Source organism: Actinoallomurus sp. NPDC052274 (assembly GCF_040679475.1).
In the GTDB taxonomy this organism is placed as follows: Bacteria; Actinomycetota; Actinomycetes; order Streptosporangiales; family Streptosporangiaceae; genus Actinoallomurus; species Actinoallomurus liliacearum.
Genome location: NZ_JBFAUT010000004.1, coordinates 136244 through 248996, shown reverse-complemented (window position 1 = coordinate 248996; position 112753 = coordinate 136244). Strand labels below are relative to the sequence as shown.

112 protein-coding genes (1 of these 112 only partly in view) are annotated in these 112753 nt (G+C 71.4%); 57 read left to right on the top strand and 55 right to left on the bottom strand.

The features are described 5' to 3' along the window. A protein-coding gene (locus tag AB0K82_RS05865) for a 3-keto-5-aminohexanoate cleavage protein (protein WP_364393216.1) crosses the window boundary here: on the bottom strand, positions 1–488 show its 5' portion. The gene continues 343 nt to the left of window position 1, outside the view; 488 of the gene's 831 nt are visible here — the first part of the coding sequence; the start codon lies at positions 486–488; the stop codon falls past the left edge of the window. Between the two features lie 101 nt (positions 489–589). Here AB0K82_RS05865 and dtd point away from each other — a divergent pair, with 101 nt between their 5' ends. Beyond that, positions 590–1033 carry a D-aminoacyl-tRNA deacylase gene (dtd, locus tag AB0K82_RS05860; RefSeq protein ID WP_364393215.1) on the top strand — a complete coding sequence of 148 codons (444 nt, stop codon included), beginning with the start codon at positions 590–592 and terminating at the stop codon, positions 1031–1033. Positions 1034–1081: 48 nt separating this feature from the next. Here the strand turns inward: dtd and AB0K82_RS05855 are convergent, their stop codons facing one another. Together AB0K82_RS05855 and AB0K82_RS05850 are read right to left on the bottom strand one after the other, a co-directional pair. Then, entirely contained in the window at positions 1082–1516 is a 435-nt protein-coding gene (locus AB0K82_RS05855) for an ATP-binding protein (protein WP_364393214.1), read from the bottom strand. A 118-nt stretch (positions 1517–1634) separates the two neighbouring features. After that, positions 1635–1958: a hypothetical protein gene (locus AB0K82_RS05850; protein WP_364393213.1), complete on the bottom strand. Its 324-nt coding sequence runs from the start codon at positions 1956–1958 to the stop codon at positions 1635–1637. Between the two features lie 190 nt (positions 1959–2148). Here AB0K82_RS05850 and AB0K82_RS05845 point away from each other — a divergent pair, with 190 nt between their 5' ends. The 3 genes from AB0K82_RS05845 to AB0K82_RS05835 all read left to right on the top strand — a co-directional run bounded on the left by AB0K82_RS05845 (position 2149) and on the right by AB0K82_RS05835 (position 3974). Beyond that, positions 2149–3006: a helix-turn-helix transcriptional regulator gene (locus AB0K82_RS05845; RefSeq protein ID WP_364393211.1), complete on the top strand. Its 858-nt coding sequence runs from the start codon at positions 2149–2151 to the stop codon at positions 3004–3006. A 14-nt stretch (positions 3007–3020) separates the two neighbouring features. Further along, positions 3021–3131: a DUF397 domain-containing protein gene (locus tag AB0K82_RS05840; RefSeq protein WP_364393209.1), complete on the top strand. Its 111-nt coding sequence runs from the start codon at positions 3021–3023 to the stop codon at positions 3129–3131. A 294-nt stretch (positions 3132–3425) separates the two neighbouring features. Continuing rightward, positions 3426–3974: a GNAT family protein gene (locus AB0K82_RS05835; protein WP_364393206.1), complete on the top strand. Its 549-nt coding sequence runs from the start codon at positions 3426–3428 to the stop codon at positions 3972–3974. Positions 3975–4041: 67 nt separating this feature from the next. On the opposite strand, the gene AB0K82_RS05830 is transcribed toward AB0K82_RS05835, so the two are convergent. From AB0K82_RS05830 to AB0K82_RS05815, 4 genes are all read right to left on the bottom strand, one after another. Further along, positions 4042–4494, bottom strand: coding sequence for a hypothetical protein (locus tag AB0K82_RS05830; protein ID WP_364393204.1), 453 nt, complete (start codon positions 4492–4494; stop codon positions 4042–4044). A gap of 90 nt (positions 4495–4584) precedes the next feature. Beyond that, a complete protein-coding gene (locus tag AB0K82_RS05825) occupies positions 4585–5547 on the bottom strand; it encodes a glycine cleavage T C-terminal barrel domain-containing protein (RefSeq protein ID WP_364393202.1) in 963 nt (320 codons plus the stop codon). 10 nt (positions 5548–5557) lie between these two features. Beyond that, positions 5558–5974: a Fur family transcriptional regulator gene (locus AB0K82_RS05820; RefSeq protein WP_345355580.1), complete on the bottom strand. Its 417-nt coding sequence runs from the start codon at positions 5972–5974 to the stop codon at positions 5558–5560. A gap of 475 nt (positions 5975–6449) precedes the next feature. Next, complete coding sequence (locus tag AB0K82_RS05815; protein WP_364393200.1) at positions 6450–6935, bottom strand: FABP family protein; 486 nt, start codon at positions 6933–6935, stop codon at positions 6450–6452. Positions 6936–7024: 89 nt separating this feature from the next. Here AB0K82_RS05815 and AB0K82_RS05810 point away from each other — a divergent pair, with 89 nt between their 5' ends. From AB0K82_RS05810 to AB0K82_RS05800, 3 genes are all read left to right on the top strand, one after another. Next, on the top strand, positions 7025–7750 hold the full coding sequence (locus AB0K82_RS05810) for a GIDE domain-containing protein (protein WP_364393198.1): 726 nt from the start codon (positions 7025–7027) through the stop codon (positions 7748–7750). A 62-nt stretch (positions 7751–7812) separates the two neighbouring features. Continuing rightward, positions 7813–8451, top strand: a complete 639-nt coding sequence (locus tag AB0K82_RS05805; protein ID WP_364393196.1) for a GIDE domain-containing protein — start codon at positions 7813–7815, stop codon at positions 8449–8451. A gap of 10 nt (positions 8452–8461) precedes the next feature. Then, the gene (locus AB0K82_RS05800; protein ID WP_345355592.1) at positions 8462–8824 is read left to right on the top strand and encodes a DsrE family protein; all 363 of its coding nucleotides are present in this window, start codon (positions 8462–8464) and stop codon (positions 8822–8824) included. 128 nt (positions 8825–8952) lie between these two features. On the opposite strand, the gene AB0K82_RS05795 is transcribed toward AB0K82_RS05800, so the two are convergent. From AB0K82_RS05795 to AB0K82_RS05760, 8 genes are all read right to left on the bottom strand, one after another. Continuing rightward, positions 8953–10377, bottom strand: a complete 1425-nt coding sequence (locus tag AB0K82_RS05795) for a metallophosphoesterase family protein (protein ID WP_364393194.1) — start codon at positions 10375–10377, stop codon at positions 8953–8955. 174 nt (positions 10378–10551) lie between these two features. Next, positions 10552–10953: a VOC family protein gene (locus tag AB0K82_RS05790; protein ID WP_364393192.1), complete on the bottom strand. Its 402-nt coding sequence runs from the start codon at positions 10951–10953 to the stop codon at positions 10552–10554. Positions 10954–11138: 185 nt separating this feature from the next. After that, the gene (locus AB0K82_RS05785) at positions 11139–11522 is read right to left on the bottom strand and encodes a thermonuclease family protein (RefSeq protein ID WP_364393190.1); all 384 of its coding nucleotides are present in this window, start codon (positions 11520–11522) and stop codon (positions 11139–11141) included. Positions 11523–13778: 2256 nt separating this feature from the next. After that, positions 13779–16661, bottom strand: a complete 2883-nt coding sequence (locus AB0K82_RS05780) for an ATP-binding protein (protein ID WP_364393188.1) — start codon at positions 16659–16661, stop codon at positions 13779–13781. A gap of 10 nt (positions 16662–16671) precedes the next feature. After that, entirely contained in the window at positions 16672–17676 is a 1005-nt protein-coding gene (locus tag AB0K82_RS05775) for a phosphotriesterase-related protein (RefSeq protein ID WP_364393186.1), read from the bottom strand. A 79-nt stretch (positions 17677–17755) separates the two neighbouring features. Next, a complete protein-coding gene (locus AB0K82_RS05770; protein WP_364393183.1) occupies positions 17756–25441 on the bottom strand; it encodes a hypothetical protein in 7686 nt (2561 codons plus the stop codon). A gap of 3 nt (positions 25442–25444) precedes the next feature. Beyond that, positions 25445–25825, bottom strand: a complete 381-nt coding sequence (locus AB0K82_RS05765; protein ID WP_364393181.1) for a YbaB/EbfC family nucleoid-associated protein — start codon at positions 25823–25825, stop codon at positions 25445–25447. A gap of 326 nt (positions 25826–26151) precedes the next feature. Then, on the bottom strand, positions 26152–28083 hold the full coding sequence (locus AB0K82_RS05760; protein ID WP_364393178.1) for a hypothetical protein: 1932 nt from the start codon (positions 28081–28083) through the stop codon (positions 26152–26154). 266 nt (positions 28084–28349) lie between these two features. Here AB0K82_RS05760 and AB0K82_RS05755 point away from each other — a divergent pair, with 266 nt between their 5' ends. Genes AB0K82_RS05755 through AB0K82_RS05745 form a run of 3 tightly spaced genes read left to right on the top strand, consistent with a single transcriptional unit; the run spans position 28350 to position 30036 of the window. After that, positions 28350–28919: a hypothetical protein gene (locus AB0K82_RS05755; RefSeq protein ID WP_364393176.1), complete on the top strand. Its 570-nt coding sequence runs from the start codon at positions 28350–28352 to the stop codon at positions 28917–28919. Next, complete coding sequence (locus AB0K82_RS05750) at positions 28916–29536, top strand: hypothetical protein (protein ID WP_364393174.1); 621 nt, start codon at positions 28916–28918, stop codon at positions 29534–29536. Before AB0K82_RS05755 ends, AB0K82_RS05750 begins: the two co-directional genes overlap by 4 nt. Before the next feature lie 41 nt (positions 29537–29577). Next, positions 29578–30036, top strand: coding sequence for a hypothetical protein (locus AB0K82_RS05745; protein WP_364393172.1), 459 nt, complete (start codon positions 29578–29580; stop codon positions 30034–30036). Here the strand turns inward: AB0K82_RS05745 and AB0K82_RS05740 are convergent. Beyond that, on the bottom strand, positions 29972–31126 hold the full coding sequence (locus AB0K82_RS05740; RefSeq protein WP_364393170.1) for a hypothetical protein: 1155 nt from the start codon (positions 31124–31126) through the stop codon (positions 29972–29974). The two genes, AB0K82_RS05745 and AB0K82_RS05740, sit on opposite strands and share 65 nt — an antisense overlap. A gap of 39 nt (positions 31127–31165) precedes the next feature. Here AB0K82_RS05740 and pip (AB0K82_RS05735) point away from each other — a divergent pair, with 39 nt between their 5' ends. Then, positions 31166–32137, top strand: coding sequence for a prolyl aminopeptidase (pip, locus tag AB0K82_RS05735; RefSeq protein ID WP_364393168.1), 972 nt, complete (start codon positions 31166–31168; stop codon positions 32135–32137). Positions 32138–32195: 58 nt separating this feature from the next. Here pip (AB0K82_RS05735) and AB0K82_RS05730 read toward each other — a convergent pair whose 3' ends face one another. From AB0K82_RS05730 to eccD, 7 genes are all read right to left on the bottom strand, one after another. Continuing rightward, positions 32196–33587 (bottom strand): S8 family serine peptidase, encoded by a 1392-nt coding sequence (locus AB0K82_RS05730; protein ID WP_364393166.1) that lies wholly within the window; start codon positions 33585–33587, stop codon positions 32196–32198. 83 nt (positions 33588–33670) lie between these two features. After that, positions 33671–34969: a hypothetical protein gene (locus AB0K82_RS05725; RefSeq protein ID WP_364393164.1), complete on the bottom strand. Its 1299-nt coding sequence runs from the start codon at positions 34967–34969 to the stop codon at positions 33671–33673. 11 nt (positions 34970–34980) lie between these two features. Continuing rightward, positions 34981–35448: a hypothetical protein gene (locus AB0K82_RS05720; RefSeq protein ID WP_364393162.1), complete on the bottom strand. Its 468-nt coding sequence runs from the start codon at positions 35446–35448 to the stop codon at positions 34981–34983. Between the two features lie 129 nt (positions 35449–35577). Beyond that, positions 35578–35871, bottom strand: coding sequence for a WXG100 family type VII secretion target (locus AB0K82_RS05715; RefSeq protein ID WP_364393160.1), 294 nt, complete (start codon positions 35869–35871; stop codon positions 35578–35580). A 47-nt stretch (positions 35872–35918) separates the two neighbouring features. After that, positions 35919–36242 (bottom strand): WXG100 family type VII secretion target, encoded by a 324-nt coding sequence (locus AB0K82_RS05710; protein WP_364393157.1) that lies wholly within the window; start codon positions 36240–36242, stop codon positions 35919–35921. A gap of 282 nt (positions 36243–36524) precedes the next feature. Further along, entirely contained in the window at positions 36525–37967 is a 1443-nt protein-coding gene (eccB, locus tag AB0K82_RS05705; RefSeq protein ID WP_364393155.1) for a type VII secretion protein EccB, read from the bottom strand. Positions 37968–37982: 15 nt separating this feature from the next. Then, on the bottom strand, positions 37983–39419 hold the full coding sequence (eccD, locus tag AB0K82_RS05700; protein WP_364393152.1) for a type VII secretion integral membrane protein EccD: 1437 nt from the start codon (positions 39417–39419) through the stop codon (positions 37983–37985). A gap of 124 nt (positions 39420–39543) precedes the next feature. On the opposite strand from eccD, the gene eccCa reads away from it, so the two are divergent. The 4 genes from eccCa (at position 39544) to AB0K82_RS05680 (ending at position 44963) form a co-directional block, all read left to right on the top strand. Further along, complete coding sequence (gene eccCa / locus AB0K82_RS05695) at positions 39544–43506, top strand: type VII secretion protein EccCa (protein WP_364393149.1); 3963 nt, start codon at positions 39544–39546, stop codon at positions 43504–43506. Between the two features lie 77 nt (positions 43507–43583). Beyond that, positions 43584–44102, top strand: coding sequence for a hypothetical protein (locus AB0K82_RS05690; protein ID WP_364393147.1), 519 nt, complete (start codon positions 43584–43586; stop codon positions 44100–44102). A gap of 73 nt (positions 44103–44175) precedes the next feature. Continuing rightward, positions 44176–44481: a hypothetical protein gene (locus tag AB0K82_RS05685; RefSeq protein ID WP_364393144.1), complete on the top strand. Its 306-nt coding sequence runs from the start codon at positions 44176–44178 to the stop codon at positions 44479–44481. 41 nt (positions 44482–44522) lie between these two features. Next, the gene (locus AB0K82_RS05680) at positions 44523–44963 is read left to right on the top strand and encodes a YbaB/EbfC family nucleoid-associated protein (RefSeq protein ID WP_364393142.1); all 441 of its coding nucleotides are present in this window, start codon (positions 44523–44525) and stop codon (positions 44961–44963) included. 12 nt (positions 44964–44975) lie between these two features. Here AB0K82_RS05680 and AB0K82_RS05675 read toward each other — a convergent pair whose 3' ends face one another. Next, positions 44976–45926 (bottom strand): hypothetical protein, encoded by a 951-nt coding sequence (locus AB0K82_RS05675; protein WP_364393140.1) that lies wholly within the window; start codon positions 45924–45926, stop codon positions 44976–44978. A gap of 87 nt (positions 45927–46013) precedes the next feature. Here AB0K82_RS05675 and AB0K82_RS05670 point away from each other — a divergent pair, with 87 nt between their 5' ends. The 3 genes from AB0K82_RS05670 to AB0K82_RS05660 all read left to right on the top strand — a co-directional run bounded on the left by AB0K82_RS05670 (position 46014) and on the right by AB0K82_RS05660 (position 47979). Continuing rightward, entirely contained in the window at positions 46014–46520 is a 507-nt protein-coding gene (locus tag AB0K82_RS05670) for a hypothetical protein (protein WP_364393138.1), read from the top strand. Between the two features lie 201 nt (positions 46521–46721). Then, on the top strand, positions 46722–47141 hold the full coding sequence (locus AB0K82_RS05665; RefSeq protein ID WP_364393136.1) for a hypothetical protein: 420 nt from the start codon (positions 46722–46724) through the stop codon (positions 47139–47141). Between the two features lie 94 nt (positions 47142–47235). Then, positions 47236–47979, top strand: coding sequence for a hypothetical protein (locus AB0K82_RS05660; protein ID WP_364393133.1), 744 nt, complete (start codon positions 47236–47238; stop codon positions 47977–47979). A gap of 9 nt (positions 47980–47988) precedes the next feature. Here the strand turns inward: AB0K82_RS05660 and AB0K82_RS05655 are convergent, their stop codons facing one another. Both AB0K82_RS05655 and AB0K82_RS05650 read right to left on the bottom strand, forming a co-directional pair. Further along, a complete protein-coding gene (locus AB0K82_RS05655; RefSeq protein WP_364393132.1) occupies positions 47989–48444 on the bottom strand; it encodes a YbaB/EbfC family nucleoid-associated protein in 456 nt (151 codons plus the stop codon). An 85-nt stretch (positions 48445–48529) separates the two neighbouring features. Further along, positions 48530–49894, bottom strand: a complete 1365-nt coding sequence (locus tag AB0K82_RS05650; protein ID WP_364393129.1) for a S8 family serine peptidase — start codon at positions 49892–49894, stop codon at positions 48530–48532. Positions 49895–50110: 216 nt separating this feature from the next. Here AB0K82_RS05650 and AB0K82_RS05645 point away from each other — a divergent pair, with 216 nt between their 5' ends. From AB0K82_RS05645 to AB0K82_RS05625, 5 genes are all read left to right on the top strand, one after another. Next, positions 50111–50941: a hypothetical protein gene (locus AB0K82_RS05645; RefSeq protein WP_364393126.1), complete on the top strand. Its 831-nt coding sequence runs from the start codon at positions 50111–50113 to the stop codon at positions 50939–50941. A 4-nt stretch (positions 50942–50945) separates the two neighbouring features. Beyond that, complete coding sequence (locus AB0K82_RS05640; protein ID WP_364393124.1) at positions 50946–51281, top strand: hypothetical protein; 336 nt, start codon at positions 50946–50948, stop codon at positions 51279–51281. A gap of 4 nt (positions 51282–51285) precedes the next feature. Continuing rightward, positions 51286–51780: a hypothetical protein gene (locus AB0K82_RS05635; RefSeq protein ID WP_364393121.1), complete on the top strand. Its 495-nt coding sequence runs from the start codon at positions 51286–51288 to the stop codon at positions 51778–51780. Positions 51781–51886: 106 nt separating this feature from the next. Beyond that, complete coding sequence (locus tag AB0K82_RS05630) at positions 51887–52357, top strand: hypothetical protein (protein ID WP_364393119.1); 471 nt, start codon at positions 51887–51889, stop codon at positions 52355–52357. 26 nt (positions 52358–52383) lie between these two features. Further along, the gene (locus tag AB0K82_RS05625) at positions 52384–52974 is read left to right on the top strand and encodes a hypothetical protein (RefSeq protein WP_364393116.1); all 591 of its coding nucleotides are present in this window, start codon (positions 52384–52386) and stop codon (positions 52972–52974) included. A gap of 58 nt (positions 52975–53032) precedes the next feature. On the opposite strand, the gene AB0K82_RS05620 is transcribed toward AB0K82_RS05625, so the two are convergent. After that, positions 53033–53632 (bottom strand): YdeI/OmpD-associated family protein, encoded by a 600-nt coding sequence (locus tag AB0K82_RS05620; RefSeq protein WP_364393114.1) that lies wholly within the window; start codon positions 53630–53632, stop codon positions 53033–53035. A 260-nt stretch (positions 53633–53892) separates the two neighbouring features. Between AB0K82_RS05620 and AB0K82_RS05615 the strand changes: the two genes are divergently transcribed. From AB0K82_RS05615 to AB0K82_RS05605, 3 genes are read left to right on the top strand one after another with little or no spacing between them, the layout of a single operon-like run. Then, positions 53893–54492: a hypothetical protein gene (locus tag AB0K82_RS05615; protein WP_364393112.1), complete on the top strand. Its 600-nt coding sequence runs from the start codon at positions 53893–53895 to the stop codon at positions 54490–54492. Further along, entirely contained in the window at positions 54489–55073 is a 585-nt protein-coding gene (locus AB0K82_RS05610) for a hypothetical protein (protein WP_364393109.1), read from the top strand. The genes AB0K82_RS05615 and AB0K82_RS05610 overlap by 4 nt, the downstream gene beginning before the upstream one ends. A gap of 11 nt (positions 55074–55084) precedes the next feature. Further along, positions 55085–55669 (top strand): hypothetical protein, encoded by a 585-nt coding sequence (locus AB0K82_RS05605; RefSeq protein ID WP_364393107.1) that lies wholly within the window; start codon positions 55085–55087, stop codon positions 55667–55669. Here the strand turns inward: AB0K82_RS05605 and AB0K82_RS05600 are convergent. From AB0K82_RS05600 to AB0K82_RS05555, 10 genes are all read right to left on the bottom strand, one after another. Next, complete coding sequence (locus AB0K82_RS05600) at positions 55554–56846, bottom strand: hypothetical protein (RefSeq protein WP_364393105.1); 1293 nt, start codon at positions 56844–56846, stop codon at positions 55554–55556. The genes AB0K82_RS05605 and AB0K82_RS05600 overlap by 116 nt on opposite strands. Before the next feature lie 103 nt (positions 56847–56949). Continuing rightward, on the bottom strand, positions 56950–57258 hold the full coding sequence (locus AB0K82_RS05595; protein WP_345355703.1) for a DUF1416 domain-containing protein: 309 nt from the start codon (positions 57256–57258) through the stop codon (positions 56950–56952). Positions 57259–57300: 42 nt separating this feature from the next. Next, positions 57301–58140 (bottom strand): sulfurtransferase, encoded by an 840-nt coding sequence (locus AB0K82_RS05590; RefSeq protein ID WP_364393102.1) that lies wholly within the window; start codon positions 58138–58140, stop codon positions 57301–57303. Positions 58141–58218: 78 nt separating this feature from the next. Next, the gene (locus AB0K82_RS05585; RefSeq protein WP_364393100.1) at positions 58219–58641 is read right to left on the bottom strand and encodes a DUF4395 domain-containing protein; all 423 of its coding nucleotides are present in this window, start codon (positions 58639–58641) and stop codon (positions 58219–58221) included. A 56-nt stretch (positions 58642–58697) separates the two neighbouring features. Further along, positions 58698–58781, bottom strand: a complete 84-nt coding sequence (locus AB0K82_RS05580) for a putative leader peptide (protein WP_364393238.1) — start codon at positions 58779–58781, stop codon at positions 58698–58700. Positions 58782–58950: 169 nt separating this feature from the next. Beyond that, the gene (locus AB0K82_RS05575) at positions 58951–59262 is read right to left on the bottom strand and encodes a thioredoxin family protein (protein WP_364393236.1); all 312 of its coding nucleotides are present in this window, start codon (positions 59260–59262) and stop codon (positions 58951–58953) included. Positions 59263–59455: 193 nt separating this feature from the next. Continuing rightward, entirely contained in the window at positions 59456–60172 is a 717-nt protein-coding gene (locus AB0K82_RS05570; RefSeq protein WP_364393097.1) for a zf-HC2 domain-containing protein, read from the bottom strand. Continuing rightward, complete coding sequence (locus AB0K82_RS05565) at positions 60169–60678, bottom strand: sigma-70 family RNA polymerase sigma factor (protein ID WP_364393095.1); 510 nt, start codon at positions 60676–60678, stop codon at positions 60169–60171. Before AB0K82_RS05565 ends, AB0K82_RS05570 begins: the two co-directional genes overlap by 4 nt. 79 nt (positions 60679–60757) lie before the next feature. Beyond that, positions 60758–61462: a DUF2993 domain-containing protein gene (locus AB0K82_RS05560; RefSeq protein ID WP_364393092.1), complete on the bottom strand. Its 705-nt coding sequence runs from the start codon at positions 61460–61462 to the stop codon at positions 60758–60760. A 198-nt stretch (positions 61463–61660) separates the two neighbouring features. Beyond that, entirely contained in the window at positions 61661–61915 is a 255-nt protein-coding gene (locus tag AB0K82_RS05555) for a MoaD/ThiS family protein (protein ID WP_364393089.1), read from the bottom strand. A 135-nt stretch (positions 61916–62050) separates the two neighbouring features. Between AB0K82_RS05555 and AB0K82_RS05550 the strand changes: the two genes are divergently transcribed. After that, positions 62051–62758, top strand: a complete 708-nt coding sequence (locus AB0K82_RS05550; RefSeq protein ID WP_364393086.1) for a response regulator transcription factor — start codon at positions 62051–62053, stop codon at positions 62756–62758. Between the two features lie 226 nt (positions 62759–62984). After that, positions 62985–63146: a hypothetical protein gene (locus AB0K82_RS05545; protein ID WP_364393084.1), complete on the top strand. Its 162-nt coding sequence runs from the start codon at positions 62985–62987 to the stop codon at positions 63144–63146. 475 nt (positions 63147–63621) lie between these two features. Here the strand turns inward: AB0K82_RS05545 and AB0K82_RS05540 are convergent, their stop codons facing one another. After that, on the bottom strand, positions 63622–64431 hold the full coding sequence (locus AB0K82_RS05540; protein ID WP_364393083.1) for a hypothetical protein: 810 nt from the start codon (positions 64429–64431) through the stop codon (positions 63622–63624). 129 nt (positions 64432–64560) lie between these two features. Here AB0K82_RS05540 and mshD point away from each other — a divergent pair, with 129 nt between their 5' ends. The 5 genes from mshD to pstB all read left to right on the top strand — a co-directional run bounded on the left by mshD (position 64561) and on the right by pstB (position 69524). Continuing rightward, positions 64561–65403, top strand: coding sequence for a mycothiol synthase (mshD, locus tag AB0K82_RS05535; RefSeq protein WP_364393235.1), 843 nt, complete (start codon positions 64561–64563; stop codon positions 65401–65403). A gap of 252 nt (positions 65404–65655) precedes the next feature. Continuing rightward, positions 65656–66756 carry a phosphate ABC transporter substrate-binding protein PstS gene (gene pstS / locus AB0K82_RS05530; protein ID WP_364393080.1) on the top strand — a complete coding sequence of 367 codons (1101 nt, stop codon included), beginning with the start codon at positions 65656–65658 and terminating at the stop codon, positions 66754–66756. A gap of 107 nt (positions 66757–66863) precedes the next feature. Further along, positions 66864–67841, top strand: a complete 978-nt coding sequence (gene pstC / locus AB0K82_RS05525; protein WP_364393078.1) for a phosphate ABC transporter permease subunit PstC — start codon at positions 66864–66866, stop codon at positions 67839–67841. Continuing rightward, positions 67838–68734, top strand: a complete 897-nt coding sequence (gene pstA, locus AB0K82_RS05520; RefSeq protein WP_364393075.1) for a phosphate ABC transporter permease PstA — start codon at positions 67838–67840, stop codon at positions 68732–68734. Before pstC ends, pstA begins: the two co-directional genes overlap by 4 nt. A gap of 13 nt (positions 68735–68747) precedes the next feature. Then, positions 68748–69524 carry a phosphate ABC transporter ATP-binding protein PstB gene (pstB, locus tag AB0K82_RS05515; protein ID WP_364393072.1) on the top strand — a complete coding sequence of 259 codons (777 nt, stop codon included), beginning with the start codon at positions 68748–68750 and terminating at the stop codon, positions 69522–69524. An 86-nt stretch (positions 69525–69610) separates the two neighbouring features. Here the strand turns inward: pstB and AB0K82_RS05510 are convergent, their stop codons facing one another. Then, positions 69611–70645 carry an inorganic phosphate transporter gene (locus tag AB0K82_RS05510; RefSeq protein WP_364393069.1) on the bottom strand — a complete coding sequence of 345 codons (1035 nt, stop codon included), beginning with the start codon at positions 70643–70645 and terminating at the stop codon, positions 69611–69613. 43 nt (positions 70646–70688) lie between these two features. Next, entirely contained in the window at positions 70689–71306 is a 618-nt protein-coding gene (locus AB0K82_RS05505; protein WP_364393067.1) for a DUF47 family protein, read from the bottom strand. A gap of 223 nt (positions 71307–71529) precedes the next feature. Here AB0K82_RS05505 and AB0K82_RS05500 point away from each other — a divergent pair, with 223 nt between their 5' ends. Further along, positions 71530–71811, top strand: a complete 282-nt coding sequence (locus tag AB0K82_RS05500) for a metal-sensitive transcriptional regulator (RefSeq protein ID WP_364393065.1) — start codon at positions 71530–71532, stop codon at positions 71809–71811. An 88-nt stretch (positions 71812–71899) separates the two neighbouring features. On the opposite strand, the gene AB0K82_RS05495 is transcribed toward AB0K82_RS05500, so the two are convergent. Further along, positions 71900–72088, bottom strand: a complete 189-nt coding sequence (locus tag AB0K82_RS05495) for a hypothetical protein (protein WP_364393062.1) — start codon at positions 72086–72088, stop codon at positions 71900–71902. Between the two features lie 96 nt (positions 72089–72184). Continuing rightward, complete coding sequence (locus tag AB0K82_RS05490) at positions 72185–76648, bottom strand: hypothetical protein (RefSeq protein ID WP_364393060.1); 4464 nt, start codon at positions 76646–76648, stop codon at positions 72185–72187. A 205-nt stretch (positions 76649–76853) separates the two neighbouring features. Between AB0K82_RS05490 and AB0K82_RS05485 the strand changes: the two genes are divergently transcribed. Beyond that, entirely contained in the window at positions 76854–77441 is a 588-nt protein-coding gene (locus AB0K82_RS05485) for an RNA polymerase sigma factor (protein ID WP_364393058.1), read from the top strand. Then, on the top strand, positions 77434–78573 hold the full coding sequence (locus tag AB0K82_RS05480) for a CU044_5270 family protein (protein ID WP_364393055.1): 1140 nt from the start codon (positions 77434–77436) through the stop codon (positions 78571–78573). Before AB0K82_RS05485 ends, AB0K82_RS05480 begins: the two co-directional genes overlap by 8 nt. 103 nt (positions 78574–78676) lie before the next feature. Here the strand turns inward: AB0K82_RS05480 and AB0K82_RS05475 are convergent, their stop codons facing one another. Continuing rightward, positions 78677–79204 carry a gamma carbonic anhydrase family protein gene (locus AB0K82_RS05475; RefSeq protein WP_345355747.1) on the bottom strand — a complete coding sequence of 176 codons (528 nt, stop codon included), beginning with the start codon at positions 79202–79204 and terminating at the stop codon, positions 78677–78679. A gap of 214 nt (positions 79205–79418) precedes the next feature. Between AB0K82_RS05475 and AB0K82_RS05470 the strand changes: the two genes are divergently transcribed. The 3 genes from AB0K82_RS05470 to AB0K82_RS05460 all read left to right on the top strand — a co-directional run bounded on the left by AB0K82_RS05470 (position 79419) and on the right by AB0K82_RS05460 (position 81869). Next, positions 79419–80348 carry a DivIVA domain-containing protein gene (locus AB0K82_RS05470; RefSeq protein WP_364393052.1) on the top strand — a complete coding sequence of 310 codons (930 nt, stop codon included), beginning with the start codon at positions 79419–79421 and terminating at the stop codon, positions 80346–80348. Positions 80349–80405: 57 nt separating this feature from the next. Continuing rightward, the gene (gene def, locus AB0K82_RS05465) at positions 80406–80936 is read left to right on the top strand and encodes a peptide deformylase (RefSeq protein WP_364393050.1); all 531 of its coding nucleotides are present in this window, start codon (positions 80406–80408) and stop codon (positions 80934–80936) included. Between the two features lie 189 nt (positions 80937–81125). After that, a complete protein-coding gene (locus tag AB0K82_RS05460) occupies positions 81126–81869 on the top strand; it encodes a GNAT family N-acetyltransferase (RefSeq protein WP_364393047.1) in 744 nt (247 codons plus the stop codon). A 427-nt stretch (positions 81870–82296) separates the two neighbouring features. Here the strand turns inward: AB0K82_RS05460 and AB0K82_RS05455 are convergent, their stop codons facing one another. Next, positions 82297–83238, bottom strand: a complete 942-nt coding sequence (locus AB0K82_RS05455) for a type IV toxin-antitoxin system AbiEi family antitoxin domain-containing protein (protein WP_364393044.1) — start codon at positions 83236–83238, stop codon at positions 82297–82299. 122 nt (positions 83239–83360) lie between these two features. Next, a complete protein-coding gene (locus tag AB0K82_RS05450; RefSeq protein ID WP_364393042.1) occupies positions 83361–83804 on the bottom strand; it encodes a hypothetical protein in 444 nt (147 codons plus the stop codon). Positions 83805–83999: 195 nt separating this feature from the next. Between AB0K82_RS05450 and AB0K82_RS05445 the strand changes: the two genes are divergently transcribed. After that, on the top strand, positions 84000–84227 hold the full coding sequence (locus tag AB0K82_RS05445; protein ID WP_364393040.1) for a hypothetical protein: 228 nt from the start codon (positions 84000–84002) through the stop codon (positions 84225–84227). A 278-nt stretch (positions 84228–84505) separates the two neighbouring features. Here the strand turns inward: AB0K82_RS05445 and AB0K82_RS05440 are convergent, their stop codons facing one another. Then, positions 84506–86044 carry a DHA2 family efflux MFS transporter permease subunit gene (locus AB0K82_RS05440; RefSeq protein ID WP_364393037.1) on the bottom strand — a complete coding sequence of 513 codons (1539 nt, stop codon included), beginning with the start codon at positions 86042–86044 and terminating at the stop codon, positions 84506–84508. Between the two features lie 211 nt (positions 86045–86255). Continuing rightward, complete coding sequence (gene arfB, locus AB0K82_RS05435) at positions 86256–86684, bottom strand: alternative ribosome rescue aminoacyl-tRNA hydrolase ArfB (RefSeq protein WP_364393034.1); 429 nt, start codon at positions 86682–86684, stop codon at positions 86256–86258. Between the two features lie 263 nt (positions 86685–86947). Between arfB and AB0K82_RS05430 the strand changes: the two genes are divergently transcribed. Beyond that, on the top strand, positions 86948–88504 hold the full coding sequence (locus tag AB0K82_RS05430) for a carboxylesterase/lipase family protein (RefSeq protein ID WP_364393031.1): 1557 nt from the start codon (positions 86948–86950) through the stop codon (positions 88502–88504). A gap of 185 nt (positions 88505–88689) precedes the next feature. On the opposite strand, the gene AB0K82_RS05425 is transcribed toward AB0K82_RS05430, so the two are convergent. The 5 genes from AB0K82_RS05425 to AB0K82_RS05405 form a co-directional block, all read right to left on the bottom strand. Beyond that, a complete protein-coding gene (locus tag AB0K82_RS05425) occupies positions 88690–89454 on the bottom strand; it encodes a crotonase/enoyl-CoA hydratase family protein (protein ID WP_364393029.1) in 765 nt (254 codons plus the stop codon). Positions 89455–89461: 7 nt separating this feature from the next. After that, positions 89462–90235: an SDR family NAD(P)-dependent oxidoreductase gene (locus AB0K82_RS05420; RefSeq protein WP_364393026.1), complete on the bottom strand. Its 774-nt coding sequence runs from the start codon at positions 90233–90235 to the stop codon at positions 89462–89464. A gap of 85 nt (positions 90236–90320) precedes the next feature. Beyond that, a complete protein-coding gene (locus AB0K82_RS05415; protein ID WP_364393024.1) occupies positions 90321–90809 on the bottom strand; it encodes a hypothetical protein in 489 nt (162 codons plus the stop codon). A gap of 33 nt (positions 90810–90842) precedes the next feature. Continuing rightward, a complete protein-coding gene (locus tag AB0K82_RS05410; protein ID WP_364393022.1) occupies positions 90843–91709 on the bottom strand; it encodes an RNA polymerase sigma-70 factor in 867 nt (288 codons plus the stop codon). A 44-nt stretch (positions 91710–91753) separates the two neighbouring features. Beyond that, positions 91754–92935, bottom strand: a complete 1182-nt coding sequence (locus tag AB0K82_RS05405) for an FAD-dependent oxidoreductase (RefSeq protein ID WP_364393021.1) — start codon at positions 92933–92935, stop codon at positions 91754–91756. Between the two features lie 189 nt (positions 92936–93124). On the opposite strand from AB0K82_RS05405, the gene AB0K82_RS05400 reads away from it, so the two are divergent. From AB0K82_RS05400 to AB0K82_RS05385, 4 genes are all read left to right on the top strand, one after another. Next, the gene (locus tag AB0K82_RS05400) at positions 93125–93799 is read left to right on the top strand and encodes a response regulator transcription factor (RefSeq protein ID WP_364393019.1); all 675 of its coding nucleotides are present in this window, start codon (positions 93125–93127) and stop codon (positions 93797–93799) included. Further along, complete coding sequence (locus AB0K82_RS05395) at positions 93796–95103, top strand: HAMP domain-containing sensor histidine kinase (protein WP_364393017.1); 1308 nt, start codon at positions 93796–93798, stop codon at positions 95101–95103. The genes AB0K82_RS05400 and AB0K82_RS05395 overlap by 4 nt, the downstream gene beginning before the upstream one ends. A gap of 64 nt (positions 95104–95167) precedes the next feature. Next, the gene (gene pip, locus AB0K82_RS05390; protein WP_364393233.1) at positions 95168–96118 is read left to right on the top strand and encodes a prolyl aminopeptidase; all 951 of its coding nucleotides are present in this window, start codon (positions 95168–95170) and stop codon (positions 96116–96118) included. A 174-nt stretch (positions 96119–96292) separates the two neighbouring features. Then, entirely contained in the window at positions 96293–97729 is a 1437-nt protein-coding gene (locus tag AB0K82_RS05385; RefSeq protein ID WP_364393015.1) for a cellulose binding domain-containing protein, read from the top strand. 70 nt (positions 97730–97799) lie between these two features. On the opposite strand, the gene AB0K82_RS05380 is transcribed toward AB0K82_RS05385, so the two are convergent. Continuing rightward, the gene (locus AB0K82_RS05380) at positions 97800–98234 is read right to left on the bottom strand and encodes a spore-associated protein A (RefSeq protein ID WP_364393013.1); all 435 of its coding nucleotides are present in this window, start codon (positions 98232–98234) and stop codon (positions 97800–97802) included. A 219-nt stretch (positions 98235–98453) separates the two neighbouring features. Here AB0K82_RS05380 and AB0K82_RS05375 point away from each other — a divergent pair, with 219 nt between their 5' ends. Then, positions 98454–99650 (top strand): UDP-N-acetylglucosamine--N-acetylmuramyl-(pentapeptide) pyrophosphoryl-undecaprenol N-acetylglucosamine transferase, encoded by a 1197-nt coding sequence (locus AB0K82_RS05375; protein WP_364393011.1) that lies wholly within the window; start codon positions 98454–98456, stop codon positions 99648–99650. 74 nt (positions 99651–99724) lie between these two features. Here the strand turns inward: AB0K82_RS05375 and AB0K82_RS05370 are convergent, their stop codons facing one another. Then, positions 99725–99820 (bottom strand): DUF397 domain-containing protein, encoded by a 96-nt coding sequence (locus AB0K82_RS05370; protein WP_364393008.1) that lies wholly within the window; start codon positions 99818–99820, stop codon positions 99725–99727. Positions 99821–99922: 102 nt separating this feature from the next. On the opposite strand from AB0K82_RS05370, the gene AB0K82_RS05365 reads away from it, so the two are divergent. Next, positions 99923–100357, top strand: coding sequence for a hypothetical protein (locus tag AB0K82_RS05365; RefSeq protein ID WP_364393006.1), 435 nt, complete (start codon positions 99923–99925; stop codon positions 100355–100357). Positions 100358–100917: 560 nt separating this feature from the next. Here AB0K82_RS05365 and AB0K82_RS05360 read toward each other — a convergent pair. Next, positions 100918–101844: a putative protein N(5)-glutamine methyltransferase gene (locus tag AB0K82_RS05360; protein ID WP_364393004.1), complete on the bottom strand. Its 927-nt coding sequence runs from the start codon at positions 101842–101844 to the stop codon at positions 100918–100920. Positions 101845–102161: 317 nt separating this feature from the next. Between AB0K82_RS05360 and AB0K82_RS05355 the strand changes: the two genes are divergently transcribed. The 10 genes from AB0K82_RS05355 (at position 102162) to AB0K82_RS05310 (ending at position 112558) form a co-directional block, all read left to right on the top strand. Continuing rightward, positions 102162–103043, top strand: a complete 882-nt coding sequence (locus AB0K82_RS05355; RefSeq protein ID WP_364393003.1) for a glycosyltransferase family 2 protein — start codon at positions 102162–102164, stop codon at positions 103041–103043. Next, complete coding sequence (locus tag AB0K82_RS05350; RefSeq protein WP_364393000.1) at positions 103040–104179, top strand: GNAT family N-acetyltransferase; 1140 nt, start codon at positions 103040–103042, stop codon at positions 104177–104179. Before AB0K82_RS05355 ends, AB0K82_RS05350 begins: the two co-directional genes overlap by 4 nt. Then, positions 104176–105141 (top strand): glycosyltransferase family 2 protein, encoded by a 966-nt coding sequence (locus tag AB0K82_RS05345; protein ID WP_364392997.1) that lies wholly within the window; start codon positions 104176–104178, stop codon positions 105139–105141. Before AB0K82_RS05350 ends, AB0K82_RS05345 begins: the two co-directional genes overlap by 4 nt. Continuing rightward, on the top strand, positions 105134–105907 hold the full coding sequence (locus AB0K82_RS05340; RefSeq protein ID WP_364392996.1) for a polysaccharide deacetylase family protein: 774 nt from the start codon (positions 105134–105136) through the stop codon (positions 105905–105907). Before AB0K82_RS05345 ends, AB0K82_RS05340 begins: the two co-directional genes overlap by 8 nt. A gap of 50 nt (positions 105908–105957) precedes the next feature. Beyond that, positions 105958–109527: a hypothetical protein gene (locus AB0K82_RS05335; RefSeq protein WP_364392994.1), complete on the top strand. Its 3570-nt coding sequence runs from the start codon at positions 105958–105960 to the stop codon at positions 109525–109527. Then, positions 109527–109949, top strand: coding sequence for a hypothetical protein (locus tag AB0K82_RS05330; protein WP_364392991.1), 423 nt, complete (start codon positions 109527–109529; stop codon positions 109947–109949). The genes AB0K82_RS05335 and AB0K82_RS05330 overlap by 1 nt, the downstream gene beginning before the upstream one ends. 337 nt (positions 109950–110286) lie before the next feature. Continuing rightward, complete coding sequence (locus tag AB0K82_RS05325; protein ID WP_364392988.1) at positions 110287–110676, top strand: hypothetical protein; 390 nt, start codon at positions 110287–110289, stop codon at positions 110674–110676. A 287-nt stretch (positions 110677–110963) separates the two neighbouring features. Next, positions 110964–111386, top strand: a complete 423-nt coding sequence (locus AB0K82_RS05320; protein ID WP_364392986.1) for a hypothetical protein — start codon at positions 110964–110966, stop codon at positions 111384–111386. Positions 111387–111430: 44 nt separating this feature from the next. After that, the gene (locus tag AB0K82_RS05315) at positions 111431–111781 is read left to right on the top strand and encodes a hypothetical protein (RefSeq protein ID WP_364392984.1); all 351 of its coding nucleotides are present in this window, start codon (positions 111431–111433) and stop codon (positions 111779–111781) included. A 246-nt stretch (positions 111782–112027) separates the two neighbouring features. After that, a complete protein-coding gene (locus AB0K82_RS05310) occupies positions 112028–112558 on the top strand; it encodes a hypothetical protein (protein WP_364392982.1) in 531 nt (176 codons plus the stop codon). The last annotated feature ends 195 nt before the right edge of the window (positions 112559–112753 follow it).

The following is a 112753-nucleotide window of genomic DNA, read 5'->3' as shown; positions in this document are numbered from 1 at the left end:
TACGGCGCGCCGTACTTGTCCAGCAGCCGGTGCAGGGACGCGATGTGGCCGAGGTCGAACAGCTCGAACTCCGGCACGACCTGGCGCTCCTGCGTCCGCTGGTACAGCTCGACCATGAACGGCCACGGGTTCATGAACACGTCGTCGCCGAAGTTCACGGTGCCGCAGGTCAGCGAGCAGCCGTCCGGCTCGGCGTCGAGGACCCGCAGCCGGTGCTCGTACGGGTCGGTGACCGCGCCGCCGGTGGACAGTTGCACGATGAGGTTCGTGCTCGCGCGCAGGGCGGCGACCGTGTCGCGCAGCCGCGCGAGGTCGAGGGTGGGCCGGGCCTCGGCGTCCCGGATGTGCACGTGGATGACGGCGGCGCCCGCGGCCTCGCACTCCTTCGCGGTCTGGACGAGCTCGTCGAGCGTGACGGGCAGCGCCGGCGCGTCGGCCTTGTCGGTCTCCGCTCCGGTGGGCGCAACTGTTATCAGCGTTCTGGCCATGGACAGCATGATTTCAAGACCAGAGCCCATTTGGCGAGAAAATCTTTAGCAAAGACGCCTCCTGGGCGCCGACGGGACCGCGTACGGCAGAATGCGGTGGCGTGCGAGCCGTCGTTCAGCGTGTGAGTCGGGCCGACGTGACCGTCGAGGGTCAGGTCGTCGGCGCCATCGACGGGCCGGGCCTGCTGGCCCTCGTCGGCGTGACCCACGACGACACCCTCGAGCAGGCCAGGAGGCTGGCGGCCAAGCTCTGGGGGCTGCGGGTCTTCGACGGCGCGACGGAGGGCGCGCCGGAGGCGTCCTGCTCCGACCTGGGCGCGCCACTGCTCGTGATCAGCCAGTTCACCCTCTACGGCGACACCCGCAAGGGGCGGCGGCCGTCCTGGATCGCCGCGGCACCCGGTCCCGTGGCCGAGCCCCTCGTCGACGAGGTCGTCGCCGAGCTGCGCCGCCTCGGCGCCCACGTCGAGACCGGCGTCTTCGGCGCCGACATGAAGGTCTCCCTGCTCAACGACGGCCCCATCACCCTCATCCTCGAGATGTGATCAGGTTTTAATGCAGCTAAGCGGCGGCCACGTCATTCCGTTGTCCCATCACTTCAGCACGCACCACACGACCTTGCCACCGGTCTTCGGCCAGCGGTAGCCCCAGCGCTCGGCAAGGGCTTCGACCAGGAGCAGGCCACGGCCGCCCTCGTCGGTCTCGGTTGGCCGCTTCAGGCGCGGCGGCTGCGGGTCGCCGTCCCAGACCTCTATGACCGCGTAGCCGCTGTCGCCGTAGCAGCAGACAGCGATAGTCCGCAGCTTGCCCCAGGCCTTTGCCCAGTCGACGCGCTCCTCGACGATGCCCACGGCTTTGACCGCGTTGGTCACCAGCTCCGATGTGATGATGTTCGCCGTCGGCGCCAGGTGGGCCTGGTCGTAGAGCTTGAGCCGCTGGGCGACGTACTCGCGGGCGAGACGTGCTGCGCTGGGCATCGCGGCCAGCGGCAGACAGTTAGGGTTCTCGCCGATCCGGGGAACGGTCATGGCACGTACGCCTTTCCGAGGGATGGGAGCGCAGGGCCGGTGCCGGAGCCGGAAGGCTCTCCTGAGCGGAGTGCGTCCCCTCACAGCCGCCTCCGCTTGGCGGCACCGGCCCTGCGGTCTAGGGGTGCCGGTGGTCGCCGTGTCGCAGCAGCCAGGCCAGGCGGGCGGTGATGCGCTGCGGGTTGTGGGCCATGCCGAGGTAGATGCCTGAGAAGCCATAGACCGCAGGCGCGCAGAGCAGCGGCAAGCGGTCGATGTAGAGGTGCGTGCCGTAATGACTGGCCGGCAGGTTGACCAGCAGCATCGGCCGGGCGACGGCGTGCGGGCCAAGCATGATCCAACCGATGCCGACGCGGTCCAGATGCGGTTTGAGCTGGTCGAAGACTTCCCGGTCTTGCCGGGAGTACGTGGCGGCGCTGGCGGCCCTGCTGATGACCTTCATGACATCCCTCACGCTCCGTGTTCGCCTGCAGCCATAGCGTGGCATTCGGCGTGCTCGCCTATGATGACCTCTCAACGGTGAAGAACGCAATCGTTGCGAACACATTGATGGTGATCGAGCGGATTCACTTGAGTCCAGGTACGTTGAACCGACAGACTCAGCGGCGGTACGCGCCACGAGAAGGAGCCTGATGCCCGGTCGTCCGCAGCCGCCCACCGCCCGCTTGCGCCGGTTGGCGGCCGAGTTGCTGCGCCTGCGTAAGACCGCCGACCTCAGCCGGGAGGCGGTGGCCGAACAGACCGGCATTAACAAGGCGACGCTGTACCGCATCGAGACGGCGAAGGCTCGTCCGCAGGCCCGCACGCTGAAGGCACTGCTCGAGCTGTACGCGGTGGACGAGGATAAGCGCGACGAGCTGACGGTGCTGCTACGCGAAGCCAACCAGCAGGGCTGGCTCCAGACGTTCAGTGGCGAGCTACCCGACCGCTACAGCACCTACATCGGCTTTGAGTCGGAAGCCGCCAAGCTGCTGACCTACGAAGCTCTGATCATCCCTGGTCTGCTCCAGACCGAGGACTACACCCGCGCACTCATCCGCGGCATGATGCCGGACGGCACCGACGAAGAGATAGAGAACCGCGTCGCAGCCCGCATGCAGCGGCAGCAGGTGCTCGAAGGTGGTCAGCTACGCCTGTGGCTCGTCGTCGACGAGGCGGCACTGCGGCGCAGCGTCGGTGATCCGGTGGTGTTGCAGGCGCAGCTCGAGCACATGCAGCAGGTAGCCAAGAAGCCCAACGTGACGTTGCAGGTCTTGCCATTCGAAGCGGGACCGCATCCCGCCTTGCTCGGAGCGTTCGTCATCCTGAAGTTCGGCGAGCTCGGCGCACCTGACATGGTCTACATCGAGAGCGAGGCCGGCGACCTGTTCTTGGACGATGAACCGAGCGTTGAGCGATACGACAACACCTTCGAGCACCTACGGGCCACCGCGCTGAGCGCCACGGCTTCCGTGGAGTTCTTGCGGCGACTGGCCCGGGAAATACCGTGAGAGGAGTGTGCGGGATGAACGAGCCCGACCTGTCCCGCGCATCGTGGCGTACCAGCAGCCATAGCGGCGCGAATGGGAACTGTGTCGAGGTGGCAGTGGTGGAGACGAGCGAAGACGACGGCTGAGATAGCCCAGAGAAATGAGCAGCCCGCGCCGATCAGGCACTGGCGCGAGTCAACCGAGGTGACCTGGACGGCGCGGCCGAACCCGCTGCGTCCGGTCCTGGACGTGCCACCCGACCAGCGAATCGGCATCCTGGCCAGCGTCATGCGCGCACATGAGGCACTGCGGGGCACCGCATACCGGACAGCACTCATCACCCGTGATCTGCAACTGCAGATCGAGTCTTACTGCCCGGCGCCCGCATCGGCAGCCCTGCCCCGCGGACGTTAGGCTCCCAACTCGTGTACCCGGTCACGGTGAGAGGGGACCGCGTCGGCCTGCGGGAGTTCACCGCCGACGACGTCGACGCGGTCCTGGCGATCTATGGCGACCCGGTCGCCACCCGACACCTTAGTTTCGAGCCACGGACCCGCGATCAGGTCGAGGCCACCATCACCGCCGTGACCAACGCCGCCCGCGCAGAGCCACGGACCGAGTACTCCCTCGCCGCGACTCTGCCCTCGACCGGTGAAGTGATCGGATTCGCTCGCCTAGCCATCGATACCCAGCACGCCGGTCAGAACAGCGCCCAGATCGGCTTCGCGCTCCGCCCAGATACCTGGGGCCGAGGATTGGGCGCCCAGACCGTCGAGCTGCTGCTCACACTCGGGTTCGGGCACCTCGGTCTACACCGAATCTGGGGCGCGCGCTCCCCCGACAACACCACCTCCGACCACCTCATGCGCAAACTCGGCATGATCATCGAAGGCCGTATCCGCCACCACCTCCTCATCCGCGGAGCATGGCGGGACTCCATCGTCCACTCGATCCTCGAAGACGAATGGCGGGCCACCATCCAAACCTGAGCGGCCCCGACCTCTCAAGTGGAACTGATCACGGCCGATGCGCCGGCGGAAACGCCGTGCCTTGAAGTCAGGAGCTCAGGCCGGTCACGGCGAGGACGAGCGCGACGATCGTGCCGATGGCGGCGAGGGCGAGGAGGTTGCGGTCGTTCTCCGCCAGCTTGGCGCGGACGCTCGGGGAGTAGACGACGACGCCCGTGTCGCGGTTCGGGTCGGGCGCGGACTCCCGCTTGAAAGGGTTCGGCAGCCGGACCGCGCCCCACAGGGCGTCGTTCTTCACCTGCTGGTGCGCGGCGGAGCACGCGAACAGGCGCCCCCGGATCGGCTCGTGGCAGGCGAACCCCTGCCGGGTCATCACCCGGCACACCGTCGGCACGAGCGAGAACTCATACAGGCACCAGCACAGCAGCGCGATGAGCGCCAGCCGCCACGACGTCAGCAGCACGGCGGCCACCAGCAGCACGCCGATCCCGATCCACCAGACGTAGCCGGGTTCGCGAACCCGCCGCCGCCGTCGCCCCATGTGCTCTTTCCTCGTCGAGGTCTCTTCCGACGGAGAAAACCCTGCCATGCGCGCCGCCCATCATGATCCGGTTCTCGGCGATTTACGGACTTATCGGCGTCGAAGATCGATTTTGGCGTTGGCTCCGGTGTCCGGGGAAACGACGACCTCCTGCGCGGCCGCGACCCCTCCGGCCAGCAGCGGCTCGTCGACCGGGATGTTGCGTTTGATCAGACCGAGGGCGATCGGGCCCAGCTCGTAGTGCCGGGCCGCGGAGCCGACGAAGCCGACCGTACGGCCGCCGGCCTCGATCGGCTCGCCGTGCGCCGGCAGCCGGTCGACGCTCCCGTCGAGGTGCAGGAACACCAGCCGCCGGGGCGGGCGGCCGAGGTTGTGCACCCGGGCGACCGTCTCCTGGCCGCGGTAGCAGCCCTTGTCGAGGTGGACCGCCACGTCGATCCATCCGACCTCGTGCGGGATCGTCCGGTGGTCGGTGTCCAGCCCGAACCGGGGCCGGTGCGCGGCGATCCGCAGCGCTTCGTACGCCCACAGGCCCGCCGGCCGCGCGTGCCAGTCGCGCTCCAGCTCCTTGCGGGGCACGATCAGGCCGTCCGTCGTCACCAGGGCGTCCGCGGGCGGCTCGGCCCCGCTGAGCGTGACGACGGCGTACGCGTCGGACTCGTCGGTGACCTCGGCGTCCAGCGTGAACTGCATCATGTCGAGGAAGCGCGCCAGCTCCGGCGCCGTGCCCGGCTCGACGTGCGCCCAGACCGCCTCGCCGTCGTCGACCAGGGCGAGGTGGTGCTCCACGTGACCGTGCGGGCTGAGCAGCAGGGCCTCGGTCGGCGTGCGCGGCGGCAGCGCCTCGAGGTGCTGGCTGGTCAGGCTGTGCAGGAGGCGAAGGCGGTCCGCCCCGCCGATCCGTACGACGCCGCGGTTGCTCCGGTCGACGATCGCCGCCCCCGACGCGAGGGCGCGCTGCTCGGCGAACGGCTCGCCATAGTGCGCGGCGACGCCCTCGTCCGGCGGGTCGGCCGGTACGGCCCCGGGCGTGCTCAACAGCGGGCTGTCCATGACCGTAAGACTACGTCTTCCGGCAGTCGCGGCAGCGGCCGTAGACCGTGAGGTGCTGCACGTCGGTCTCGAAGCCGTACTCCCGCTCCAGGACGTCGACCAGTCCGTTCGCGACGGTCGGGGTGACGTCGTAGACCTCGCCGCACCCCCGGCAGACCAGGTGGACGTGGTCCGCCTCGGTGGCCAGGTGGTAGGTCGGCGGCTTGTGCCCCAGGTGGGTGTGCTTGACCAGCCCGAGCTGCTCGAGCAGCTCCAGGGTCCGGTAGATCGTGGAGATGTTGACGCCGCGCGCGGTCCGCTGCACCTCGGTGCAGATCTCCTCGGGGGTGCCGTGACGCAACGCGGTGACCGCCTCCAGCACGAGCTGGCGCTGCGGGGTCACGCGATAGCCCCGCGCTCTCAGCTCCTCGTGCCATGGTTCCGCCACGACGCCGAGTTTATGTCCCCCGGCCGCCTTCCCGCCGGGCCTCACGACCGACCGGCGAGGCGAAACCTCCGGAAAATCCACTTGCCATCGGCTCGGCGGGAACCTAATCTGCGGGCTAAGCGGGAAAGGAGGTGGTCCGAAACTTATGCATAGTACGAGGACTCGTGAGGTGGCTGTCCGTTAGCCGCTGTCCCCCCTCAGCCTCGCCCCGACGCGGGTGAGGCGACCGGCCGAGGACGCGGCCGGCGAATATCAGGCAGACACCCGACCCCCGGGCCGGTCGACCCAGTCCTGTCGACCCCTGCGCGAGCAGGAGCAGCCCGGGGGTCGTCCTTTTCTCCGGACGACCCGACCGCAGAGCCTCCAGTGCCCTAGGTCGCTCCCGGGAGCCGGGTCCGGTTCTCCCGGCGGCCCCCGGCGGACTCTCCGGAACGATCCCGCGGCAGGACGGCTCCGGCCCGGCTCCTCGTGAGGCTCAGGACACGCGCTTGAGCTGGGCCGACAGGTGCGACTGCAGGCCCTGCCCCTCCGCCGCCATGTCGTACGCGTAGCCGAGATCCTCGCCGATCAGCCCGTACAGCCGCTTGCCGGCGGTGTACTCCTTCGCGGTCTCGGTGCGCGCCACGACGTCCGTGGCCAGCTCGACCCGGTTGAACGCCGCCTGGCCGACGTAGATCTCGGCGATGCCCGTCGGGTGCGCCAGGACCAGCTCGACCTTCCCGCCCGGGTGCGCGCGCCAGTAACCGCTCTCGCGGGCAAGGGGAGCCGCGAGGTTGCCTTCCTCGTCCAACCGCCAGGTACGGCTCGTGTAGATGAGGTACGGCTTGCCGATGTGGCTGAAGGAGATCTCCTGTCCGAAACGGAAGCTCTCGATCGTCGGATAGCCGCCGACCCCGGCCCCCTCCCAGTCTCCGAGGAGGAACGCCAGCGGTTCGAGGTCGGGATGCAGCTCAGGTTCCATGTTCGGCCAGCGTAGTGGCCTCCGCCCGGAGCGACGACACCGCGCGGAATGCAGGATGATGCCCGGAATGATCCCTCGGAGGTAACGGCGTGCTCTACCCCTCGATCCTTGTTCTCCTCGGCGTCGTGGCCCTCATCTGGGCGTACTTCCAGCAGCGCAAGCGTGACGCGATGCTCGCGACGCCGACCCGTACCTGCGCCGAGATCGCCGAGTACGACCAGCCCGTCACCTGCGAGGTCAAGGGCACGGCCGGGCCGGGGCCGCAGGGGCCGGTCAAGGCGCCGTTCTCGGGGCAGCCGTGCGTCTGGCATCGCACCAAGGTGACGGTCCGCTACGAACACCATGAGCGGCGCGACGGCAGGACCGTGACGACGACGCGCGAACGGACCGTGCACGATCAGACGTACGGAGCGCCGTTCAGCGTCCGCGACACGACCGGGGAGATCATCGTGATCCACGGAGGCCGGTCGGTCGACCATGTCACGAAGTCCCTGTCGCACTTCGAACGTGCGGGCACCGACGTCGACCTGTTCGGGCTGCGCCTGCGGGTCAACCTCAGCAACGTCAAGGGCCACCAGTACGAGGAGTGGCTCATCCCCGCCGGCCAGCCGATGTACGTTCTGGGCGGAGCGGCGGCGGAGAACGGGCGGCTCGTCATGCGCGAGCCCGCCGAGGGGCCGTTCCTCATCTCGACGCGGTCGGAGGAGGCGTTGTCGGCGGCACTGCGAATCCGCTTCCTCACCGGTTACATTCTCGGCGGGGCGGTCATCGTCGGCGGCCTGATCTGGCTTGTGGTGGACTTGATCAACGGGTGAACCGTTCGTTCCCGCACCACGTCTGATGGTTCCGCGTTCGAGGAGGACGGTTGTACGCGCTCATGACACTGATCACAGCCGGAGTCGAGGCGGGCGCCGACGCGATGGCCAAGACGATCGGGAAGGCGCGCCGCCGGCGGGCCATGGACGCCGCCGAACCTCTCACCGACAACCTCCCCGGCGCGCCCCGCGAGGTCAGCGGGCGCGCGGTCGCCGGCCCGGCCGGACCGGTGACGGCGCCGCTGTCGGGGCGGCCCTGCGTCTGGTACTCCATCACCGTCTCCGAGCGCTACTGGGCCTGGCGGCCCGGCCCCCTCGGCCCGACCAAGGTCATCCGCCACTCGACGACGGCCGAGCTGATCAGCGGGCCGCTGCACGTCACCGGAGAGACCGCCGCCGTACGCGTCGACGCGCGCGGCGCGGACCTGGAGCTCGGCGAGCCGGCGTTCGCGGAGTTCGAGGACTCGCCGCGCGGTCCGCTGGCCGCGCGCCTCGCGGCGCTGCTGGGCGCGCCTCCCCGCCCGCGGCACCGCGACCGGACGATCGGCTTCCTCGTGGAGGAACGCGTCGTCGTGGCCGGTGAGACGCTTCGGGTCGTGGGGGCCGCTCGTACCGAATTGGGAGACCTTGTTCTTGGTAAGAGCGGGCTGCGGCCACTGATCATCTCGCGGAGCGTGCCGGTTTCCGGCCCGGGCGACTAGTCTGCCGGATATGGCACGATCACTCGTCATCAAGGTGACGGCGGGCGCCGACGCGCCCGAGCGCTGCAACCAGGCGTTCACAGTCGCCGCGGCCGCCGTCGCCAGCGGCGTCACCGTATCCCTCTGGCTGACCGGCGAATCATCCTGGTTCGCGCTGCCGGGCCGGGCCAAGGAGTTCGAACTGCCGCACGCGACCCCGTTGGAGGACCTGCTCGGGATCGTGCTGTCGGCCGGCAGGGTCACGGTCTGCACGCAGTGCGCGGCGCGTCGGGACATCACCGACGACGAGGTGCTGCCCGGCATCCGCATCGCGGGCGCGCCGACCTTCGTCGAAGAGATCATGACCGAAGGCGCCCAGGCCCTCGTCTACTGACCCCGGACGGCCCCGGCCCACGTGCGTAGCGGCACGCGTCAGTGCGCCGGAGGCAGGCGTCAGTGCGCCGCAGAGGCGGGTGTCAGTGCGCCGCAGAGGCGGGTGTCAGTGCGCCGCAGAGGCGGGTGTCAGTGCGCCGCGCGCAGGCCCGACAGGTCGCGGGCGGTCACGCTGTTGCGGTCCGCGACGGACGGACCGAACGAGAACTGCGGCCACAGCCCGTCGATCTCCTGCCGGCTGCGTTCGCTCCACTCCCTGGCGAGGTCGTCACGGGTCTTGTAGAAGTTCAGGGCGAACCCGCCGCTGTGCACGCGCAGCAGGTTGAAGCCACCGGGGTACTCCTTGGTCGCGCCCACCTCCTGCTGGGTCACGTGCCGGCTTCCCGGCAGCACCGTCCGCTTGTTCCGGTGCGTGTGGCCCGCGTGGTGCAGGAACACCCCGGGCGTCCGGTCGTACGCCGCCATGATCGCGACCGTCTGCCCGACGTTCAGCGAGGTGCCGCCACTGACCGCGAGCGGGTCGTCGAGGGACAGCAGCGGGTGGTGGCCGAACACGAGCGTGGGCTGGTCCTTGTGCGCCTTCAGCTCCGCCTCGAACCAGGCGAACTGCTCCTGGGACAGGCCGCCCGCGTCTCCGCCGTTGCCCGGCTTGTCGTAGGTGTCGAGCCCGATGACGCGCAGGCCGGCCAGCTCGTCGCTGAAGTACGTCGGCCCGTCGGAGAACACGTCGCGGAAACAGTCGTGCCCCTGCCACCGACCGACCTGGCAGGCGGCGTACGCGGAGCCGTCGTGCGCGCGGTCGTGGTTGCCGCGGGCGACGAGGTAGTCGCGGCGGTAGGTGCCGAAGCCGTCGAGGATCCGCTTGGCCTCGTCGAGGTCGCCGGGCACCGCCTCGGAGGAGACGTCACCGGCCGCGAGGAGGTACGTCGCGCCGCGCCGCCGCGCGTCCCGCACCATCGCCTCCGCCATGATCTTCGGGTACGGCGGTCGCCCCGGCACCTGCGAGATGCCCTTGAACGGCAGGCCGCCGACCAGCCCCGCGACGGTCTCGCCCAGGTGCAGGTCGTTGCAGAGCGCGATGGCGAACAGGAACCGTCCGGGCGGCGGCTGCGGCGTCGTGAAGGAGAAGGTGTCGCCCCCCAGCGGCGTGCCGGCGGCTCCGGCCACCGAGGTCTGCGACGCCGTCCGCCCGCGCGAGCGCGCCTGGTAGTAGTACGTCCGGCCGGGCTCCAGGCCGGTCACCTCGACGTAGTGGTACGGCGTCTGGCCGGTCTCGCCGACCACGCGGGTCAGCCGTCCGGGCCGCGTGCCGATCCTGACCTCGCCGTCGGCCGCGGCGGGCCGCATCCGCCCGAGCCCGTCGTCGGTTCCGGCGACGCCGGTGTACCACGTGAAGATGGCGCTGGTCTCGGTGAGGGTGACGAGTTCGAGGTTGACCGGCCGTACGTCGGACGCGCGCGCCCGTGTCTCACCGATCATGGAGGTGAGCGCGAACCCGGAGATGATCGCGCTCAGGCGGAACAGGTCCCGACGGCCGGGCCGACAGCAGAACATGGGCCGGACGCTAGGCCGCCGCGAAGCGCGGGTCCATAGCGGCACAGCGACAACACCAGAGTCAGGCCACACCCGGCCATCACGGTCGACGTCGGTGGGGGCCCTGGTCTCGCGAGCGATCCGCTCGCGAGACCAGGGTTTTCCCCATGCTGTGGACAAGGTGACGCCCAGCCTTTATCGAGGCTGGCTCTCCCCGCCCGGGGTGACCCACTCGACGAGTTGCACGATCACCCCGTTCGGGTCGGTGACCTGGAACAGCCGCTCTCCCCACGGCTCTTCGCGCAGCGGCATCGTGATCGTGACCCCCTCCGCGCGCAAGCGGGCCTCTTCGGCGGCCAGGTCGGTGACCACGAGCGCGATGATGAGCCCGGCCGCGTGCTGGTCCCGGAAGCCCTCCGGAAGCACCTCGATCCCCCGCCGCAGGAAGACCACGTCCATCGCATCGTCGTCGCGGTGCAACGAGACGAACCCTTCGGCGGACATCACCTCCTCGTACCCGAAGTGCGTGGTCAGAAAGGCGGCGGACGCCGCGACGTCATCGACGGTCAGCGAGACCGCTGACGCGGTGACCTGCAATGGACTCCCCTTTCACAGTTACTCCGTACATCGTACGACGTACAGCGTACTGAATAAGTTCCCATCGTCACCGCGATCGGCGGCAGACACCCCGATGCCGGAGCGCGGGCCGCCGTCCCGCCTGCTCGGCGACGGGATGGGGCCGGTCGCAGCGGATCACCGGCACAGCCCGCGCCCGCGGCGGATCACCGACAGGCGCCCCACAGCCCCGCGCCAGCGCGGCGCGCCGCGGCCTCCGCCGCGCCCAGCACCGCGGCGTAGCGGGTGTTGGGCGAAATGACCAGCGCGCGAGCAAATCCACTCCGCACCAGCTCCGCGGCGACGAGACGACCCCTGCTCGTCCACAGGTGAAGGAGCCGCCGGCCGAAGCGGTCGTACGGCTCGCGGTCGGACACGACGCGCATCTCGGCGCCGACCGGGGCCAGCCGACGGAGCGCACGGGACGCCTCGACGCCGAAACAGTCATGGCGCGCCCAGGTCTCCGGCGCATCCACCCCGATGAGCCGGACCCGCCGACTCCGGCCCCCGATCCGCAGCACGAGCGTGTCCCCATCGACGACGCGCAGCACACGCGCGGCCCCCGCCCCGGACGGCGGCCCGGGCCCGACTGCGCCCGACTCCGCCGGCCCCCCGACGCCACTCCCCGCACGCGGCGGCGCGGGCCGGGCTCCACCCGCCCTCGGATCACCCTCCGGCCACCACCCGGCGGTCCGCCGGTGAGGTGGCGACCCGCGCCCGGCTCCACCCACCTCCACGACCCCCTTCGACAACCGCCCGGCGGTCCGTCCCGCAGGCGGTGGCCCGGCATGGGTTCCACTCACCCCCATCGCGTCCTCCAGAAGCCACGCCATGGTCCGCCCCGGGCCTGTCGCGAGGACCGCGCAAAGCGCCGCGAGCGTCCCCGCTCCAACGAGAGCCCATCTCCCCATGACGAGAAGTGTCCGACAGGACACCGACAGTCGCCGTCCGCCGATTGCGGCGACCGCTGGTCACGGCGGTGTCGAACGGCCAGCGTGGCTACCGAAGCACTCGGCAAACGGCGATGAAACAGCCCGTTCGCCCCGCTTCCCCGCCCCAAGCCGGAGCCCTTCACCGAGCATCCGGCACGCCTCCCCCGCCGCCGAGGACCGATCGCGAGGACCGCCGCGTGGAGGCGACAGAACAGACGGCCAGCAAAGCCGCCGAAGTGCCCGGCAAACACCGCCGGAATGGCCCATTCGCCCCCTTCGCCCTTTCGCCACCCCGAGCTGGAGCCCGTCACCGAGCACTCGGCACGCCTCCCTCCGCAGCCGCCGGATCGCTCGGCAAACGCCGGTGGATTGGCTCGTTCGCACCACTTCATCCACCCCGAGTCGGGGTCCTTACCGAGCGTCCGGCACACCTCACCTACAGCCGCCGGGATCGGCAGGCGAAGCCCCCAATGCGGCCAGCGAGGCCGGCCGACGAGCCCGGGGACCAACGGAGGGAGCCGCCATGCGGTGCGACGCCGGACGGCCAACGAAGGCGGCCGAACCGCTCGGCAAACACCAGTCGAACGACCCTTTCGTCCCGCTTCGAGACCTCTAGCGAGGGCCCTTCACCGCACCTTCCGTACGGCCGCCCCCGCCGCCAGAGACCAACCGCGCGGACCACCCTGCGGAGCAGCCGAACCGCTCGGCAAAGGCCCGTGAAATGGCCCGTTCGCCCTGCTACGCCGCTCCGAGCCAGGGGCCTTCACCGCGTTCGGCACGCCTCACCCGCAGCCGCCGGGTCGGCGGGCTAGACCGCCGCCCGTAACCGCCGGATGCGGCCGGAAACCGACGGAGAGAACCGCCGTGCGGCGACGACAGTGGCGACAGCGGGACGGCCATCGAAGGCTCGTGAACCGCCCGGCAAAGACCAGTCGGATGGCCCTTTCGTCCCGCTTCGGGACCTATAGCCGGGGTCCTTCACCGAACCTCCCGTACGACCGCCCCCGCCGCCAGAGACCGATCGCGCGGACCACCGCGCGGAGCGGCCGAACCGCTCGGCAAAGGCTCACGGAATGGGCTGTTCGCCCTGCTACGCCGCCTAGAGCCGGGGTCCTTCACCGAGCATTCGGCACGCCTCGCCCGCCGTCGGGGACCAGTCGCGAGGACCACCATGTAGAGGCGACAGCGCGGACGGCCAGCAGGCCGCCCGCCCGGTAAAGCCCCATGGGATGGCCTGTTCGCCCCACTTCGCAACCTAGAGCCGGGGCCCTCCCCCCGAGCGTTCGGCGCGCCTCGCCCGCAGCAACCAAGGATCGGTCGCGAAGACCACCGGAGGTGACAGTGCGGACGACCTGCGGAACCGCCCGACCGCTCGGCAAAGGTCCGTGAAATGGCCCGGTCGCACCGCTTCGCCACCCCGAGCCGGAGCCCTTCACCGAGCGTTCGGCACGCCTCGCCCGCAGTCACCTTGTCGGTAGGCGAGGCCCCCGCCCGGAGCCGTCAGAGGCGGCCGGCCAGGCCAGTCGACGCGACTGGAAACCGGCGGAGAGAACCGCCGTGCGGCGACGACGGCGGCGGCGGCCAACGAAGGCGGGCGAACCGCTCGGCAAACGCCGGTGGAATGGCTCGTTCGCACCACTTCACCGTCCCAAGCCGGGGTCCTTTTCCGAGCGGTCGGTACGCCTCGCGCGCAGTCGGGGAGGGATGGGTGGGCGGGGCCGCCGGGACTGGTGAGCGAGGCCGCCGGGACTGGTGAGCAAGGGCGCCGGGACTGGTGAGCGGGGCCGTCGGGGCGGGTGGGTGGGGCCGTCGCGCGGGGCGGCGGGGCCGGTGGGGGCCGGGGCCGGGCTGGCGGGCGGGAGTTCGCGAGGCGGGTCAGGGGGTGGGGAAGGGTGGGGTGCCGTCGGAGTCGGCGGAGCCGGCGATGAGGGTGTCCGGCCAGGACAGGACGTGGGGCAGCCAGGCGGCCCGCATCACCTCCGCGACGTGCCGCAGCCGGTCGTCGGCGTCGACGCCGATCGCGACCACCGCGAGGTCGCGGTCGAACTCGGCGTGGTCGTCGCCGCCGAGGATCGCCGTCCGGGCGATCGGCCGGTTCGCGTCCAGGGCCATCGAGAGGGGGTGCCGGCGCAGCGCGCGGACCCGGTGGCCGAACAGCGGCTCCGCGGGCTGCCGCAATCCCGGCAACTCGTAGTCCAGCGGTGGGGCGGGCGCGTATTTGTCCGGCACGCCCTGGCCGGGCGGGAACAGCCGGTCCATCTCGTGCAGCCAGCGTAGTTGCGGGATCACCCATTCGGCGCCGGGCCGGACGCCCGCCAGGCCCGCGTCACCGCCGAGCAGCCGGTCCGCGGCCCCCGCGACGGTGGCGGTGAGCTTCTCCGGCGCGTACGCGGTGCGCAGCGCCGCCGAGCGGCGGCCGACGGCGCGGTCCAGGACGGTCGCGAGCGTGCACTCGCGCAGGCGCGCGGGCCGTGCCGCCCACTCGATGCGGAGGTCGGCCGGTACGGCGGGCGTCGGGCGGTCGGCCACGTGCGCCAGGACCAGCGCGTCCGCCCAGACCCGGAGCCACGCCCACGCGGTGGCCGACGCGAGCAGGTCCGCCTCCCGCAGCTCGTACAGCGAACAGGCCCGGCCGTCGCGGCACGCGCCGCCGCAGGCGGCGGACCGGCGGCCGGCGACCGGTGGGACGGGGCCGGGCAGCACGCGCTCCCGGTCCTGCCCGAGCGGGACGCGGAGCCGTACGGGCCGGTCCATGCCGTCCGCGAAGGCGGCGGCGACGCCGGGCGGCAGCGACACGACCTCGCGGGACTGGTGGTCGTCGAGGTTCATGGCGGCGCCGACGAGGCGGCGGTCGTCGTGGGCGGGCAGCCGGTGGACGACCTTGAGCGCGGTGTTCTTGACGACGTCGGGGACCAGTTTCGTGGGGATCTGCTCGGCCACGACGATGCCCTCGCCGTACGCGCGGATCTCGGCGAGCATCCCGGCGAACAGCTCGACGGCGTGCGCGCCGGCGCTGTTCTCGCCGCGGTTGCGCAGCAGGCGGTGCGCCTCCTCGATGACGATCACGTGTCCGAGGCCGCTCGGCGTCCGCCCGCTGCGGGCACGCAGCCGCAGGTGCTCGACGATCCGGATGATCAGCGTGCCCATGAGGAAGGCTTTGTCCTCGTCGTTGGCGACGTCCTCGATGGCGAGGACGGTGTTGCGGCTCAGCAGCCCTTCGATGTCGGCGGGGTGGCCGCCCTGGAAGAACCGGCCCGCCGAGCCGATGCGCAGCGACCGGAGCCGTACGTCGACGAAGCCCCGCACGTCGGCCATCAGCTCCTTGCCGTAGCCGACGTCGCCGATCACGTCGAGGGCGGCGTCCTGCAGTTGCTCCAGGGTCGGGATGCCCGGCTCGATCGGTGAGCCGGGGCGGCCCCGGCCGGTGACGACGTCCCAGCCGTTCGCCTCGTACACGCGCTGCAGCGCCTGCGACATGATCTGCGGGAACGGCTCCTCGGCGTCGAACGCCGCCTGGAACAGCGCGCGGACCATGTCGATGTGCGCCTGCACCGGGTATCCGGGCTCGGGCGCGAGCGGGTTCACCGACAGGGGCACCGCGGCCGGGTCCGACGGGTTGATCACGGTGACCGGCGCGCCGACGCGGCCGGACATCGCGGCGTACTCGGACTTGGCCGGTTCGATGGCCAGCCACGGGATGCCGCTTCGGGTGAGCTGTTCGAGCAGGTGCCGGACGGTCTGCGACTTGCCCGATCCGGTGGACCCGGTGACGAAGACGTGGCGGTTGATCGTCTGCAGCGGCACCGTGAAGGTCCCGACCCCGCGGTCCTGGCCGTCGAGGATCGTGCCGAGCGCGACCCCGGCCCCGTCGGTCGCCGGCTCGCCGCCGACCTCGGAGGTCACGTCGAAGTAGCCGGCGTCGAGCACCCGCAGACCCGGCACCTCGCGGCGCGGCAGCCCGGCCAGCGCGGAGAGGGCGCCCGCGGTCGCGACGAACGGCGACCGCAGGTCCCGGTCCTGCGTGTCGACGTGCACCGCCTCGTGGAAGCGCACGGGGCGCTCGCCGGAGCGGAGGCGGTACGGGTGGTGGCTCATCTCCACCGAACCGACGAGCACCGGGGCGATCTGTTCCAGCGCCTCCGCCGACTCCGCGCCCGCGAGGACCCGGACGTTCCACAGGCCGCCCTCCTGGAAGGCGTCGAGCTCGGCCATCCGCCGCTCGAGGCGCTCGATGGCGAGCCCGTCGTCGCCCCGGCGCCGCATCTGCAGCTCGTACTGCAGGTCGGTGACCTGGTCGCGGAGCACCTGCTCACCGCACTGCTCGGCGATGACGAGCCAGCCGAACGGCCGGTCCATGAGCGTCACGAGCGTCGACTCGAACAGGCTCGGCCCGGCGTCCGCCCGCGACGATGCCAACGGCGGCGCCAGCCGCGCCGGGCAACGACTCCAGGTCATCGCCGCGGCGTCGTCCAGCCAGTCGTCACCGATCGGGACGCCGCGGGCGCCGTGCGGGAACAGCAGCCCCTGCTGCCGGTCGTGCGTGAGGTGCAGCGGCCCGGCGTTGGTGATGAGCTGCAACGGCGCCCCGCCGCCCCGCGACATCCAGCCGACCACGAACGGCCGCCGGCTCTGCGCCGCGGACAGGACGGCCGGCAGCACGGTCACGAAGTCCCACTCCGCCGACGCGGTGTGCGCGGGCGACAGGATCGCCTGAATGCGGTACCACGGCCCCTGGAGTCCCCCTGTCACACCTGCCACACCGGAAGGATTACAGGGCCGGGCCCGCCATGCCAGCGGTGGTGAAGTACCGCCGCGGGTTGTCGATCAGCATCTGGTCGAGCTGCATGTCGGAGACGCCCAGCTCGACCAGCGCGGGCAGGACGTCATCGCTGATGTGCTCGTAGTTCCAGTTGGGCATGGCGGCGGACCGTACCTGGTCCTGGTTGCCGCCCAGCCAGTCGATGAAGCAGCTCGCGTCGTGGCTGAGCACCATGCGGTCGGCGTAGCCACGCCCGCACAGGGCCGCGATCGTACGGACGCGGTCCGGCGTGGGGTTGTAGATGTCCAGCCCGAACCGGTCCATCCCGAGGATCGCCCCGCTGTCGGCCAGTTCCATGAGGTAGTCGAGGTCGTTGCTGTCCCCCGCGTGCCCGATGACCACCTTGGACAGGTCGACCCCCTCCTTGCGGAACAGGGCCAGGGCCAGTCGACCCGTCTGGGCCGGGCCCGAGGTGTGCACGGTGATCGGCGCGCCCGTCTCGCAGTGGGTGCGCGCGACGGCGCGGGCGATCCGCTCGACGCCCGGCGTGAGGCCCTTGGCCTCGATCGCGCATTTGAGGAACGCCGCCTTGACGCCGGTGTCCCCGATGCCCTCGACGATGTCGCGGGTGAAGTCCTCGACCATCGGCTCCGGCATGTCGACCAGCAGCCCCGGTCCCCGGTTCTCGTACTGGAAGGGCAGCGCGTCGTAGGAGTACAGCCCGGTCGCGGCGATGATGTTCAGTTCCGGCACCTGCTCGGCGATCCGCTGGATGCGCGGGATGTAACGGCCGAGGCCCCATACCGTCGGATCGACGATCGTGGTGATTCCCTTGGCCACCATGGCGCGGAGCTTGGCGACCGCGTCGTGGACGCGTTCCTCCTCGTCCCACCACGCACCGGCACCGTAGTTCTGCACGTACTCGGGGGACAGGACGAAGACGTGCTCGTGCATCAGCGTTCGCCCGAGCTCGGCGACGTCGACGGCACCACGAACGGTCTCGACAGTGGACAATGAACGGCCCTTCCTCAGTACATACCAACCGGTCGGTAGGGAACCTAGGCCCGATACCGGATCGGCGTCAATGATCACTTTACGGAGCGTCGGGTCGCCCCTCTTCAGGGCGGGTCACCGGTTCCGCCTCCCGGCCGCCACGGGACGCCAGGAGGTCGTCGGAGCCGAGTGCCGGCGGGTTCTCGATGCCGGCGGGCCGGCGGATCAGTCCGGGGTGTCGGTGGTCGAGTTCGGCGGCGGCGTCCTCGGTGAGCCTGATGTGCAGCGCGTCGCCGACGTCGACGAGCAGGTCCCGGGCGCCCTCCCGATGGAACACCAGCACGACGTCGGCGGAGTACATGACGTTCTGGTCGGTGACCTCGATGTTGCGTTCCCGGATGTTGGAGCTGTCCGCCTCGCCCGCGACGGCCGACCCGCTGCCGCGACCGTGCGAGGCCATGCCGCCGTGGCCTCCAGAGGAACCGACCGACCCACCGCCCCGCAGGCCGGCGTCCGTCGCCGTCGTCACGCCGTCCCGCCGCGTCGTCGCGGTCTGGCTGTACTCCCGCCGCTTGAGCAGTGCCTGGGCGTCCTCTCTCAGGCCGACGACGTTCATGCCCACGGTGACGGTCTCTCCCGGCCGCAGCCCGGCGACCTCGTACGTGTGGTCGAGCAGCGACGTGACCTCCGACATCAGCGTCGCCGGATCGGTCTGCCGCCAGAGGGCCATGCCCTGCGGCCGGCTCAGTTCGAACCCGGTGGGGCGTTCGGTCCGCGCGGGGACCGGACCGCGGCGCTCCGGCGGCAGCGCGGCGAGCGGCGCGTACTCGTGGACCACCTCGGCGCCCGGGAAGGAGATACGGCCGACCATGCCGCCGAGAGTGCGGTTGACCTCGGTGGGCGGCGTGTGGTCCGACCACCGGGGGAACCGGCCGGTGACCGGCTCCCAGCCCGGCACGTGGGCGCCCACGCCGGCGACCGTAGTGAGGTGGTGCGGGACGACCAGCCGGACGCCACCCCCGACCGTGGCGGTCTCGGTCTCCACCGAGAGGTGGCGGTCGAAGTACCGTGCGGCGACGTCGTTGCCGGTCAGGCGCGTCAGCGCGTCCGCGCCGCGTCGGATGGCGTTGACGCCGTGTTCGAGGCCGTGCGGCGGCTCCTTGGACTCGACGACCTCGATCTCGTACCGGAGTCCGTGCGTGAACTCCTGCGAACCCTCCCGGGTCTGACGCCGGTCGATGTCCTTCACGCCGACCCCGTCGCTGTGCCCGGTCTCGGACCGATGGATCCGCCCGCCGCCGAACTGGCCGCCGCCGGTGGCGCCCGTGCCGTGGCCGTGCCGGCCGCCGGCGGAACCGCGTTCGCCACGGCCCTGGCCGTGCTCGCCGCCGGACTGACCGCGTTCGCCACCGCCCTGGCCGTGCTCGCCACCGCCCTGGCCGTGCTCGCCGCCGGGCTGACCGTGCTCGCCGCCGCCCTGGCCGTGCTCGCCGCCACCGCTCGCGCCCTCGGCGGTGCCCCGCACGAGAGCCTTCCAGCCCCGGCCGAAGCCGCGCTCCCGGACCGCCTCGGAACCGCCGAGACCCTGGACGCGGGCCATGTGGCTGACGTCCGGACGCTCGGCCGTGTGCGCCCCGCCCTCCAGCACCGCGCGGACGCGCACGCCCACGTGCCGGGTGAAGCCGTACGCCGACTCGACCGGGTACCACTGGACGACGCCCCTGCGCAGGGACGCCATGTTCGCGGCCAGGGCCGGCTCGCCGAACGCCGCCCGGAGCAGCTCCCGCGCCACGGCGTCGCCCTCGGGCAGGAGCCCCCGGCCCTCGAGCATGCCCTCGACCTTCGGCAGCACGTCCCGGCCGTCGAAGCGCTCGACGTGCGCGGAGGTGATGGCGAGGTCGGGCCGGTACGTCCGCGGCTCGCTCACCGGCCGGGCGACGACGGGCTCGCCGTCGTGTCCGTGGACGTCCGGCGCGGCGAGGTGGTGATCTCGCGCGATCCGGTCCGGCATCATGAACTCCGCGCCGCCGTGCACGCGCAGGTGCGTGGTCGGCGCGTGCCGCCCGGCCGGTACGTCCGGGGTGACCGACAGGTACAGGTCCGAGCCGCTGAAGGAGTGGGTCAGCCCGCCGCTGCTGTACGTGCCCCGGATGACGTCGCTCGCACCGGTGTACTCGCTGGTGCCCCTGCGGCGGTCCACCTCGGCCACCCCGCCGACCTCACCGACGCCCTTGAACTCGGTGTGGGCCGTGGTGACCTTGCCGCGGAACCCTGCCTTCAACTCGCCTTCGACCCGGAGGTCCGTGCTCGTCCCGATCCTCATCCGGGAGTTGGCGGCCCGGTAGTGCTCGATCTCGATGCCCGTACGCGCCACGGCGTGCTCCGGCCGGCCGAACCCCGCCCGCAGGGTCACGCCCCGCGTGGTGCCGTCCGGCTGGGTGACCTGGATCCGCCACCCGTCCCGGGACGTCAGGTCGGCGAGGTGCGCCTCCAGCGACGACGGCCGGGTGGCGTCCAGGATCTCCGGGGGAACCCCCAGGAGGTCGGCCGGCGCCGGTCGGCCGTTCGCCTCCGCCTCGGCCCGCGCGACCTCGAACGGCAGGTCGCGCGCCGCGGCGATGCTCGGGAAGACGGCGGTGGTCTGGCCCGCGAAGTCGATCCGGTCGTCGGGCAGCGCGTCCACCCGTTCGACCCGGCCGACCCTCGCAACCTCCTCCGGCGTGACCTCGGCCGCCGGGCGGTGCTCCTGCGGGACCACGACGCGGGCGGACACGTCGTCTCCGCGCACCGTCCACGACTGGTCGGTGAGCGGCTTCCGGCCGTCGTACACCCGCAGCGCGACCTCGTGCCGCAGCTCCTTGGTGATCTGCGTGACAGGCCCGTCGGTCTCGGTCCGGCGGTACTCGGTGGTGCCGCCCATGAAGCTCACGGTCTTCGACCGGCTGCCGCCGCCGTGCAGCGCGACCTTCGGCGCGTCGAGCCCGAACTCGCCCAGCGCGAACCGTACGTTCCCGGCGACCTCCACGCCGACGCCCGACGACCTGCTCTGCCCGGCGGACGTCCCCGCCCCCGCGACCTTGCGGTCGTTCACCGTCATGTCGAACTCTTCGGCGGACCGGCGTTCGCCCAGCTCGGCCCGGTGCGAGATCTCGATCCGGTGCCTGCCGACCGTGATCCGGTGGGTGCCGCCGTGCAGCAGGTCGGAGAGCGACACGCCCTCCAGGGCCGACCGGCCGAACCGCGCGTCGAGGTCCCGCGCGAGCTGCCGCCGGGCCGGCTCCGACAGGTTCGGCAGTGCCTTGTCGATCGCGTCGCGCAGTCCCCGGACGACCTGCTCGGAGCCGGGAAGAGCGGTCAGCTTGCCCAGCCCGGCCCCGTGCCCCGCCGCGAGATGCGCCGGCTCCGCGGGATGCGGCGCGTGCGGCACCACCGGCGGCGCATGCTCCGGACCGGCGGGCACGACCGATCCGTGGTCCGGCGACCCGGCCGGGGCTCCGGGACCATCGCCGCCCGGGTGAGCCACGCCGGCAGGACCCTCGCCGGTCGGGCGGACCGCTCCGGCAGGACCCTGACCGTCCGGATGGGCGGCAGGGGCGGGACTCTCGCCCGCGCCGAGCTCCGCCGTCTTCACGCCTCCGAGGAGATCCGTCTCGAACCGTGGCGCGTCGGACGCGCGCACGGCCAGCTCCATCGGGACGTCGACGGGGAAGCCGCCGAAGCGGGTCTGGACCTCCATCCGTACGATCGCGTGGTACCGGGCGAGCTCGTCCTTCCGCACCAGGGTGATCTTCGGCAGAGTCGTGTGCGAGTACGACAGGACGTGGTTCTTGCCACCCTGGTAGTTGCCGCCGATCCGCGCGAAGAACTTGGCCGCCGGATTGTCGACGCCGAGCTTCATCCCGGCGGTGACGTTCCACTTGTGGCCGAACTGCCGGGAGTCGTTCGTCGTGGTCAGCAGGCCCTGGTCGTCGCGCAGCACCGCCTGGCGGATCGGCGTGTCGCCGGCGGGCAGGTGTTCGAGACGCAGGACACGTGAGCTGATGGTGGCGTCCGGGGTCGTCAGCTCGCCGTTCAGCAGGTCCCGGCTGCGGTTCAGCAGGATCTGCTGACCGATGTGGCTCGCGAGTTCCCGGTTGACGACCTCCGCGACCTGCTTCGGCGACATGCCCGCCTGCAACGCGCGGCGCTGGAACTCCGTCACCAGCCGGTCGGGCTGGACGGCGGTGACGATCACATCGTGCTTGCGCACCTCGGGCGCCCGGTCCGACGCGACCAGGTGGCGGGGCATCGGCGGCCGGTCGCCCCCGCCGCCGGGCGTACCCTCTCGGTGGAACTGCTCCGGGAAGGGGACGCTCAGGGAGACGCCGTCGACGACTCCGCCGATCCCCGCCTCGCTCCCGTTGACGTGGGCCTCCACCCGCACGGTCCAGTCGAAGAAGTCGTGTTTGAACGCCACCGTCTTGTGACCGGCCATGACCTCGGTCGTGGCGGTGTGCGCCCGTCCCGAGACCTTGCTCACGCCCGGCCCGGGCAGGCTCACGCGTTCCAGGCCGTCGGAGTTGTCCAGCATCTCGACGACGCCGGCGGAGTTGTCGCGGTGCGTGCGTACGGTCTCCTTCGCCCCCGCGCCGGAGCCGCCGAAGGAGACCGTGTACCGCCGGGCGCCTTCGGGCGGCTGCACGTGCGTGTACGCGTCGAGCCTCGGCCTGAGCCACACCACGTGTCCACGGGACTCGAACGCGATGCCGTTCTGCAGAAGGTCGGTCCACCGGTCGAGGTTCGGGTCGCCGAGCAGGTCGCGGACCCGCGCCTCGATCTCGGCGCGGAGCCGCGGCGGGAGGTGGTCGGGAAGGTCCTCGGCCCATCGCCGCGCGGCCTCGTGCGGGTCGGCGGGCAGCCGAGCGCCCTCCACCGCCGTCCCGTCGCCCAGCGCGCCGTAGTCGGTGTACCGAGGCGGGTGGATCTCGGGACGGGGCTCCGGCGCGGGCTCCTCGCCGCTCGTCTCGGTCCGGGGCGCGGTCGGCGTCTCGGTCGAGGGGGCGTTCGTCTCGGCCGGTCCCTGGTGCGTCGGGGGCTCCCCGGCCGGCTCGGGTCCCTTACGGCCTGCGGGACCGGTCCCGTCCGGGTGCTCGGTGCGGCTCGGCGGCGTCTCTGCCGCGCCCGAGCGCGCTTCGGCACGGGAGGGATTCGGCTCATGGGAGGGGTTGAGCAGCCGCTCGATCCGCGACGCCCCGCCCCCGCCGGAGCGGGACGACGGTTCCTCCGCCGTGCCGCGCGGTCGCTCGGGCCTCAGGGCGGTCGCACCGTCCTCGCCCTCGCGGCGGGGTTCGCCGGCCGGGCGGGACCCGGCCGTCCTGCCCGGCGGCTCCGTCGGGGATTTCGCCGTTCCGGTCGACGCCTCGGCCGCCCGGCCCCGCTCGGGCACGGGTCGTCCGGGCTCCGGCGGACGACCGGGCTCCGGCGGACGACCGGGCTCCGGCGGACGACCGGGCTCCGGCGGACGGCCGGGCTCTGGCGGACGGCCGGGCGCGGCGCCGGATCCGCCGTGGGTTCCCGGCGCCGGGCCCTCTTGCCGGGGCGACGTCGGGGCGCCGCCGAGGACGTCGACGATGCTCCGGCGATCGCCGCCCGGTGTGATCGAGCCGCTCGGGCGCGGTGCGCCGGTCGACACGTCGCCCGTCCCGGACGGGAGCACAGGACGGGTGGCCGACGCCCCGGACGGAAGGCCAGACCGGAGGGCCGAAGGCCCGGGAGGAAGGACGGGACGGGTGGTCGAGGCGCCGGGCGGGAGGCCGGCGACCGCCGCGCCGCCGGGCCCGTGCGCCTGTCCGGCGTTCACGGCCCCGTCCCCCGGTGTCATGAAGAGCGTGGGTCGCGTGGCCGGTTCGGGCGCAGGGGAGACGGCCGGCTCGCCGGAATGCCCGGTCCCGGCGGCCGGGGCCGGAAGGTCGGCCCCGCCCTTGTGCCCGCCCATGGCGGCGAGATCGGCGTGGCTCGTGCCCCCGGAGGCCGCGGCGCCGTCGCTCTGGCCGCTCCCGTGCGTCTGGAGGCCGCCATGGGACTGACCGCCGCTGGAGGAGGGGCCACCGTGGGGCCGACCGCCGTCGTAGGGCTGTCCGCCGCCGGAAGACTGGCCGCCGTCGGAAGACTGGCCGCCGTCGGAAGACTGGCCGCCGTCGTATGACCGGCCAGGGGGGTGCGTCCCGCCGCCGTACGACTGGCCGCCCCCGGTCTGAGCGTCGCCCGCGCCGCCGGTGGGCCGGCCGTGGTCGCCGGTGGTGCCGGACACCGGCACGCCGTCGCGCGCGATGACCTCGCCCTTGAGGTGGTAGCCGAGGCCGCTGTCGGAGGTGTGGACGTAGTCGTTCCGGGGGTTGGGAGTGCCGTCGTCGGCGAACGGCGGTGTCGTCCGAGAGCCCGGCCCCTCGCCGCCGGTCCCGCCGGCCGTCGGGTCACCGGGAACGGCTCCGGGGCGGCCGGGGAGACCGAGCCTGCCCGCGAAGTGCCGCCCCGCCTCACTGGCGGCGCCCATCCCGGCCATGCCGAAGCCGAACCCGGCGGCCTGGGCGAGGTCCACGTGGCCGCCCTCGAGAGCCGCCTGCGCCGCGATGTTGCCCGCCGTGCCCGTCGTACCGGCGAACAGGAAGCGGGCCCCGGCGCCCTTGAGTCCCGCGGCGCCCATCCAGTCGGCCAGGGCGGCGGTGAGCCGGGTGTTCCGGGCCGCGACCGCCCCGCCGGCCGCGCCCATCACGCCACCGGCCAGGCCGCCCTCGCCGACCGCCTTGAAGAACTCCCCCTTGTCGAACCCCTTCTGGACGCCCTGCTGGATCCGGGCGTACTGCCCGACGGCGTCCATGCCGCCGGCGTACCACATGCCCTGGGCCACGGCCTTGGCGACGGTCCGCAGGAACGTCTTCAGCACGAAGCCCTCGGCCTCGGTGGTCGCCGTCGCGGCCGCGATGGAGGAGCCGGCGGTGAGCCACGAGATGGCCCAGGCGATCGCCCACGTCGCCGCCAGGAAGACCAGCGACAGCTCGAACTGCTCGCGCGCGGCCCTCTTCTGCCGGATCAGGAAGTCGACGCTGTCGCCCAGCCCCTCGCACACGTCCGCGAGCCACAGCAGACCGCCCTGTTCGCCGCCGCCCCGCACGGCCGCCGCGAACGTGGCGAACTTCTCGACCGTCTTCCCGACGTTGTTGACGCAGACGTTCCGGGCGTGACCGCCGACCTCATCGGCCGCGGTCCGTACCGCTCCGCCGGCGGTGTGGAGCGCGTCCCGCATCGCGGCCAGCGAGTCCAGGTTGCCGTCCGGCCACTGGCACCCGCCGACGAGGATCTCCAGGAAGTACAGGATCTGCTCGAACCCCGACGGCGGTGGATCGGACTCCACGAGCGTGTCGGCCACCGCCGGCAGCCGGTACGGCCGCTCCGCGGCGAGCGCGCCCTTGTCCGCGCCCTGCGGCAGCTTGGCACCGAGCGTGCCGGCCTCTTCGGCGAGCCGGAAGGTCTGGCCCGCCAGGATCAACGAGCCCCCGGTCGCCCGGAGCAGGTTCACCATGTCCGCGAGATCCGCCAGCAGCGCGTCGCGCGACGCGCCGAAGCCGGCCGTCCTGTCGTCCCCGTTGAAGAACGCGCGCCCGATGTCGTCGTTGCCCCAGCAGTCCCCGAGCGCGCCCAGCGCACCGCACAGGACGTCGACGGCCTGTGCGAGGGCGTCGGCCGCCGCGCCGACTCCGTGACCGGAGGCGACCCAGGTGTGCGGAGCGGTGACGTAATCCGCGGTCACCGGTCACTCCCGGGGGGACATCGGGGTTCGAGGAGCGTCCGGCAGGAACGCCGTGACGTCCTCCTCGCCGTCGCGCAGCCGGGCGGCCAGTTCCTCCGGCAGGAACGCCGCGGTCAGGTCCCTCGCCCGGCCGGTCGCCTCCCGCGTCGCCTCGGCGACCAGGCCCAGGACCGTACGGGCCAGTTGCCCCGCGTTCGTCCGCTGCAGCGCCCGTGGCTCGAACCGGAGGTCGCGCAGTTCGCCGTGCGCTCCGACCGTCACGGTCACACCGCCGTCGCGGGTCCGCGCGGTCGCGGTCAGGTCGCGGATGTCATGCTGCAACCGCCGCAGCTTCTCCAGGCGTTCCCGGTAGTTCTCAACGACGTCATGGTCGAACGCCGGCATTTCCCCCGACCTCCAAAACGACCGCTGTCGCGCCACCCCGAAACGGGACGTCCAGGGACTAAATGATCTTTCTGGACGATGTTCTCTCGGTTTCGGGATTCGTCAACCGCGCGGCCTCGCCGGGCCGCGCCGCCACGCCGACGCCTGTGACCTGCGCGGACGTCATCGGCGGCAAGGCGCAGGCAGGCCGTGGTTCCGGCGCGGGGAACGAAGCGTTCACGACGAATTCAGCCGGCTCCCGGCCCTGTCCGGCCGCGTACGCGGGCGCTGGGCGCGTCTCCTGGCCGGCGGGTGACCGACACGGAAAGGGGCGGGCGCCCCGCCGGTCAGCGCTTCTTCTTCCGGAAGTCGAGGCGCTCCGGCGGCGGCCCGAGGTTGGGCGTGGGGCGGGGGACGTCCTGCGGCAGGTCGGGCTTCGCGTGACGGGCCCGGGACGGGTCCGTGGCCTCCTCGAACTCCTGGATGTTCGCGGTCGGCAGCGTCATGATGCCGGGATTCGCGTCGACCAGGAGGATCCGCCGACCGGTCGACTCCGCGTGCGTGAAGATCATCGCGGTGGGCGGCAACTGCTGCAGCTCCTGAGGCTCGACCGCGAGCTCGCGGGAGCCCTTGCCCGCCTCCGCCGCGAGAGAGGTGCTCTCCCCCCAGGCGGTGGCGCGGCCGATGCCGTCCGGCAGCGCCGCGTCGGTGGGCTCGTTGTCGTTGAAGACCGGCATGCGCGCGGCGGGGCCGACCGTGCTGACGTACGCCTCGTCCTTCGAATGGGACACTGCGTCCCCGACCTTCTCGGTGAGCTCGGCGACCTCGACGGTCTGCTCCGTGCCGATGTGCTCGGCCGCGATCCGGGCGTCCTCCGCGTTGCCGAGCCGCATGAAGGCGACTGCGGCGTGCCCGCGGCCGAGCCGCTCCTTCACGTGCGGCGGGATCGTGCGGTACAGCAGAACCAGGCCGGTCGACGTGGCCTCACACGAGTCGATCAGGCGGTCCAGGACGTCACCGCGCAGCTTCTCGGCGCCGCACAGCATCAGGGTGTGCTCCCACGGCTTGCCCCGCGCGGAGCCGCGGAGCACGTGGGTGAGCGCCGCGGTGACGTACGTGCCGAGCACCCGGTTGGTCAGCACCCCGGCCCGGCGGTCGGTGGCGATGACGCGCAGCCTGCTGGGCGGGAGCAGCGTCGGGCTCGAGCCGAGCTTCTCCAGCTTCCGCAGCTGCGACTCCAGGGCCCAGGCGCGTTCGATGACGACGCGGTCGGCGGCGCCCCGGCCGAACATCGTGGTGATCTTGGCGAGCTCGTCGTCGGTGATGAGGCCGTCGCGCAGGTCGTCGCGCGGATCGCCCACCTCGGCCAGCGCCCGGAGCGCGGCGGTGATCCGGGGAATCGGCGCGCGGCCGCCGAAGACGCCGAGGACGCGTTCGAGGATGGCGTTGTCGAACGACAGGTCGCGGGTGCTGCCCTGCTCCTCGCTGACGCTGACGACGAGCGACAGGACGTCGGCGAGCTCCTCGGACCCGAGGCCGTGGGTGAGGTCGAGCTGCGGCAGGTCCCCGGGCAGCACCCACACCTGGGGCCGCTCGCCCTGGTCGTTGCCGAGTTCGATGAGCTCGCGCGCGACCGCGCCCTCCGACAGGTCGAGCACGGTGACGTGGGAGCCCGCGGCCAGGCGCGCCGCGCCCATCATCGTCACCGTCGCCGACCAGCCCGCCAGCGTGCCGCCGACGACGTCCACCCGGTCGACGCCCCGCGGAAGGGTGACGGCGTACCACTCGTGCTGGGATTCGTACGCCTCCCGCCGGTGCTGCCACTCCCGGTACGCGCGGGCGTGCTCGGCGTGGGCGGTCTCCAGCAGCCGCCGGCGCTCCGCCTCCTTGCGTTCGAGGCGGTCCCGCTCAGCGACCTCGCGGGCGCGCAGCGTCTGCCGGCCCTGCCACATGGAGTATCCCGTGATCAGCGCGACCAGGACGCACGCCACCAGCCCGGCGGCGGCGAACGCCCAGGGCAGTGTGCCGGTGACCGCCGCGACGACGAAGAGCACGGCGACGACGCCCGTGGCGATCCCGACGATCTTCAGCGGGCGGTTCAGGAACTTGTCGTCACGCCGCTGGACCGTCACCCACTCCTTGTCGGGCGGCTCGGCCTCGGGCGGAGTCGGCCGTTTGGGCGGCGGTCCGGGATCGTCGTGCACCTGCGCGTAACGCCAGCCGACGTAGACGCGACCCGGTTGCAGTAACCGGGTTTCGCGGGGTGTCACATCGACCACGTCCCGAACTCCTTGAGTGCTCCGTGCGGCACAGCGTAGAAAGCTTCGCCCGAACAGGGGTGCGGTTTCAACCGGGGGCCGCCGTCACCCACCGGTTCGACGCTTTTCGACCGAAGCGCGCCGCCGCCCACCGGCCCGACGCGTTTCGACCGGAACCCGCCGCCACCCACCGGCCCGACGCCCGGCGGGGGAAGGCCGACATCGGCCCATCGGGTGACATCCCGCACTCGCATCCCGCTACCCTCTCACCTTGACCCGGGGAGATCATGCGACGCCGACTGCTCCTGACCGCCTCCGCGATGTGCGCCGCCGCGCTGCTCGCCGGCCTCTGGGCGACGGGCGGGCTGCGGGCCGCGCCTCGTCCCGCGCAACGCTCGGCGAAGACCGCCGTCGACCTCGGCCGGTACCGTCTCCGCGTGGCCGACGTGGTCGTCCGCCAGGTCAAGCGGGGTGGCGCCACGCTGGTCGTCACGCTCCGGGTCACGGTGCGGGACCGCCGGTCCCTACCCGTCATGGACTTCGCGGTGAACGCCCTGTCGCTCGACGTCCCGCGGGGCACGAAGATCACCCCGATCAGCGCCGTCGGCCGCAGCCAGGACCTCGAGGTGAGCATGCTGAACCCCGGAGTGCCGACGACGGTCGTCCTGACGTACGGGCTCGGGGACGGGCCGGTCCCGGCCGGATTCCACGCCCGCCTCTCGCTGTGGCGCTACGAGAACCGTGAGGACTTCTTCTACGGCTACCGGCACTGGATCCCGCGCAAGCCGGACAACGCCAAGGAGGACGACGTCGCCGACTACGTCGTGCCACTGCCGATCCGGTGGGCGAGCGCATGAGGCGCGCCGTCGCCGTCGTCCTCGGCGTGGCGCTCGCCGGCGCCGCGATCTGGGTCCGGTCCCACGCCCCCGACGACTACGACCGCCGGTACGCGCCGCTGGCCGTCACCGGGCACGTCGGGACGGCCCTGACGGCCGGGGGCTTCACCGTGCGGGTGGAGAGCGTGACGGTGGCCCGGTCGATCTCCTCCCCGCAGAAGGAGCTCCTCCGGCCCGAGGGCGTGTTCGTCGTGGTGACGGCGGCGGCGACGACCCGCCGCGCCCCCGTACAGATCTCGACCGCGCTGCTGCGCACCAGGGACGGGCGGGAGTTCCGGGGCAGCAGCAAGGACGTCACCACTCCGGCCGCGACGACGCTCGACGACGTCACCCTCTCCCCCGGCCTGTGGCGGCGTGGCCCGTTCGTCTTCGAGATCCCGCCGTCCCTGCTGGCCGGCGCGACCCTGCTCGTGTCCGACCGGCTCCCGAATGACAAGAGGGTCCCGGAGGGCTTCCCGCCGTTCGGGTTCGAGCTGACCGCGCAGGCGAACGTCCCGCTCGGGATCGGCGAGGCCGCCGCCCGGCGGATGGTCGCGGTCGCGGCCGAACGGGTCACGGTCCCCGGAGCCCGCTCATGAGCCGCCGCGGCCGAACGGGGGACGATCCCCGGAGCCCGCTCGTGAGCCGCCGCGCCGCCCTCGCGCTCATCGTCGTCCTGCCGCTGGCGGTGGGCCTGCCGCTGCGCGAGAAGCTGCACTACTACGCCACGCACCGGGCGCGCGAGGCGCTGACCACCGTGCCGGCCGGCGGCGCGGGCACGCTGAACCACGCCTCCTGGCGTCTCCGCTCCATCCGGCCGGCCGGGGATCAGGTCGAGGTCGTCCTGGAGCAGACCGCCCTCGACCAGGAGGGCACCGTCCAGATCCAGAACGACTACCAGCTCCGTGACCGGTCCGGCCGCCGGTGGGAGCTGGATCCGGTCTCCGGCGGCGACCCGTACGAGCCCGGCGAACGCTCCACCCGCAGGCTGCGCGGGCGGGTTCCGGCGGACGTCACCGGTCAGGTGGAGTTCGTCATGCTGTTCCGGCCGGCTCCGTCGCGACCGGGTCCCCTTCCGGGGCTGCGGTTTCGGCGCTGATCCCGCCCGCCACCCCGACGGCGGCCGCCAGCAGCGCCAGGTGCAGCACGGTGCGTACCAGCTCGCGCGCGAACTCCAGCGGCACGAGGATGGCCGGCCACGCCGCCGGGTCGTGGTCCGGCCCGACGAGGTGCAGCGCGCCGCGGAAGCCGTACGCCACCGCGAGGTCGACCGCGTAGTAGCACAGGCAGAACAGCCCGAGCGCGGGCGCGCCGGCCCGCAGGATCAGGCGCGTGGCGTGCAGGAGCGGCACCCAGCGCTCCCGCTGACCGGACAGCAGCCGCACCAGGTTCCGGTGTTCGGCGCCCGCCTGCGCCACTCCCTGCAGGCGGGTGCCCTCCAGCACGGCCTCGTGGTCGTCGGGCTCGACCCCGAGGCCGTACACGACGCTCGCCATGGCCAGCCACACCAGCGGCAGGGCCAGCGTGCTGAACGCGAAGCCGACCGCCTGCTGGTACGGGAGGTCGCCGCCGCCCGGCCAAACACGTCGGCTCGTCACCCAGTCGGTGCCCTTGCCCGCGAGCAGCAGGACGGAGGACACCGCGAAGAGGTTGAAGGCCGTCTCGCAGTAGGCCAGCAGCACGGCCAGCGGCCGCCGGCGCCGGTACCGTTCGAGGCCCGTCCTGAGCGCCCAGGCGACGGCGGTGGCCACCAGCGCGAGCCAGAGGTTCCTGACGTCCAGCGCGAATCCGGCGACGGAGCCGTGCGCCGCGCTGTTCAGGTTGCGCTCGACGTCGGCCCGGCTGAACGCGCGGACGTCGTCGAGGTACATCCCCCAGGCCACGTAGATGACGACGAAGGGCAACAGCGCCCGGCCGATCGCGTCGAGGAACGGCTCGCCGTCCGTGCCGCGCAGCGCGTTGAGCATGCCGACGGTCACGGCGAGCGTGATCGTGATCAGGCCGGTAAGGATCAGCACCGCGAGCACCCGTCGCAGCTGCTCGTGGTGTCCGTGGCTCACCGCGACGCCCGCCGAGGTGAGCGCGTACCGCGCGAGATATCCGAGGCCGAACAGGAGCGTGAGCGTCGCCAGATGGCGTCCGGCGAGCCGCAGGGTCGTCACCGGCAACAGCACCACGCCTCGCGACATGCCGCCAGAGCATACGCCGATCGCGCTATATCAAGCGTTATGCGTACGCTCTATCCGCCCGTACAGCCGTACGACTCCGGCCTCCTCGACGTCGGAGACGGTCACCGGATTTATTGGGAGACGTCGGGAAGCCCTGCCGGCAAGCCCGTCGTGTTCCTGCACGGTGGCCCCGGCTCCGGATGCAGCAACGATCATCGCCGCCAATTCGATCCGGCCGCTTACCGGATCGTCCTGTTCGATCAGCGGAACTGCGGCCGCAGCATGCCGAGCGCCGCGAATCCGAACGTCTCCCTGGAAACGAACACGACGTGGCACCTGATCTCCGATATCGAACGGCTACGACGGCATCTGGCCGTCGATCGGTGGATGGTCTTCGGCGGGTCATGGGGCAGCGCGCTCGCACTGGCGTACGCCCAGGAGCACCCGGACCGGGTGAGCGAGATGGTCCTCCGAGGCGTCATCACCCTGCGCCGCCGGGAGATCTCCTGGTACTACCGGGAAGGCGGCGCCTCGCGCATCTTCCCCGACCGCTGGGAGGAGTTCGTCGCGCCGATCCCGCGGGAAGAGCGCGGCGATCTCATCGCCGCGTACCACCGGCGCCTCGCCCACCCCGACCTGTTCACCCGGGTTCGATCGGCGCGCGCCTGGTGCCGCTGGGAGGGCGCCACCGTGACGCTCCGGCCCGATCCCGGCTGGGCTGGCGCGTTCGGCGCCCCCGACCGCGCCCTCATCGCGTCGGCCCGTATCGAGAACCACTATTTCCTGAACGGCGGATTCCTCGAGGAGGGGCAGCTGATCGCGAACGTGGCGAAGATCCGGCACATCCCGTGCGTGACCGTCCAAGGACGTTACGACGTCTGCACCCCGGTGACCACCGCGTGGGACCTGTCACGGGCGTGGCCCGAGGTCGACCTGCGGATCGTGCCGGACGCCGGCCACGTCTACACCGAGTCGGGCATCCTTCACGAACTCGTCACGGCCACCGACCGGTTCGCCCGAGACTGTGGGTGAGACGGGCCCGGCCGCTTGAAGGCGGCCGGGCCCACTACGTCACCTCACGGATCCGCGGTCAGTCACGCCGGGGCGGCGGATCCTGGTCCAGGGGCGGCGCGAACGACGGCGGCGGCCCCGGAGGGCGACCGGGCGGCGGGTATCCGCCCTGCGGACCGACGGGAGGATGACCGCCTCCGTGCGGGCCCGAGGCCGGTGGACCGTACGTCCCAGGAGCTCCAGGGTGCGGCGGGTGGCCGGACCGCGCGGACCCACCGCCGCCCCCGCCTGGTCCCCCTCCACCGCGACGCTTGACGAGGATGATCACGACGCCGGCGACGATGGCCAGCAGAACGACGATCGTGAGGATCGGCAGGAGACCGATGGAGCCGCCCGAGTCCTTGTGGGATGTCGAGCCACTGGTCGGCGCGTTGCCGGAAGGGGTCCGGCCCTTCGAGGCGAGCCACGTGTCGAGCCGCTCGAACGGCGGGTTCGGGGCGTTCTTGTCCACGGTCTTCGAAAGCGCGGCCGGCGGAAGAATGGCACCGGCCCCGGTCTGGTCGTCATGCCCGCGAGGCCCGGCGTCGACCGCCGTGTTGATGAGGAGCTGGACGACCTCCCGCGCGGACATGTTCGGGAACTTCGCCCGCACGAGGGCGACCGCCGCGGACGTCAGCGCCGAGGCCTGGCTGGTCCCGCTGTTGTTGGGGGAGAATCGGCCGTTCTTGTCGATGAGGCCGACACCCCAGCCCGGCGAGGCGGCCGAGACGTAGGATTGACGCTCCGTGTCGGGCCAGGCTTTGAGCTTGTTGTCGATCGCGCCGACCGCCAGGACGCCCGCGCAGGACGCGGGGAATTGCGGCTTGTTCGCCGCCGCTCCCTCATTGCCGGCGCCGGCGACGATGACGACGTTCTTCTGCACCGCGTCGGCGATGGCCTGCTGCAGATCCGGCGGGCACGTCTGCCCAGGAAGGTCCGGAGACGCCTGGGAGATGTTGATGACCTGCGCCCCATGGTCGACGGCGTATCGGATGGCCTTGACGTCCGTCGCCGAGTACCCGTCGGAGATGATGGGCATGATCTTGGCGTCGGGTGCCACACCGACCACGCGCGCGGGCCCGCCCTGGCCGGCGATGAGCGCCGCCATCCCCGTACCGTGGCCGCCCAGATCCGTGTCGGTGTCCTTGCGGCCGTCACCGCCGTACCGCCCGGTGGCGTCCGTGCCCGGCACGACGGCCCCGCTCAATTCGGGTAGGTCGGCGTTGACGCCCGAGTCGATGAGGGCGACGGTCATGCCGCGACCGGTCGACTGCGGCCAGGCCATGTTCTCGATGCCCCAAGCGGTGAACCACCACTCGTCGTCACGCGGGCTCGGCCTGGCGTCCGCATTGGCCGAGCCGATCGGCATCGCGGCGAATGCCGCCAGGGCGATCGACGCGATTGCGGCAACGCCGCGCGTCACAATCCGCACTGTTTCACCTCTCGTGACAGAAGCGGGCGGGCCGAGCCTTGCCCAGCCCGCCCGCTTCGTCAAGCCGAATGGCGGTCGTCCGCTCAGCCGATGACGGGCGGAGCGACATCGCCGTCTCCGCCCCAGATGTCCTCGTCCTCGGTGAGCCAGGTCGTACGCTCCCGCTCCTGCTCTTGGCCGCCTGCGCCGCCACCGCCCATGCCCATGGGCATGCCGTTGACGCCGCCCCGGCCGGCCGCTGCGGCTCGCGCGGCCGCCGCCTCTTCCTGCGCGGCGGCCCCGCTGGCGAGCCCGCCCGTACGGCCGGCGCCCAGGGCGCCCTCGGGATCGGCGCCGACGCCATTGCGGCCGAGACCGCCGAGGCCGCCACCGCCGAGGCCGCCACCGCCGAGGCCGCCGCCACCGAGGCCGCCGCCACCGAGGCCGTGGGACCCGAGACCGCCCAGGCCGCCACCACCGCCGCCGAGACCGTGCGAATCCAGACCCTTCAGCCCGCCGCCGGGGCCGAGCCCCTTGCCGAGCCCGCTTCCATCGTGCGGACTTAGGCCGGACAGGTCGGCACCACCCGTTCCGGTGTGGCTGCCGGGCGGATTGAGGTCGGGATTCGTGTTCGGGGTGCTCTGATGCGGGGTCGGGGAATTGAGGTGCGGGTTCGGGGAGTTCAGATGCGGATTCGGGGAATTGAGGTGCGGGCTCGGGGATTTCAGGTTCGGAGTCCCCCCATGCGCATTCGGGCCGCCCATGTTCGGAACGTGACCGCCGGGCGGAATCGCCTTGTCATCGGGCTTACTGATGCCGGGGGTCGGGTTGGGGATCTCCAGCTGCACCTGTTTGGGCAACTCGCCGAACGTAAAGGTCGTGGTATTGGTGGTCAGCTTTCCGTTGATCCAATCCCTGACCTTGCTATCGGCCGCGTTCTGATGGGCTTCTTTGTCGGTCGTTCGGTGGAAAATGCCGAGCCCGTCCCAGCTGTCGCCGAAAAAGACATCGTTGAACGTCGTGCCCGTGTCGGGCTTATCTTGTTCGACGTTCTCTTTGAGTGTCTCCAGGTCACTGGCGTGATACCCGATCGCGACGTTCACCTGGCCTGTCGCGTCCGCGAGACTGCAGGCGCTGACGTACAGAGCGCGCAAGTTGTTCTGGAATTCGGCCGCCGCCTTGCCCTGCCATTTGTCGGCGAGCCGGTATGCCTGAGTGGTCAGCTCCTCGTACGTCTGCAGAAGAAGGCCCTGCGCAGCCTCGTACGGCGCGGCGGATTTTTGGAAGGTCGGGATGTCAAGGGCTTCACCGAGCGCCTTGAAATCGTCGTACTTACCGTTCCAGTGCCCCTCGGGAGAAGACTCGTCATTGACAGAGAAGTGCTGTTTTGATGGCGACCCCATGGCCCCTCCCCTCAGGTGTTGGGCTGCTGGCCACCGTAGTAGGTGGTGTTACCTTGACTTTGGGCCGGGTGGTAATCATTCGCGGACAGACTGTTCTCGGAGTTCTTGTCCTCGGTCTTCTGGTAAACGCCGGTCATCTCCCCGAATGCCTGGATCACCCGGTCGTACGCCTGGAGGAACTGTTCGTAGTGGGTGGGGATGTTGGTGTTGGCGTTCTGAAGGTAGGTCGCGAGGGTACGGCCCGCCGGGTAGCCGGACCTGTCGTCCATGCCGCCGGCGTAGATTCGCGCGTCCTTGATGCTGCCTCGACCGCGAATGTCGTCCGGCGTACCGTACGTCGTGTCATAGCGGTTCAGGTCGTCCTGAAGAGCCTTGAGGATCTTTTTGGCGTCATCGACGCTGATCTTCAGCTCATCCGCGTTGGCGTCCATCCCCGGCCACTGCTTGGGGTCCAGGCGCCCGCCGGCGGGATCTGCCATGGTCTTGCCTCCCGCGGGCTGTCGCCCGCTGTCCCATCGTCGTCATCGGGTGGGTCGGCGCGCCATGGCCGACCGCTGAGGGTGGCCGCCGGGCCGCCGGTCATCGGATCGGCGGCCCGGAGCGAAACGTCAGTCGAAGAGGTTGACGCCGTACTTCTCGGCCTGCACGTAGTTGTCGTGCGCCGTGCCGATGGCGAGCCCGAGCCGCTGAACGACGGCCTGCATGTCGGCCGCCGCCGCGTCCCACTGGGCCTTGTACTTCCAGTAGGCCTGCTGGGCGTCGCCCTCCCACTCCGTGAGCTTGCTCTGCAGCTGCGTCTGCAGTTCGTCGAGCTCCTTGCGGATGGTGCCCGCGACGATCGCGAAGTTCTCGGCCGAGCTGGAGAGAACGCCGAGTTGGGCCGAGGTGGTGATGTCGCTCACTGTTCCTCCGTCAAGAGTCCGTCATGTCCTCGGTGCCGCCGCCGGGATCAGCCGCCGGCCAGGAGCCGCTGCACCTCGCTGGCCGCCTCGCGGTTCTCCTGCTCCTTGGCCTCGAAGGTGATCGCGGTGTGGGTGAGCGCCTCGTGCATGCCCTCGAGAGCCTGGATGACCTTGGTGAAGTCCTCGTTGAACTCCCGGTGGACCGCGCTGAACGTCATCGCGGCCTCGCCACCCCAGCCGCGCATGAGGTCGTCCTTGTGGCCTTCCAGCGTGTTCTGCAGGCCCTTGATGATGTTGGCCTTGTCGTTGATCTCTCCCGCGGCCTGACGCATGGCCGCGTGATTGGCCTTGTGTGTACCGGACTCGGCCATCGGTCACCTCCCGTGACGTCGCGTGGTGCGCGCTCTCGCTCGTCGGTCTGACTATCGGACGTGGGGAACGGTCGCACGGTTCCACCCATGCCACACCCCGTTGGCGACGATGACACCCCACCGGCCGATCCCCCACGACCGGCGCCGTCGAACAGACCGACAGGTGACGCATCATGACGCGAATCGCAAATAACTGTAAAGGTATCGGCCGCCGCCTGTCCATGGTATTAGAGGGAGATTCGATACCTCGCATCCGGACGTTCACTAAGTGCGACCGAATATTCATCCGGTCGGTTGTGCGCTCTGCTGACCAGCCGGGACGATCGGATTCCGGGCTGCGGTCGGGTCGAGTATCGGTCCGTTCGGTATGAGGCTCACCACGCCGGCCGGCACCGGCACCGCGTCGGTCGACAGCGTGTAACCGAGTTTCTGCGCCACGTCCTTCGACTGCAGCGCGAATCGTCTTCCGTCGGTGACGAGAAAGACGGTGTTGATCTCATCTCGCTTTCCCGGCCCGGGAAGGACGCCGACCAGCGCGGCACCACCCGGCGGGAAGATCAATTGGTCCGCGTTGCTCGCTCCGCCATACGCGTTGTCGGGCGGCGTCGACAACGCCGCGCCCAGCGTCACCTGGGCGCCGGCGTTGCCGCTCGCGTCGCTGTACGTCGCGCAGAGCGGGGTCGTGTCGGCGTAGGTGATGAAGCCCGGCATCCCGCCCTGCAGGTCGGGGCTCGTGATGCTCCCGGCGTGCTTCGGCGCGCCGCTGAAGGCGTCGGGGCTGATCCGGTATGGCCCGGCCTGGTCGCCGAGGGCGGCCTTCACCGCGGGATCGATCGTGAGGAGACGCGCCTCGATGTCGCTGACGGGGGCCAGTCCGTCGGCCATCAGCACGTACGACGCGGCGTTGGTCCCCGTCACGTTGGGCACGGTGAAGACCTGGCCGACCCGTCCCTGACCGTTCGGTCCGGTGGCGTTCTGCCCCAGACCGGGGATGGCGGGCGCCCGGAAGTCGGCGCCCGGGGTGAGCGCGTTGAGCCACTTCGCCGCCACCTTGGGCACGGTCGCCGTGGACGTGAGGGCGGGCAGCACCTGCGCCGACACGCGCATCCGCTTGTTGTGCCAGATCACCCAGGGCTGCTGGTCGGCCTGGACGACGAGCGCCTGGTAGGCGGGGAGCGGGGTGCCGCCGACGGCCTTGCCGGCGACGAGCGTGACCAGCGAGGTGTGCCCACCGTTCGGCAGGTCGGCCGCGCGCACGCAGGCGGACCAGGGCATCTTGACCAGCTTCTTCGCGTCCGGGAGGGTGTCGGGCGCGCCGGGGATGCCGACGGTCTGGCCGCGGTCGTACTTCGCCAGGGAGTCCCGTGAGACGAGGTGCTGCTTCGACTCGTCGGCGCCGGACAGCAGCTTGGCCGAGGTGTAGTTCGCCACCGGGCAGAGCTTGCGGCTGCCGTCGAGGCACCAGATGTACCGCGCCCCGGTCTCCTTCTCGATGATGATCGTCCCCGGCTCTTCCAGGCCCTGGGTGCTCCCGCCGTTTCTGATCAATCCGATGATGCCGAACCCCGCCATCACGAGGATCGCGACCATCACACCGATGAAGGACGCGACGTTCAGCCGGCGCATCGGCTGTTCGGGGGTGTCGGGCTCGCCGAGCATCAGCGCCTGGGACGCGCGTTGCGTCATCAGCCGATGCGCCTGGAGGAGGTCCTTCCTGGTCTGCATCTCTTCTCCGCCGGGTCAGCCCGCGAGATCGCGGATGTAGTCGTACAGGCCGAGCACACCGGGAGCGAGCGCGATCAACGCGACGATGAGCAGGATCTCCACGATGTCCCCCGCCCGCGCCCAGAACGGCGACGGGCGGTTCTCCGGCAGCCAGCCGCCCACCGTGACGACGACGAGCGCGCCGACGACCAGGGCGATGAGCACGACGACCCGCGACACCTGCTCGGTGGCGTGCAGCGACTGACCGACGGCGAGCATGATCAGCCCCGCGAACCCGGAGAGCAGGAACCACAGCCGCTGCGCGCGGCCGCGGAAGATCCTCGACCGCAGCAGCAGGGTCAGCGACGTGACGGCACAGGCGACCGGCGCGGCCCAGCCGTCGGTGAACGCGAGCGCGAACTCGCCCACCAGCCCGACCAGCGCGATGCCCACGGCCATCCCGGTGACGAACCGGTCGGCCCGCCGGGTGCGCCCGAGCACCGCCTGGCCGTCCACCATCAGCGTGTCGCGGCGCAGGTCGTCGGCGCTGGTCGGGACCGGCGGAAGCGTCACCCGGGCCATCCGGAACGCCAGGGTCGGGATGAGCGGTGTCAACGCGAGGGTCACCGCGACCGTGACGGCCGCGACGCCGCCCGCCGACACGCCGTCGTAGAAGAGGGCGACGGTCGTGCCGATCGTGCCCATCAGCGCGGCGAAGGCGGCCCCGAGGAACGTCGGCACTCCGTCGGCGATCGCGAACGCCGCGATCACCGCGACCAGGACGACCGCGGCGAACCCGGCGACGAGGTGCGGCGCCCCGAAGTCCCAGGGCGGAGTGGTCTTCTTCATGGGACCGAGCAGACCGGCCACGAAGGCGTACGGCAGCGCGACCAGGCCGATGACCGAACCGGCGACGCCGTCGCCCAAGGCCCGGGACAGGGTGACCCCGGCGACGAGCAGCAGCAGGCCGATGACGCCGGCGGTGATGGCGGGCACGATCCAGGGCGGCCCGGAGAACAGCGGGAGCACCGATCCGGCGGCCAGCGCCGCCGCGCCCACGCCGATACCGACGCGGCGGGCGTGCTCCGGACGCCAGCGGTCCGGCTTCTCGTTGACGCCCGTCGCCACCACGTCGGCGACGTCGTCGAAGGCCATCTCCGGCAGTTGCGACATTCCTGGACGGAGGTAGACCACCTGTCCGTCGCGAAGGCCGGCCTGGTTCGGCGTCGCGCTGGGGTCGAGGGGCGGCTCGTCCAGTCGTTGCAACACCCAGCCGCCGTGCCCGAGGCCGACATTGGCCAAATCGTCACCGGCGTGTCGAAGAATGGTCGGGAAGAGTTCGGCGAAAGGCACATCCGCGGGGAGCGAGATGTCAAGCCTCCGGTTCGGCCCCACGACCGTGACCCTGCACAGATCCGCTCCAGCGGTCGGGCTCACGCGACTCCTCGCTTCCTCTCGGGCCGGCGATGACATCGCTCACCACCGGAGGAATCACTTACCCCGTCGGTGATGACTCTTAAGATGACAGCTCAGACCAGACGACGCCAAAATTATCAACAAACGAGCGCTCGACCGCTGGACGCAGGAGAGAAGCCCGATGAGCACCGTCCTCGTGCGACGCAAGGAGCGCCGGCAACCCCCGGAGATGCCCCGCGGCGAGATCCTGCTCGAGTCGCCGCCCGAGCTTCCCGAGGTGGTCGGCAACTCGTTCCAGAACGTCCTCATGTACCTGCCGATGGCGGCGGGCGCGGGCGCGATGGTGTTCATGGTGGTGAACCCCAACTCCAGCCCGCTGCAGTGGGTGTCCAGCGGCATGTTCGCCCTGTCGATGTTCGGCATGATGCTGGGCCAGGTCGGCCGGCAGAGCGGCGAGCGCAAGATGAAGCTGAACGGCGCGCGCCGCGACTATCTGCGCTACCTCGGCCAGGTCCGGCGCCAGGTCCGCCGCGCCGCGAAGATGCAGCGCGAGGCGCTGGAGTGGATGAGCCCGTCCCCCTCGGGCCTGTGGTCCATCGTGATGAGCGCCCGGCTGTGGGAGCGCCGTCCCGCCGACCCCGACTTCGGGCAGGTGCGCATCGGGACGGGCGCGCAGAAACTGGCCGTGCAGCTCATTCCCCCGGAGACCAAGCCGGTCGAAGACCTGGAGCCGATGAGCGCGGGTGCCCTGCGCCGCTTCATGCGCACGCACTCCAACGTGCCCGACCTGCCGGTGGCCATCAACCTGGCGTCGTTCGCGCGCATCTATCCGACGGGTGATCCGGCCGCCGTCTACGGCATGGTCCGCGCGATGGTCGGGCAGATCGCCGCCCTGCACTCTCCCGACGACGTGCGCATCTCGGTGTGCGCCTCCCCGGAACGGATGCCGTGGTGGCAGTGGGTGAAGTGGTTGCCGCACGCGCTGCACCCGACGGAGTACGACGCCGCGGGGCAGGTCCGCCTGCTCGCCCGCACGATGACGGAACTGGAGTCGCTGCTCGGTGCGGAGATGAAGGACCGGCCGCGGTTCAGCCCCGGCCTCACCTCCTCCGACCTGCCGTACCACATCGTGATCGTCGACGGCGGCGAGGCGTCGTACGACTCCCAGATCGCCGCGGACGGCATCGACGGCGTCTGCGTCATCGACCTCACCGGTACGACCAACCCGGTCGGCGACGCGCACATGCTGCGGCTCGACGTCACGCCGGACCGCGTCTCCATGCTGCAGCGCGACCGTACGGGCAAGGACCTGGCGCGGCCGATCTGCCGGCCGGACGAGATGTCGATCCAGCAGGTCGAGGCACTGGCCCGGCAGCTCAGCCCGCTGCGGACCAGCTCCGCCAGCGCACCGGACGACGACGCGCTGTCGGCCGACCTCACGTTGACGTCCCTGCTCGGCGTGCAGAACCCGTACAACGTCGACCCCGCCGTCGTCTGGCGGCCCCGCGCCCAGCGCAACCGGCTCCGGGTGCCGATCGGCATCGACGGCGACGGCCGCGCGGTCGACCTGGACATCAAGGAGGCCGCGCAGGGCGGGTACGGCCCGCACGGGCTGGTCATCGGCGCGACCGGTTCGGGCAAGTCCGAGCTGCTGCGCACGCTCGTGCTCGGCCTGGCGATGACGCACTCCTCGGAGATCCTCAACTTCGTCCTCGTCGATTTCAAGGGCGGCGCGACGTTCCTGGGCATGGACGGCCTGCAGCACGTCTCGGCGGTCATCACGAACCTCGAGGACGAGCTTCCGCTGGTCGACCGGATGTACGACGCGCTGCACGGTGAGATGGTGCGCCGCCAGGAGCTCCTGCGTGCGGCCGGCAACTACGCCTCGCTGCGCGACTACGAGCGCGCCCGCGCCGAGGGGGCGCCGCTCGACCCGCTTCCCAGCCTGTTCGTGGTGCTGGACGAGTTCTCCGAGCTGCTGTCGGCCAAGCCCGACTTCGCCGAGCTGTTCGTCATGATCGGCCGGCTCGGCCGATCGCTGGGCGTGCACCTGCTGCTCGCCTCGCAGCGCCTCGAGGAGGGCAAACTGCGCGGCCTGGACACCCACCTGTCCTACCGCGTCGGCCTGCGGACCTTCTCGGCCATGGAGTCGCGCGTCGTCCTCGGCGTGCCCGACGCGTACGAGCTGCCGCAGGCGCCCGGTAACGGCTACCTGAAGATCGGCACCGAGTCGATGGTCCGGTTCAAGGCGGCGTACGTCTCCGGGCCGGTGGAGGCCGAGGTGTCCTCCGCAGGCGGTCGCAGCACGGTCGTACGGCAGATCGTGCCGTATCTCCCGGACTACATCCGGCCCCAGGTCATCGAGGAACCCCGGTCCGAGGACGCGGAGCAGCAGAACAGCCAGGACTCCCTGTTCGACGTCGTCGTCCGCCAGCTCGAGGGGTACGGCCCGCCGCCGCACCAGATCTGGCTGCCGCCGCTGGACGAGCCGCCGACGCTCGACCAACTGCTGCCGGCGCTGGCGCCGACGCCTCAGCACGGCCTGACCACCCCGGCGGGCTGGGACGGTCGCGGCAGGATGCTCGCCGTCGCCGGCATCGTGGACAAGCCCTTCCAGCAGCGCCGCGACCCGTACTGGGTGGACCTGTCGGGCGCGGCGGGCCACGTCGGGATCGCGGGCGGCCCGCAGTCCGGAAAGTCCACCGCCATCCGGACCCTGATCGCCTCGCTGGCGCTGCTGCACACGCCGCAGGAGGTGCAGTTCTACTGCCTCGACTTCGGTGGTGGCACGCTGGGGGCGCTGGCCGGCCTGCCGCACATCGGCGGCGTCGCGAGCCGCCTCGACGCCGACCGGGTGCGCCGCACCGTGGCGGAGGTCACCCAGCTGCTCGACCGCCGCGAGCAGGAGTTCGCCGAGCGCGGGATCGACTCGATGGCCACCTTCCGGCGCCTGCGGGCCTCTGGCGAGTACGCCGGGGACGGCTACGGCGACGTGTTCCTCGTCGTCGACAACTGGCTCACGCTGCGCCAGGACTACGAGAACCTCGAGGGCACCATCACCCAGCTCGCCGCGCGCGGCCTCGGGTACGGCGTCCACGTCGTCGCGGCGACCAACAAGTGGACCGAGTTCCGGTCGAGCGTCCGCGACCTGTTCGGCACCAAGCTCGAACTGCGCCTCGGCGACGCCTTCGAGTCCGAGATCAACCGCAAGCTCGCCGAGAACGTCCCGACCGGGCGCCCCGGCCGTGGCCTCACCCCCGATGGGCTGCACTTCCTCACCGCGCTGCCCCGCATCGACGGCGACGTCGCCGCGGACTCCCTCTCCGACGGGGTCGGCAAGCTCGTCCGCTCCATCGCGGACGCCTGGCACGGGCCGGCCGCGCCGCAGGTCCGCATGCTGCCGAGCCTCCTGCCCATCGAGCAGTTGCCGCCGGCGGCGCAGACCGGCACCCGGATCCCGATCGGTATCGACGAGGACGCGCTGTCGCCGGTGTACCTGGACTTCGCGCACGACCCGCACTTCCTGATCTTCGGCGACGCCGAGTGCGGCAAGTCCAACCTGCTCCGCCTCATCACCAAGAGCATCGCCGAGCGCTACGAGCCCGAGCGGGCCCGGATGATCTTCATCGACTACAGCCGGGCGCTGCTGGACGCGGCCGAGCTCGAGCACCGCATCGGGTACGCCGCGTCCTCCACCGCCGCAGCCACCCTGGTCAAGGACATCCAGGCGGCGATGACCAAACGGCTGCCCCCGTCGGACCTCACCCCGGACCAGCTGCGCAGCAGGTCCTGGTGGACCGGGCCGGAGCTCTTCCTGATCATCGACGACTACGACATGGTCGCGACCTCGGACAACCCGCTGCGGGGCATCGCCGAGCTCCTCCCGCAGGCGCGGGACATCGGCCTGCACGTCATCGTGTCCCGCGCCTACGGCGGCGCCGGTCGTGCCCTGTACGACCCCGTCATCCAGCGCATCAAGGAGATGGGCTCGCCCGGCATGGTGATGTCCGGCAACAAGGACGAAGGCGTCCTGCTCGGCAACGTCAAGGGCCACAAGCTCCCGCCCGGCCGCGGCTACTTCGTCGACCGGCGCACCGGCACCCGTCTCGTCCAGACCGCGCAGGTGGACGGTGAGCAGCCCTGACCGAAGGCCGCCGGCCTCGGCCGGGCCAGCGACGCGGGCCCTCGTGAGACACCGAGGCGGAGTAGGGAGTCGGCGCCGTGATCTCTGAGCATCGGACGGTCGTGTTACGTCAGCAGACGGCCGGGCTGATCCGCCAAGTCGGGCTGGAGTTGTGCGATCGCGCTGGCAACGTGCTGGCCACGGCCGCCGGGGACGAACGCGTGGTCGTCTCGGCCCTGGACGGTCGGCCGATCATGGCTCTGGAGGGGCGCCGCTGCCCGATCAGCGTCGTCGATCCCGGGGGCGGCGCGCTGGGGATGATCGAGCAGCGCTCCCGGAGATTCGCCACCCCCCGGCTCGCCATCACGGGCTCACGGAGAGAACCGGTCGCCACACTCAGCGGGCCGTTCCGGGAGATGCGCCTCTGCGATGCCTCGGGAGCCCTGGTCGCCGACGTGCTGATGGAGGGCGGCGCACAGGTGCTGATCCTGCGCGACGAACCCGCCGAACCACGTGATTCTCTGGCTCTGGCTTCAGTCATTGCGGCAAATCGAATTTTCGGTTGGTCCAGAATCAACAAACGAAACCGAACGGCCGCCGTTAGATGGCGAACGTGACCTTTGGCACGATTTTCACACGATCACCTGAGGTACGTTGTGCGAACTCGATCCACCGGGTTCAGGGGTTCACATGGGCAACGGCGACGAGATCGTACACAACACGGGGAACATCCGGGCGCTGGGAAGGCAGTTCGAGACCACGGTGACCCCCGAACTGAACAAGGCCATCGCCCAGGCGGGCGCGTTACATCTCGCGGAGAGCGCCTTCACCGCCGTCACGTACGCGCTCGCCATCGCCTACACCGAGGCCAGCGCCTACCTGATCAAGGACATGCAGTCCAAGGTCGAAAAAGCGCACGTGATCGGCGAGAACCTTTACAAGACAGCCAGGATCTGGGACGACTCCGAGCAGAAGAGCACCGTCACGGAGGCATGACCGCCCCGGCCCACCGACCACGAGCGAACGGAAAGACGGCGATGGAGCAGAACGACGGTCTCTGGCAGGCCCTGGATTCGATGGCGGGCGAGGCGACGGAGTACTTCCAGAAGGCTCGGCTGTTACAGGAGAGAATGGCCGGGATCACCGGCACGGCGGTCACCGACGACGGCTACATCAGGGTGACGTGGCGCGACGGCGGGATCGACGGGCTGGAGATCAATCCCCGGGCGATGCGCATGGGGTCGGCCGACCTGGCCGAGACGATCCTGCGGCTGAGCCAGGAGGCCAGGGCCGACAGCCGCAGACAGTCCGACGCCGTGATGAGCGATCTGTTCGGCGAGCAGAACCCGGCCGGGATCGTCGCCGACAAAGAGGGCCTTCAGGAGAGCATCGACATGATGCGCGACGTCTTCACCGGCGCGATCGGCGATTCCAAGGACCTCATCGACCGGTTACAGCGACGCTTCCACCAGGGCTGAGCCGAACCCCGTTCAGCCGACCTGGTCGTTGTCCCTGCCGATGAGCTTCCCGGTGAGCGGATAATTCTGCGTCGCCGTGTCGCCGCCGCTTCCCTTGGCCATGGCGCCGAGGCCGACGATCCGTGCGACGGGACCATCAGGAACGATCTTCGTGATGTCGGGAAAGGCGCCGACGGCCTTGTCGACGAAGGGGATCTTCTGGATCAGCGGAATCTTGGACAGGGCCGTGGTCCTGGTGTCGACTCCGCCGGCCATCAGGTCGGCGGTCGCCTTGCGCTCGAGCCGATTCAGCGTCCCCCGGAAGATGACGTCGATCGCGGGGGCCTGGGCGAACACCACGTCCTTCAAGGCTCCCGGGTTACCGGTCACGACCTGACCGGCCAACTCCGCGATCAGGGAGCCGCCCAGCAGCAGGGCGAAGGAGTTGAGCGTCGTCTCCAGCATTCCCGACATGGGCTCCCAGAAGCCCACGTTGATCGAGCTCACGATCGAGCTCACCTCGGCCACGATCGGGCCGTACCCGACGCCAAGGGTGACCGCCGTCTCCGCGGCGATGAGGATCAGGAATGCGGCCAGGACCGCCGCGATGAACACCATCGCCAGGATGAGCAAGAACAGCAGCACCGCGGTCACCCAGAGCACGATGGCGATGAGATTGCACAGCAGAGCGGAGAGCTCAAGCTGGGTCTTGTATTCGCCGAGCTGTTTCTTGAACGCCTCGGGATCTCCGCCGGACCAGTCATCGCTTTGCGCTTTGTCGTGGACTTTCTGCGCCTGGTCGGCGGCCTTCCACATCGTATCCGCCACCTGCCACCAGGTCTCGGCGCCGGACCAGAAGGCCGATGGATCGCATTGCGACTTGTACATGTCGACCGCGAGTGGGCCTGCGGTGGGAATGACTAACGAGGCCGCCGCGGTGGTGTAAACGGCGATCTGGGCCGCCTCGAGGCTTCCTTCGAACACGTGCCCCTCCCTCGTTCAATGCTGCATCGCCCGTCGAGCCTAACCGAGAGCCCGAGGCCGAGGCGATCGGCTCGATAACATGACGGCATGCCTCACGGTGAGTTCTGCCTGCACAACAACCGAGCCGGGTTGACTCGGCTCATGGCGGTTTTCGGTGGTGTGGGGGTCGCCGCGTCGGCGGCCGGATTCATTTACAACCCGTACTGGTGCATTCTCGGGGCGTTAGGGATCGCAGTCGGCGCGATGTTCGCCGTGATCGGAATACGTAATCCGTTGATGATCACATTGTCGGGCGCGGGACTCACCGCACGGGGGCGCGACGGAGTCGGCGTCATCCCCGCATCGGCCATCGAGGCGGTGGGCCTGTCCAAGATCGGCCGCGTGCACTACGTCACTCTCTGGTATGACACGGCCGCCGTTCCATCAATACCCCTGGCCTTCGACCGGTATCTTCGCGCCATGGCACCGGGGGTCCCCGGGCGGATTCACATCGGCGCGTTCAGCGAGACCGCCGACGCCGAGAGAATCAGCGAGCTCCATCGACTGGTCGCCGAGACCGGCCTCGGCGAGTGGCGGGAGCATCCGGCCGGCTGATGCGGAGCGAACACCGGGCACCTCGTCTCGGCCGGCCCATCGGCCGGGCCGCGAGCCCTTACTCGACGTCGTAACGCCACCGCTTCCCGGCTCGCGCCTTGCACGTGCACGGGTGACTTCTGGATGTTCTGCCTAGCGATATAGGGACACCGGCGGTTAGCCTCTTGGTAACCGATCTTGGATGGTAGCGAAGGAGGCCACGTGGTCGAAGTCAACACCGCCGCGCTGAAGACCGCCGCGAGCGATTTCTCCAACACGCTCCTGCCGCTGGTCGAGTCCGTGAAGACGCTCGTCGACCAGAACACCGAGCTGCCGGCCATGTCCTGGGGTGTGATCGGCGCCATGACCGTCAGCGGTAACTACCATCCGGCCCGCGACTACCAGCTCCGTCAGCTGAAAGACGCCGTCAAGTGCCTGCACGGCGTGAACGCCGGCCTGTACAGCGTCGCGCTCCACTACGACGAGAAGGAACTGGAGAACGCCCGGGCCGCCTACCATGCCGCCCACGGTGTCACCGACCAGTCCACGGCGGCGGCCAAGGTGCATGAACTCGAGCAGCGGGTGTCCAAGGACACCGAGGAGTTCAACACGGCCAAGAAGAACGACGACTCGTACCACTAGACCGGCGCCCGCGCACCGGACCGACGTCCGCCCACTGGACCGGCTCCGAGCGCTGGACCGGCGTCCGCGTACGCCCGAACGAGGAGGACCGTCAATGGCAGGTGAGGGCGAGGCTTACACCGCCGGTGTCGAAGTCGGCGCGATGGGCCTGATGAAGCTCCTGGCGAAGTGGATCCCGGCCTTCTCCAAGATCCAGTTCGCCGGCCGGCTCGCGATTCCCGCGGCCGGGGCGGGGGCGATCTGGCTCCTGGCCAAGCCGTGGGGCGACGACGACATCGAGAAGAGCTGGAACGCCTGGCGCTCGGCGAGCCAGAACCTCCAGGACATGCGGTTCAACGACTGGGACAACAAGATCAAGGCGATCCAGGCCGCCTGGCCGGAAGGCGCGGACCGGCAGCAGTTCGACAAGTTCATCGCCACGGTCAAGAACGAGTTCTACCAGACCGACCAGGCGCTGGGGACGATGGCCACCGCCGTGCAGAACGCCCAGACGCAGATCCACCAGATCATGCACACGGTCGGCATCGTCGCGGACCTGTTGCTCGCGACCATCGTCGCCTGCGAGCTCGCGGAGGCGGCCTTCCCACCGGACGCCCCGATCGTCGAGGCGTTGAAGAACGCGACCGGCGCGGTCCTCATGGGCGTGACCGCGGTCGGCGTCGGGTCGGTCGTCGTGGCGCTGCTCTACAACCTCGGCAACATCGCCGCGCTGGCCTCCTCCGAGACCGCCTTCCCGCAGCCGCAGCCGAACCGCGGGAGCGGCAGCCTCACCAACAACACGGACTTCGACGACATCAAGGTCACGAACACCCAGCACGGAGGCTGGACGTACTACTGACTGCGGCGCTCAGAGCCCGTACCGGCGGCGCATCTCCTGGAACTGCTCCATCGCGTCCGCGAGCTGCGGGTCGTGGAGGTCGGACTCCGCGTCCGGGTTCATGCTGAGCAGCTTCCCCTGCAGCAGCTGGCTGAAGTCGGCGCTGCGCCCGGTCACAGAGCCCATGATCTCGTTCATGCGCTCGGCGGCCTCTTTGGCGGCCTTCCCGGCCGCCTCGAGGATGGCCTCGGCGAGCGCCTCCGACCCGAGGCGCATCGCCCGCGGGTTGATCTGCAGCGACGACAGCGCGCCGCTGGGCAGGACTTCGACCTCGACCTGGCCGTCGGCGGCGGTGGCCCGCCCCTTCAGCGACGAGAGCTCTTTGCGCGCCTCCTCGAACCGCTGCATCTGCTCGCCGACCTGCGCCAGGATTCGATCGAACTCTTCGTTCCCGGTGTGACCGAAGAAACCGTTGTCCGACGCCATGTGTCCTCCGGGGAAATCGCCGATCAAGGGGCGGTTTCCTCCACCTTAACGGCGTTGATCTTGCTGAGGGAGAGTCCGCGGCCCGTCAGCCCGTCTCTTCCCGCTCGGACGACGGCGTACGACGGCCGGGCCGCCAGTTGCGGCGGCGTCCCGCCGGGATGATGATGCCGCCCGCGACGACCGCGCCGGCGATGCCGAGCGCTCCACCGACGAAGGACAGCGCCACCGTACGGCTGAAGGTGTCCTTGTGCTCCGGGGTGACGATCGCCACCGGCTTCGGCGTGACGGTGGCCGTGCCCGCCTGGCCGTTCTCCTCCGGCAGTACCGCGGTCACGGCCCGGAGGGGGTTGAGGATTCCGGCGCCGGAACCGACCGAGGTGCGGCCGTCGGCGGTCACCTCGATCCGGTGCTTGATCTGGGCCGCGGTCAGGTTCGGGTGATACGCCTTGATGAGCGCGGCCGTGGCGGTGACGTACGGCGCGGCGAAGCTCGTCCCGGGTCTGCTGGCGTAGGAGTCGTGGGGCCACGTGCTGTTCACGTCCACGCCCGGCGCGACGACCGACACGCGTGACTTGGTGTCGGTGAAGTCGGCGACCTTCCCGTCGCTTCCGACCGCGCCGACCGAGATGACGCCGTCGTAGCTGGCCGGATAGAGCTCCTGTTCGGTGGCCTTCTTGTCCTTGTCCGTGTTGCCGGCGGCCGCGACGATGAGTGCGCCCTTGTGCTGGGCGTACTCCACCGCGCTCTTGAGGAACGAGTAGTTCGCCAGCGTGATGGAGACGTTGATGATGTCGGCGCCGAGGTCGGCGGCCCGCCGGATCCCCTCGGCCACCGGGCGGGGCGGGTTGTTGGTGTCCTGGGTCGCGGCCTTCACGGAGATGAGCTGGACCTTCGGGGCGACGCCGAGGAACGGCACGTGACTGCTCCGCTGGTCCTGCGCCGCGATGATGCCGGCGACCATGGTGCCGTGACCGTTGCAGTCGCGCTTGTCGGTGTTCGTCACGTCGTACGTGTCGATCGACGGCAACTGCGGATGCGAGGTGTCGACACCGCTGTCCACGATGGCGACCTTCACGCCCTCGCCGCGGGTCAGCGGCCATACGTCGGTGAAGTCGAGCATCAACTGGGGATACGGCGCCGCCGTCATGCCGGATGCGGGATAGCCGTTGGCGACGTCACACCGCTGCGGTGGCGCCACCGTCTTGGTGACCGTGGGCGCGGGCGTGGGTGTGGGGGTGGTCTTCGGCGTCGGGGTGTGACTCGGCGGCTTCGGCGTCGTCGTGTGCCGGGTCGGCCTCGCGCTCGTCTTCTTCGTCGTCGAGGCCGCTCGCACGACCGGCATCCCCGCCGCGCCGCTCGGCCGAGCGGTCAGCGCGATGGGAACGGTGACCACGGTCGCCAGTCCCAGGCCGCCCGCGACGGCGATGGCCGCCGGTTTCAGTCTGCCCACCGCGCACCTCCCCACCACTCGTCGAAAGACTCTAGACGATCCGTCGCGAACGAGCCCGGTACCGGGAGACGACGACGGATCGCCCGGCGGCGAATGCATGGGATCCAGATCGAGGTCGCGTGCGTCGGACCTGATAAGGGGAGCTTGAGGAAGGACACCAAGGCACAGAAATCGTAAAGTAGGCAAGGCTGAATCGCACAAAGGGGGGGACTTTCGGTGCCAGAGCCACTCGACGACGTCGAGCTGGAGCGCCTGATGCGCGAGACGCACGCCGCGATCGAGTCGCTGCGCGCGAAGAGGCCCTCTCCCGAGGAGACGACGGTCCGCGGCGAGGGGCAGGCCTCCGACGAGCGGGTCCGAGCGTCCGTGCACGGCGGACGCGTCGCGTCCGTCACCCTCGATCCCCGCGTGCTCCGCCTGTCCTCCGAGGAGTTCGGCGGCCTCGTCACCGAGGCCGTCAACGCGGCGCTCGACGACCAGCTTGGCAGGTCCGCCGCGGCGGCGGGCCCGGTTCCCGATCTCGTGGCGCTCACGGAGACCCTGCGGGCGGTGCAGAACGAGAGCCTCCGCCAGATGGAGATCATCACGCAGGGCATCACGGACGCGATGGCGCGCATCCGGGAACGCACCCGGATCAGCGGCGACCCGACGCCGCGCGGCCTGGAGGACCTGTTCGGTCTCACTCGGCGCAACCTGGAGGACGCGCTCACCGTCACGGGTGACAGCGCCGACGCCCGCGGCGAAGGGAAGAGCGCGCGCGGGCGGATCCGGGCCGTCGCGATGGTCGGCCGGGTCGAGTCGGTGACGGTCGAAGCGCAGGCGATGCGGATGGCCTCGCACGAGCTGGCCGAGCAGCTCACGATCGCCGTGAACGCCGCCCTGGACGATCTGGGGTCCAAGGTCGGTCCCGGCGGGCGCGCCGGCGGGGCGGACGCCGAGGAACTGCGCAAGCGGGTGAGTGCGGCCCAGGACATGAGCATCGACCAGATGCGCACGTACACGCGTGCGCTGCGCGACATCATGTCGAGCATCGAAGGACCGGAGTGAGCGGATGGGTGACGTTGGTGACGAGCTCGAGGTCGATCCCGCGAAGATGCGCGAGGCGGCCGGTGGCATCAACACGGCGACCAACACGCTGCAGTCGCAGTTCGCTGGCTTCCAGCAGGAACTCGCGGCTCAGTCGGACGCCTTCGGCGACGACGACCTCGGGTCGCTGATCGCCGGCTTGTACCAGGCCATCCACGAAGTGGCGTTCGGATCGTACGCCGACAACACCGGCGCGATGAGGGGCCATGTGCAGGGCGTGCACGACCTCGCGACCGCCTACGAGACGGGCGAGCAGGCGAACACCGGTGAGATGAACGACGTCCGCAAGATTCTGGGGTGATGGGATGGGTCTGCAGTTGCCCGGAGCGCTCGCCACGCTTCTCAACGACCTCGGCTACATGTGGCCGATGAGCGACGAGGACAAGCTGCTCACCATGGGCAGTGGCTGGCTCGGGTTCACCGGCACGATGGATCAGCCGGTCGGCGACGCGAACGCCCACGCCACCGCGATCTGGACTCAGCACAAGGGCGAGGGCGTCCAGGCCTTCGCGAACACCTGGAACGCCAAGGACGCTCCGCACAACAACCTCCTGGACGGCAAGACGGGCGGCACCATCATCGGCGCCGGTCTGATGATCTGCTCCGCCATCGTGCTCGCGCTGAAGATCAACGTCATCGTCCAGCTCGTCCAGTTGGCGATCGAGATCGCCCAGGCCTTCGCGACCGCCGCGGTGACGGCGGGCGGCTCCCTCCTGGAGATCCCGGTCTTCAAGGAGATCACCAGCAGGCTGGTGAACCTCTGCGTCAGCCTCGCCATGAACGCCGTCCTGGGTGGCTAGCGGAGCAGGCCCGGGAATCTTCAAGGCTGCGCAGAAGTTCTTCCGATTCCTCCGGAAGGAGGAGGGGACGGCGGCTCACGCGCATCCGAGGCCACCGCGTTTCAAGATGAAGAAGATGGAGCGCGAGTACCGAGGCGAACACCTGCCCGCGCCCAACAAGTCCTGGACGCATGGGTCACAGGTCCAGTACCTCGACGAGGCGGCGCGTCAGCGGTACCGCCTGACGGTGGGGAACGACGGGCGCCTGTACGACTCCTCGGGCCGTCTCTTCGACACGAGGAAGGGGACGTCGGCATGGACGCCCGACCGGAGGCGGGCCATCTACGTCATGGACGAACAGGGCAACCTCTACGCCTCGAACACCCAGATCGTCGGCCAGTTCCACCACTCGAGCTTCCTCGCGGGAAATCCGGTGGCCGGGGCCGGGGAGCTCGAGGTGGTCAACGGTAACCTCATGGCCATCTCGCGACAGAGCGGCCACTACAAGCCGACGCCCCAGCACCTCCAGCAGGTCACCGACCATCTCAGGGGCCAGGGACTGTTGTTCGGGCCTCATCACATCGAGTGGGGGATCTGATGACCGTGGACGGAAGGACGGATCCGTTGACCGAACCGCAGGGACTGATCAACGGCATCCTCTACGCCACGCAGTTCGAGCGGACGCTCGACGATGAGGTGGTCGATCGGATCGTCCGTGCCCTCCTCGAAGAACCGATCATGAACCTCACTCCTGAGCAGGAGTACGAGGGGATCGTCGCCGGCCTGCGCTCCGAGGAGCCGCTGACGGGTCAGATCCCCCAGCCGCACGACGAGAGGGCCGTTCGTGAGTTCCTCGCGAAGGTCGTGCGGCGGCTGGACGCGTTGCGACCCTGGCCGGAGCTCCCCATCGCGACGATCGGCCCCGAACACTGGCCCGAGTTCGGCGGCGCCCGGCCGATCGCCCGGGTGCAGGTGCCGATCCTCGACGTCCAGGACCGGCTCCGCGCCGTCTTCCACCGGCTCGACGACGGTCACGACATCCTCCTCCTCCGGCTGCGGTCCGGAGCGGAGGTCGCCCTCATCACCCCCTGGTGGGTCGGCAGCGACGACTCCGCGCTCCTGTTGAAGAGCCAGGACGTACCGGCGCAGCACGTGATCGAGGAGTTCAGGGCGGCCACGGGCTGGGGCCCGGACGACGTCACCCCACTTCCATGAGAGACGACCTCCCCCTTATTACGGGGTCCCGGCCCGAGCCGCAGTGTGGCGTCGGTGATCAGCCGCTGAGGCCGCGTTTCTGCGGGTGGACCGTCTCGCCCCGGGCGAGCATCTCAACGAATTGGGTGATGCGGCGGGCTCGGGTCTCGGCGCGTTTGGCGTTCGTGACCCGGTAGAGGATGGTGTAGCGGTTCTGGGAGGTGAGGATGTCGAACATCGCCTTCGCCCGGGGCTCCGCGGCCAGTGCGGCGGCCAGGTCGGCCGGCACCTCGATGCCGGCCTGTCCCGCGTAGGCGGTGTCCCAGCGGCCGTCGGCCTTCGCGCGTTCGACCTCGGCCGTTCCGGCCGGATGCATCCGGCCCTCGCCGACCAGCCGGGTGACGATCGAAACGTTCCGCGCCGACCAGGTACTTTGCTTCCCCCGGGGAGTGAAGCGCTGGCAGAAGGTACTCTCGTCCCGCCGTCGTAGCCGACTATCGATCCAGCCGTGGCATAGCGCCTCGTCGAGCGCCTGGTCATAGGTCAGGCTGGTTGGCCCGGTCGTGTTCTGCTTGGCGAGGACCAGCCACACCCCTGCCGAGCTGTCATGGTGCTCGCCGAGCCACTCCCGCCAGGCTCGGGCATCGGTGACGGTCAGTTCCGGTAGTTCGTCGCTCATCGTCATGCCTTGGCGGAGATGGGCTTTTCGGTGGAGGAGTTCGCGGTCATGCCGGCAGACGCTACGGCATGTCTCCGGCAGCGACCAGGCCGCCCTGTCGGCGCTGCTCGAACTACGCCAGGTGTTGCCGGCCAGGATCGCCGACCGGCTTGGCGAGCTGGACGCCGCGTTCACGACTCGGCAAGGGAGTCACCGGACCGACCGCGCCCCGCCAGGACTACCGGGACCCCAATATCCGAGCAAATCGTTACGATCGACCAGTGGCTCACACCGTTACCGTCGCGGAGCGACCCCGCCGACGCCTGCGGACCGCCGTCGGCGTCATCGGCGTACCGGTGGTCGTCGTCGGGGTGACCGCGGCGTTCGGCGGCCTGCGCGCCGCGCCGACCGGCCCGGCGAAGACCCCGGTGGGCAGGCCGATCGACCAGGGCCCGTTCACGGTGACCGTGTTGAACGCCCGTACCGCCGACGTGAAGCAGTTCAGCGGGCCGCCCAAGCACTCCCTGATCGTCACGGCGCGGGTCGTGAACACCAGCGCCAAGTCCTGGGGGATCGTCACCTTCCTCGGCGGCGTCGTCGCCGCACCCAAGCCGGGCCGCTACGCCGACGCGGACCCCATGGACTCCATCGGCATGATCTCCGGCGCCAAGACCAGTGACCTCCACCCTCGCCTGCCGATCGACGTTCAGTTGGTGTGGGCGCTCCCGACCGGCACCAACCCGGGCGACGTCACGCTGGCCTTCCGCAAGTGGACGTACGGCCAGAGCTTCACCAACGACGTCTTCGACTGGACGGTCACAAAGCAGTCGCCGTTCACCGCGACGGTCACCCTCCCCGTACGAGCGGGGGCGCGGTCATGATGATCCTCCGGCGGGCACTCGCCGGCCTGGGCGCGGTCGTCCTGTGCGCGCTGGCCATGTGGTTCACCAACGTCAAACCCCACCTCGTGGCACGGCTGCAGACGCCGCTGCTCGCGCACGGCCGCATCGGCACGGCCGTGGACAACCGGGTCTTCAGCGTCAAGGTCGATCGCGTGGACGTGGCGAGCGGCATCGTCAAGCACGACTCCCTCAGCGGCGGCCGGCGGATGACCACCCCCGGCATCTTCGTCATCGTCTATGTGAGCGCGAAGAGCAACCTCAAGCCGCTCCAGCTCGGCCACGCGCGACTGGAGACGCGCGGCGGCCTCTCGTACGACGAGACGGGCCGGTCGGACATCTTCACCTCGGACGCCTCGCTCGAGCCGATGCTGTGGCGGTCGACCTTCTACGTCTTCGAGATCCCCAAGGACCGACTGGCCGGCGCGCGGTTCGTCGTCGGACAGAGCGACCTGGTCGACAACCTGTCCGCGGAGACCGCCGTGGACCTCGGCCTCACCGCGAGCCGGACGGCCCGGCTCCTGACCGGTCCCCCGACCGACTACGCCCTCAAGTCGAGCTGACCATGTACACGATGCCGCCACCCGATCCGCTGGAGACCACGGTCCCGGACCCGGTCATGCGCCGCCGGCCGCGGTTGTCCCCCGGCCGGCGCCGGATGGTGGAGGCCGGCGCGTTCGCCGTGCTGGCCACCGCCTACCTCGTCGCCGAGTGGACGGACCACGTCCATCAGGCGTCCTCGACCTGGACCCGGCCCGAGAAGGTCAGTGTCGTGCGCTTCGGGACGCCCGGCGTGCTGGGCCGGGCCGAGTGGCGGATGCTCGGCCAGGACGGGGCCGCGTCGGCGAAGTCCCGCCTCGCGCCGCCCGGCGCCGTACACCTGACGCTCCTGCTGCAGGTCCACCCGCTCGACGCCCAGGGCGTGAAGGACGCCAAGGGCGCCGCGTTCCAGGTACGGGACCCGCAGGGGCACATCTGGACGGCCTACGGGGACGTCGGTGGCGGCAAGGACCCGGCCGTCGGCTCGGTGACGCGGGTGACGGTCACGACGGACGTCCCGGCGAAGGCGGCGAGTACGGTCCTGCTGGAGGTACGAGCGAACGCGCCGGCCGGGGGGAGGAAGACCGGGCCGATCCGGATTCTGCGGTTCGCGCACTGACGCGGCCGACCACCAGGTCGAAGGCGGCGGCCAGCAGGCACACGCGCAGCACCTGGTGGACCAGCTCGACGGGGAACTCCACCATGGTCAACCGCGGCTGCCACCACCCGAGCTCGTGCGGGCCCAGCAGGTAGTACACCCCTCGCTCGGTCACCGGGACGAGCGCCTCCAGGCCGGTGAACAGCGCGCAGAACACCCCGAACGGCAGCATCCCCGCTCGGAACACCATCCGGAGGCCGTACACGGCGGGCAGCCACTTATCGCGCAGCTCCCGAGTCAGCACCTCCCGAGGGGTGTGCGGACGGTCGATGCCGCTCGCGAAGACCACCTTCCGGCCGAGCCATCCCTGGCCGAGCGCCGCCTCCTCCTCGGCGGTGACGCCCAGGATCACGCCCGCGATGACGAGCCACACCAGAGAGCCGAGGACCGCGTCCTTGAAGAGCGGCCACATCGTGTTGAACGTCCCGAACACCGGCCCGAGGGACCTGCCCAGATCCACCCAGGCGACCCGCCCCGTGATCCAGCCGGTGACGTCACCCCGCACCTGGTCGACCGTGAAGATCCCGAAAAGCGTCCAGTTCACCTCGCAGAAGGCGATGCAGACACCGCCGACACCAGGCCACCGCGGTTCGACGACACGCTCGGCGACGAACTTCACGGCGAAGAAGACGACCGTGCAGATGATCGCGACCCAGAGGTGGTCCTGCAGAGCTATCAGGATCTTCATTCCGGCCGTCGCACCGAAAATCCCGCCCTGGGCGGTGCCCCGGCCGGCCGCGCTCTGCACGAACTCCTTAGCGTCGTCGGCGAACCAGCCCCAGGCCAGGTAGAAGATCATGAACGGGAGCAGCGCCCGGGTGATCGCGTCGAGGATGCCCTCCTCCTCGGCGGCGGCCCACGACGTCAGGCGCTCGTCGACCTCGCGCGCCTGGACGGCCGGCAGGCCCTCACGGACGCTGTGCACCATCGCGGCCGTGACGCCGAGCGACACCATGACCGTGAGGCTGAGCACGATGATCGGGATGACGGAGTTGTGCAGCCCGAAGTGGTATCCGGCGAGGAAGAGCAGATAGCGGAGCACCTCCCCGACGGTGAACCACAGGGCGAGCGGGACCGCGAACCGGCCGGCCAGCCGGAGCGTGGTCCAGGGCAGCATCACCGGGGACGTACGAAGCACAGTTCGCGATCGTAACGACTTCCGGCCACAAGTCCGTAGAGGCGGACAAAGCAGAAGGTCCCGCCGCCACCCGAGGGTGACCGGCGGGACCTTCGTGTCGATGCTAGATCGCGACCTCGAGCGCGGCGATCTCTCCGGTCGTCGCGGTCACCTGCGAGTCGACGCTGACGCCGCCCGGAGCGAGCACGCGGATCGTCCAGTCGCCGGGCGCGGCGAAGAACCGGAAGACCCCCTCCTCGCTGGTGACGACCTCACCGGTGAACTCACCGGTCGCGTCGAGCAGGCGCGCGTACGCACCGGACACCGGGGTGCCCGCGCGCACGACCGTGCCCTGGATGACCGCTTCGTTCGCCAGATCGACCGTGGCAGGCAGGCTCGCCGTCTGGGTCGGAGCTCCGCAACCGTCGCTCATTGTTCCTCCTTGCTGCTATGCGCGTCCTTGGCCGGCGAGCGGCTACTTGGCCTCGCCGAGCTCGACCGGCACGCCCACGAGCGAGCCGTACTCGGTCCAGGAGCCGTCGTAGTTCTTCACGTCCGGCAGGCCCAGCAGCTCGTGCAGGGCGAACCAGGTGTGCGACGAGCGCTCACCGATGCGGCAGTACGCGATGGTCGGCTTCGACAGGTCGACGCCGGCCTCCTCGTAGAGCTTCTTCAGCTCCTCGTCCGACTTGAAGGTGCCGTCGTCGTTGGCGGCCTTCGACCACGGGATGTTGCGCGCGGTCGGGACGTGGCCGGCCCGCTGCGCCTGCTCCTGCGGCAGGTGCGCCGGGGCGAGGAGCTTGCCGGAGAACTCGTCGGGCGAGCGGACGTCGACGAGGTTCTTCGTGCTGATCGCCTCGACGACCTCGTCGCGGAAGGCGCGGATCGTGTGATCCTGCTCCTGGGCGACGTAGTTCGTCTTCGGACGGGACGGGACGGCCTCGACGAGCTCGCGGGAGTCGAGCTCCCACTTCTTACGGCCGCCGTCGAGCAGCTTGACGCTCTGGTGGCCGTACAGCTTGAAATACCAGTACGCGTACGCGGCGAACCAGTTGTTGTTGCCGCCGTACAGGATCACGAGGTCGTCGCCCGCGATGCCCTTCTCGGAGAGAAGGTTCTCGAACCCGGTCTTGTCCACGAAGTCGCGGCGCACCGGGTCCTGCAGTTCGGTCTTCCAGTCGATGCGGACGGCGCCACGGATGTGGCCCTTTTCGTAGGCGCTGGTGTCCTCGTCGACCTCGACGAGGACGACACCCGGGTCGTCGAGGTGAGCCTGCACCCAGTCGGCTTCGACCAGGACGTCGGAGCGGCTCATGCGTGGTCCTCCTTGGTGGAGTCGGCGGATCGTTCTTCGGGTGTTCGTGGCATGGCCGTGGTCTCAGGCGAACCCGGCCTAGGGTGCGACTCGCCGTGGAGCGAGCCGCCGGATCAGCAGATAAGCCTCGCATCCCAGGCAGAACCCGAAGGCCGCGTTGAGGAACGCCGCGACCAGCGCGAACGCCGTCGCGGTCATCCCCACCTCGGGGACCTTCAGGATGTATCCGATCACCCCGGTGAGGGCGAACGCCGCACCCACTCCCTGTGCGAAGCGGGGCGGCGCCTCCGGCTCGAGCTCCCGCGGAGCGCCGAGCCGAGGGCGGACGAGCGCCTGGTAGATCAGGCCGTACGGGGCGTTGCGGAGCCCGAAGACGACTCCGACGACGAACACGACGGCCTGGGCCGCCAGTAGCAACCAACTACCGGTCACGAGAACGACGACCAAGATGAACGATGTGAGGGCCGCGCCGAAACGCTGACCCCGTGGGTCGACCTGCATCGGCTGATGCTCCCGGTGACTGCTGTGGTGCGACGGGCTGGACGGGCTCAGATGCCTCAGGCCGCAGGACAGAGCGCGGTCGCGACGCGGCAGAAGTCGACCGCCCGTCGCTTCGTCAGCAACTCTGTCCAGGAACGCACGGACACGATGGTAAGCGCCGTCTCGCTCAACGTAAAACCCCGTCTCGGCAATCGAGACGTGAACCCGGCCCCATGCACCTGGTCGACCTGCGCGAACACTCTGCGAAGGATCTTGAATACTCCGGCGCGCCGAGGCCGCGCCGCAGGTGCGGGAGTGACGTGACGCACCTCAGACGACTGCTTCGCCGAGGGCGGCGATGATGTCGGCCTTGCGGGGCAGACCGGAGCCGCGGCGTACGATCCGCCCGGACGCGTCGAGCACCAGCACGGTCGGCGTGCGCAGGACGTTCAGCCGGCGGACGAGATCGAGATGCGCCTCCGCGTCGAGCTCGACGTGGGTCACGCCGTCGACCATGCCCGCCACCTCACCCAAGACCCGCCGGGTCGCGCGGCACGGCGCGCAGAACGCCGAGGAGAACTGCACCAGGGTCGCCCGGTCCCCGAGATCGGCCCCGAGCTCGGCGGCGTCGAGACGCTCCACGTCACCCTCCCTCCGCGCACGCAGCACACCGCTCCGGTGCCGCCAGATCAGGCCGAACACCGTGGCCAGGACGAGCGCCGCCACCGCGACGTAGACACCGGTCATCACCGGTTCTCAAGGCGCGCGCCGCGCCCGGCATTCCCGCCGCACGGTCCGCGGACGAGAGAGCGCCGCGTCCGTCCTCGCCCGGGCCTCAGACCCGGACGCTGAGCAGCCGCCGGCCGTCGACGGTACGCACCTCGACCGCCGCGATCCGGTCCTTGGGGAACATGGATGATCCGGCGAACTCGGCGGAGCCCTCGTACTCCACCTCCCAGCCGCCCGCGATGTCCCGCCGCCCGTCCCGGTCCACGGCGACCAGGTGGCAGCGGGTCTCCGCCGGGGCTCCGGTGAGACGGACCGTGAACGCGGTCCCCCAGTCCTGGGCTCGCAGGGTGATCCGGGCGCTGACGCCGGTGGCGGCGTCCCTGCCCTGGACGGTCGTGGCGACCGCCGAGGGGCTCGGGGTGGGCGGGCCCGGTGTGGGCGTGGCAGCGGGGCCGGCGACCGGCCGGTTCGCCCCGAGGCCGAACCCCGTGGCGACCCCCGCCCCTCCCGTGACGAGGGCGACGGCCGCGGCGACCGCCAGCCACCGGCGGTTCCGGTGACTCCGCGCCCGGTGCTCGGCGGCGGCGCGGTCGAGCACCGACTCCAGGAGTTCCGGTGGCGGGGCGTCGACCTCCGCGATCTGCTCCTCGGTCACCCGGCCCAGCAGGGCGGGCAGGCCCGCGAGGCCGACCAGTTCGTCACGGCACCGGCGGCACCGCTCCAGATGCTCGTCGACCAGGGCGCGCTCCGCGGGATCGATCGCGCCGAGGACGTACACCCCGAGCAGCGCCCGGAGATCGGCGCATCGGGCACTCGTCGTCATGGCGCCAACCCCCGCTCCTCCAATGCCAGTTTCAGCGCGCGCAGCGCGTAGTACGTCCGCGACTTCACCGTCCCCGCCGGTATTCCCAGCACCGCCGCCGTCTCGGCCACCGATCGTCCCCGGTAGTAGGTCTCGACCAGCACGGCCCGGTGCTCGGAGCTGAGGTCCGCCAGCGCCTCGGCGACGGTCCACGACTCGAGGGCGCGGTCGATGTCGTCCCCGGCGGGCAGCGCGGCGAGCGCCGCCTCGCCGATCTCGGGCGGTCGTGACCGCCGCGACCGGAGCGCGTCGACGACCAGGTTGCGGGCGACCGTGAACAGCCAGGGCCGTACGGGGCGGCCGACCAGCGCGCCGGGATGACGCCAGGCGCGCAGCAGCGTCTCCTGGACGATGTCCTCGGCCTGCTGGCGATCGCCACCGGTCAGCCGCAGGACGTACCCCAGGAGCGGGCCGCCGTGCTCGGCGTACAGTGCGCGGAGCAGCCGCTCGTCCGCAGTGGGTCCCACACCCTCGACACGTATCCAGGCGGCGGAAGGTTCATCGGGACTTCCGGGTCGTCTCCCGGGTCGATCGTCCCGATCCCGATCAGCGGACGTTGAGGCTGTCGAGTTTGACGTTCCGCGCGGTGGTCGACACGCGCAGGCCCTGCTGCTCGACCTTGACGTCGGTGATCTGCGTGTTCAGCGGAAGGCCCTTGACGGACATCGTGAAGGTGAACGCCTGACGGACCAGGCCCACCGGAACGGTCGTCCCGCCCGCCTTGACCGACTGCGGGACGACCCGGACGCCGCGGCCCGCGGGCTGCACGGTCACCGTGGCCGTGACCGTCTGCGTGATGCCCAGGACGGTGTACGGGCCGCGCACCTGCAGGTCGGAGCCCGCGGCCGAGACCTTCATGTCGTGCGGCGCGGACTTGTTCACGTCGTCGTAGCCGACGGTGGCCGTGGAGGTCGCCGAGTCCGCGACCATCTTGGAGGAGTCGCCGTGCATCGCGTCGGACATCGGCGCGGTGACGCCCTTGAGCGCGACCGTCGTGCCGGTGAGGTGGACCCCCTGCTCGGTGAGGTCCCCCACGTTGATGTCGATCTCGTTGTACCGCCCGTCGATCGCCTGGGTCAGGAACGGGAAGCCCTTGATGGACACGTCGGGGGTGTGGTCGAGCTGGTACTGCGAGGCGACGTTCTTGGCGATCTCGTTCTGCGCCACCCGGCGGCCGATGATGTCGCCGGCGACGGCGATTCCGCCGAAGACGATCAGCAGAATCAGGCAGATAACAAATGCTTTGCGCATGTCTCCCCCGGTCGGCGATAGGCGATCACCATACCGATGGCGCCACCGCGCCGGGGTCACACCGGGTGATGAGATCGGCCACTGCCGGGTCGCCCCGCAGAACCAGGCGAGGACGCGCCGGCCACGACCGGGACGCCGCGGACGCCGACCGGCCGGGCACCGGCCCGGGACCGGTTCGGCGTCGCGGCCGTGGCGTTCTCACCCGCCCGCGAACGGGGGCAGGACCTCGACCGTGCCGCCGTCGGGCAGCGTGACGGCCCCGGGGTCCCGCGTGCCGACCGGAGCGCCGTCCACCAGGAAGGAACTGCGGGCGAGAACGCGCCCGAAGTCCGCCCCCCGATCGGCCGCGGCGACCTTCAGCGCCTCCGCCAGCGTGGTGGCGTCGTACGGCTCCTCCGCCGTCCCCGCCGCCGCGCGCGCGGCGGCCCAGTACCTGATCAGGCCCTTCGCCATGCTCCCCCTTTCCTGGTCTACACCACTCGGGTAGTGAGTGCTTTTCCCGCATTCGATATCCTCGCCTATTAGGGATCCGGGCAGCGTCGCCCTCGGGTCCTCGACGTCTTTTCGGGCCCCAAACGAGGAGGCCGTATGAGTAGCCTGCTGTTGCTGACCAACGTGCTCGAGCCCTCCGACGAGGTCCTGCCCGCCCTGGGCCTGCTGCTGCACTCCGTTCGCGTCGCGCCGGCCGAGGGCTCCGCCCTCATCGACGCGCCCCCGGCCGACCTGGTGCTCGTCGACGCGCGCCGGGATCTCGCCCACGCCAAGAGCCTCTGCCGCCTCCTCCGCACCACCGGCCTCGACGCTCCGCTCATCGCGATCGTCACCGAGGGTGGCCTGGCCGCCCTCACCGCCGAGTGGGGGCTCGACGACGTCTTCCTGCAGACCGCCGGTCCCGCCGAGGTCGAGGCGCGGATCCGGCTGGCGGTCGGCAAGGTGGCCGCCGGCCAGCCCGATGACGTTCCCGGCGAGATCCGCAGCGGCGAGCTCACGATCGACGAGGCGACCTACACCGCGCGGCTGCGCGGGCGCGTGCTCGACCTGACTTTCAAGGAGTTCGAGCTGCTCAAGTACCTCGCCCAGCACCCCGGCCGGGTCTTCACCCGCGCCCAACTGCTGCAGGAGGTCTGGGGGTACGACTACTTCGGCGGCACCCGCACGGTCGACGTGCACGTCCGGCGGCTGCGGGCCAAACTCGGCGCCGAGTACGAGTCGCTGATCGGAACGGTGCGAAACGTCGGGTATCGATTCGTCGCCGATACCCGGCCGACCGAGGAAGGAGCCCCCGCCCACCGGTGAGCGGGGGCTCGATCGTCTCAAGGGTCAGCACGGCGACGCGCCCCCCGCCTGCCGCTCCCGTGGCGGCCGTACCGGCGAAGGACCGTTCGGGGCCGCCTAAGGCGTACCGAATGCTCGGCAACCGCGCGCCCCAAAGGGGTCAAAGCCCGCATATCAGCGCCACGGGCGAGGTATTTCCCGAGCATCCGGCACACCCCTCGCGACCACCGCCCCGGGCGGCCGCCGGATGGTCGCCTCCGACGCAGGCGGACTGCTCGCCGAGCGCGGTCGTGGCCTGTCGATCGTCGACCACTTAGCCGTCGCCCGGCTGGAGGACGAGCGGTCCGGGGAGCTCAGGGCCTTCCACTGGCGGATGCTGCGCCTAGAACGCAGTGGATGCCAGGGATAAGCCTGTGAAGTGCGTAATGCTCGGTGAACCTGCCAAAAGCAGGTCCCTTACCAGGACGAATCACCCGGCTATGCGGCCTTTCTTGCACCTGGCACCGAACGCTGCCCCTCTGAGGGCGGCGTTCGGCACGTCAGCGCGGCGGCGCGGACCATCCCGAATCTTGCGGCGGCGGGCCGTCCTGCGAATACGGGCCGTCCGGCAGCACAGCGCCGGCGTCGCCCGGCCGAGGTGCGAGGTGGCCGCCGTAGGGACCCTGACCTCCCGGACCCGCCTGCGGCGGTCCGTACGGGCCGGATGGCACCGGCGGGTACGGCTGCCCCGGGCCGGGGCCGTACGTCACAGGGCGCCGCCCACGTACGACCGCCACGATGACCACGGCCAGGATCCCGAGGATCGCGACGGGTATCAGGATGACCATGAGTGCGAGTGCCGCCATCACGCCTTCGTCTCGGCTCGGTGTTCTCCGGGAGTCCGCTCAGCGAGAGCCGTACGGGCCGTACGGGAAGCCCTGTGGGTCGTCGGGGGCGGAACGCCACGGATCACGGTACCCGCGCTGCTCGGTCCGGTCGTACGCGCGTGCGGTGTCCGCGTACTCGTCCTGCGGATCGGGTGACCCGTACGAGTGCCGCCCGGCGGAGCCGCGGGCGGAACGCGGCGGCACGTAGGGATCACCGGTGGCCGCGCCGTACGAGTCGGCGGGCGCGCCGTACGAGGGCTGAGAGGGCGTCTCTCGCGGCCGTCGCGGGGCCGGCACGTACGGCTCCCACTCCGCGCTCTGAGCGGCCCGGGACGGCGCGTACGGCTCCCAGTCCGAGGCCTCGGCGGGCCGGGGCGGCGCGTACGCCTCCCGATCCGGGCTTTGAGCGGCTCGAGGCGACTCGTACGGCTCCCAGTCCGAGCCCTGAACGGGCCGGGGCGGCGCGTACGGCTTCCGCGCGGGCCCGCCGTGGGACTCGCGGGGCGGCTCGGCGTACCCATCGCGGCGGGCGGCGTGGGAGTCGCGCGGCCGGGCGGCGGATCCGTACGCGTCGTAGGCCGCGGGGGCGGGCCGGTAGGCGTCGTACGCCGCCGGCCGCGGCGGCTCGGGCGCGGGCCGGTACGGCGTGGGCTCGAGGTCCTCGTCCTCGTACTCGGCGTCGTAGCCCTCGTAGTCCTCCGCGAAGGCGGCGTCCGGGCCGGTCGGAACCCAGCGACGACCCATGACCGCGAGTAGGAGAACGAGGAGCAGCACAGCGACGGGCACGGCGAGCGCACCGGCCATGATCGGGAGTCCGGGATCGCCCACGACGACCGCCTTCCGCGCAGGTGAGGGCCTGATCGTATGGCAACGTTCGCGCCGGATGGAAGGCTCCGGACAGATCTTCTGACTTCAATGGTCAAAGGGGCCGAGACTACGCTCGCGGTCGTGGACGTGATGACACGGGAACGTTTGACGGACGACGAGGTCAGAGGCGCGTTGGCGGTCGTGGAGGCGGCCGCGGCGGCCGACGGCGTAGGACCGCTGGGCGAGAGCGCGCTGTTGCGGTTGCGGGACGGCGGCGGCGCGGTCCTCACGCGCGACGGGGAGACCCTCACGGGGGTCGGGGTCCTCGACCGCGACGTGGCCGAGTTCGCGGTCCATCCGGAGTTCCGGCGCCGGGGGCACGGCCGTGCCCTGGCCACCGCCCTGCGCGGGCAGGCCGGTTCGCTCCGGGTGTGGGCGCACGGTGAGCTGCCGGGCGCGGTGGCGCTGGCCGGTTCGCTGGGCTTCGAGCGGTTTCGGGCGCTGTGGCAGATGCGCCGTCCGCTGGACGCGTCGCTGCCGGAGGTGCCGTGGCCCGCGGGCGTGCGGCTGCGGACCTTCCAGGCGGGGGCGGACGAGGACGCCTGGGTGCGGGTGAACGCCCGGGCCTTCGCGGACCACCCGGAGCAGGGCGCCTGGACCCGCGCGGACCTCGAGCGGCGCGAGCGCGAGCCGTGGTTCTCCCCGGAGGGGTTCTTCCTCGCGGAGCGGGCCGGCGAGCTGATCGGCTTTCACTGGACGAAGGTGGAGGACGGTGTGGGCGAGGTGTACGTCGTCGGCGTCGACCCGTCCGCCCAGGGTCTGGGGCTCGGCCGGGCGCTGACCCTGACCGGCCTGCATCACCTGAGGTCGCTCGGCCTGCCGACGGTCATGTTGTACGCCGACGAGTCCAACACTCCCGCCACCGGCCTGTACGAACGGCTCGGCTTCGAGCACTTCGCCACCGACGCGATGTACCGCGCCCCGGCCCGCTGACCGGGCCCGGTGTCAGACGCCCGCCCGGCTCCTTCGGGGGGCCGGGCGGGTGCCTCATCCTGGGGTGTTAACCGTACGGACGCCCTACGGAAGGGCTACTTTTCCGACAAGTCACGATCACGTTCATCTTCCGTTCATCTGGATCGGAGTGACTGGACATCTCTCCTCCTTAGCGTCGGGACTCGACGGTGCCTCCCGATCGTGCGAACGCTCGGGGCCCCGCCCCCACACTTGATTCGAGGAGAGACTTCGGTGATCAACAGCACTCGGCTGGCCGCTCTTGGCGGCGTAGCCCTTGCGGGTGCGCTCGCGCTGACCGCGTGCGGTACGGACGACAACGGCAGCAAGGGCAGCGGCAGCGGCGGCACCGCTGCGAGCGGCGACTGCGTGAAGAGCACGGTGAACGCCGCCGGCTCGACGGCCCAGGCCAACGCGATCAGTGAGTGGACCAAGGGCTACCAGCAGAACTGCGCCGGAGCGAACCTCAACTACAACGCCAACGGTTCGGGCGCGGGCATCCAGGCGTTCACGCAGGGCCAGGTGGCCTTCGCCGGCTCCGACTCCGCGCTCAAGCCGGAGGAACACGGCCCGGCCGACGCGCGCTGCAAGGCGGGCAAGGCCCTGGACCTGCCGATGGTCATCGGCCCGATCGCGGTCGTCTACAACCTCAAGGGCGTCGACGGCCTGCAGCTGTCGCCGACCACCCTGGCGAGCATCTTCGCCGGCAAGGTCAAGTCCTGGGACGACGCGTCGATCAAGAAGGACAACCCGCAGGCGAAGCTGCCCAGCACCCCGATCAAGACGGTGCACCGCGCCGACGACTCGGGCACGACGGACAACTTCACCAAGTTCCTCACCGCCACCGCGCCGGACATCTGGAAGTTCGAGGGCGGCAAGAAGTGGACCGCTCCGGGCGGCCAGGGCGCCACCAAGTCCGACGGCGTCTCCACGGTCGTGAAGCAGACCGACGGCGCGATCGCCTACGCGGAGCTGTCCTACGCCACCAACGGCAAGCTGCAGACCGCGAAGATCGGCAACGGCGCGAACCAGTTCGTCGAGCCCTCCGCCGAGACCGCGTCCCAGGGTGCGGCGGGTGCCCAGATCGTCGGCACCGGCAACGACCTCGCCCTCAAGGTCGACTACAAGACCAAGCAGGGTTACCCGATCATCCTGTTCACCTACGAGATCGCCTGCGAGAAGGGTCTCCCCGACCAGCAGGCGAAGTTCGTCAAGTCCTACCTGACCTACACCTCGAGCCAGCAGGGCCAGTCGGTGCTCAGCGGCCTCGGCTACGCGCCGCTGCCCGACTCGATCCTGACCAAGGTCCAGGCCGCCGTGAAGGGCCTGTCCTGACCGAAGTGAGTACCGAGCCGGTGCGGGAGACCCGTACCGGCTCGGTCGCATGCATGTGAAGAGATCTCTATGAACGACAGGGTGAGTCGGTGGGCATGGGAGGCCGGATGACCAGCGAGACCCTCGAGCAGGGCGCGACCCGCGCTCTGGGCGGCAAAGCCCGCAAGATGAGTACCGGGCGTCTCGGGGACCGGCTGTTCGGCCTGTCCGCGAAAGGCTCCGGCATCCTGCTGCTCGCGATCATGGCGGCGATCGCGGTGTTCCTCATCGTGAAGGCGCTGCCGGCACTGCGGGCGGACAAGGCCAACTTCCTCACCTCACAGGAGTGGAACCCCGACGCCGCGCAGTCGCGGTTCGGGATCGCCCAGCTCACCTTCGGCACGGTCCTGTCGTCGGTGCTCGCGCTGATCCTGGCCACGCCCGTCGCGGTGGGGATCGCGCTGTTCATCGCGTTCTACGCGCCGCGGCGGCTCGCGGACGGGCTCGGCTACGTCGTCGACCTGCTCGCCGCGGTGCCCAGCATCGTGTACGGCCTGTGGGGCCTGCAGTTCTTCGTCCCGAAGATGAACAGCGTCGCGACCTTCCTGCACGACGACTTCGGCTGGATCCCGCTGTTCGGCGGCGACACGGTCGGCGGGCAGTGCATCCTGACCGCGTCGATCGTGCTGGCGATCATGATCCTGCCGATCATCTCGTCGATCACCCGCGAGGTCTTCCTGCAGGTGCCGCGGCCCAACATCGAGGCCGCCCTCGCCCTCGGCGCGACGCGCTGGGAGGTCATCCGGATGGCGGTCCTGCCGTTCGGCCGCTCCGGCATGATCAGCGCCTCGATGCTCGGCCTCGGCCGGGCCCTCGGCGAGACCATCGCGGTCGCGCTGGTCCTGGGCACCGCCTCCGGGATCAGCCTGCACCTGCTGAAGCCGGGCGGCAACACCTTCGCCGCCAACATCGCCAACACGTTCGCGATGGCCGGGAAGACCGGGCAGAGCGCGCTCATCGCCTCCGGTCTGGTGCTCTTCGTCATCACCCTTCTCGTGAACATGGCCGCCCGCGCGGTCATCGCCCGCCGCAAGGAGTTCGTGTGAGCACCGTCAACCGGGTGAGCACCGTCGACCTCACCGGCCCGTCCGGGCTCCGCAAGTTCAAGGACAAGCTCGCGTTCGTCGCGGTCTGCTGCGCCTTCGCGCTGGCCGTCATCCCGCTGGTGACGCTGCTGTACACGGTCATCAAGAACGGCGCCAAGCGGTTCGACATGGAGTTCTTCACCCACTCGATGAACGCCATCGGCGGCCGCGACGCGGGCGGCGGCGCGTACCACGCGATCATCGGCACGATCGAGCAGGTCGGGCTGGCCAGCGTGATCTCGATCCCCATCGGCGTGCTCACCGCGGTCTACCTCGTCGAGTACGGCGGGAACCGCAGGCTGGCGAAGGTCGTGACGTTCTTCGTCGACGTCATGACGGGCGTGCCGTCGATCGTGTCGGGCCTGTTCGTGTTCGCCTTCTGGATCGCGCTGCTCGGCTTCGAGTACATGGGCTTCGCCGGCTCGATGGCGCTGTCCGTGCTGATGCTGCCGACCGTCGTCCGGGCCACCGAGGAGATGCTCAAGCTCGTCCCGAACGACCTGCGCGAGGCGTCGTACGCGCTCGGCGTGCCGCGCTGGCGGACGATCTGCTTCGTCGTCCTGCCGACGGCCTTCACCGGCATCATCACCGGCGTCATGCTGGCCATCGCCCGCGTCATGGGCGAGACCGCCCCGCTGCTGATGACGGTGTTCGTCACCACGGCGATCAACAACAGCCCGTTCAAGGGCCCGCAGATGGCGCTGCCGCTGTTCGTCTGGGACCAGGCGCAGCTCCCCCAGCAGGTCGCCGTCGACCGGGCGTGGGCCGGCGCGCTCACACTGATCCTCTTCGTCATGCTGCTCAATCTCGCGGCGCGCCTCATCGCCCGCCTGCGCAAGCCCGTATCCCGATAGGAGTACTCCCCCCATGGCCAAGCGGATCGAGGTCTCCGGGCTGAACGCCTACTACGGCAAGACCCGGGCCATCGAGGACATCTCGATGACGATCGAACCGCGCTCGGTGACCGCGTTCATCGGCCCCTCCGGGTGCGGCAAGTCGACGTTCCTGCGGACCCTCAACCGGATGCACGAGGTGATCCCGGGCGCGCGGGTCGAGGGCAAGGTGCTCCTCGACGAACTGGACCTGTACGGGTCGGGCGTCGACCCCGTCGCCGTACGGCGGGTGATCGGCATGGTCTTCCAGCGACCGAACCCGTTCCCCACCATGTCGATCTACGAGAACGTCGTCGCGGGCCTGAAGCTCAACGGCGTCCGCCGCAAGTCGCAGCTCGACGAGATCGTGGAGAAGTCCCTGCGCGGGGCGAACCTGTGGAACGAGGTCAAGGACCGGCTGGGCCGCCCGGGGGCCGGCCTGTCCGGTGGTCAGCAGCAGCGGCTCTGCATCGCCCGCGCCATCGCGGTCGAACCGCAGGTCCTGCTGATGGACGAGCCCTGCTCGGCGCTGGACCCCATCTCGACGCTGGCGATCGAGGACCTGATCGCGAACCTGAAGGACCAGTACACGATCGTCATCGTCACCCACAACATGCAGCAGGCGGCGCGGGTCAGCGACCGTACGGCCTTCTTCAACCTCGCGGGACCCGGCAAGCCGGGCCGGATGGTGGAGATCGACGACACCAACAAGATCTTCACGAACCCGGGCGAGAAGGCCACGGAGGACTACATCACCGGCCGCTTCGGCTGATGCCGGACGAGAACGGGGCGGGAGGGCCGCTCGGCCCTCCCGCCCCGCCCGGCGTACCGCCGGAGTTGGCCCGTTCCACAGCCGGATCAGGCGAACAGGTGCTCGATCCAGTAGGCGAGAGCGGCGACGATGCCCGCCGCCGGAATCGTCAGGACCCAGGCGAACACGATGTTGCCCGCGACACCCCAGCGGACCGCCGAGATCCGCTTGGTCGATCCGACGCCCATGATCGCGGCGGTGACCGTGTGCGTCGTGGACACCGGCGCCTGCCAGATGAACGCGGTCGCGTACAGGACGCTGGCCGCGGTCGCCTCGGCGGCGAACCCCTTCGGCGGGTCGAGCTCGATGACCTTGCGGCCGAGGGTCCGCATGATCCGCCAGCCGCCGGCGTACGTCCCGAGGGACAGCACCGCGGCGCACAGGAGGATCACCCACACCGGAACGTGCGAGTCGGCGGCCGACTGGTACCCGGTCGTGACGAGCGCGAGCACGATGATGCCCATGGTCTTCTGGGCGTCCTGCAGGCCGTGACCGAGGGCCATCGCCGCCGCGGACAGCGACTGCGCGATGCGGAACCGCCGCCCGACCTTGCTGGGGTTCGAGTTGCGGAAGATCCACAGCATCACGACCATCACCAGGTAGCCGAGGACCAGCCCGATCAGCGGCGACAGCACCATCCACAGGACGACCTTGTAGATGACGCCGTGCCACAGCACGCTGCTGGACGCCGCCAGGGCCGCCCCGATCAGCCCGCCGACCAGTCCGTGGGTGGACGAGGAGGGCAGGCCGTAGTACCAGGTGACGAGGTTCCACACGATCGCGCCGATCAGCGCGGCAGCGACGATCGACAGGCCGTGCATGTCCTTCGGCGGATCGATGATGCCGCTGCCGACCGTCTTGGCGACCCCCGTACCGAGGAACGCCCCGACGAGGTTCATGACGGCGGCCATCGCCAGGGCGGCCCGGGGGGTGAGCGCCCTGGTGGAGACGGACGTGGCGATCGCGTTCGCCGCGTCGTGGAAACCGTTGGTGTAGTTGAAGAACAGTGCGATGCCCACGACGACGATGAGGGCCGTCAACTCCACGTCGGCGTCCCCTTCCTCGCTGCGAACCGCGGACATCGGTTCGCGGGCATGGCGGTCACACGCGTCGGCGACACGGAGATCACGATTCCTTGACCGCGATCGTCTCGACGATGTTGGCGACGTGCTCGAACGCGTCCGCGGCGGCCTCGAGCTGGTCGACGACCTCCTTGACCTTCAGGACGGTGAGCGCGTCGTACTCGCCGCTGAACAACTCGGCCAGCAGCCGCCGGTAGGTCTGGTCGCCCTGGTTCTCGAGCCGGTTGATCTCGATCCAGTACTCGCTGAGATCACGCAGCCCGCGCAGGCGCGGCATCGCCTCCGCGGTCAGCTCGGCCGCCCGCTCCAGCACCTCGACCTGGGCGACGACGTCCCGGGGCAGCTCCTCGATCTTGTAGAGCAGCACGAGGTCGGCCGCCGCCTCCATGAAGTCCATGACGTCGTCGAGAGTCGACGCGAGGCGGTAGATGTCCTCCCGGTCGAAGGGCGTGATGAAGCTCTCGTTGAGCCTACGCATGATCGCGTGAGTGAACTCGTCGCCCGCGTGTTCGCAGGCGCGCATCTTCTCCGCGATCCCCTCACGGTCGGCCCCGTCGCCTATCAGCTCCACGAGCAGCCTGGCACCAGTCACCAAGTTGTTCGCGGAATCCGCGAACATGTCGTAGTAGCTGTCCTCACGCGGGGTGAGTCGGAATCGCACGTCCTTCTCCTGAAGTGCGGGAACAGTCCGCAGAGGATGGTACGGCTTACCAGGGGGAAAGCGAACCTTCGCCCCCCTGTTACTTCACCGCACCCCTCCTCGCGTGTCGGGTCGGTCACGGCGACCCGCCTCGGGTCTCGGGGTCGTTCCGTCCCCTGCCCCGGGGCGTACGCCTCAAACGATCACTTGGGTCTCTACCCCCAGGGGGTATAGACTGGCCGGTATGCACGGGTACGCGAAGGACAAAGACGCCTACCTCGTCCGGTTGCGCCGCATCGAGGGCCAGGTACGGGGTCTGCAGCGGATGGTAGCCGAGGATGAGTACTGCATCGACGTTCTCACCCAGGTGTCGGCGGTGACCCGCGCCCTGCAGTCCGTCGCGCTCGGGCTGCTGGAGGATCACCTCGGCCACTGCGTCGCCGAGGCCGTGAGCGAAGGCGGCCCGGCGGCCGAGGAGAAGGTCAAAGAGGCCTCGGCGGCCATCGCCCGCCTCGTCAAATCGTGACCGTCACCGGCGGGTGAGCCGGTGAGCGGAGAAGCCGATCGGGAGGGAAACCGGTCGGCGCATCCCCGCGTGCGCCGACCCCACGTCGTTACGACCGTGGCGCGTGGCCGATCCCGAGCACCAAGTCGATCTCATCGGTCGTCAACGGCCGATCCGCCGTCGCGACGGCGCTGAGCATCTCGGAGTACAGCTCGATCTCATCCAACGCGACCCGGTCGTGGACGCGCATATCGAGGTTCGACTGGCGCACCGCGTCCACCTCCGTTCGTCCCCACACCTGTGGAAAAGGCTACGCGTCCGACCCGTCGACGGACATGACCCAAGAGGGCCATTCGGCGGCCACCCGCCGAGGTGGGTCCGGGACCACCCAGGACTACCGCCGAGTACGGTCCTCGTGGAGGCTCCGCAGCAGCCGCTCCGCCTGCGAATCGGGCAGGTCACGCACGGTAAGGCGGGCCACCGTCGCCGCGTCGACCCGCGCCCCCGCGAGTCGCGCCGCCTGGCGCGCGACGATCGCGTCGAACAGCCGGCGCACCGTCTCGGCAAACGCGAACCGCCGCGAACCGCGCATCTCGCCGAACCGCCCCAGCAGTTCGACGCGCAGCTCCTCGTCCAGCAGGTAGAGCTCGCGCTCGGCGAACCGGGAGAACAACTGCACGAGCTGACGGTCGGTCGGCTCCCCGAACTCCACGATCGCCCCGAACTCCGCGCGGAACCCCGGATTCGCGAGCAGGAAGCCGTCCATCTCGTCCGGTTCGCTGCAGCAGACGACCAGGAACCGGTCGCGGCGGTCGGCCATCTGCCGGAGCAGCGCCGCGACCGCTCCGGGCATCCGGTCGAGCAGAGAGGCGTCCTCGATCAGCAGCACGCCCCCGATCGCCCGGTCCACCTGCGCCGCGACCGTGGCCGCCGCGTCGGCGCCGGCGAGGTCGCGCGCGTCGCAGACCACCACCTGACCCGAGCCGAGGAGACCCAGCGCGGCGTACGCGCCGCCGACCAGCCCGGCGACCGTCCGCTTCCCGGTGCCCGGACGGCCCAGGAAGATCAGATGACGGCCGGACGGCAGCCCTCGCGCCCCGCGCTCGGCGGCGCGTCGTGCCTCGGCGACCAGGCCGCCGACGGTCTGCTTCACCTCGTCCAGGCCGATCATCTCATCGAGCGTGCGCAGGAAGCCGTCGACGTCTCCTGGGGCCCGCAGGGCCGGTTCGATCTCCTCGGCCACGCCGCCGAAGTCCTCCGGTGTGAGGACCAGGCGATCGCGGGGCGCCCCGAACCGGTCGGTGTGCCGTGCGACCGCACGGTCGAGGTACGCCTCGACGAGACGCGCGTTCACCAGGTCGCCGTACCCGGTCAACCTCGGCAGGTCGGCCTTGACGGTGTGCAGGGCGGGCGCGTTCACCGTCACGCGGCGCTCGTCCGCCAGCACGTGGACGAGCGCCAACCGGGTCTCCACGTCGGCCAGGTCCGGCAGCCGGAACACCCGGAACACCCCCGCGAGTTGCGGGAAGTCGATCCTCAGCCGGTCGTACGCGTTCGGCTCGCAGGTCGCGATCAGCGCGGCCGCGCCCTCCCGGGAACGGACGACGGCCGCGGCGACCGCCGCCGGGTCGGACGCCCGCCGCAGGGCCGCGTCGATCCACTCCAGCAGCAGCGGCACGCCGCCGCTCAAGGCCGCGCCGAGAACCCCGGCCGAGTCACCGAGCTCGGTGCCGTCGACCGTACGGACGGAGCCGTCGCCCCGGCCCGCGTCGGCGAGCGTACGGGCGAGGAGGCGGGCGAACCTGCGCTGCCCGCTGTGCGGAGCGCCGACGACGAGCAGGGCGGGCGCCGTCTCCTCTCCGGAGGACACCCGGCGGTGCACATCGTCGAGGAGCCCGGCCAGATCGTCGGCACCGGAGACGAACCGGATCCCGAACCGCTCGGTCACCTCCGGCAGGACGGCCCCGGCGGGCGGCGGCTCGATCTCGCCGACCGGGCGGCCCGGCACGGGCGCGCCCAGGAGGTCGCCCACCATCGTCTGCGACATGATCCGCGTGCCCGGCCGCTCCGCCGCGCCCGCCCCCTCACCGAAGACACGGGTACCCGGCGGTCCGGGCGCGGCCCCACCGGCCCACGCCCCAGACCCCGGCACCGGCGGCGCCCCCGGCCGGGGCCCGTGACCCGGCCTCGGATCCCCTTGCCGCGGCCGATCCCCCGGCGCGCCACCCGGTCGCGGGACACCACCCGGCGACGGCGCATCTCCCGGTCGGGGCACGCCGCCCGGCCACGGGGCATCAGCCGGTCGCGGGGCGCCGGCGGGCGACGACGCGTCGGCCGGTCGCGAGGTGCCGCCTGGAGCCGGTGACGCGAGAGGTCCGGGCATGCCCGGTGGGAGTACGGGCGCGGGAGGCACGGCAGGCCCGGCCGGCGAAGGCGGGGCGGACGGCAGCGGCGGCGTGCCGGCGACCGGCCTCCAGCCATCCGCCCGGGTGCCGTCCACCAGCGGGTCGACGTACGTGGCGTCGACCGACGCGGCCGGCTGCAGCGGCGGGTCCAGCATCGTGGCCTCGTCCGCGTGGGGACCCTCTCCCCACGCGGGCACGGGCCCCGACTCACCGGATGACCGCCAGAGCCCCGTCGGAGGCGGCACCGGGACGGGCGAAGCCGTACCGGACGCCACGTCCGGCGAGACACCCGGGAGGGCGTCCGGTACGTCGTCCTCGATCCGCGTCGCGAAAAGGTCGCCCCGCGCCGGATCGCCGCCCGCCTTCTCCCCGGCGGATCCGCCAGGGACATCGGCCGAACCGCCGTCCACCTTCTCCTCAGCGGACCCAGCGGGAACCTGCGCCGGACCGGCGTCCTCCCTCTCCTGGGCGGATTCGGTAAGAGCGAGCGCCGGGTCGCCGTCGGCCTCTTCACCGGCGGATCCGTCGGGAACACCGGCCGGACCGCCATCCGTCTCCGCCTCGGCGGAGCCGACAGGAACCTGCGCCGGACCGGCATCCGCCTTCTCCCCGGCGGAGCCGACGGAAGCATGCGCCGAGCCGCCGTCCTCCGTCTCTTCGGCGGATCCAGCGGGGGTAGGTGCCGAGTCGCCTGTCGTGCTCTCCCCGGCGGAGCCCGCAGCCGCCGCCGCAGCTCCGCCCCCTGGCGGAGAGCCCGCGGCCACCGCCGTGGCCCCCACTCCTGGCGGAGGGCCGGCATCCATCATCGTCCCGCCCACAGGCGGCGCCGCGGCACGAGCAGGCTGCGCAGGGCCGGTCCCCGCCGCCGCAGCCCCTGCCGGGTCGGCGTCCGGCGTGCTTCGGGTCGGGGCCGGGGGCGCCGCCCATGCGGGGGCCTGACCGGGCGGACCGGTGGGCGGCTGATGCGCGACCGGCGGTACGGCCGACGGCGCCTCATGGGCCGGGGCGGCGGGGTACTGGCGGGCCTGCGGGGCGATGCCGGGGGTCGGTGTCACCGGGTCGGCGGGTGCCGCCGACGCGGCGCGGTCGGCGCCGAGGATCTCGGCCAGAACGGCGACCGGCACGGGGAAGCCGCGCGGGCGGGCCGGGATGCCGCCGCCCAGCCGGCACCAGGCGAGGTCCGCGGCGTACACCGTGGCGAGGAGCGCGCCGCGCGCCGCCGGCCGGAGGCCCTCGACGCGCCGCCGGAGGAGAGGCGGCAGCCGGCCGTCCTGCGGCCAGAAGCGCCGCAGCGGGTGGTCGGTGCCCGCGAGGATCGCCTGGGTCGCGCGCCGGGTCTCTGGATCGAGCCAGCCGATCACCTGCTCGACGACGTCGCGCCGGACGACCGCCAGGTCGGCGGCCAGCAGTGCCGCCGCGATGAGGCGGGGCTCGACGTACCCCTGTTCGGCCGGGTCACCGGCGATCGAGGCGAGGCAGACGGCCAGGTCGTAGAACGCGTTGCGGAAGTGCTCGCCCGCCGACGCCTCGACGCGCAGCGCCGGCGCCAGGGCGGGCGGGCATCGGGTGAGCCACTGCTGAACGATCGCCTGGTCGCCGTACGGGAGGGCGGCGTAGTCGACGGTGGGATTGTGCAGAGTGGCACCGAGGATCGCGAGGAGGGCGTCCGCGCGGGCCCGGAAGCGCGTGTCCTCGCGGAGGGCGCTGGCCATCGCCCACATCGTCCGCAGGATGACGACGGCCGCGTCGACCCGGTGGGCGCGCAGCCGCTCGGCGTACAGGCCGACCAGCGTCTCCAGCGGCGGCGGGGTGAGCCAGCGTGGGCCGTCGGCCTGCGGCAGGGGGCGGGCGCGGTACGGCGACCACAGGCCGAGCAGTTGGGCGTCGAGCCCGGAGTAGAACACCGGGACCGCGGCGGACCACAGCGTCACGCCCCAGCCGACGGCCACCGTGCTCGGCGTGGACGGGCTGAAGGTGTTCCACCAGTGCGGGTAGTCCTGCGCGGGGAGGGCCGCCGCCGACTCGACCGTGGCGCGTACGCGGGCCGTCACCTCGGGCCGGATGTCGACGTCCACGAAGGGCAGCGACTGCGGCGGTTCGACGGTGAAGTCGGGGCCGGAGGGCACCAGGTGGGGAGGGATGCGCGGCACCGGCATGCCCTGGCCGAGGGGCCGCGCCGACGTCCGCGTCATCGGCAGCCGGGGCGGTGGGCAGAGATGCCACTGGCCGTCGGCCGGTAGCCAGCGGTACCAGCGGGCCCAGGCGCCGAACAGCCACCACGTGCCGTCGGGCAGGACGAGCATCCGGCCGGCGACGAGGTTCTGCCGCTGGAGGGGCGGCGTCGTGGGCCACCAGCCGGCCGTGACCATGGCACGCGTGTCACGTTCGACCACCGCGAACGGATCCTGGGCGGCGGCCGAAGGCACCTCGCCGTACGCCTGCCCCCAGACCACCATGCAATGGTAAACGCCACCCCAAGACCGTCGGGTCGCCGCGATCACGGAGCAGAACCACCCGATCGCCCATACGTGTCGGCCTCGGCGAAGCCCCCGGACCGGAAAATCGCGGATCGGGAGCGAAAGCGATCGGACGAAGGCGCGGAGTACAGGTGTTCGCTGACCACCTCGCCCGGGAGGCGCCCATGACGGAGATCAAGACGTGACCGGCCTGGCCGACACGCGGACGGCCGGGAGGATGAGCGACGCCGACCTCGTCCGGGAGTACCGCCGCGACCCGGACGAATTCACCGCCGTGTACGACCGGTACTTCGGTGACGTCCACCGGTACGTCGCGGGACGGCTCGACACCCAGGTGGCCGACGACATCGCGGCCGAGACGTTCCTCGTGGCGTTCCGCAAGCGGGAGCGGTTCGACCCCGCGCGCGGGGCGCTCCGGCCGTGGCTGTTCGGCATCGCCACCAAGCTCGTCGCCCAGCATCGGCGCGTCGAGGCGCGGCACTACGACACCCTCGCCCGCGCCCGGACGGCCCCCGACGACCACGGCCACGAGAACGAGGTCGTCACGGCGGTCGCCGCGGCCGGTCTGCAGCCGCAACTGGCCCGGGCGCTCGCCGCGCTGACCCGCAAGGAGCGGGACGTCCTGCTGCTCGTGGCGCTGGCCGACTTCAGCCATGAGGAGGTCGCCCAGGCCCTGCGCATCCCGTACGGCACCGTCGGCTCGCGTCTCAACCGGGCCCGGAAGAAGCTTCGCACCGCACTCGAGAAGGAGATCGACGGCAATGGATGAGCTGCGCATGGTCCGCACGATGCTGGACAAGCCGGCGCCCGACCACGTGGCCGTCGCGCAGGGACGCGACCGGCTCCGTACGGCGATGGGCGGCCGACGCCGTACGATGCCCGCCCGCCGGACCCTGTGGATGACGGGCGGCCTCGGCCTCACCGCCGCGACGGCGGTCGCGATCGCCGCGACCGGCACGGGCGGTACGGCCGGCGACCGGCCGGCGGGCCCGCGGGGCGGTACGCCCACGACGACGCTGAGCGCGCGTTCGATCCTGCTGGCCGCCGCGACCGAGGCGGACGGGCAGGCGGACGGCGTCGGCGCGTACTGGCACACCACGATCGTGGACCGGAACACCTACCGGGTGGTCGGCGGCGGCTACACCGTCGTCGAGCAGGGGCAGCACGAGCAGTGGACGCCGAGCCGGCCGGGGCGGCCGCAGTGGGCGAGTGACCGCTCGCTCGGCGCCCGGCCGGCGAGCGCCGCCGACACGGCGGCCTGGCAGCGCGCGGGCTCTCCCGGCACGTTCAAGGTGGCGGTGCCGGACAAGCGTCTCGCGCCGATGACCCTCTCCACGCAGCCGGGCAAGGCGAGTGTCGACCGCGCCCCGCTCGTCGACGGCGACAAGGTCTTCTGGCTCGGCCGCAACGTCACCATGAAGGACCTCCGCGCGCTGCCCGCCGACCCGCAGCGGCTGAAGGCCACCCTGAAGCGCTGGTACCAGGGGCACGACACCGAGTCGTCGAGCCGGCCGATGTCCTCGGACCTGTGGCTGTACACCGTCACCCAGGGTTTGATCACGGACATGCCGGTGACCCCGAAGGTCCGAGGCGCGGCGTTCCGGATGCTCGCGGACCTGCGGACGGTCACGGCGGTCGGCCGGGTCAAGGACGCCCAGGGCCGGCCGGGCACGGCGATCGCCATCACCGAACGGACGAAGCTCGGCGGCACCATCCAGCACCGCCTCATCATCGACACCGCCGCCGGACGGGCGCTGGGCGAGGAGATCGTGGTCGTCACGCCGGGCGAGGCCACGGCGGGCCTGGCGCCCGGTTCGGTGTCGAGCTCCACGACGGTGGTCACGCAGGGCTGGACCGACTCGGCGCCGACCAAGCCCACCGGACCGCAGCGCGGCCGCTGACCCCTGGACACCGCTGATCGCGCGGGCCGGACCGGACACCACCGGCGTACGGGGGGCTCCGGCCCGCGCGACCCGCCCCGGCCCGCGGTCGGGGGTTCGGGCGTCAGCTCCAGCGGGCCTCGCGGTGCAGGGCCGCCTTGCGCACGTACGTCTCGGGTGTGTAGGCGAGCACCGCCCGGTCGTCGTCGTTCAGCTCCCGGACGACCTTGCCCGGGACGCCCGCGACGAGCACCCCGGAGGGGATCTTCTTCCCGGGGCCGACGAGCGCACCGGCCGCGACGAGCGTTCCGGCGCCGATCCGCGCGCCGTTCAGCACGATCGCGCCGATGCCGATCAGCGAGCCGGTCTCGACGTACGCGCCGTGCACCATGGCCTTGTGCCCCAGGCTCACCCGGTCCTCCAGCACCGCGGGCATGCCCGGGTCCGCGTGCAGGCAGGACAGGTCCTGGATGTTGCACTCCTCGCCGACGATGATCTCCTCGTCGTCGCCGCGCAGCACCGAGCCGTACCAGACGTTGGCCGCCCGGCCGAGCCGCACACGGCCGACGACGACGGCTCCGGGGGCCACCCACGCCTCCGGATGGATGTCGGGTCGGTGGTCGCCGAGGGTGCCGTGGAAGAAGTCAGTCACGGTCGTCAAGTCTAGAAGCGGGGGCGGGGCCGTCCCCGGCCGGTCGGCGCGGCATATTTCCCAAAAACTGCAATCTGCGATATTTAACCTGGGAAGACTCTCGTGTCGCCGCACCGACGGGCCAGGAATTCCTGCGAGTAGCCGCATTCCCCTTGCGTGAAAAGGGGGGAACCATCGAGAGTCGTCACAGACGTTCCTTCGACCCCCAAGGGCTATGAGCAACGAAGCCGAGATCCTGCCGAACCTCTTCCGCGAGGAGCCCCTCCGCGAGGAGACGTTCGAGATCGTCATGCGCGGTTACAACCGCCGTCAGGTCGACGAATACATCGCCCGTACCCGCAACCAGATCCGCGAGCTCGAGGCCCGCCTGTCCCGGGCCCTCGACGAGGTCGAGCGCACGCGCCGCGAGATGACCGAGGTCCGTGAGGCCCGGCGTCCGACCGGTGACGACCTCAGCGAGCGGCTTCGTCAGATCATCAACCTTGCCGAGGAAGAGGCCCAGTCGAAGCTCAGCGAGGCCGAGCGCAGGGTCGCCCAGATCCAGCAGGACGCCGAGCACGAGGCCAAGCAGATCATCGACGAGGCCCAGGGCAAGTCCGAGCGCGCGGTCGCCCAGGCCCAGGAGAACGCCGGCCACATGCTGTCGGCGGCCCAGCAGGAGGCCGAGCGGATCGCGACCGCGGCCAAGAACGAAGCGGACACGTTGGTCACCGAGGCCCGGACGGAGGCCGAGCGCACGCTCACCACGGCCGAGCGCCGTTCGTCGGTCATCAACGAGGAGGCCTCCGCGCGCCTGGCTCAGCTCACGAAGCAGCACACGAAGGCCCTCGGCCGGCTCAACGAGATCACCGAGACGCTCGTGACGCTGCTGGAGCAGGAGGAGAAGGCCGGCCCACTGGAGGAGATGGTCGCGGGCGCCGTCGCCCAAGACGATGCGGAGCGGCCCGCGGCCCGTCCCGAGCAGCCGCCGCAGCCGCAGCAGGCACAGCCGCAGCAGCCGCCGCAACCGCCGGGCGGACGCCACCACCAGCCGTCGGCGCCGGCCCAGCCTCCGGCGCCGCCTCAGCCTCAGTCCCAGCCGGTGCAGCAGCCCCAGGAGCGCAATGTCCAGGTGTTCCCGGCGAGCGGCGAGCCCGCGGAGTGACGATCGGGCCGGTGACCGTTGGTCGGTCACCGGCCCGATCATCTAGAGTCCTGGTCTGTGAGACGACGACGCGGCGGTGCGGGCACCGTACGCCCGATCCGCTACATGGGCGATCCCGTTCTGCGCACCGAGTGCGACCCGGTGCGGTCCTTCGACGCCGACCTGCGGCGACTCATCGACGACATGTTCGCGTCGATGTACGCCAATGACGGCGCCGGACTCGCGGCCAACCAGATCGGCGTCTCCCTGCAGGTCTTCGTCTACGACTGCGACGACGACGCGGGCCGCAACCACGTCGGCCACGTCGTCAACCCGGTGCTGGTGTCCGCCGACGGCGAGACCGTGACGGACGACGAGGGCTGCCTGTCGCTGCCCGGCCTCCGCTTCCCGACGCCGAGGTACGGCCACGCCGTCGTCGAGGGCGTCGACATGACGGGAGCGCCGCTGCAGGTCGAGGGCACCGGCTACTTCGCCCGCTGCCTCCAGCACGAGACGGGCCACCTGGGCGGCCGGCTGTACGTCGACACGCTGCAGGGCGACACGCGCAAGGCCGCGCTCCGCGCCGTCCGCGCCGCCGACTGGAGCTGACGGCTCCGCCCCTCTCGGGAAGATCGTTTCCTGTTAGAGTCGTCCCGTGCCGACCCTCACCGCCCCTTGGTGGCGCCGCCCTTAGGCGGCCTGTCGTCACTGCTCCCCCAGACCGCCGCTCCAGAGCGCGGGTCTGGGCAGAGGTCGCCCCGGTGCCGGACGCTCGGGAGCCGACCAGAGGACGGACCCATGCCCAACGACGAACTCGTCGCGATCCGCGCCCAGATCGACGGACTCGACCGCCGGATCGTCGCGCTGCTGGCCGAACGCGAGATCCTTGTACGTCAGGCCGGCCGGCTGAAGACCGACGCCGACGCGGTGCGAGCCCCGCGACGCGTCGCCCGGGTGGTCCAGCGCGCCCGGTCCACCGCCATGGAACTCGGCGCGTCGCCCGACGTCGTCGCACGCACCTACCAGGCGATGATCAGCGCGTTCATCGACCTGGAACTGGCGAGCGTTCGAGCCACGGACGCCCCGCCGATCGAACCCGCGGGACCGGAGGACGCCGGGGAACTGCTGACGCTGCAGCGCGCGGCGTACGCGACCGAGGCGCGGATCTACGGCGACCCCGAGCTACCGCCGCTGGTCCAGACCCTTGACGAGCTCGTCGCGGAGCTGGACCGGGGCGTCGCCTTCAAGGTCACCTACGACCACCGGATCGTCGGCGCCGTACGCGGCCGCGTCGAGGGCGACCTTCTGCACATCGGCCGACTGACCGTCGCACCGGACTTCCAGGGCCGGGGGCTCGGCACCGCCCTGCTCGCGGCCATCGAGGAGTCGGCCGTCCCCGGAGCCCGGCGCGCGACCCTCTTCACCGGGCACCTCAACACGGCCAACCTCCGGCTGTACGAGCGCCTCGGCTACATCGAGGAGCGCCGCGAGCCACTCCGCCCGGGAGTCGACCTGGTCCACCTGACCAAACCCCTCCCCTGACCAACAGGGTCAGCGAGCCCCCCACCCTCGCCGAAGCGCAGATACGTTGTGCCGAGGATTTCGGTGGTCAGGGCGACGGAGATCCGGGGCACAGAGTGGCTGCTTGTCCACAACCCGCACGACGGGCTTTCCGCTTCTCCGCCGGCGGGTCAGGCTGGTGGCGTGCTCGAAGAGGTGCTCGTCCGGCAGCATGGGGTGATCGCGCGGTGGCAGGCGCTCGCGTGCGGCCTGTCCGAGGCGGCGCTGCGCGCCCGTGTCGGGACTGGCCGGTGGCAGCGGATCTTCACGGGGGTGTACGCCGCGTTCAGCGGCCCGCTGTCCCGGGAGGCGGTGCTGTGGGCCGGCGAGCGTCGCGCACGGATCGCCGGGAGTCGCGCCCCGGATCTCGGTCGTCGACACGACGGAGATCCGGGGCACAGAGTGATGCTCACGCGGCGGCGGCGAGGAGGCATCCCGCTCCGCAGGGGTGGGGTGTCCCCGTCCAACCTCGGCTTCGATAGACGTCGGCGATCTCCGCTGCGACGAGGCACGGTCGCTCGGTGACGTCGCCCCAGCCGTACCGCAGCGGCGCCCGCCCCGCTCGCACGGCCGCGTTGTCGCGGCGCATGTCGCGGTGCCGCTCGGCGAACGGGTGCGCCGCCCGCCCGTCCAGCTCGATGACGACGCCGTACGCCTCGGCGCGCACGTCCTCGTAGGTCACGCGCCCACCGCGCAGCGACCGGACCTGCCTGGCGCTCGGCGGCAACCCGTGGGCCCGCTCGACGTCACGGACGAACCTGATCTCCAGCGGCGTCGTCGCGCCCTCGTCGACGTCCGCCAGCGCCGCCGTCAGCTCGGCCCGCCATCGCACCCTCTTCCGTTTTCTGAGGGCTCGCAGCAGCCGCTCCGGCGTGGTGCGGCGACGCTGACACGCCCGCGCGAGCCAGGCCATCGCCTCATCGAGGTCGGGCGCCGAAACGGCCAAGTCGAGGACGGTCTCCTCCACCGTGGTGCGCGGCGGAAGCCGCGCGGGGTGCCGGGCATCGTCGACCCGGCTGGAATAGTGCAGCCGGACGCCTTCGACCGGCACCACGGTGCGGTCGCGACCCACCGTCACGTGGATCGGACCTCGAACGTCGTCGACCAGCCCCTCGAGCTCCGCCGCGGTGCGGTGGCTGAGAGTCGCTCCGGGACCCGCCCGCAGGACGACGGCCCACAGCACCGCCTCCCGGGACAGCGGGCCGCTGAACGCGGCGTACACCCCCGTGAAGATCCGCTGCCACCGGCCAGTCCCGACACGGGCGCGCAGCGCCGCCTCGGACAGGCCGCACGCGAGCGCCTGCCACCGCGCGATCACCCCATGCTGCCGGACGAGCACCTCTTCGAGCACGCCACCAGCCTGACCCGCCGGCGGAGAAACGGAAAGCCCGTCGTGCGGGTTGTGGACAAGCAGCCACTCTGTGCCCCGGATCTCCGTCGCCCTGACCACCGAAATCCTCGGCACAACGCATCTCAGCGGGCGCGGCGGTACTTCGCGCGAGGGCCCCAGGGTTTGGCGACGGAGAGCACGACGGTGGTCGTGTAGAGGGCGATCGCGACGCACGAGATGATCACGAGGTTGTACGGGAGGAAGCCCAGGTCCATCCGTTCGATCGCCCCCGTGGGATGCCGGATCGCCGCGTGCGCCGCGTCGTGCAGCCGGGCGGTGAGGGCGAGGTTGGACGCCACCGTCGCGGCCAGGGTCAGCCAGAACTTCACCGCCACCCAGTGATACCGGAACAGCCGCCAGGGCGTGCCCAGCGCGAGGACCAGCACGCAGACCATCAGCGTCAGCCACCCCATCGACGCGATGAGGTGCACGATCAGCGTCGTCTTGCGGGCGGCCGGCGAGAGGCGCAGGCGCAGCGGCCTGCGCGACGCGAACGCCGACGAAGGCGGGCCGGGCACATCGGTCATGGCCGACACGATTCCCGTGTCAGCCCTGACGGGTCGTCCCCTCCCTGGAGGCACTGCCCCTACGCCACCGGGCGTACGGACACCGCAGAACAAGGTGATCGCGCGGTTGCAAGGCTCACCGGGCTCAGGAAGGTCCTTATCGGCTTTGGCAAGAACCGAGCGCCGAACAACGAAGAGAAAGCCGAGGTAGGCGAGATGGCCAACACACGGACTGTCGCGCTGGAAGAGACGAAGGAGTACTACGCGGGCAAGGTCACGCTGGCCCTTGGGGCGTCCAAGGCTCAGATGCAGGAAGCCGTCGACACGCTCGGCCTGGTCTTCTTCGCCAGGGGACTCCTCATTGGTGCGCCGGCCGAGGAGGTACTCGCGGTCGCCCGCCGCGTACGTCGCATGCGTGACGACGCGGGTCGCATCGGTCGCTGAACAGTGTGGTGTGGCCGGTACAACCTGGTCGCAGCGCATCCAGCCCACAGCGCAGCCCGTCAGGGCTGCGTTCTTTTTTCACGCGACCGTCAGGGCCCCGGGGGCCGCGCGTCGCAGTCGCCTCGTGCGGCGCGGGATACCTCCTCCCTGCGGCGTGCGCATCACTCCGCGCCGCATCCCCCAGCTCAGCGGGCCTCGTGGCCTCCCGGCCGTCGTGGCCGGAAACACGCCGGCCCCGCAGCTGGAGGCCGCGGGGCCGGCGTGGTGCTCGGTGCGGGTCAGTGCATCGGCATCGGCATGTCCGACGAGTCACCCGTCGGCTTGCGACGGGGCAGGAACAGCGCGGGGATGAAGGCCAGCGCGAGCAGGCCCACCGCCCACCAGTAGGTGCTCTGGAAGGCGTCGGCCATCGGGCCGACGATCTTCTGCATGATCTGCGGCGGCACCTTCGCGGCGGCGGACAGCCCGCCGCCGCCCGCGCCGCCGCCGAGCTTGGCGGTCAGGTTGTGGGCGAGCAGGACGGACATCAGCGCGGTGCCGATGGAGGCGGAGACCTGCTGAATGATGTTCAGCATCGTGCTCGCCTTGGGCACCTCGTCGTGGGAGAGCGTCTGGATGGCGGCCGCCATGGTCGGCATCATCGTCATGCCCATGCCCAGGCCCATCACGAACAGCACGCCGCCGAGCGCCCAGTAGGAGGTGTCGGCCTGCAGCACCGCGGTGAAGCCGGCCACGGAGCCGACGACCACCAGGAGGCCGATCAGGACCACGCGGCCGGGGCCGATCCGGTCGGTGAGCTTGCCGCCGATCGGCATCGTGACCATCGCGCCGATGCCCTGCGGGGCGAGCAGCAGACCGGAGGAGAAGGCGCTCTCGCCCCGCACCACCTGGTAGTAGAGCGGCAGCAGGAGCATCGCCCCCATGAACGCGCACATGAACAGGACCATCGTGCCCGCGGCCGCCGCGACCGAGCGCCGCTTCACCAGCCGCAGGTCGATCAGCGGGACGCGGGCGGTCAGCGCGCGGATCGCGAACAGCACCACGAGGACGGCACCGGCGACGGTGGTGATGAGGACCTCGGGCTTGCCGAAGTCGCTGTCCTGGGCGCCCTTGGCCAGACCGTAGATGAGCGAGGCCAGGCCGGGGGACAGCAGCACGAGACCGAGGAGGTCGAGCCGCTCTCCCGGGCGCGGGGTGTCGCGCTCGAGGATCCTGGCGGCGAGGAACAGCGCGACGACACCGATCGGCAGGTTGATGAAGAAGATCCAGCGCCAGGAGACGTCGTCGACCAGCCAGCCGCCCAGGATCGGTCCGCAGATCGGCCCGAGCAGCATCGGGATGCCGACGACGCTCATCACCTGGCCGACGCGCGACGGCCCGGCCTTCTGGGTCAGGATCGTCATGCCGGCCGGCATGATCATGCCGCCGCCGAGGCCCTGCAGGACGCGGAAGGCGATCAGCGACTCGGCCGACCAGGCCATGCCGGCCAGCGCCGATCCGAGCACGAAGAGCGCGATGGAGATCATGTAGAGCCGCTTGGTGCCGAACCGCGCCGACGCCCAGCCGGTGACCGGGATGACCGTGGCCAGGGCGAGCGTGTAGCCGGTGGCCACCCACTGGATGGTGGACAGCGGGGCGTTGAACGCGCTGGACAGGTGGTTGATCGCGACGTTGACGACGGTGACGTCCAGGATCGACATGATCGCGCCGAGGACGACGACCATGGCGACCGCGAGCACTCCCCGATCAAGCCCGGCCGGTGGCGCGGAAGTCTGTGGTGGATCGTCCGCAAGCTCGGGTGGTGGCGCGGTGCTCATTCGGGTGTTCCAATCGTCAGACGCCCACGTGGGCGGTTAGCTGCGCTTTTCCGTCGACGGACCATGATGCCGGGTGCCACCGACAAACTCGCAATCGAATTAATCCGCAGGCAGCGCCGCCTGCCGGGCCCCCGGGCGCGGACGCGCCTCCGCGTCCGTCATAGGACGGCTGAGGATGTCCCGGCGAGGTCAGGAGGTGATGAACGTCACCTCAGGCGTCGAAGCGGCCGGAGCGGCCGCGCTTCAGGTCGCCGCGACGGCGCTTGTTCTCCAGGCGGCGTTCGTGGACGCGGCGGCTGGGCTTGGTCGGGCGGCGCGGCTTCGGCGGCGGGGCGGTGGCCTCCGCCAGCAGGGCGGCCAGCCGGGCTTTGGCTGCCTCCCGGTTGCGCAGTTGCGACCGGTACTCCTCGGCGCGGATCGTGATGACCCCGTCGACGAGGCGTCCGGCGAGGCGCTGCAGCGCCCGGTCCTTGTACGTCTGCGGGAGCGCCGCCGACCGGGCGAGGTCGAAGGAGAGCTCGGCGGCGGTGTCGCTGGTGTTGACGTGCTGCCCGCCCGGCCCCGACGAGCGGGAGAAACGCCAGCGCAGCTCGGCGTCGGGGATGACGACCGAGCCGCAGACACGCACGGGTTCGGACATACGCCGATTATCCCCAGCAGGCGCGGTCCATGTCGCCTGATTTATGGCCCGGCCGTACGGGGGTGGTGCCAGGTGCACCGGGACGGTGCCGTCTCGGCGACCCCGCGAAGGGGCTCAGACCTCCTGACCCGGCGGGCGCGCCGCCGCAGAGTCGAAGGCGTCGATCCCGAGCGGTGGAGGTGGCGTTGATGCCGGAGAGACGGAAGCACGCGTGAGCAGGGTGGGTCGCCGTCGCGAGCGCGGTGGGGCTGGCCGGGGCCGCCGTGGCGGCCCTCCCGGCCGCGGCCGCCGAGGGCGGGGACGGCGCGGTGGTGCGGACCGCGGAGGGGCCGGTGCGCGGAACCGTGACGGGCGACCATCGCGCGTTCGAGGGCATCCCGTACGCGGCGCCACCGGTGGGGTCCGCGCGCTGGACCTCGCCGCAGCCGGTCTCTCCCTGGACGCGGACCCGTGACGCGACCAGACCGGGAAGCGCGTGCGCGCAGACGGCCGGCTTCCTCGGCGACGCCCCGAGTGAGGCCGAGGACTGCCTGTACCTCAACGTCACGACGCCCCGGCACGCCACCGGGCGGCGGCTGCCGGTGATGTTCTGGATCCACGGGGGCGGGTTCTACTCCGGGGCCGGGGACCTGTACGACGCCCGGCGGCTGGCGACTCAGGGCGACGTGATCGTGGTGACGCCCAACTACCGCCTGGGCGTCTTCGGCTTCCTCGCGCATCCTTCGCTGGACCGGGGCGGGCGGCCGACGTCGGGCGACTTCGGCCTGGAGGATCAGCAGGCGGCGCTGCGCTGGGTTCGGCGGAACGCCACGGCGTTCGGCGGCGACCCGGGCAACGTCACGATCTTCGGTGAGTCGGCCGGAGGGGTGAGCACCTGCTCGCATCTCGCCGCACCGGGCTCGGCCGGGCTGTTCCGGCGCGCCATCGTGCAGAGCGGTCCGTGCGCCGTCACCGACGAGTGGCCGTACTCCGACGGCGAATGGGTCGTACGGCCGCGCGCGGAGCGGGAGCGCCAGGGCACGTCGCTGGCGGCGAAGGCCGGCTGCGGCGACGCCGCGGACGTCGCCGCCTGCCTGCGCCGCGTCCCGGTGTCGACTCTGTTGAGCGCCTCGGACGGCGGCCAGGGGTTCGGCCCGGCCGCGGGGAGCACGGTGCTGCCGGTCGCACCCGCCACCGCGCTCGCGACGGGCCGGTTCGCGCACGTCCCGGTGATGCAGGGCACGACCCGCGACGAGCACCGTACGTTCGTCGCGGCGATCGAGACCTTCAGCGGGCACGTGACGACCGAGGCCGACTACCGGAGTGAGATCGAGGACTTCTTCGGGCCCGTCAAGGCGGCGAAGGTCCTGGCGGAGTATCCGGTCGGGCGGTACGGCTCGGCGAGCCTGGCGCTGGCGTCCGTGTGGACCGACTACGCCTGGGCGTGCCCGGCGGGCCGTACCGACCGGCTGCTGAGCGGGCGGGTCCCGACCTATGCGTACGAGTTCGCCGACGAGAACGCGCCCTGGGCCAGTGACGCTCCCGTACCGGCCTTCCCGACGGGCGCGTTCCACGCCTCGGAACTGCAGTACCTGTTCGACCAGTCGGAGTTCCGCGGGCCGCTGTCCACGGCCCAGCGCCGGCTCTCGGACCGGATGATCGGGTACTGGACGCGGTTCGCCCGCACCGGCGATCCGAACGGCGGCGGCGCGCCGACCTGGGCGCCCGCCCTCCCGGGCGCGGATCGGGTGCTGTCCCTGGCCCCCGGCTCCGGCGGCATCCGGCCGGTCGACCTGGCCCGCGAGCACCGCTGCGGCTTCTGGACCTCCCTCGGTCGCTGAGGAGGCGCACCGCCGCCCGGCTGGTCTATCCCCGGCTGCCGCTGCCGGTCCGTACGTTGCCCCGCGACTACTACCTGCGGGATCTCCGCCGCAGGTTCGACAGGGCGTCGGCCCGGCGGGTCACGGCGCGTACCGCCTGACCGGGCCGGGGGCGGGACCGGCCAGACCCGCCCCCGGCGCGAAGGTCACTCGCCGGACCAGTTGGGCGTGCGCTTCTCGGCGAAGGCCGCCGCGCCCTCCATCGCGTCCTTGGACCCGAAGACGGGCATGATGATCTCGCCCTGCCGGGCGAACTGCTCATCGGTCGGCCAGTCACGGGACTCGACGATGACGCGCTTGGTGGCGGCCAGCGCCAGCGGGGCGTTCGCCGCGACCTTGGCGGCCAGCTCCTTGGCGGTCCGCAGGGCCTCTCCGGGCTCGGTGACCCGGTTGACCAGGCCGAGCTCGGCCAGCCGCGCGGCCGGATAGTGGTCGCCGGTCAGCGCGATCTCCAGTGCGGCGTGGTACGGGATCCGCTGCGGCAGGCGCAGCAGGCCGCCCGCGCCGGCGACCAGGCCGCGCTTGACCTCCGGCAGCCCGAACTTCGACTCCGAAGACGCGACGATCATGTCGCAGGACAGCGCCAGCTCGAAGCCGCCCGCCAGGGCGTACCCCTCGATGGCGGCGATGATCGGCTTGGCCGGGGGCCGCTCGGTGATGCCGCCGAAGCCGCGCCCGCCCTTGCTCGGGTCGTCACCGGTGAGGAACCCCTTGAGGTCCATGCCGGCGCAGAAGGTGCCGCCGGCGCCGGTGAGGACATAGGCGGAGACGTCCTTGCGCGCGTCGAACTCCTCGATCGCGCTCGCGATGCCCTGGGCGACGGCGCCGTTGACGGCGTTCCTCGCCTCGGGCCGGTTGATCGTGATGACGGCGACGCCGCCGTCCACCTCGGTCAGGACCGCGTCCGACATCAGGACCTCACTTGGGCTGGAAGCGGATACCGCCGTCGAAACGGATGACTTCGGCGTTGACGTAGTCGTTCTCGATCAGGGAACGGACGAGGTGGGCGAACTCCGACGCCCGGCCCATGCGCTTGGGGAAGACGACCGGCGCGACGAGCTTCTTCTTGAACTCCTCGGCCTGCTCGCCCTGGCCGTAGATCGGCGTGTCGATGATGCCGGGGCAGATCGTGTTGACGCGGACGCCGATGGCGGCCAGGTCGCGGGCGGCGGGCACGGTCATGCCGACGATGCCGCCCTTGGAGGAGGAGTAGGCGATCTGGCCGGTCTGCCCCTCGAGGGCCGCGACCGAGGCCGTGTTGATCACGACGCCACGCGTGTTGAACTCGTCGACCGGGTCGGTCTTGGCGATCGCCGCCGCGCCGAGCCGCAGGCCGTTGAACGTGCCGATCAGGTTGACCTCGATGACCTTCTTGTACGAGGCGAGGTCGTGCGGCGAGCCGTCGCGGCCCACGGTCCGCGTCGCCCACCCGATGCCGGCGCTGTTCACCACGACGCGCAGGGGCGCGCCGGTGGCGACGGCCGCGTCGACGGCGGCCTGCACCTGCTCCTCGTCGGAGACGTCGACCTTGACGAAGACGCCGCCGATCTCGTCGGCGATCGCCTTGCCCTTGTCCTCGTTGAGGTCGGCCACGACCACCTTGGCACCGTGCGCGGCAAGGTCCCGCGCGGTCGCCTCACCCAGTCCGCTCGCGCCGCCCGTGACGACGGCGGCCACTCCGTTTACGTCCATAAGCAGGAGATTACCGGAGAAGGCCGAATCAAATTCTAGTGATGTTACTCACGCGTATCAAAAAATTGTCCAAGTGGTGCGACCGCTATTGATCCTGCACCTGAACGGCGGGCGCGTGACCGTTCCAGGTGCAGAACAACGACGAGGTGTGGTCGCCCTCCGTGAAGTCGACCCGTAGCCAGCCCGCCGCGTGCCACGTTCGCACCTCATGCCCCGCGGCCGGGGTCGCCGACACCAGCCGGGCGGCGGTCGCGGTCATCGACAGCACGACCTGCCCGCCGGCGAGCGTGTAACTCCGGGTGTCCGTGTGGGGCGACGGCGTGGGCCGCGGGCTCGACGGCCGCGCCGGCGCCTGCCGTACGGTCCGCTTCGGCGTCGCCCGTACGGTCGGGCCCGGCGGGGACGGGGAGGACGGCGCGGCGGCCGAGGCGGGCACGTGGTCGACGACGGAGCGGGCCGGCGGCGGACCGAACACCGCATTGTGCAGGACCGGACGCGCGCCGAACCAGACCAGCATCATCGCCAGCGAGGTGGCGCCGCCCCAGGCGGCCACGTACGTCATCGCCCGTCGCACCGCCCCATGGTGCCGCACCGGCCGTACTCCGCGTCAGTGCCCGGGACGGGTCGCCAGGCCGCCGAGCTTGTCGGGGTTCACCTGCATCCGCAGGTTCTGGATGCGGCCGTCGGCCAGGTCGAAGGTCAGGGCGCCGGCGGGGAGGCCCTGGACGGTGAACAGCACGCCCAGTTCGCCGTTGATGGTGGCGGGTCGCAGGACGCCGCCGGCCGTTTGGGGTTTGGCCAGGACGCCGAGCATCCAGCGGGCGACGTGGTCGGGGCCGTACAGCGGGCGGCGGGCGGCGGTGACCTTGCCTCCGCCGTCGGACCAGAGGGTCACGTCGGGCGCGAGCACCTCCATGACCGCGTTCAGATCACCGCCCGCGCAGGCCGTGATGAAGCGCGCGGTGACCTCCTCACGCTCGACCGGGTCGGTGTCGAAGCGCGGCCGGCGGGCCTGGATGTGCTCGCGGGCGCGGTGCGCGATCTGCCGGACCGTCGGTTCCGGCCGCTCCAGGATGTCGGCGATCTCGGCGTGGGAGTACCCGAAGACCTCGTGGAGCAGGAACACCGCGCGTTCGACGGGGCTGAGGGTCTCCAGCACCACCAGCAACGCGGTGGAGACGGTGTCGGCCAACTCGGTCTCCTGGGCGGCGTCGGGCGCGGTGAGCAGCGGCTCGGGCAGCCAGGGGCCGACGTACGTCTCCCGGGTCGCCCGGCTGGAGGTGAGCCGGTTCAACGACAGGTTGGTGACCGTCCGCACCAGGTAGGCCTTCGGGTGGCGGATGGCGGCGCGGTCGGCGGAGTTCCAGGTCAGCCAGGCGTCCTGGAGGACGTCCTCGGCCTCGGCGACGCTGCCCAGCATCTGGTAGGCCGTGGCGAACAGCAGCCGCCGGTGTTCGAGGTACGGATCGGTCATGAGGTGATCCTCTCGATGCGCTGATCCGAGGGGAGGGCCCGTCATCAGGCGGCGGGCCTACGGGTGGCGCGGCCGCCCTTGGAGAGGGTGGCGGTGACGTTCACCCGCTTGCTGAGCCGGTACGCCTTCACCGGGCTGCCACTGACGGTCTCCTTGTACAGCACGGCGGCGCGGCCCCTGAGGTAGGCCCGGCGCGGGGTGTCGTCGGCACGGGTGAACTGGATGACCGCGTCCCGGCGGCCGAGGCTGACCGGCTGGTGGAAGTAGCCGAACCGGAACGGCCTGACCGGCCTGCCGCGCAGCAGGCGGGCGATGGTGTCGGCGGTGTACTGGGCGGTGGGCAGGCCGCTCTGGCAGGTTCCGTGGATCCGGCCCCACGCCATGCGGATCGCGGCGGCGTCACCGACGGCGTGGATGTCGGGGTGGGACACCGACCGCAACGTCGGGTCCACCAGGATCAACCCGCCCTCGTCCACGGCGATCCCGGCCTCGGCGGCCAGCGGCGACACCGTCACGCCCGCCGTCCACAGGCACGCGTCCGAGGCGATCATCTCTCCACCCTCGAGTTCGACCGCTTCGGGCAGCACCTTGGCGACCCGCGCGCCCACCCGAATGGTGACGCCGAGGCGGTCCAGCGCCCGACGCAGGTGGGCGCGCGCCTTGGCGCCCATCATCGCGCCGGGCTCGTCCAGGCTGATCAGCGTGACGTTCAGGCCGGGGTGGGCTTCGGCGAGCTCGGCCGCCGCCTCCACCCCCGTCAGGCCGCCGCCGCAGACCGTGACGGTGCCGCCGGCCGCCGCGACCTCTCGCACCCGGGCGGCGAAGCGGGCGGCGGTCCGCGGGTCGTCGAGGGTGAAGGCGTGGTCGCCGGCGCCGGGGACCCGGCCGGTGTCGGCCGCACTGCCCAGGGCGTAGACGAGCGTGTCGTACTCCAGCCTCGCCGCCCCGCCGTCGATCGTCACCGTGCGGTCGTCGGGGTCGATCCGGGTCGCCCCACCCTGCACGAACGTGATCCCGGTCCCGGCCAGCAGGTCGGGGATCCGGTGGTCGGCCAGCTCCTGCCCGGCGGCGGTCTGGTGCATCCGCAGCCGCTCGGTGAACCGGGCCGAGGGGTTGACCAGCGTGATCCGGACGCCGGTGCGCCGGGTCCGGTGGGCCAGGCGGATCGCGGCCAGCATGCCGGTGTAGCCGCCGCCGAGTACGACGACGTGGTGGTCGCTTCTCATCTCTTCACTCCCCACGATCGGGTCACCGGGCCAGGGCTCCGTGCCGGTGACGCCCATGGGACAAGGACCCCCGCCCCGAAGTGACACCGCGAGGATGTGATCCACGTCTCACAAAGGCTCGCTCTCGCTGGCGCGCACTTTGCTGCGATTTCGGCAGTTATGCCGCCCTCAGGTTCTAAGGTGCCGGGCATGGCGAATGTGCTCGTGGTGGAGGACGACCAATTCGTACGGTCGGCACTGATCCGGGAGCTCACCGAGCGGGCGCACGCCGTCCGCAGCGCGGGCACCGCGCTGGACGCCCTTCGCGAGGTGACCCGAGCCGCGCCGGACGTCGTCATCCTGGACCTGGGGCTGCCCGACCTCGACGGCGCGGAGGCCCTGAAGATGCTGCGCGGCGTCTCCGACGTGCCGGTGATCGTGGCGACGGCGCGCGACGACGAGACCGAGATCGTACGGCTGCTGAACGCCGGGGCCGACGACTACCTGATCAAGCCGTTCTCCGGCGAGCACCTGAGCGCCCGCCTCGGCGCCGTGCTCCGCCGGTCCCAGCAGTCGGCCCAGCCGCGGGCGTACCAGGTCGGCGGCCTGCGGGTGGACCCGGACCGGCGCGAGGCGTTCCTCGACGACCGGCCGCTGGACCTGACGCGCCGGGAGTTCGACCTGCTGGCCCACCTGGCGTCCCGGCCCGGCCACGTCGTCTCCCGGCGGGAACTGCTGACCGAGGTCTGGCAGCAGCCGTACGGCGACGACCAGACGATCGACGTGCACCTGTCCTGGCTGCGCCGCAAGCTGGGCGAGACCGCCTCCCGCCCCCGCTACCTGCACACCGTACGGGGCGTGGGCGTCAAGCTGATCGCGCCGTGAGGCGGTCGCTCGCGCTCGTGTCGGCGGCCGTCACCTCGATGGTCGCGCTGGCGTTCCTCATCCCCCTCGCCCTCATGGTCAAGGAGATCGCCCGCGACCGGGCGCTGAACGACGCGGAACGCCAGGCCGGATCGCTCGCCCCGGCGCTGGCCATCACGACCGACCGCACCGCGCTGCAGCGCGCCGTCGCCAGCACCCAGGCCGGAGCGGCGGGCCGGATGGCGGTCCACCTGCCACCCCGGGCCGGCGGCACGGTGGGGACCTCGCGGGCGCGGCTCGCGGACCTGGCCACCGCCACCGAGCGCGGCCGGTCCTTCTCGGCCCCGGCGGCCGGCGGCTACGTGCTGCTGCAGCCGGTGGCGCTGGACCAGGACCGTACGGCGATCGTCGAGGTCTACCTGCCGCGCCAGGACCTCGCACGCGGCGTCCAGGCCGCCTGGATCACGCTGACGGTCGTGGCCGGCGTGCTCGTCGCCGGGTCCGTCGTCGTCGCGGACCGCCTGGGCGCCCGCGTCGTCGGCTCCGCGCGCACCCTGGCCCGCGCGGCGACCGCCCTCGGCGGCGGCGACCTGCGCACCCGCATCGACCCGCAGGGGCCGCCCGAACTGCGCGACGCCGGGCACGCGTTCAACACGATGGCCGACCGCGTCGAACAGCTCCTCGCCGCCGAACGCGAGCTGATCGCCGACCTGTCCCACCGGCTGCGGACCCCCCTCACCGCCATGCGGCTGAACGCCGCCGCGCTCGGCCCCGAACCCGCGGCCGAGCAGACCCGGCTCGCCGTCGCGCGCCTGGAGGAGGAGGTCGACCAGATCATCCGCTCGGCGCGCAAGCCGATGGAGACGGCCCGGTGCGACGCCGCCGAGGTGCTCCGCGACCGGATGGCCTTCTGGTCCGCGCTGGCCGAGGACCAGGAACGCGACTGCGACCTGATCGGCGCCGACGGGCCCGTCGCCGTCCCGGTGCCGCGCGCCGAGCTGAGCGCGGTGCTGGACTCGCTGCTCGGGAACGTGTTCCGGCACACCCCGGAGGGCACGGCGTTCGCGGTGACGCTGCACGCGGGCGCGGGGCTGGTCGGCATCCTCGTCGCGGACGCGGGGCCGGGCATCGCCGACCCGGAGGCCGCGCTGCGCCGGGGCGCCAGCGGCGGCGGGTCCACCGGCCTCGGACTGGACATCGCCCGTCGCATGGCCGAGGCCGTGGGAGGCGACGTACGGATCGACCGCTCCGCGCTCGGCGGCGCGCAGGTGCAGATCTGGCTGCCGACGACGCCCAAGCGCCCGCGCCGGAGACGGCGGCCCTAACATCGCGGGACCGGAGGACCGCGGAGTGCTGATCACCGATCGGCTACTAATTGCCGGTATGGCGCTGAAAGATCTCTATCCTCCGATCGAGCCGTATGAGTCCGGCCTCCTCGATGTCGGTGACGGCAACGACATCCACTGGGAGGTCTGCGGGAACCCCGCCGGCAAGTCCGTGGTCTTCCTGCACGGCGGACCGGGCGGCGGCATCCTGCCCGGCTTCCGCCGGTTCTTCGATCCGGCCGCCTATCGCATCGTGCTGTTCGACCAGCGCAACTGCGGTGCCAGCCGGCCGAGCGCCGGCGACCCGCGGGTCTCGCTGGAGCACAACACGACCCCGCACCTGATCGCCGACATCGAGCGGCTCCGCGAGCGGCTGCGCATCGACCGCTGGCTGGTCTTCGGGGGAAGCTGGGGCAGCACCCTCGCCCTCGCGTACGCCCAGGCCCATCCGCAGCGCGTCACCGAACTCGTGCTGCGCGGCATCTACCTCATCCGCCGGTCCGATGAACACTGGACGTTCACCGACACCGGCATCGCCCAGCTCTTCCCCGCCGAGTGGGCGGCGTTCCGCGACGCCGTCCCCGCGGCCGAGCGAGACGACCTGATCGCCGCCTACGGCCGCCGCATCGGCGACCCGGACCCGGCGGTGCACCTCCCCGCGGCCCGCGCCTTCATGGCCTGGGAGATGTCCGCCAACACCCTGCTCCCCGTCGAGCCGCCGGCACTCGACGACGCGGCCCTTCTCGCCTTCGCCCGCATCCTCCACCACTACATCGCCAACGGCGGCTTCCTCCCCGACGGCGGCCTGCTCTCGGGCATCGACCGCATACGGCACATCCCCGCCGTGATCGTCAACGGTCGTTACGACATGAAGACCCCGCCCCGGCAGGCGTGGGATCTGCACCAGGCCTGGCCCGAGGCCGAGTTCCACGTCGTCGAGGACGCGGGCCACGGCAGCATGGAACCCGGCATCCGGCACCGACTGATCGACGCCACCGACCGCTTCCGTACGTGACTCGGGTGGCGTGAAACCGGGCGTTCCACTCGGAACCGGGCATCGGGTCAACCGCGCTTCAACCGCTCCTTAAGCGCGCCTTAACGGCGATCCACGGGGTGCCGCGCGGCCGTACGTTTGCACTGCCCTGCAGGCGCACCCCCGCACCCGGCTCCACCCTGGAGGTACCCCCTCATGAACGCAGACCGCGCGCGCCGCCGACGGCGGACGCCGCTGCTGGTCGGCCTCGCGGCCGTGCTCGGCGCCGGCGGCGTCGCCCTGGCGACCGGCGGCGCGAGCACCGGTGGCCTGCTGGCGGCGAGCGGCTCGGCCGACACCGCCTCCGTACGGGCCGCCTTCCGCACCGTCTCCTCCTGGGACTCCGGCTACACCGGCCAGTACACGCTGACCAACGGCGGCACCGACACCGTGCACGGCTGGGACCTGTCCTTCGACCTGCCGGCCGGCGCCAAGGTGACGAGCCTGTGGAACGGCGTGTCCCACCAGGACGGCACGCACGTCACGGTGCAGAACGAGAGCTGGAACGCCGACCTCGCGCCCGGCCAGGAGCGGCAGGTCGGGTTCACCGTGGACGGCAAGGCGACGACTCCGACCGCCTGCCAGGTGAACGGCGTCTCCTGCTCGGGCGGCGGCGCACCCACGCCCACGCCGACCAAGACCACTCCGGCCCCGCCGTCGACCCCGACTCCGGAGCCGCCGAGCACCCCGCCGTCCTCGTCGAGCGGCGGCTTCGCGCCGTACGTCGACGTGGGCCTCTACCCGCCGTTCGACCTGACCGGCACGGCGTCCAAGACCGGCGTCAAGACGTTCAACCTGGCCTTCGTCGTGGCCGGCGGCGGCTGCACGCCCAAGTGGGGCGGCTCCCAGGCGCTCGCCGACAACGACGTCGCCAAGCAGATCGGGGCGCTGCGCACGGCCGGCGGTGACGTCCGCGTGTCGTTCGGCGGCGCCAACGGCACCGAGCTCGCCCAGGCCTGCTCCGACTCAGGGGCGCTCGCGTCCGCGTACAAGCAGGTCATCGACGCGTTCAAGCTGAAGAAGGTGGACTTCGACGTCGAGGGCGCCGCGATCGCCGACCAGGCCGCGAACACCCGGCGCGCCCAGGCGATCGCCTCGCTGCAGAAGCAGGTGCCCGGCCTGGACGTGTCGTTCACGCTGCCGGTCCTGCCCTCCGGGCTCACCCAGGACGGCGTGAACCTCCTGAAGAACGCCAGGCAGAACGGCGACTCCGTCTCGGCCGTCAACATCATGGCCATGGACTACGGCGACGGTCAGGCGCCGAACCCCAGCGGCAAGATGGGCGACTACGCCATCCAGGCGGCGACCTCCACCGAGGCCCAGGCACGCGACGCGCTCGGCCTGAGCAGCGCGTGGAGCAGGATCGCGGTCACCCCGATGATCGGCGTGAACGACACGAACACCGAGGTGTTCACCGTCGCCGACGCCAAGAAGCTCGCGGCCTTCGCCAAGCAGAAGAACCTCGCCTGGCTGTCGATGTGGTCCGCCACCCGCGACAAGCCCTGCCCCGGCGGTCCCCAGCAGTGGGCGAGCGCGACCTGCAGCAGCATCGCCCAGAACGACCTGGACTTCACCAGGGCGTTCACCGGCTAGAGCCATCCTCTCCCCGCTCGGTGGCGGGCCGTGCGGCGCACGCGCGGCCCGCCACCCCTTCTCGCGCGGGTCAGCCGCAGTGGCTCCAGCCGCTGTACCAGAAGCCGCCGGCCGACGTGCCGCCGCCCCAGACGATGCACTTGCCGGCGGCGCTCTGCCGGACCGGCCCGGCGTAGGTGGTGTAGTCGTCGGTGTCCTCGACCGGCGTCTTACCGGAGACCTGCAGGTAGGCACCCGTACGGGTGGCCTTGCCGACCGACGTCGTCTTGAACGTGACGACGCAGTTCGACGAGCCGTTGAAGAGCAGGTAGATGGTCGAGCCGGACATCGTGTGCTTGTCGATCTGGGAGTAGCCGGATCCGCACACGCCGGCCGGGGTGGCGGCCGACGCGGGCGACGCGAGGGCGACGCCACCGGCGATGCCGCCGGCCACCGCCGCACCGGCGACGAGCGTCCTGAGAGCCTTCTTCATGGTGACCGCTTTCCTGAGACGTTGGAAGGTCATGGAGATGATCATGTTCGCGTCCGGAACGACGGGTTAATGGAGAGCGTCGCGACGTGGATGATCTCGCTGCTGGACCGTGACAAACGCGTCGTACGCGGTCGGCGGCGCGGGGCGGGATGAATCACATGCACGCGATTTCCGCGCCCCGCCCGCGCGGGCCTGGCTAGCGTGGGAGCCGCCGGCTCGAAATCGACCGGTTACGTCGACCGAGGTTGCTCCGTGAACAATGAGATCGTCGCCCACCCGCCCTTCCACGCGGAGCAGCCGCTTCGCCTGATCGTCACGGGTGGAGGGACAGGCGGCCACACCTACCCGGCTCTCACCGCGGTACGGACTCTCAACGCCCGGCTGCAGGGCGCCGGCCGGTCTCTCGAGGTGCTGTGGGTCGGCAAGGCGGACAGCCTGGAGTCCCGCGTCGCCGCCGGCGAGGGCATCCCCTTCGCCTCCGTCGTCACCGGCAAGATCCGCCGTTCCAGCAACCCGATCAAGCTCCTGTCACCGGCCAACGTGAAGGACATGCTCCGGGTCCCGCTGGGCATCCTTCAGGCCCGCAAGGTCATCTCGAAGTTCCGCCCGGACGTGGTCCTGGCCACCGGCGGCTACGTCGCCGTCCCGGTCGGGATCGCCGCCGCCAGGCTGTGCCACCGCCCCCTGGTGGTCCACGAGCAGACGGTCCGGCTCGGCCTGGCCAACCGGAGCCTCGCCGGCCGGGCCACGCGCGTCGCCGTGTCCTCGGAGTCGACCCTCCCGTTGCTGCCCGAGAAGTACCGTGCGAACGCCGTCGTCACCGGCAACCCGGTACGGCCGGAGGTCCTGCACGGCCGGCCGGAGAAGGCGATCCACGCGCTGACCCTGAACGGCTTCGACCGCCGTCTCCCCACCGTCTACGTCACGGGCGGGGCCCAGGGATCGCAGCAGATCAACACCCTCGTCGCCGGCATCCTGCCGTGGCTGCTGTCCCGCGCCAACGTCATCCACCAGTGCGGACCGGACAACCTCGCCGGGCTCCGGCAGCACACGGCGTCCCTGCCGCCGGAGCTCGCCGCCCGCTACCTGCTGACCGACTACGTGGGACCGGAACTGCCCGACGTCCTCGCGCTGGCCGACGTGGTGATCTCCCGGAGCGGCGCGGGCACGATCGCCGAGCTGACCGCGCTCGGCAAGGCCGCGGTATTCATCCCCCTCGCATCGTCGGCCGGCGACGAGCAGGCGCACAACGCACGCCACCTCCAGGAGACCGGCGCCGCCGTCGCCCTCCTCGGCGAGGCGACCCCGCAGGCCCTCGGCGCCGCCGTGGAACCCCTCCTCGCCGACCCGGCGAGGCGGTCCGCCATGGCCGAACGCGCACGCGCCGCCGGCCGCCCCGACGCCGCCGACCGCCTGGTCGACGTCCTCCTGTCCGTCGCAGGTTCCTAGCCGGCCGACCTGGGGCGGTCACGTACAGGAAAGCCCCCGGCCATCGGGCTCGGGGGCTTCCTCATGCAGACCGCTCAGCGGACGACGGCGGCCACTTCGACGCATTCCCCGGACTGGCTGCCGCGTTCGCTCGTCCGCCAGGCGGCGTTCGCCGGGGCGATCACGGCCATGGGTACACGTCGCCGACCGTGAAGATCCCGAACTGCATGACGCGACCGGTGGGCGCCCCTCGCCGTCAGGGCCTGGGCTTTCGTTGCGGATCGGTCAGGTATGTGTCGCACGATCCGGGTCCTGGTCTCGGAGCTGCTGACGAACGCCGTCAACGCACGCCCGCGCCCTGCGCGAATGGCCCATACGACGCCTGGCCGCTGCGTCTCGACGTCGCCGCCTGCAACCGGTGGACGTACTTCGCGGTCACCGACCCGGACCACCGGCCGCTGCCCGCATCCGATGAGGGCGGGCAACTCGTCGAGCACGGACGCGGCCTCGGAATCGTCGACCACATCGCCGCCACCCGATGGGTCACCTACGCGGAGCACGGCAAGACGGTGCACGTCGTCGTCGCCGCACCCGGCGTCACGTTAACGCCCGACGAACTGCAGCAGATCCGGAAGACGCGCCCAGGACAGAGCCGGTCCGGCGGAACCGGCCCCGTGCTCAACGCCGAGGATCGTGGTGGCGTCAGCGACGAGAACCCACGGCATTGACGGCGGCTTCCCGCTCGCCGTGCGACGTGGCTGCCATTAGTGACCGGCGAAACACGACGATCGGGGCATCGCACCGGCCACACGGACTCGTCGTATCGGTCGGCCGAGCGGGCGGTCCGGACATCCGTTGGTCCGCCCCCCATCGCGTACCGCATGCTCGGCGATCGCAAGTCCAGAAGGGGCCGAAGCCCACATATCAGCGCCCCGAGCGGACCTTTGCCGAGCATCCGGTACGTCCCCCCGCACGACCGCCCCAGGGACCCGACGGACAACCGCCGCAAACCACACGCCTGCGTGGCGCCTTCTCCCCCACAGGCGTCTACCCAGACGAGAATTCGTCTCCCGTGAGTAGACGGCGCAGAACTCAACGGGCCCACCCGTCGAGGACCCCGGCGAGGGCCCCGGCGAGGCGGCTGCGTACCGAAAGCTCGGCGACCGCGAACGCGGAAGAGGACAAGGCCCGCGTATCGGCGCCGCAGGCGGCCCCTTTGCCGAGCATCCGGTACGGCGGTGAGGGCGCCGCTCACGTCGATCGCAGGTCCCGGGTCTCGTCCGGCGGTCTACACGAGGGTGCCGACGATGACCGTGGCGTCGGTGTCCTCGCAGGTCGCCACCCGAAAGGAGAGGCCGGCGCGGGCGATGGCCTCGCGAGCAGCCGGAACCTGGCGGTCGCTCGCCTCGAAGAGCAGGTGACCGCCCGGCGCGAGCCACTCCGGGGCCTCGGCGGCGACGCGGCGGGCGACGTCCAGGCCGTCCGCGCCGCCGTCCAGGGCGACCCGCGCCTCGTGGTCGCGCGCCTCGGCGGGCAGCAGGGCGACCTCGCCGGTGGGGACGTACGGCACGTTGGCCAAGAGGACGTCCACCCGGCCGCGCAGCGTCGCGGGCAGCGGCTCGTACAGGTCGCCCTCGTACGCCCGGCCGCCGACGGCCGCGAGGTTGCGGCGGGCGCAGGCCACGGCCGCCGGATCGATGTCGGCGGCGTACACCTCGGCCCTGCCGCGCCCCTCGGCTCGGCCGTCCGCTTCCGCCCTGACATCCGCTTCCGCCCTGACATCCGCTTCCGCCCTGACATCCGCTTCCGCCCTGACATCCGCTTCCGCCCTGACGTCCGCTTCCGCCCTGACGTCCGCTTCGGCCCCGCCGAGCAGCGCGGCGAGCGCCGCGCCGAGCGCGCCCGAGCCGCAGCACAGGTCGAGGACCACCGCGCCCGGCCGGGCGAGGGCGGCGGCCTGCCGGACGAGGAACTCGGTGCGCCGCCGGGGCACGAACACGCCCGGATCGACCGCGACCCGTATTCCGCAGAACTCGGCCCAGCCGAGGACGTGCTCGAGGGGCAGGCCGGCGACGCGCCGGTCCACCATCGCGGCGAGGTCGCCGGGCGTGCGCGCGGTCTCGAGCAGCAGCCGCGCCTCGTCCTCGGCGAAGACGCAGCCGGCGGCCCGGAGCCGGGCGACGACGGCGGAGGGGGACAAAGAAGAGGTCGACATGAGAGACGGCAACCCTACTCGCGCCGTTCCGCACGGCGCACCCCACGCCCCCGCTCGCGCCGTTCCGCACGGCCCGCTATTCGGGCTGTGCCGCACGATGCGCCCCATACCCACCCAAGCCGTCCCGCGCGGCTTCGCCGCAGGTCGGGGGGTGGTGAGGTCTCCGTCACCGCGCGGATCCCTCCGGCTGACGTAGGTCGGTTGCGTCATGCGGGGGAGGGCTTTCGGCGCCGTCCGGCAGACGATCGATGGTGTCAGTCGACCTCGGCAGGATCTCGTCCCCTCCGAGTCTCCCCTGCCTAACCGGGGGCACCACCATGCACGAGCCGGACTTCTTCCACGGCGCCGGCGTCCGAACCGGCGCGCTCCTGCATCATCTGGACATCGCGCGACACCGCACGTCATGGCCGACCGTTACGGCCGTCATTCCCACCCTCAACGAAGCCGCCAATCTGCGATGGCTCCTGCCCCGCCTGGCCGGGGTGGACGAGGTCGTCGTCGTCGACGGCGAGTCCGCGGACGGCACCGCCGACGTGGCCCGGCGGCTGCGGCCGGACGCCGTCGTCATCAGCCAGCCGCCCGCCGGGAAGGGCGCGGCGATGCGGGCCGGTTTCCGGGCCGCCACCAGCGACGTCATCGTCGCCATCGACGCCGACGGCAGCATGGACCCCAGGGAGATCGACGCGTTCGTCGCGTTGATCTGCTGCGGGTTCGACGTCGTCAAGGGGTCCCGCTACTGCGTGGGCGGCGGCTCCGACGACCTCACGCTCCTGCGCCGGGCCGGGAACCTCTGGCTGACCAGGCTCGCGAACGTGCTGTACGGCGTGCGCTGGACCGACCTGTGTTACGGGTACATCGCGCTGCGCCGTTCCGTCGTCGACCGGCTGGGCCTGGCCGCCGACGGGTTCGAGATCGAGACGGAGCTGTGCGTCAACGCCGTCACCACCGGGCTGCGCATCGCCGAGGTGCCCAGCCACGAACTCGACCGCAGGTCCGGCGTCTCGAAGCTGAACGCGGCCCGGGACGGCCTGCGGGTGCTGCGCACGATGGTCCAGGGCCGGCGGCGACCCGCGAACCGGCCCCGGCCGCGGACCGCCCCGCCGCACGAGCGGGCCCCGCGCGAGCGGGCGGCTCTGGAGCGGCCCGCGCGCGAGCGGGCGGCCCTGGAACAGGTCCACCTGGAGGAGGCCCCCGGGTGAGGTTCGAGATCACGCGCCCGGCGGACCTCGGGGAGCCGGAGCTGGCGCGCTGGCGCGCGCTCCAGGGCGCCGGCCCGGCGCTCGGCAACCCGTTCCTGTCTCCGGAGTTCACGCTGGCCGTGGGCCGGTTCCGGCCCGACGCGCGGGTGGCCGTGCTGAGCGACGGCACCGGCGTCGTGGGCTTCCTGCCGTACGAGCGGCACGCGCTCGGGCTGGGCCGCCCGATCGGCGCCGGCCTGACCGACTGCCAGGGCCTCATCGGGCCGCCGGATCTGGAGTTCGACGTACGGGCGCTGCTGCGCGCCTGCCGCCTGTCGGTGTGGGAGTTCGACCACCTGCTGGCCGACCAGGCGGCGTTCGCGGCGTACCACGCCGAGACCCGCGTCGAGCCGGTGATGGACCTGCGCGCGGGGTTCGCCCCGTACGTGGAGGAGGCGCGGAAGCGGTCGCCGAAGACGCTGAAGACCGTCCGGTACAAGGAGCGCAAGCTCGGCCGCGAGGCCGGGCAGGTGACCTACACGTTCGATGAGCGGGATCCGGCGGAGCTGGGGCGGCTGATGGCGTGGAAGTCCGACCAGTACCGCCGGACCGGCCGCACCGACCGGTTCGCCGTGCCCTGGATCGTGGCGCTGGTGACGCATCTGCACGAGACCGGCGTGGGCGTGCTCAGCGTGCTGCGCGCGGGCGACCGTCCCGTCTCCGCGCACCTGGGCCTGCGGGCGGGCCCGGTCATGGCGGGCTGGTTCCCCGCGTACGACGTGGAGTTCGGCCGGTACTCCCCCGGCATGGTCGGCCACCTGCGGATGGCGGAGGCGGCGGTCGGCGCCGGGATCGGCTGGATCGCGATGGGCCGGGGCGGCCGGGAGTACAAGGACTGGCTGAAGAACGCCGAGTTCGCGATCGCCGAGGGCCGCGCCGCCCGCGTGTCGGCCGCCGCCGGGCTGCACTGGATCCGCGAGGCGCCCGTGCGCCGGGCGCGCAGCGCGGTCCTGGCCCATCCGGCGCTGTACGCGGGGGCGGACCGGATGCTGCGGACGTACGCCAGGCTGCGCGCGAAGGGCCGCGCGGCCGGGCGCGCCGCGGTCGGGGAGGCGACGGCCGGGCGCGCCGCGGTCGGGAAGGGGAACGCCGCGTGAAGATCTCCGTGGTCATCTGCGCCTACACCGAGCGGCGCTGGGACGACGTCCTGGCCGCCGTCGAGTCCGTACGGGCCCAGCGGCTCGCCCCGCAGGAGATCATCCTCGTCGTCGACCACAACGACGCGCTGCTGGACCGCCTGCGGGCCGCGCTGCCGGACGTCCGGGTGCTCCCGAACACCGGGCCGCGGGGCCTGTCCGGCGGCAAGAACACCGGCGTGGCCGCGGCGGGCGGCGAGGTGGTCGCGTTCCTCGACGACGACGCGGTCGCCCACCCCGACTGGCTGTCCGTGCTGGCCGCCGGGTACGCGGAGCCGGACGTCGCCGGGGTCGGCGGCCGTACGCTGCCGCTCTGGCCGTCCGACGCGCCCCGCTGGTTCCCCGAGGAGTTCGCGTGGGTGGTCGGCTGCACCTACCGCGGGATGGCCGCCGGACCGATCCGCAACCTCATGGGCGGCAACGCCTCGTTCCGGCGCGCGGCGTTCGAGGTGGCCGGGGGCTTCCGCAGCGGGATCGGGCGCGCCCCGGGCAAGCGGCCGCTGGGCTGTGAGGAGACCGAGTTCTGCATCCGGCTGCGCCAGGCCGCGCCGGAGACGGTGTTGCTGTTCGACGACCGCGCGGTGATCTGGCACCGCGTGCCCGGCGAGCGGGCGCGCTTCGCGTACTTCCGCACCCGCTGCTACGCCGAGGGCCTGTCGAAGGCGATGGTCACCCGGAGCGTGGGCGTCGGGGACGGGCTGGCCAGCGAACGCCGGCACGCGCTCGTCGAGCTGCCGCGCGGCGTCGGGCGCGAGATGCGCGCCGCGCTCACCGGCGACCCGGCCGGGTTCGGGCGGGCCGGGGCGATCGTGGCGGGGCTCGCCTTCACGCTGTCCGGGTACGCCGCGGGCTCCCTCCGGCCGTCCCGTGACACCGCCGGTTCTCACCGGGCGTCCGGTCCCCTCAGGAGGTCCCATGGGTGACGCGCCGCCCGCTCCCGTTCCGATCCTGATGTACCACTCCATCGGCGGCTCGGACCGGCTCGCGGTCCGCCCGGAGGCGTTCGCCGAGCAGCTCGCCTATCTGCGGGACACCGGCCGCACGCCGATCACCTTCGGTGAGCTGGCCGAGGGCGGCCCCGCGCCCGTGCGGCCGGTGGTGATCACGTTCGACGACGGGTACGCCGACTTCCACGAGCGGGCGCTGCCGCTGCTCGACCGGTTCGGCTTCCGCGCGACGGTGTTCGTGACCACCGGCTGGATCCGGGACGCCGGGCCGTACGCCGCTGGCCGGCCGCTCGGCCGGACGCTCAGCTGGAGCCAGGTCGCGGAGATCGCGTCCTGCGGGATCGAGGTCGGCGGGCACGGCCACAGCCACGCCGAGCTCGACCAGCTCCGTGACGCGGTGCTGCGCACGGAACTGCTGCGCAGCAGGCGGCTCCTGGAGGACCGCGTCGGCCGTGCCGTGACGACGATGGCCTACCCGTACGGCTACTCGAGCGAGCGGGTGCGCCGCGCGGTCCGGGCGGCGGGGTACGACGCGGCGTGCGCGGTCGCGAACGCCCTGGCGGCCGACGGCGGCGACCGGCTGGCCGTGCCCCGGGTGACCGTACGGGCCGGCACGTCGATCGCCGGGTTCGAGCGGGCGCTGTGCGGCTGCGGATTCCTCGTCGACCACGCGCTGACCAAGGGGTACGCGGTCGTCCGCCGGTCGCGCTACGCCGTACGACGCCTCCGAGGAACCGTGTGACGCGCCTCAGGACACTTGCGCGAACGGACGAAGGGGCGACACTGGAGCCCATGGCGGCCCTGCGGAGCGAGCTGTCCAATCCGCTGTTCCGCAACGCGTACGCCCTGATGATCAACGGCGGGCTCACCGGCGTGCTCGGGCTCGGCTACTGGCTCCTCGCCGCCCGGTTCTACCCGCCCGCCGAGGTCGGCCGGCAGTCCGCGCAGAACCAGGCCATGATGTTCCTCGGCGGGCTGACGGCGCTGAACTTCATCCTCATCCGGTTCGTCCCGGAGATGGGGCGGGGCACGAGCCGGCTCGTGCTGCGGACGTACCTCGCGGGCATCACGGCCGCCGCGACGCTCGCCGTCGGCTTCCTGCTCACGCTGGGCTGGTGGGGTCCGTCGTTCGCGCACCTGTCCGGGGCAAGCACCGGGATCTTCTTCGTCGTCTCCGTCGTCTCGTGGAGCCTGTTCACCGCCCAGGACGGGGTGCTCACCGGGTTGCGGCACGCCACCGGCGTGCTCGGCAAGAACACGCTGTTCGCCGCCCTGAAGATCGTGCTGCTCGTGGCCCTGGCGGGCGCGCTGCCGGACGACGGGATCGCCATCTCCTGGGTGCTGGCCGCGCTGCTCCTCCTCATTCCCGTCGAGGGGCTGGTCCACCAGCGGCTCATCCCGCGCCACGCCGCCGCGACCGACGGCGACCGGCCGGTCCCGACCGGCGCGGAGATCGGCCGGTACCTCGCCGGCGACTACACCGGAACGCTCTTCTACTACGCCCTGTGCAACCTCGTGCCGGTCGTCGTCGCCACCCGCCTCGACGCGCGCACGAACGCGTACTTCTACCTGGCGTGGGTGCTCGGCGCGACCGTCGACGTGCTGGCCGTCAACATGGCGACGTCGCTGACGGTCGAGGGGGCGTTCGACGCCGGCGGGCTCGCCGCCGCCTGCCGCTCGGCGCTGGTCCGGATCACGCTCATCCTCCTGCCCGCCGTCGTGGTCATCCTGCTCGGCGCCCGGCTCGGCCTGTCCGTCTTCGGCCCCGGGTACGCCCGCGAGGGCGCCCCGCTGCTGCGGCTGCTCGCCCTGGCCGTCCTGCCCAAGGCGCTGATCGAGGTGTACATCGGCGTGCTGCGCGTCCGGCGGCGCACGCGGCTCGTCGCGCTGCTGCAGGGCGTGCGGTTCACGGGCGTGCTCGGGCTCCTGCTCCTGCTGCCCGGCGGCGCGCACGCGACCGGCCCCGGGTACGCCGTGCTGACCGTCACCGTCGCGCTCGCCGTCGCCGTCCTCCCGGCCATGCTCCGGGTGGTCCGTCCCGCGCCACCGCCCATCGCGGCGCCCGAAGACCTCGCGACGACCGAGGCGGAGCCCGGAGCGGCCCCCGAGGCCGTCCCCGAAGCGGGGCCTGAGGCGGGGCCCGAGGCCACCCCCGAGGCGGAGCCCGAGGCCACCCCCGAAGCGGACCCTCAGGCGGGGCCCGGAGCCGGGTCCGAAGCGGGGTCTGGGGCGGGGCCCGGCGCCGGGTTCGAAGCGGTGCCTGAGGCGGGATCCGAGGACGTGGTGGTGCCCCGTCCGGTGCGGTCGCCCGCCCGGCGGGTCGCCGCGCGGCGGCCGAGCAGGGCGCGGGCCGCCTGGCCGGTGTGGGCGCTGTTCGCCGCCGGCCTCGGCCTGTACTGGCTGCCGCTGCGGCACGTGCGGCTCGCCCGGATGAACGGGTACGGGCTGATCTCGGTGCTGCCGGTCGCCACCCTGGTGGGCGCCGGGCTGCTGGTCGCGGCGTTCTTCGGCACGCTGTGGCTGAACCGGCAACGCCGGGTGCTCCTGCTCCTGCAACTCGTCTCGATCGTCGTCGCGCTGCACGGCCTGGCCCCGGCCCTTGAGCCGTACGCCCGGCCGGAGACGGCCTGGCAGCACTACGGGTTCGTGGAGTACATCCGGCGGACCGGCGCGGCGGACTACGCGCTGGACGCGCGGTTCAGCTGGCCGGGGTTCTTCGCGCTCGTCGCCTTCGTGAGCCGGGTGGCCGGCCTCCGCGACCTGGAGCCGCTCCTGCACTGGGCGCCGGTCGCCGCGCAGGTGCTCTACCTCGCGCCGCTGTACCTCATCCTGCGGACGATGCGCGCGAACTGGCGCGCGTGCTGGCTGGCCGCGTGGCTGTTCGTGGTGGTGGACTGGGTCGGGCAGGACTACTTCAGCCCGCAGGGCTTCACCTACCTGCTGTACCTGCTGTTCGTCGGCGTGCTGCTGAACTGGTTCCGCCCCCCGGTGCGCCCCGCCGACTGGCGGCCGGGCACGGGCCGGCTCCGGGCGTTCGTCCGCGGGCCGCTGGCCGCCGGGGACCGGCCGCCCGTCGACGCCCCGGTCGGTACGCGCACCGTCCTGCTGGTGCTCCTCGTGCTGATCTTCGCGGTGACCACGGCGAGCCACCAGCTCACCCCGTTCCTCACCCTGTTCACCTGCGCGGGACTCGTGGTCGTACGGCGCTGCACGGCCCGTGGCCTGCCGGTCCTGCTCGCGGTGATGGTGGCCGGCTGGGTCGGGTTCATGGCGACGGCGTACTGGGCCGGGCACATCGGCGACCTGTTCTCCGGCGCGGGCGCGCTGCTGTCCAACCTGACCGGCGGGGTCGCCGGCCGGGTGAGCAACGGCAGCGAGAGCCTGGCGACGGTGCAGCTCGTGCGGATCCTCATCGCTGCCGTGACCATGTCGCTGGCGTTCTACGGGGCGGTACGCCGGCGGCTGCACCGCCTCGACGACCGGGTGGCGCTGGTCCTGCTGGCCGCGCCGTTCCTCGCGGCGGGCCTGCAGAACTACGGCGGCGAGATCGCGCTTCGGGTGTACTTCTTCGTCCTTCCGGGCGCCTGTCTCCTCGCGGCGTACGCCTTCTTCCCGGCGACCTTCGCCGCGCCCCGCCGTACCCTCGCGGTCGGCGGCGCGGCGCTGTGCGGGCTGCTGCTGGCGGGCGGCTTCCTGTTCGTCCGCTTCGGCAATGAGACGTTCGAGCAGGTACGGCCCGGCGAGGTGCGGGCGTTCGAGACGATGCTGCGGCAGACCCCGACCGGCGTGATCAACGTCGTGTGGCAGGCGGACCCGCAGGACGACGCCGGGTATTTCCCGATGATGCCGTGGGGCGAGCGGGCGATGGAGCGGTTCGACTACACCGCCGTCCGCGCTCCCGCGAACCCGTCCGACATCTCCCGGATCGTCGCGGCGCTCCAGGAGCAGCCCGGCGGCTACTTCGTCACCAGCCGGGCCAACGAGGCCTACAACCACTACAACTACGGCCTGCCCGCCTCGTACGCCGGCCGCATGCGGGCGGCGCTCGCGGCCGCTCCGCAGCTCCGCCCGGTGTTCGTGGACGGCGACGCCGCCGTCTACGCGCTGCGCACACCGCCGCCGGGCGTCCCGGCCGCCCCGGTCCGGGCACGGCACTTCCGGTTCGGCTCGACGCGCTGGACCCCGATCGGCCTCGTGGTGCTCCCGCTGCTGATCGTCCTCCTGGTCGCGCGCGAGGCCGTACGGCTGCGCCTCGGGCCGGGCCAGGAGCGGCGGCTGCGGCCGTTGACCCGTGCGTCCGTCTTCCTGCTGCTCGTCCTGATGGCAGTGATCGTCGAGCGTTTCCTGGCGTTGGGGTCGTGATGCGCGGACGACGAATGCTCCTCCCGGCGGCCGCGACGCTCCTCCTCGCCGGCCTGGTCGCCGTCGCGCTCCTGCCCTCCGGCGCACCGCGTCCCGGTCCGCTCGTCCTGGCGCTGGCCCTCGGCACGCCGGCCTGCTGCACGGCCTGGCTGCTCGCCGGTCTCGACGGGGCGGCCCGCGGCATCCTGGCCGGCCTGGCGGCGATCGCGCTGAACGCCGCCGTCGCCGAGGTCATGCTGGTCTGCTCGATGTGGTCGCCGCGTGGCGGACTGGTGGCCGTGGCGGCCGTCTCCGCGGGACTGATGGTCCCGGCCTGGGCAATCCGCGCGGTACGCGCCAAACGCAAGAATTCGCCGGAAACGCCGCTTAGTGACTCGGTGAGAATGGACGACGACGACGAGTCCTGGGCGTTCGACGGCTGAGCACGGAGGCCGCGGCCGCAGGAATCGCGTCTCGAACCTAGCGGCGGCGGAGTGGCCCGCCGACCGCGACACACCGTGCGCGGCGGACTCCAGGACAAGATCCGATCTTGCTCAGGAGATTGGTCCGTCCATTGTGCGGGGCCATGAGCGGACAGGTCGCAGAACAAGGCGAAAAGTCCGGTTTCTTGAATTCGCTCTTTAGTGCCATCTTACCCTGTAGTGATCTAGCCGAGAAAGTGCGCGGGAATGTTACAAACAACGGCGTCCACCCGATACCGGGCGGCCAGCGCCGTTTCGCGAAGGCCATCGCGCCATTCCGAGATATAAGGAGACCGACGTGCTGAAGAAGACGTTCGCCATCGGTGGTCTGGCTATCGCCACCGCCTCGGGTGCGATTCTGACCGCTTCCCCGGCGTCCGCCGTGCCCGCCTGGGGCGGCGGCGGCTGCTGTGGCGGAGGAACCTGGTCGTCCAGCCACTTCCGTCACTTCTCGCACCACCGCAACTTCAACGCGAACGAGAACGACCTGTTCAACCACATCCGCCTGCGCATCCGCAACCGCAACAACAACGTTGCGATCGCCCGGAACGACCAGGCGCAGGCCCAGCGTGAGAACCAGTTCCAGTTCGAGCGGCAGCGCCAGCGGCAGGACGAGCGGCAGCGGCAGGAGGAGCGGGACCGCCGGGAAGACAACCGTCCGGGCGCCCCGGGCGCCCCGGGCGTCTGAGCCCAGGGGGGCTGACCCAAGGCGGTGATCGCCGGCATCACACGGCGGTGGCTTGAAGAACCACGCGGTGCAATCCGCAAGCCGTCCGGTCAGGAAAGGGCGCCGGAGAGAACCTCCGGCGCCCTTCTCCCCGACGACGAAAGGAGATCGGCGTGCATAAAAGGAGAAGCGCCTCTCTCGGCTTGGTGGTATCGGCCACCGCCGGCATCCTGCTCGCAGGCTCGCCGGCGAACGCCCAGGCCGACCTCGCCGGTTACTGGCACCACCATCGCCACAGTTTCCGTTTCATGCACAGACACGGACACGTGAGCCTCAACCACAACCGTCCGCGTATCTTCATTCGGATCTTCATCTACAACCGGAACAACAACGTCGCGATCGCCCGGAACGAGCAGGCCCAGGCGCAGCGTGAACGGCAGTTGCAGTTGCAGCGGCAGCGTGGGTTCGAGCGGCGACGGGACGGGGACCCCGGCACGGAAACGCGCCGCCCCGCTCTCCGGTCCGCGAGCGCTCCCCTGGCCGCACCCGCCGGGACGACCCAGCAGGTCCGGCCACAGGTCGCCGGCGGCCCCAGCGCCGCACGCGACAACGGCGTCGCACGTGACAACGGCGTCGCGCGCGATCCCGGCACCGCTCCGGCCCGCCAGAGCGCGAGCCAGAGCGCGAGCTCCGACGAAGGCGCCGGGAGCAGCGAGTGGCAGACGCCCTGACCACCTGCCACATCATTCGAAACGAGCACTGACAGGAGATTGAGATGTCGAAGAAGTCCTTCACCATGGGCGGCCTCGTGATCGCCTCGGCCGCAGGCGTGCTGCTCACCGGCTCGCCCGCGTCCGCCACGCCCACCTGGGGCGGCGGCGGTTGGGGTGGCGGCGGCTGCTGCTCCTCGCACCGCAACCACTTCTTCTTCGCGAACCGTCACCGCGCCTTCAACGGCAACGAGAACGACATCTTCAACCACATCCGCCTCCGGATTCGCAACCGCAACAACAACATCGCCGTCGCGCGGAACGAGCAGGCTCAGGCCGAGCGGCAGAACCAGTTCGAGCGGCAGAACCAGCGGCAGCGGGACGACCAGTTCCAGGACGAGGCGGGGCGCCGCTGAAGCACCGGCCACCTGACCCGGGTGGCGTAGCGTCCAGCGATGTGGACCACGTCGGCGACTCGAACCGATGGGGGTGGCGGTGACACCGCCTCCGAACAAAATAAGCGGCCTTTTCCTGCAGATCATGGCATCAGCCAGTAGGTAAAGAGTCGCCGACAGAATGACCAGCCCCGGGGCAGGGAGTACGAACTCCCGCCCCGGGGCTGGTGTCGTCTTCGCCGCTTTTATAGGCAACTTACGCCGAGATTGCCGCCCGAGGAGGGTCATCGGGAAAGTACGGCTATGGCGCCCAAAACGGGCGCTGATGGCCATCGGGCCATTTCCGGCAAGAAGGAGATGAACGTGCTGAAGACGACAAGCGTCGCCGGCGGCCTCATAGCCGCCGCCGCTACAGCCGGCATCCTGCTCACCGGTTCGCCCGCGTCGGCCCAGGTTCCCACCTGGCACGGACACCACCGGTTCAGCTCGCACAACCACAACCGGAACCGAAACGTCAACGTCAACCGAATCATCGTCCGAGTCCGCGTGCACAACCGCAACAACAACGTCGCCATCGCCAGGAACGAGGGGTTCCAGCCCCGCCGCTTCTTCGGCCGCGGCTTCGTCGACCGTGGCTTCGTGGACCGCGGCCGCGGCTGCTGCCGCCGGTTCGACGACGATGACGACTTCATCGGCCGTGGCCGGTTCTTCGGTGACAGGGACGGCGGTGCGACGGCGGTCATTCGCGGCGGCGACGTGTTCGCGCGCGCCGGTGACGCCCGCGCGTTCGTCGACTGACCGGAACGCCGATGCGTTGCCGGATGACGACGGCGACGGTCGGCGTCGGACGACCGCGCCCTGAGGCGTACGGCGGGGCGTGACGGTCCACCGCACAGGGGCGGGCGGCGGGGCCCGGCGGGGCCCCCCCGGCGCACATCGGCCACCCCCCCGAGGGCGAACTCTATCACGCGTCCAGCCAGGACCCCGACAGGC

Excerpts from the sequence above, each read along its gene's own strand:
- AB0K82_RS05840 (WP_364393209.1), top strand. The coding sequence starts at position 3,021 with ATGAACGAGCCCGACCTGTCCCGCGCATCGTGGCGTACCAGCAGCCAT.
- AB0K82_RS05640 (WP_364393124.1), top strand. The coding sequence starts at position 50,946 with ATGGGTGACGTTGGTGACGAGCTCGAGGTCGATCCCGCGAAGATGCGC.
- AB0K82_RS05385 (WP_364393015.1), top strand. The coding sequence starts at position 96,293 with ATGAACGCAGACCGCGCGCGCCGCCGACGGCGGACGCCGCTGCTGGTC.
- AB0K82_RS05855 (WP_364393214.1), bottom strand. The coding sequence starts at position 1,516 with ATGACCGTTCCCCGGATCGGCGAGAACCCTAACTGTCTGCCGCTGGCC.
- AB0K82_RS05710 (WP_364393157.1), bottom strand. The coding sequence starts at position 36,242 with ATGGCCGAGTCCGGTACACACAAGGCCAATCACGCGGCCATGCGTCAG.
- AB0K82_RS05800 (WP_345355592.1), top strand. The coding sequence starts at position 8,462 with ATGGCACGATCACTCGTCATCAAGGTGACGGCGGGCGCCGACGCGCCC.
- AB0K82_RS05380 (WP_364393013.1), bottom strand. The coding sequence starts at position 98,234 with ATGACCTTCCAACGTCTCAGGAAAGCGGTCACCATGAAGAAGGCTCTC.
- AB0K82_RS05850 (WP_364393213.1), bottom strand. The coding sequence starts at position 1,958 with ATGAAGGTCATCAGCAGGGCCGCCAGCGCCGCCACGTACTCCCGGCAA.
- AB0K82_RS05815 (WP_364393200.1), bottom strand. The coding sequence starts at position 6,935 with ATGGAACCTGAGCTGCATCCCGACCTCGAACCGCTGGCGTTCCTCCTC.
- arfB (WP_364393034.1), bottom strand. The coding sequence starts at position 86,684 with ATGTCCGAACCCGTGCGTGTCTGCGGCTCGGTCGTCATCCCCGACGCC.
- AB0K82_RS05750 (WP_364393174.1), top strand. The coding sequence starts at position 28,916 with ATGAGGCGCGCCGTCGCCGTCGTCCTCGGCGTGGCGCTCGCCGGCGCC.
- AB0K82_RS05765 (WP_364393181.1), bottom strand. The coding sequence starts at position 25,825 with ATGCCGGCGTTCGACCATGACGTCGTTGAGAACTACCGGGAACGCCTG.
- AB0K82_RS05605 (WP_364393107.1), top strand. The coding sequence starts at position 55,085 with ATGCCGCCACCCGATCCGCTGGAGACCACGGTCCCGGACCCGGTCATG.
- AB0K82_RS05655 (WP_364393132.1), bottom strand. The coding sequence starts at position 48,444 with ATGGCGTCGGACAACGGTTTCTTCGGTCACACCGGGAACGAAGAGTTC.
- AB0K82_RS05670 (WP_364393138.1), top strand. The coding sequence starts at position 46,014 with ATGCCTCACGGTGAGTTCTGCCTGCACAACAACCGAGCCGGGTTGACT.
- AB0K82_RS05620 (WP_364393114.1), bottom strand. The coding sequence starts at position 53,632 with ATGAGCGACGAACTACCGGAACTGACCGTCACCGATGCCCGAGCCTGG.
- pstB (WP_364393072.1), top strand. The coding sequence starts at position 68,748 with ATGGCCAAGCGGATCGAGGTCTCCGGGCTGAACGCCTACTACGGCAAG.
- pip (WP_364393168.1), top strand. The coding sequence starts at position 31,166 with ATGCGTACGCTCTATCCGCCCGTACAGCCGTACGACTCCGGCCTCCTC.
- AB0K82_RS05480 (WP_364393055.1), top strand. The coding sequence starts at position 77,434 with ATGGATGAGCTGCGCATGGTCCGCACGATGCTGGACAAGCCGGCGCCC.
- AB0K82_RS05410 (WP_364393022.1), bottom strand. The coding sequence starts at position 91,709 with ATGACCGATCCGTACCTCGAACACCGGCGGCTGCTGTTCGCCACGGCC.
- AB0K82_RS05825 (WP_364393202.1), bottom strand. The coding sequence starts at position 5,547 with ATGGACAGCCCGCTGTTGAGCACGCCCGGGGCCGTACCGGCCGACCCG.
- AB0K82_RS05445 (WP_364393040.1), top strand. The coding sequence starts at position 84,000 with ATGGCCAACACACGGACTGTCGCGCTGGAAGAGACGAAGGAGTACTAC.
- eccD (WP_364393152.1), bottom strand. The coding sequence starts at position 39,419 with ATGTCATCGCCGGCCCGAGAGGAAGCGAGGAGTCGCGTGAGCCCGACC.
- AB0K82_RS05755 (WP_364393176.1), top strand. The coding sequence starts at position 28,350 with ATGCGACGCCGACTGCTCCTGACCGCCTCCGCGATGTGCGCCGCCGCG.
- AB0K82_RS05340 (WP_364392996.1), top strand. The coding sequence starts at position 105,134 with ATGGGTGACGCGCCGCCCGCTCCCGTTCCGATCCTGATGTACCACTCC.
- AB0K82_RS05725 (WP_364393164.1), bottom strand. The coding sequence starts at position 34,969 with ATGGGGTCGCCATCAAAACAGCACTTCTCTGTCAATGACGAGTCTTCT.
- AB0K82_RS05355 (WP_364393003.1), top strand. The coding sequence starts at position 102,162 with ATGCACGAGCCGGACTTCTTCCACGGCGCCGGCGTCCGAACCGGCGCG.
- AB0K82_RS05590 (WP_364393102.1), bottom strand. The coding sequence starts at position 58,140 with ATGAGCCGCTCCGACGTCCTGGTCGAAGCCGACTGGGTGCAGGCTCAC.
- AB0K82_RS05805 (WP_364393196.1), top strand. The coding sequence starts at position 7,813 with ATGACACTGATCACAGCCGGAGTCGAGGCGGGCGCCGACGCGATGGCC.
- AB0K82_RS05660 (WP_364393133.1), top strand. The coding sequence starts at position 47,236 with ATGGCAGGTGAGGGCGAGGCTTACACCGCCGGTGTCGAAGTCGGCGCG.
- AB0K82_RS05335 (WP_364392994.1), top strand. The coding sequence starts at position 105,958 with ATGGCGGCCCTGCGGAGCGAGCTGTCCAATCCGCTGTTCCGCAACGCG.
- AB0K82_RS05405 (WP_364393021.1), bottom strand. The coding sequence starts at position 92,935 with ATGAGAAGCGACCACCACGTCGTCGTACTCGGCGGCGGCTACACCGGC.
- AB0K82_RS05560 (WP_364393092.1), bottom strand. The coding sequence starts at position 61,462 with ATGCGCAAAGCATTTGTTATCTGCCTGATTCTGCTGATCGTCTTCGGC.
- eccCa (WP_364393149.1), top strand. The coding sequence starts at position 39,544 with ATGAGCACCGTCCTCGTGCGACGCAAGGAGCGCCGGCAACCCCCGGAG.
- AB0K82_RS05500 (WP_364393065.1), top strand. The coding sequence starts at position 71,530 with ATGCACGGGTACGCGAAGGACAAAGACGCCTACCTCGTCCGGTTGCGC.
- AB0K82_RS05740 (WP_364393170.1), bottom strand. The coding sequence starts at position 31,126 with ATGTCGCGAGGCGTGGTGCTGTTGCCGGTGACGACCCTGCGGCTCGCC.
- AB0K82_RS05630 (WP_364393119.1), top strand. The coding sequence starts at position 51,887 with ATGAAGAAGATGGAGCGCGAGTACCGAGGCGAACACCTGCCCGCGCCC.
- AB0K82_RS05830 (WP_364393204.1), bottom strand. The coding sequence starts at position 4,494 with ATGGGGCGACGGCGGCGGCGGGTTCGCGAACCCGGCTACGTCTGGTGG.
- AB0K82_RS05420 (WP_364393026.1), bottom strand. The coding sequence starts at position 90,235 with ATGGACGTAAACGGAGTGGCCGCCGTCGTCACGGGCGGCGCGAGCGGA.
- AB0K82_RS05635 (WP_364393121.1), top strand. The coding sequence starts at position 51,286 with ATGGGTCTGCAGTTGCCCGGAGCGCTCGCCACGCTTCTCAACGACCTC.
- AB0K82_RS05510 (WP_364393069.1), bottom strand. The coding sequence starts at position 70,645 with ATGTCCGCGGTTCGCAGCGAGGAAGGGGACGCCGACGTGGAGTTGACG.
- AB0K82_RS05570 (WP_364393097.1), bottom strand. The coding sequence starts at position 60,172 with ATGACGACGAGTGCCCGATGCGCCGATCTCCGGGCGCTGCTCGGGGTG.
- AB0K82_RS05360 (WP_364393004.1), bottom strand. The coding sequence starts at position 101,844 with ATGTCGACCTCTTCTTTGTCCCCCTCCGCCGTCGTCGCCCGGCTCCGG.
- AB0K82_RS05425 (WP_364393029.1), bottom strand. The coding sequence starts at position 89,454 with ATGTCGGACGCGGTCCTGACCGAGGTGGACGGCGGCGTCGCCGTCATC.
- pstC (WP_364393078.1), top strand. The coding sequence starts at position 66,864 with ATGACCAGCGAGACCCTCGAGCAGGGCGCGACCCGCGCTCTGGGCGGC.
- AB0K82_RS05330 (WP_364392991.1), top strand. The coding sequence starts at position 109,527 with ATGCGCGGACGACGAATGCTCCTCCCGGCGGCCGCGACGCTCCTCCTC.
- AB0K82_RS05320 (WP_364392986.1), top strand. The coding sequence starts at position 110,964 with ATGCACAGACACGGACACGTGAGCCTCAACCACAACCGTCCGCGTATC.
- AB0K82_RS05795 (WP_364393194.1), bottom strand. The coding sequence starts at position 10,377 with ATGTTCTGCTGTCGGCCCGGCCGTCGGGACCTGTTCCGCCTGAGCGCG.
- AB0K82_RS05610 (WP_364393109.1), top strand. The coding sequence starts at position 54,489 with ATGATGATCCTCCGGCGGGCACTCGCCGGCCTGGGCGCGGTCGTCCTG.
- AB0K82_RS05585 (WP_364393100.1), bottom strand. The coding sequence starts at position 58,641 with ATGCAGGTCGACCCACGGGGTCAGCGTTTCGGCGCGGCCCTCACATCG.
- AB0K82_RS05550 (WP_364393086.1), top strand. The coding sequence starts at position 62,051 with ATGAGTAGCCTGCTGTTGCTGACCAACGTGCTCGAGCCCTCCGACGAG.
- AB0K82_RS05595 (WP_345355703.1), bottom strand. The coding sequence starts at position 57,258 with ATGAGCGACGGTTGCGGAGCTCCGACCCAGACGGCGAGCCTGCCTGCC.
- AB0K82_RS05680 (WP_364393142.1), top strand. The coding sequence starts at position 44,523 with ATGGAGCAGAACGACGGTCTCTGGCAGGCCCTGGATTCGATGGCGGGC.
- AB0K82_RS05370 (WP_364393008.1), bottom strand. The coding sequence starts at position 99,820 with ATGGCCGTGATCGCCCCGGCGAACGCCGCCTGGCGGACGAGCGAACGC.
- AB0K82_RS05460 (WP_364393047.1), top strand. The coding sequence starts at position 81,126 with ATGCCCAACGACGAACTCGTCGCGATCCGCGCCCAGATCGACGGACTC.
- AB0K82_RS05685 (WP_364393144.1), top strand. The coding sequence starts at position 44,176 with ATGGGCAACGGCGACGAGATCGTACACAACACGGGGAACATCCGGGCG.
- AB0K82_RS05450 (WP_364393042.1), bottom strand. The coding sequence starts at position 83,804 with ATGACCGATGTGCCCGGCCCGCCTTCGTCGGCGTTCGCGTCGCGCAGG.
- AB0K82_RS05315 (WP_364392984.1), top strand. The coding sequence starts at position 111,431 with ATGTCGAAGAAGTCCTTCACCATGGGCGGCCTCGTGATCGCCTCGGCC.
- eccB (WP_364393155.1), bottom strand. The coding sequence starts at position 37,967 with ATGCAGACCAGGAAGGACCTCCTCCAGGCGCATCGGCTGATGACGCAA.
- AB0K82_RS05470 (WP_364393052.1), top strand. The coding sequence starts at position 79,419 with ATGAGCAACGAAGCCGAGATCCTGCCGAACCTCTTCCGCGAGGAGCCC.
- AB0K82_RS05845 (WP_364393211.1), top strand. The coding sequence starts at position 2,149 with ATGCCCGGTCGTCCGCAGCCGCCCACCGCCCGCTTGCGCCGGTTGGCG.
- AB0K82_RS05545 (WP_364393084.1), top strand. The coding sequence starts at position 62,985 with ATGGTCGCCTCCGACGCAGGCGGACTGCTCGCCGAGCGCGGTCGTGGC.
- AB0K82_RS05440 (WP_364393037.1), bottom strand. The coding sequence starts at position 86,044 with ATGAGCACCGCGCCACCACCCGAGCTTGCGGACGATCCACCACAGACT.
- AB0K82_RS05720 (WP_364393162.1), bottom strand. The coding sequence starts at position 35,448 with ATGGCAGATCCCGCCGGCGGGCGCCTGGACCCCAAGCAGTGGCCGGGG.
- mshD (WP_364393235.1), top strand. The coding sequence starts at position 64,561 with ATGACACGGGAACGTTTGACGGACGACGAGGTCAGAGGCGCGTTGGCG.
- AB0K82_RS05555 (WP_364393089.1), bottom strand. The coding sequence starts at position 61,915 with ATGGCGAAGGGCCTGATCAGGTACTGGGCCGCCGCGCGCGCGGCGGCG.
- AB0K82_RS05400 (WP_364393019.1), top strand. The coding sequence starts at position 93,125 with ATGGCGAATGTGCTCGTGGTGGAGGACGACCAATTCGTACGGTCGGCA.